The sequence below is a fragment of the Brevundimonas sp. genome (assembly GCF_027484365.1).
Classification (GTDB): Bacteria; Pseudomonadota; Alphaproteobacteria; order Caulobacterales; family Caulobacteraceae; genus Brevundimonas.
Window position 1 is genome coordinate 55,472 of the sequence record NZ_JAIXTC010000026.1, and the last position, 94,939, is coordinate 150,410.

Consider the following 94,939-nt stretch of genomic DNA (forward strand, 5'->3'; position numbering starts at 1 on the left):
CACAGGTCGCCGGCCATGGTGGCGAGCGCCGCAGCCAGTCCGAGAAGGGCGCTCCAGGCGATTGAGCGCACGCCGGCCTCCGGCAGGGCCGCCATGGCGGCGCCCGCCAGGGTTCCGGCCAGCAGCCCTCCGATAAATCCGGACCAGGTCTTGTTGGGCGAATAGCGGGGCCAGAGCTTCGGTCCGCCGACCGCGCTTCCCACCAGGAAGGCCACGATGTCCGAAGCCCAGGCGACGACGAAGGCCAGGGTCACCCAGTAGAATCCGACCGCCGTGTTCCCGTCCCGCAGCCAGATCAGCAACAGGGCCGGCCAGCCGAGATAGAGAACGCCATAGGCGGCATCGATGCCCGACTGTCCGCGGGCCCTTGCGAACAGGCCGGCCGCGGCCGCGCCGAAGACCAGAAGCACCAGGCTGAAGGACAGGGTCTGGCTCGGGTTGGACAGAAGCGTCGCGACAAGCGCCAGGGCCACAGCGGCGGCGACGGCCTTCCAGTCGCCCGGCGCACTCATCCGCGCCCATTCCATCGACAGGACCATACAGGCGATCAGCAGGACGCCGAGGATCCAGGGTCCGCCGAACCAGACGGCCAGCAAGGCGCCCGGCGCGAGGACGACGGCCGAGGCGGCGCGCAGCCCGATGTCGCGCACCTTGAACGCCATCAGCCGACCGCGAGCGCGGGCTCGACCGCGACAGCGCCGAAGCGCCGGTCCCGCTGCCGATACTGGCTCACCGCATCGCCGAGGGCTTCGGTTCCGTAGTCAGGCCACAGCACGTCCTGATAGACCAGTTCGGCATAGGCCGCCTCCCACAGGAGGAAGTTGGACAGTCTCTGCTCGCCGGAGGTCCGTACGATCAGGTCCACCGGAGGACCGCCCGCCGTCGACAGGCCAAGGCCCAGGGCCGCCTCGTCCAGCGGACCGGTCGCCTGGCCGGCCAGCAGTTGATCCACATAGGCCTGGGCCGCATCGACGATGTCCGCCCGGCCGCCGTAGTTGAACGCCACCTGCAGCAGAAAACGGCTGTTGTGCGCCGTCGAGCGCTCGGCCCGTTCCACGATCGCCGCGATGTCGGCCGGAAGTCCCGTGCGTCGGCCCAGGACCCGCACGCGCACGCCTTCACGTTCCAGCCGGGCCAGATCGCTCGCGACATAGGATCGGACCAGTCCCATCAGGTCCGAGACCTCCTCCACCGGGCGGCGCCAGTTCTCGGTCGAGAAGCCGAACACCGTCAGGCATTCGATGCCAAACTGCGGGGCGGCCTGAACGGTTCGCTTGAGCGCCTGGACACCCTCACGATGGCCCATGGCCCTGGGCAGACCGCGAGCCTGAGCCCAGCGACCGTTGCCGTCCATGATCAGTGCGACATGCCGGGGCCCCGCGTCAGGGGCCGGCGCGCCGCCGGTGGGGGCCGTCATCCGCTATCCGTTCTGTCGAGGTTCGAGGAAAAGCCTCAAACCTGCATGATCTCAACTTCCTTGGTCTTCAAGGTCTCGTCGATGCGCTTGATGGCCGCGTCCGTGTCCTTCTGGACCTCGGTTTCCATCTTCTTTTGCTCGTCCTGGCTGATGTCGCCCGCCTTCTCGGCCTTCTTGAGGTCCTCGTTGGCGTCGCGGCGCACATTGCGCACGGCGATCTTCTGCTGCTCGGCGTATTTGCCGGCGAGCTTGGCCAGTTCCTTGCGTCGCTCCTCGGTCAGGGGCGGCACCGGAATGCGCAGCGTCTGGCCGTCCACGATCGGGTTCAGTCCGAGGCCGGCGGCGCGGATGGCCTTTTCGACCGGCCCGACCATCGACTTGTCCCACACGCTGACCGAGATCATGCGCGGTTCGGGCACACTGATCGCCGCCACGGCGTTCAGGGGCGACGACGAGCCGTAAGCCTGCACCTGCACCGGATCCAGAAGGCCGGCGTTGGCCCGGCCCGTGCGCAGGCCCTGAAACTCCTCTTTCAGCGAGGTCACGGCCCTGTCCATGCGGTCGCGATAGGTTTTCAGTTCGGGCTTGGCCATCGGGGTCTCCTCATTCTCGGTCGTGTCTCAGGCGGCTTTGGACGGAACGTCACTGATCACCGTGAACGTTCCTTTGCCCTTCAGCACCTTTCGCAGCGAATCTTCCTCACGGATCGAAAACACCACGATCGGGATCCGGGACTCGCGCATCAGGGCGATCGCGGCGGCGTCCATGACCTTCAGGTTCTGGGACAGCACGTCCTGGTAGGACAGGTGATCGTAGCGGGTCGCGGTCTTGTCCTTCTTCGGATCAGCCGAATAGACGCCGTCGACGGAGGTTCCCTTCAGCAGGGCGTCGCACCCCATTTCGGCGGCGCGCAAGGCGGCGGCCGTGTCCGTCGTGAAATAGGGATTGCCGGTGCCGGCGGCGAAGATCACCACCCTGCCCTTCTCCATGTGGCGCACGGCGCGACGACGGATATAGGGCTCGGCGATGGCGGCCATCGGGATGGCGCTCTGCACCCGGGTATCAACTCCGATCTTCTCGAGCGCATTCTGCATGGCGAGCGCGTTCATGACGGTGGCCAGCATGCCCATGTAGTCGGCGCTCGCGCGTTCCATGTCCGCCGCCGCCGTCGACAGGCCGCGGAAGATGTTGCCGCCGCCGATGACGAGGCAGATCTGGGTCCCGCCCTTGGCGACGCGCGCGATGGCCGCCGCCACCGTGTCGACCGTGTGCATGTCGATGCCGTAGCCCTGATCCCCCATCAGGACCTCGCCCGACACCTTCAGCAGCACCTTCTTGTATCTGGGGGCGCTGTCGGAAGTCGGCATGGGGGTCTCGCTTCGTGGGGAATCGGCGGGCCCTTATAGACGAAGGGCGCGTCCGGCTTCAAAGCCGAACGCGCCCCGGGTGTCACGAAGTCTTTGCGCTTAAGCTTGCGGAGCCATCATCGAGGCGACTTCCGAAGCGAAGTCCGGACCCTCGACCTTCTCCACGCCCTCGCCCAGAGCCAGGCGGACGAAGCCGGCCAGGTGCAGGCCCGGAGCGCCCAGTTCCTTGCCCGTGTCGGCGACCAGCTGTTCGATGGTCACGTCCGGGTTCATGACGAACGGCTGCTTGGTCAGCACCACGTCCTTCTGGAACTTGTTGATCTGGCCTTCCACGATCTTGGCGATCATGTTTTCCGGCTTGCCTTCTTCCTTGGCCTTTTCGGTCAGGACCTGACGTTCCTTCTCGACCGCGGCCGGATCCAGATCGTCCGTGTTCAGCGACAGCGGAGCGGTCGCGGCCACGTGCATGGCGATCTTGCGGCCCAGTTCACGCAGGGCGACCTTGTCGCCACCGCCGTGCAGGGCGACCAGCACGCCGATGCGGCCCAGACCCGGCGCCACGGCATTGTGGACGTAGGAGGCGACGACGCCTTCATCGACCGACAGGCGGGCGGCGCGGCGCAGCTGCATGTTCTCGCCGATGGTCGCGATCATGTTGGTGACCTCGGCCTGGATGGTGTTGCCGTTTTCCAGCTCGGCGCCATGCAGGGCCTCGACGGTGTGGTGCTCCAGACCCTTCTGGGCGAAGGCCTTGGCGGCGTTCTGGAACAGCTCGTTGCGGGCGACGAAGTCGGTTTCCGAGTTGAACTCGATGGCGGCACCGATTTCGCCCTTGCCGTCTTCCTTGGACGCGACGGCCACAAGGCCCTCGGCGGCGACGCGGTCGGCCTTCTTGGCGGCCTTGGACAGGCCCTTGGCGCGCAGCCAGTCGATCGCGGCATTGATGTCGCCGTCGGTTTCCTGGAGCGCCTTCTTGCAATCCATCATGCCGACGCCGGATTTGGCGCGCAGTTCCATGACGAGGGCGGCGGTGATCTCGGCCATTTCTGGTCTCCTGAGGTCTTGAATGCGTGAGCGGCCGGGCTTGGATTAGCCCGGCCGCATGTCAGTTTTGCGGACGGTCCGGAACGCCGGACCGGTCCGATCAGGCGTTGGCTTGCTCTTCTTCGGCAGCCGGTTCCTCGACAGGCGACTCTTCGCCCGAAGCGGCCAGCATTTCCTCGGCGACTGCCTCGGCGCCCGCGGGGGCGGCGTCGGCTTCAACCGGGGCCGAGGCCTCGGCCAGCATAGGCTCGACGGGGTTTTCCGAAGCGCCCAGATCGACGCCCGAGTGGGCGGCGCCGGCGGCCAGACCGTCGAGGACGGCGTCGGCGATCAGATCGCAGTAGGTCTGGATGGCGCGCGCGGCGTCATCGTTGCCCGGGATCGGATAGGTGATGCCGTCGGGATCCGAGTTGGTGTCCAGGATCGCGATGATCGGAATGTTCAGCTTGCGGGCCTCGAGGATCGCGATCGCTTCCTTGTTGGTGTCGATCACGAACATGATGTCCGGAATGGAGCCCATGTCCTTGATGCCGCCCAGGGAAAGCTCCAGCTTTTCCTTCTCGCGCTCGAGAGTCAGCAGTTCCTTCTTGACCCGGCCTTCGCCGCCGCGCTCCAGCAGGCCTTCCAGCTCGCGCAGGCGGGCGATCGAGCCCGACACGGTGCGCCAGTTGGTCAGGGTGCCGCCGAGCCAGCGGTTGTTCATGTAGTACTGGGCGCAGCGCTTGGCGGCCTCGGCGACGGGCTCGGCGGCCTGGCGCTTGGTGCCGACGAACAGAACGCGACCGCCCTTGGCGGCGACTTCGCGCACGGCCACCAGAGCCTGGTGGAACAGCGGCATCGTCTGCGACAGGTCGATGATGTGGATGTTCGAGCGCGAGCCGAAGATGTAGCGCTCCATCTTCGGGTTCCAGCGGTGCGTCTGGTGGCCGAAGTGGGCGCCTGCTTCGAGCAGGGTGCGCATGGAGAAGTCTGGCAGAGCCATCTTTGGAAGTCCTTTTTCCGATTATTCCGCCGCAGACGGTGAAAGGATCAGAGGATCCCTCGGAACGGAGCGCTTCAGGATTTCTCCCCGAAACGCGCCACGCCTGCGTGTGAAGTGGGCGGGCATATAGTCGGGACGGGGCAGGAAGGCAAGCGAAACGCGCCCCGGAACGGATAACGTTCCAGCCGGATAACCCGCATGGCGTCCAGCCGCCCCCGGACCGAACCCGTCAGTTTCCCGCCGCCAGCGCCACGAGGGCGAGGTCCATCACCTCGGTCGCCGAGCCCGCCGTCGAGGGGCGATCGTTGGCGTAGATCGCGACCACGAGCGTCCGCCCGCTGGCCGCCGTCAGGAAGCCGGCAAGGGCGTTGACCCCGTTCAGCGTGCCCGTCTTGGCGAAAATCCGCCCCTCCAGCGGCGTGTCGACGAACCGCCGCGCCAGGGTGCCGTCCCGACCCCCGACCGGCAAGGTCGCCCGCCAGGCCTCGCCCCAGGGCTGGCGGCTCGTCCAGAGCAGGAAGGTCGCCGTGGCTCGGGGGCTGACCCGGTTATAGGCCGACAGCCCGGACCCGTCGTAAAGATCGAAGGCCGATGGCTGGATGCCCGCCGTCGCCAGCATCGCCCGGACCTGTGCCAGGCCATCGGCGCTCGACCCGGCGCCCTCGACGCGTCCAAGGCGGCGCAGCATCAGTTCGGCGTGCAGATTCTGACTGAATTTCGCGGTGCGGGTCAGGCTTCCCAGCAGAGGCGGACGGGCGAGGCGCGCGGCCTCGACACCCCCAGGTTCAACACCGGCCGGCGATGCCTCGCCCCTGGCGGGATCGTCGGACAGGTCCAGCGGGCGGTGGCGGGTCCGAACCGTGCCGTCCACCGTGACGCCGCGCGCCTCGAGCAGGGACCTGAACCGCATGGCCGCCATCCTAGCGGGATCGTCCAGCCCGACCCGTAGCGGGATGGCAGCGCCTCCCACCGGCATCCGGCCATACAGGCGAACGGCGTCCTCGCCCGGTCGCCGCTCCAGCCTCAGGGCGGCCTCGCCCTCTGCGACGGTCACCGCCGTGTTGACCAGCGGCAGCAGATCGTCCCCCGCACGCCACGCAGCCTGCACCGGCGCACCCGCTCTCACCCCGGGCGAGACCTGCAGAACCACGATGTTGTCGTTGACCGTCAGGGCCGAGACGGCCGTGCCGAACCCTTCCTGCATGTCCTCCCAGGCCCAGCCGGGGCCGCGACGCTCGTCGGGGTACAGGCGGTCGTCGCCGATGACGTCGCCGACGCGCAGCGTACGGGTCGCGACGGCATCGGCGAGTTGAGCGAGGCAGTTCGTCATGCAAGCGGGGCCGTCGCCCAGCGCAGGATCGCCTGCGCCGACAAGGACGACATCGACGGCCCCGCCGTCCCCCCGGTCCTCCAGTCTTATGGAGGTGCCGTCCGCAGGATCGGGGGCGTCCAGCCCCTGCAGCAGTGCGAACGCCGTGGCCGTGGCGAAGATCTTGGTATTGGACGCCGGGCTGAAGCGGTCGTCGGCGCGAATGTCCACCAGCACCTGGCCGTCCAGGGTCATGGCCATCATGCCCCATCGCGTCCCGGCCAGTCCGGGATCGTCGAGAATGACGGAAAGCCGCCCCTCAAGGTCCCCGGCCGGACCGGCAAGGGAGGGCGCACCCAGCGCGGCACATCCGCCCACCGACAGGGCGCCGATCAGGACCAGCGACGACAGGGCAGCCCGGACAGCGGCCCCGAGACGCATCATGCCTCTTCCAGCATGAGCACGCCGGGCGCCGACTTCAGCGCCCCGCGCAGCGCGCCGTCCAGCCGGTAGCGGCCCGGCAGTCGCACCTCGACCTCGCGGCGGCCGTCCAGCGAGGCGATCAGGGTGATTTCCCCGCCCTTGCCCTGGGCCAGAGCGCGCGCCAGCCGCGCCTGGATCGCCGCCGGGTCGGTCGATCTCGCCGAGACGTGGACCCGGAGCCCCACCGAGGCGTCGTCCACCAGCGCATCCAGTTTCGAACAGTCGTCGCCGAAGAACCGCACCTCGCCGTCCGACGACTTGGCCCGGACCCGCACCATCAGGGCGGCGCCGACCTCGAGCAGGTCGCGGCATTTCCGAAGCTGTTCCGGCGGGAACAGGCATTCGAACTCGCCGGTCGGGTCCGAAAAGGTGACGAAGGCGAACTTCTCGCCGGACTTGGCGCTGGCCCGTTCCTGACGACGACGCACGACGCCGGCCATCATGAAGGCGTCGTGGCCCTGTTCGGCACGCTGCACGGCCTCGGCGACGAAGGTCACCCGCTTGCGACGCAGCGCCCCCTCCATATCCTCCAGGGGGTGGCCCGACAGATAGAAACCGACGGCCGAGAGTTCCTGGTCCAGTCGTTCGGGCCCGACCCAGGGGTCCATGCTCTTGAGCCGGGGTCGCGACGCCCCGGCCTGATCCGCGCCGAACAGCGACACCTGCGATGAGTTCCGGTCCGCCGCCACGCTCTGGCAATAGGCCATCAGCACATCGGCCTGTTCGAACAGCTGGCGGCGGTTGGGATGGATGCTGTCGAAAGCTCCCGCCCTGGCCAGACCTTCCAGGGCCCGCTTGTTGACGGCGCGCGGATCGACGCGCTCGAGGAAGTCGAAGATGTCGGCGAACCGGCCGCCGGTCTCGCGCACCTCGACGACGTGCTTCATCGCCTCCAGCCCCACGTTGCGGATGGCGCCGAGCGCATAGAGGACAGCACCCTTGCCGTCGTCGTCCCAGGCCACGTCGAAGTCGGCTGAGGAGGCGTTCACGTCGGGCGCGCGCACGGGCACCTCGAACTTGCGGGCGTCCTGATAGAAGACCGCCAGCTTGTCGGTGTTGGACAGGTCCAGCGACATCGAGGCGGCGAAGAACTCGACCGGATGGTTCGCCTTCAGCCAGCCGGTCTGATACGAAATCAGCGCATAGGCGGCGGCGTGCGACTTGTTGAAGCCGTAGCCGGCGAACTTGGCCACAAGTTCGAAGATGCCGTCAGACTGCTGTTCCGGCACGGACTTTTCGGAGGCGCCCTTTATGAAGCGCGCCTTCTGGATGTCCATCTCCTCCTTCTTCTTCTTGCCCATGGCGCGTCGAAGAAGGTCGGCCTCGCCCAGCGAATAGCCGGCCAGGATCTGGGCGATCTTCATCACCTGTTCCTGGTAGATGATGACGCCGTAGGTCTCCGACAGGGTCTCCTGCAGGGACGGATGCAGGTAGTCGACCTCCTGTCGCCCGAACTTGCGGTCGATATAGGTGTCGATCATCTCCATCGGCCCGGGCCGGTAGAGGGAGATCAGGGCGGTGATCTCCTCGATGGAACCGCAGCGCATCTTGCGCAGGGTGTCGCGCATGCCCTGGGATTCCAGCTGGAACACCCCGACCGTCTGGCCCGAGGCCATCAGCTCATAGGTCGATGCATCGTCCAGCGGCAGCAGGTTGAAGTCGACCGCCGCGCCCCTGCGGCTCAGATAGCCGTGCGCCCGGTCCAGCACCGTCAGGGTCTTGAGGCCGAGGAAGTCGAACTTCACCAGGCCGGCCGGCTCGACCCATTTCATGTTGAACTGGGTGGCCGGGATGTCCGAGCGAGGATCCTGATAAAGGGGCGTCAGCTCGACCAGGGGTCGGTCGCCGATGACAATGCCGGCGGCGTGGGTCGAGGCGTTGCGATACAGCCCTTCCAGCTCCAGCGACGTCGCCAGCAGATTGGCCACGGCCGGCTCGGCGTCCCGCGCCTCTCTCAGACGCGACTCGATCTCGATGGCCTGGGCCAGGGTCGTGGGATTGGCCGGGTTGTTCGGCACCATCTTGCAGAGCCGGTCGACCTGACCGAGGGGCATCTGCAGCACCCGCCCCACGTCCCGCAGCACGGCCCGCGCCTGCAGGGTGCCGAAGGTGATGATCTGGGCGACCCGGTCCTTGCCGTAGCGCTCCTGGACGTAGGTGATCACCTCCTCCCGCCGCTCCTGGCAGAAGTCGATGTCGAAGTCGGGCATGGACACCCGTTCGGGGTTCAGGAAGCGCTCGAACAGCAGACCGAACCGCAACGGATCCAGATCCGTGATGGTCAGAGCCCAGGCGACCAGCGACCCTGCGCCCGATCCCCGGCCCGGACCCACGGGAATCCCGTGCGACTTGGCCCATTTGATGAAGTCCGCCACGATCAGGAAATAGCCGGGGAAGCCCATCTGGGTGATGATCCCCACCTCCCATTCCAGCCGGGCCCAGTAGTCGGCCTCGGGCGCAGACGGCGTCACCTGTTTCAGACGCGCCTTTAGACCCTCACGGGCCTGGTGCATCAGTTCGTCGGGCTCGGTCCGGCCGTCGCCGGTATCGAAGCGCGGCAGGATCGGCGGGTGGGTCTTGACCAGGAAGGCGCAACGGCGCGCGATCTCGATCGTGGTGTCGCAGGCCTCGGGCAGATCCACGAACAGGGTCCGCATCTCGGCGGCGGTCTTGAAGAAGTGCTGGTCAGTGATCCGGCGGCGATCCTCCTGACCGGTGAAGGCGCCGTCGGCGATGCACAGCAGGGCGTCGTGCGACCGCGCCTGGCTCTGCTTTGCGTAATGGACATCGTTGGTCGCCGTCAGCGGCGCGTCATTGGCATAGGCCCATTCGACCAGTCCACGCTCGGCAACAGCCTCATCAGGCCGGCCGTGACGCTGGAGCTCGACGTAGAAGCGATCGCCGAACACACCGGCCATGGTCGCCAGCGCATGGGCGGCCTCGCCCGGCTTGTTCTGTACGTACAGGGGATCGACAGGACCGTCCGGCCCACCGGACAGCAGGATCAGTCCCTCGGACAGTTCGGCGACCCGGCCCCACGCCACATTGGGCTCGTCGTCGCCGGCCAGAAGGTAAGCTTCCGACGACAGGGCGCAGAGGTTTCGCCACCCCTTTTCGCTCTGGCAGATCAGGACGACGGTCGGGGTCTTGGCCCAGCGCTCACCCCGCTTGCCGCCGATGCCGGTGACCGGCAGCGCACAGGCGATCAACGGTTGAACCCCCGCGCCCCTGGCGGCTTCGGAGAACTCCAGTGCCCCGAACAGATTGACCCGGTCCGCCACCGCCACCGCGGGCATGCCCGCATCGGCCGCCAGCCGCCCCACCTTGCCCGCCTTGATCGCGCCTTCCAGCAGCGAATAGGCCGAACGGACCCTCAGATGGACGAAACCGGTCTCTGCGGGCGTATCGGTGATGGCCTGAACCTCGAGCGCAGGCCGGAGGCGACTCATCTCGCCAACAGGGCGACCTGCCACACCATCCAGACAAAGCCGCCGCACGATGCAAGCGACAGCGCTTCCCGAACCACCCGTGTCATCGTCTTATCCCCAGATTGCGTGTTCCGGTATTGTTCTATGTTGGCAGTTTGTTCCAGTCAACAGCCTTGTGAAGCGCAGGCGACGTCAGCGGTGGAAAGGTCTAGGCTCGACGCAGACAGCGCCCGCCCTCCCGGTGGCGCGCGTCGGGAGTACCGGCCATGGCCAAGGGTCAAGTGAAGTCCAACAAGGAAATCCGCAAACCCAAGGCTGATAAGCCCAAGCCGGCGGTGTCGGTCGGGACCTCGCCCTTCACCCAGCCGCCCGGCAAGAAATAGCCGTCAGCCGCGCGACCGCTCCACAGTATCCACGCTTGGATTGGCCCTCAGGGCGGCGATGATGCTCGTCGCGTGTTTGGCGTCGGCGACCTCGACGTCGAGGTCCATGTCGAAGAAGTCCGACTGCCGGTGGGCCATCCTGAGGTTCAGGATATTGCCCCCGGCCTCGCCGATCACCGTGGCCACCTGACCCAGGACGCCCGGCGCGTTCTGGATCGTGGCCCGCAGCCGGGCGACCCCGACCACGCCCTGCTCGGCCTGCGGTGTCCACTGCAGATCCTGCCAGACGCTGTCGTCGTCGGCGAAATCGGCCAGCTTCTGGCAGTCGATGACGTGGACCGTCAGCCCCTTCTCGGGCTCCAGGATGCCGACGATCCGGTCGCCGGGCACGGGCGTGCAACAGGCGCCGAAATGGATGCTGACGCCGGGGGTCAGGCCGCCGCCGCGCACGAACAGCCGCGCCTGGGCGTCGCCGATCTTCTTGCGGTCCGCGCCCGCCGTCAGCGTGCCCTTCAGCGCCGGGAACAGGGTCTCGACGACCTTGTTGGCCGTCAGGCGTCCGCGTCCGACGGCGTCGAACAGTTCGTCCTGGGTCCCTGTCGCCAGGGTCTCGACCGCCGCCTTCAGCGACACCTCCGCCAGCGACTTGCCGGCCCGGGTCAAGGCCTGTTCCAGCGTCGTCTTGCCCAGTTTCTGGAACTCGTCCCGCTCCGATGAGCGAATATGGCGACGGATCGCCGAGCGCGCCCGGCCGGTGACGGTCAGACTGCGCCAGTCGGCCGGCGCCTCGCGCTTCTTGCCGCGGATGATCTCGACCACATCGCCGTTCTGGAGCGCCGTGCGCATCGGCTTCAGTTCACCATTGATCTTCACCCCCACCGCCGTGTCTCCGACCTCGGTGTGAACCGCATAGGCGAAGTCCAGCGCCATGCCGCCGCGCGGCAGGGTGATCAGGGCGCCCTTGGGCGTAAAGACGAAGACCTGGTCCAGGTACATCTCGAGCTTGGCGTGCTCGACCCAGTCCTCGCCCCCCTCCCCGTGCTCGATGACCTGCACGAGGTGGCGCAGGTTCTGCAGCGGGTCGCGCCCGCCGCCTTTTTCCATCGCCTCGGGGTCGAAGCCGTAGGAGTGGTTCTTGTAGGCCCAGTGCGCCGCCACCCCGTCCTCGGCGACCCGGTCCATCGCCTCGGTGCGGATCTGCATCTCGATACGCAGACCGCCCGGCCCGACCACCGTGGTGTGCAGGGAGCGATAGTTGTTCGACTTGGGCGTGGAGATGAAGTCCTTGAAACGCTCCGGCACCATCGGCCAGGCCCGATGGATGACGCCCAGCGCCCGGTAACAGTCGTCCTCGAACTCCACGAGCACGCGGAAGCCGTAGATGTCCGACAGGGACGAGAAGCCGACCGACTTGCGCTGCAGCTTTCTCCAGATCGAATAGGGCGTCTTCTGGCGGCCATAGACCCGGGCGGTTATCCCCGCCTCGCTCAACACCTGCTGGATCTCGGCGGCGACCCCTTCGGTCGCATGGCCGTGTTCAAGCTTCAGCGCCTCCAGCCGCCGCTCGATGGCGGTCCGGGCCGTGGGGTTCAGATGCTCGAACGCCAGCTCTTCCAGCTCGGAGGCGATCGAGTGGATGCCGATCGACCGGCCCAGGGGCGCATAGACTTCCAGCGTCTCCCTGGAGATCCGCTCGCGCTTCTCCGGCTTGACGTATTTCAGCGTCCGCATGTTGTGCAGACGGTCCGCCAGCTTGACCAGCAGGACCCGGACGTCACGGCTGATGGCCAGGATGAATTTGCGCAGGTTCTCGGCCTGGCGTGTGTGCTCGGCCTGCAGCTCCAGCCGGCTCAGCTTGGTCACCCCCTCGACCAGGACGGCCACCTCCTCGCCGAACATGGCGGCGATGTCGTCACGCGTCGCAGAGGTGTCCTCGACCACGTCGTGCAGAAGGGCGGTCACGATAGTGGCGGTGTCGAGCTTGTAGTCGGTCAGGATGCCCGCGACCTGGATCGGGTGGGCGAAATAGGGGTCGCCCGAGGCCCGCAGCTGCGAGCCGTGCATCTTCATCGCATAGACATAGGCCCGGTTCAGCAGGGCCTCGTCGGCGGTCGGGTCATAGGCCTTCACGGCCTCGATCAGCTCGAACTGGCGCAGGACCGGAATGCGTTTCGCCGCCGGCATCACGGCCGACGGCGAAACGATATCATTGGCAGTCGGGGTCGGCGGCGGGGTCGTACCGGACCGCGCCGGGAGAATGGTGATACCGTTGGCGGGTTCGGCCGTCAGTACCGCTCCTCCTGGCCGCCGTCCCGGTCGCTCTGCAGCGCGCGGATCAGTTCGGCCTCGGCCATGTTCATGTGCTGCGGCTCGGCCAGCAGACCGACGATTTCCGCCTCGTCCTCAGCTTCGGTGCGCTCGTCGACGCGCTGCAGGGCGACCACGACGGTCTCCAGCAGTTCGGCGGGAACGACGGTGTCTTCCGCGATCTCGCGCAGGGCGACGACCGGGTTCTTGTCGTTGTCGCGATCGAGCGTCAGGGCGGCGCCGTTGGCGATCGCGCGGGCGCGGTTACCGGCCAGCAGGACCAGGCCGAACCGGTTCGGCACCTTCTCGATGCAGTCTTCGACAGTGACGCGAGCCATGAGAATCCTTCGGGGTCGGCGGGAGAACCGCGCCAAATACAGGTATGGGCCGGTTTGTGCAACGCTACAGGGGCGGTTTTGGGGCGATCAGGTCACCGCCCGCGCGTCAATCCCCACTGTCGTCCGTCCAGCGAGCGCCGCGGAGGTCTCACCCAGCACGGGATGCCGCCACCCCGGCGCGATCTCCGCCAGCGGCCCCATGACGAACAGACGGTCGGCCGCGCGCGGATGCGGCAGGATCAGCCCCTCGCAATCCACCTGCTCCCGGCCATAGGCGATCAGGTCGAGGTCCAGCGTCCGCGGCGCGTTGACCGCGCCGCGCCGGCGTCCGAACGCCGCCTCGATCCGGCCCAGCGCCGCCATCAGGGCGTGTGGATCATGGGCGGTCCGCACGAGGACGACGCCGTTCAGGAAGGGCGGATCGTTCGGGTCGGGCCAGGCCTGCGACGCCCACCAGCTGGACCGCGCCACGACGTCGATGCCTTCGGACCGGAACCGGGCCAGGGCCGCCTCCAGCGCCTCCCGGCACGACGCCCACACCCCCTTGTCATTGCAGCCCAGGGCGACGATGACGGCCGTGTCCAGATCCAGGTCGTCGTCGATATTGACGCTGACCGCCTCAGGGGCTGGGACCATTTCCGGGGACGCGATTTCCATGAGACTCTATCCGACCGACCGCCTGGCGCTGTTTATCGACGGGGCCAATCTGTATTCGGCGACCAAGGCCCTGAACGCGGACATCGACTTCAGGAAGATGGTCGATGTGTTCCGGGAGAAAGCCGTCCTGGTTCGCGCGCATTATTACACGGCGGTGACCGAGGGCGAAGAGTTCTCTCCGATCCGCCCCCTGATCGACTGGCTGGGCTACAACGGCTTCGCGATGGTGACCAAGCCGGTGAAGCGGTTCACCGACGCCCAGGGCCACACCCGAACCAAGGGAAACATGGACATCGAGATCGCCGTGGACATGCTGGAGCTGGCCCCGCGTATCGACCACGCCATCCTCTTCTCCGGCGACGGCGACTTCCGCAGGCTGGTCCAGGCGGTGCAGGCGAAGGGCGTCCGCGTCACCGTCGTCTCGACCCTGAAAAGCCAGCCGCCGATGATCGCCGATGAACTGCGGCGCCAGGCCGACGACTTCGTCGATCTGGCCGACCTGCTGCAGGACTACGGCCGCCCACGCACGCCCGCGACCACGCCCTCGGTGCGCACCTTCGACCGGGACGACCGCGCATGACCCCCGAACCGTCCCGCGACTGCCCGCTCTGCCCCCGCCTGGTCGCCTACCGTCAGGAGAACCGGCATCAGAATCCGGACTGGTGGAACGGCCCCGCCCCGTCGTTCGGCGATCCCGACGCCCGCCTGCTGGTCGCCGGTCTCGCTCCCGGCCGGACCGGCGCGAACCGGACCGGCCGCCCTTTCACCGGCGATGGCGCGGGGGTGATCCTGTACGAGACCCTGCTCAGGACCGGCTTTGCCACCGGCACCTATGACGCCCGGCCGGACGACGGGCTTGAGCTCGTCGATTGCATGATCACCAACGCCGTCCGCTGCGCCCCGCCGCTGAACAAGCCCCTGCCCGTCGAGGAGAAGACCTGCCGCCCCTTCCTGATCGACCGTCTGGCCGCCCTGCCCCGGCTCAAGGTCATCGTCACCCTGGGCGATGTGTCGAGGAAGAGCGTGCTGAAGGCGCTCGGCGCGCCCGCCTCGGCCATGGCCGCAGGACACGGCGTTCAGGCCAGGGTCGGTCCCTACACCCTGATCAACAGCTACCACTGCTCCCGGCTCAACACGAACACGGGCCGCCTGACGCCGGAGATGTTCGAGGAGATTTTCCAGCGTGCGAAGACGCTAGTTGAGGAAAAACGGGCTGACGATGACTAACCCTCTGACGACAACCGACGAGATCGAGACGATGGGGTTTGCGAAAGTCGGCGACTGGAGCCTCTGTCAGTCGAGAAGCGACAAAGGGGGCGTAGACTGCAAGAGGCGGTCGCCAGCGGACCCTCAGCCTTGCGTCTACTTGGTCGTCAGCGAGACAGCGGGTGCCGCAGAGGTGCTGTATGTCGGTATGGGCAGCAATGGATGGTGGCGTCGTATTCGGATGCATCTCGGAAACTGGGACCGGCCATTCCACACCATCATTGCTGAAAGACTAGGGGCTGGCGCAAGGGTTTCGACCTACTGGAAGACCAGCGACTGGCTGACGATTCATGACAGGCGGACCAGCCTTTGTGGCGCAGAAGAAATGGCTCTTATCGCCCGGTTCCAGCCCCTGCTTAATGCTTCCAAGGACAAGAAGCGCACTGCGGAGTGGCAAAAGGCCTGATCTTAACCCTTGTCCCGCATGAGACGCGCCTTGTCCCGCGCCCAGTCGCGATCGGCCGAGGCCTCGCGCTTGTCGTGCAGCTTCTTGCCCTTGGCCAGGGCGATCTCGAGCTTCGCCTTGCCGTCGTCGTTCAGATAGAGCTTGAGCGGGATGATAGTCTGGCCGTCCTTCTGGACCGCCCCGATCAGCCGATCGATCTGCTTTCTGTGCAGCAGCAGTTTCCGCGGCCGACGCGGCTCGTGATTGAACCGGTTGGCCTGGGCATAGGGCGGGATGTCGGCGTTGATCAGCACGATCTCGCGCCCCTCCACCGCCGCATAGCTCTCGGCGATATTGGCCCGTCCCATGCGCAGGGCCTTGATCTCGGTCCCCAGCAGCATGATCCCGGCCTCGAGATTGTCCTCGAGGAAATAGTCGAACCGCGCGCGGCGGTTCTCGGCGATCAGCTTGGCCTTGGTGATCGGCGCCTTGGCGGTCGCCGCAGCCTTTTCCCGGGTCGTGGCCATCAGAGACCCGCCGCCGCCATCGCCGCATCGATGGCGGGCTTGACCGCATCGTTCGTCGGGACCAGCGGCAGCCGCATCTCCTCGCTGCAGAGCCCCAGCTTCGCCAGGGCGTATTTGGCGGGCGCGGGAGAGGCGTCCAGGAACAGGGCCTTGTGCAGGCCGATCAACCGGTCCTGCCACGAACGGGCCGTCGCGAAGTCGCCGGCGGCGACCGCGTTGTAGAGGGCCACCATCGCCTCCGGGGCCACATTGGCCGTCACAGAGATCAGGCCGACGCCGCCGTGCGCCATATAGCCGGGGAAGCTGTGGTCATCGCCGGAGATCAGATCGAACTGGGTGTCCGACGACACGAGATGGGCGTGCATCCAGCTGGCCCGGCCCAGGTCGCCTGTGGCGTCCTTGATGGCGACGATGTTCGGGTGTTTCGCCAGCCGGGCGACGCTCTCGTTCGACAGATCGACGCCGGTCCGGGCGGGAACGTTGTAGAGGATCAGCGGCAGTTGCACCGCCTCGGCCACAGCTTCGAAATGGGCGATCAGCCCCGCCTGGGACGGTCGGTTGTAATAGGGGGTGACGACCAGGGCGCCGTCGGCGCCGCAGGCCTTGCCGTGGGCGGCAAGATCGATCGACTCATAGGTCGCGGGCGAACCGGCCCCGGCGATGACCCTGGTCCGGCCGGCCGCGACGCGGACGCAAAGCGCGGTCACCCGCTTATGCTCTTCGATGGTGAGGCCGCCGCCTTCACCGGTCGTGCCCACGGCGACGATACCGTGGACGCCTGCGGCGATCTGGCGCTCGACCAGACGTTCGAGCGCGGCTTCGTCCACGTTTCCGTCACGAAGTGGTGTGATCAGGGCGGTGATCACACCCTTGAACAAGGGGGCGGTCATTGAAACAAGTCTACCTTGCGTGGGGATGGCGACGGGCGCCTGAAACGAGACGCAAGAGGGTAGGTTGCCGGGCTCAAACCCGCAACCGGGATGAATGGGGATCGGACACATCATGCTCGCGACCAGCCTCGCGGCCGTACTGGCCGTTCTCGCGCCGATTCCCCAGACCGCCGACCTGAACCGCCAGCCGACGCCCTATGTGGCGGGCCCGAGCGGCTATCAGGCCCGGATTCTCGGCGACGCCGACACTGCGGCCTTCCGTGAGGGTCTGGCCGCCGCCCGCGCCCGCGACATCGCTGGAACCCAGGCCGCAATGTCCCGCATCGGCGACCCGACGGCCCGGAAGCTGGTCGAATGGGCTCTGGTCGATACGGCCGCTTCCCAGCTGTCCTACACGGAACTGTCCAACGACGTTCAGTCGATGCGGGCCTGGCCCCGCGCCGAGTCTCGCATCGCCGCCGCAGAACAGGCTCTGGAGCGCGCCGGCATGGACGCCGATGCGACCCTGGCCTTCTTCGGCTCCTCCCGCCCGACCACGGTTCAGGGCGCGATGGCCCTCGCCGACGCCCTGGATCAACGCGGCCGATCCGGCGAGGCCCGCCTTCTGATCCAGGAGTGGTGGCAGACCCAGTCCTTCGACCAGGCGACCCAGAGCCGAATTCTGGCCCGTTGGGGCTCCGCCCTGACCCAAAGCGACCACGACGCCCGCATCAACATGCTGCTCAGCGGCCCGCACGGCCCGGCGACGCGCGCCATGCTCAATCTGGTCTCGCCGGAGCGCCGCGCCACCGCCCAGGCGGCCATGACCCTGCGCAGCGCATATTCCCCTGACAGCGTCGTCGCCAACCTGTCGCCGTCGCAGGCGATGGACCCGTCGGTGGTGCTGGAACGCGTCCGCATCCTGCGCGCCGCCAACCGCCAGTCCGAGGGCTTCGCCCTCCTCTCCGCCCTGCCTGCCGCGCCCCTGCACGCCGACGGCCAGACCGCCCTGTGGAACGAGCGCCGCAACTATTTCCTCGACGCCCTGGAGCGCCGCGAATGGCGCGCAGCCTATGACGCCATGGCCGGTCACGGCTTCCCGGCAGGCGAACGCAAGGTCGATGCCGAATTCTTCGCCGGCTGGGTCGCCCTGACCAAGCTCGGCGATCCCGCCCGCGCCGCCGGTCATTTCGAGACCCTGCGTCAGTCGTCCTCGACCCCGATCACCCAGGGACGCGCCCTCTACTGGCTGGGCCGCGCGGCCGAGGCCCAGGGGGACCAGGCCCGCGCTCAAGGTTTCTACCAGGGCGGCGCGCGTCACATCCAGACCTTCTACGGCCAGCTCGCGGCAGAGAAGGCCGGGATCACCACCCTGACCCTGCCCGGCGAGCCGGTCCCGACCCCGAACGACGTCAGCGCCTTCGAGGCCAACGAGGTCGTCCGCGCTGCGCGCATCCTCGGCGAGACCGGCGAGATGAGCCTGTATCGCGTCTTCGCCTACCACCTCGACGACACCCTGCCGGGCATCAACGATCTGGCGCTGCTGATGGACATGACGCGCGGCTATGGCGACGGCTTCGCAGCCATGATGGTCGGTCGCGCCGCCAGCCAGCGCGGTTTCCTTCTGCCCGAGCGCCAGTACCCGATCCGCATTCCGCCGGAAATCGCCGGCGCCGCCCCCCTGCCCTTCACCCTGGCAATCACGCGTCAGGAATCCAGCTTCGACCCCCGCGCCCGCTCCGGCGCCGATGCGCGCGGCATGATGCAGTTCCTGCCCTCCACGGCCTCGGGCGTCGCGCGTCGTCTGGGGATGAGCTACTCGGCCGAGCGGCTGTGGGATCCGGACTACAACATGACCCTGGGCAGCTATCATCTCGGCGAGTTGATGAGCCAGTTCCGCGGCTCCATGCTGCTGACCACCGTCGGCTACAACGCCGGCCCGGCGCGGGGTCCCCAGTGGGTGGCACGCTGCGGGGATCCGCGCGGCGGCGTCGCGGGCGGCGGCATCGATCCCGTCGACTTCATCGAGTGCGCGCCGTTCACGGAGACGCGCAACTATATGATGCGGGTGATGGAGAACATGGCGGTCTACAAGGCGCGCCTGAACGGCGGCTCGGCCCCGCTCACGACCTCGGCAGACATCGCGCTCGGCGCCGGAGGCCCCCAGCCCTATCAGCCCTGAGGGTCAGGGCTTGAACAGCCCCGCGAACAGGGCGTCGAGCATGGTTCGGGTCAGCAGGTTGCGATCGACCCAGTCGAAATAGGGTTTGGTGATCATCAGCGAGACGACGCCGTGCGCTCCGGCCCACAGCGCCTGGGCCGTGGCGCGGGCGTCACCTCGAAGATGGCCCGCCGCGCCCGCCTCCTCGACGAGGGCTTCGAACCCCCGGAACAGGTCGCCGCCCAGCATCTGGGCCGCGCTCTGCGCACCGTCCCGCGCCTCGATCGGGCGGGTCAGATAGGTCAGGCGATAGGCGTTGGGGTTCTCGAAGCCGAAATCGACATAGGCCTCCATCAATCTGCGCAGGATGACGTCCGGCGACCCGCCCTCGGCGGCGACCGCCACGTTCGCCGCCTGAAGCCGTGAGAAGGCCAGCCGGCAGATCTCGTGCAGGATCTCGCTCTTTTCGGAAAAATGCATGTAGAGCGCCGTCGATGACAGGCCGACCTCGTCCGCGATCCGGCGGATCGTCGCGCCCTCGTATCCGACCTCCACAAAGATGCGCTCTGCGGCGGCGAGAATCTCGGCACGGCGGGCGTAGCCCTCGCCCTTCGGCTTGCGGGTCGAGCGGGATCGAGCTGTTGAGGACATCACGGTTTCAGCCGACACGCTGATCTCCCTGAAGGAGGACCGACGCGCCAACGGGGCCCGCCTCGCCCCTGCATAGCCCCATTGCCGTGACGGCGCCAACGCCTTGCCCCAAGCACAACCTTGGGATAGTTCGTTAACCATGACGCGCATCGGAAGTGGCATACATGCTTCGACGAGCGGGTATCCCTATCATGCGGATATGCGGTCGTTAGGCCTTGGTCAGTGGATCGTTGTCGCGACGGTCGGCGGCGGTCTTGGATGGGGATTTGTCGCGAACGCCCCCGCCACCGGCATGGTTCTGATTCTGCTGGCGCAGATCACATTCCTCTCGGCAGCCGCCTGGCGTGTCCTGCTGATCCTCGTCAGCCTCCGCCTCGACCCCGACCCGGAACCGGCGCGCCGCCTCCCACGGTACACCATCCTCGCCGCGCTGCTCGACGAGGCCGAGATCCTGCCACAGCTCATCGATCGCCTTGACGCGATCGACTACCCCCGCAACCGGCTCGAAGGCTTCCTGCTTCTGGAGGCGCACGATCATCCCACCCTCGAGGCGGCCGCTGAATGCGCCATCCCCGCCTGGCTCAAGGTGCTCATCGTTCCGCCGGGCGGCCCGAGAACGAAACCGGCCGCCCTCAACGCAGGCCTCGCGGTCGCCTCCGGCGCCCTTCTCACCGTCTATGACGCCGAGGACGATCCCGACCCGCTCCAGTTGCGCGAGGCCGCCGCCCGGTTCGCCGCCGATCCCGCCGCGCGCCTCGCCACACTCCAGGCGCCGCTGCGGATACGCCCTCCGGCCGGCTCGGGCAGCGGCTTTCTCGATCGACAGTTCGCTGTTGAATACGCTGCCCTGTTCGAGGTCACCCTGCCCGCCATGGCGCGGCTCGGACTGCCGTTTCCGCTGGGCGGCACCAGCAATCATTTCCGCGTCGAGGCCCTGCGAGCGGTCGGCGGGTGGGATGCCCACAATGTCACGGAGGACGCGGACCTGGGCTTCCGCCTCTGGCGCAAGGGCTATCGTCTCGGCGCCCTGCGGTGCCCCACCTACGAAACGCCGCCCGGCCACATGATCGACTGGCTCCCCCAGCGGACGCGCTGGCTCAAGGGCTTCATGCAGACCTGGGGCGTCCACTCCCGCTCGCTGGCCGGGTTGGGGTGGCACGGCGTCCTTTCACTGACAATGACCCTGGGGATGTCGCTGCTGGCCGCCCTCGCCCACGCGCCCTCCCTGGCCTGGCTCATCGCCACCATCGCCATTGCAATAGTGGCAGGCCTGCCGCCGGAAGCGCCACGGTTCGCCTTGGCGGTTCTGGTCGTCGGTCTGGCGGCCGCCTGGCTCAACGGCAAGATCGGCGCGCGACGGGCGGGCGTGCCCTACACCGCCGCCGACATGATCGTCGCTCCGGCCTACTGGTCGCTGCTGACCCTCGCGTTCGGCCACGCCGTCTGGCGACTGGTCGCCGAACCGTTCGCCTGGGACAAGACGCGCCATCGGCGCGATCCAGCCGTCGAGATCGCGGCGATGGCGGAGGTCGACGCAGGACGCGAGGCCGCCTGACGGCCGGACCTTGATCAGCTCAGGAGGGATCGCGTCGCGAGTCCGCTGATGCCGTGAATCGGGATCCAGACTTACTCTGGAGCCTGATCCGACCCGAAAACCGCTTACACTTTTCCAGATCAGGCTCTAGAGGCCTTGCCGATGCCGCCCGTCCTGTCACCTGCGCCCGAAACCCTCGTCACCCGGGGCTGGTCAGACTACGCCCTGCTCGACAGCGGCGACGGCCGGAAACTGGAACGCTACGGCCGGCACACGGTCGTCCGCCCGGAACCCCAGTGTTTCTGGAAGCCCCGCGACCCCGCCGCCTTCGACCGCGCCAACGCGGTCTTCGACCCCCAGCAGGAGGAAGAGGACGCCGGCCGCTGGCGTTTCGACGCCCACGGCCCGATCGATGCTTTCCCGCTGAGCTGGCGCGACGTGCGTTTCACCGGTCGCTTCACGCCGTTCCGCCACCTCGCCTTCTTCCCGGAGCAGGCCGCCAACTGGGACTGGCTGGACGCCCGGATCCGCACCCTCCAGCGCCCGCGCATCCTCAACCTGTTCGGCTACACCGGCGTCGCCTCCCTCGCGGCGGCATCAGCAGGCGCCGAGGTCACCCATGTCGACGCCTCCAAGAAGTCCGTCGCCTGGGCCCGCGAGAACGCCGAACTCTCGGGCCTGTCCGACAGGCCCATCCGCTGGATCGTGGATGACGCCCGGAAATACGTCGCCCGCGAGGTCCGTCGCGGTGCGAAATATCACGGCATCATTCTCGATCCGCCAAAGTACGGACGCGGCCCGACCGGCGAGGTCTGGCGCCTGTTCGAGGACATGCCGGGCCTGCTCGCCGACTGCGCCGCCCTTCTGGCCGACGACGCCGACTTCCTGCTGCTGAACGCCTACGCCGCCCGCATCTCGGGCCTGTCGCTGGCGCACCAGATGAAAGAGGCCACAGGCGGGCGCGGCGGCCGGATCGACTGGGGCGAACTGGCCCTGTCCGAGGACGGTCCAGACCCCCGCGCCATCGGTCTCAGCTTCTTCGCCCGGTGGTCCGCATCATGAGCGAAGACCGCCTCATCACCTCCCTGACCAACGATACGGTCAAGGCCGTCCGCGCCCTGCACATGCGCAAGGAGCGCGAAGCCACCGGCCTGTTCCTGGCCGAGGGTCTGAAATTCATCGGCGAGGCCCTGGACCAGGGCCGCGCGCCGCAGACCCTGCTCGTCGGTATGGAGGCGCGTCCGCACCCTCTGCTGGATCGCGCCAGGGCCGAGACCCTCAGGGCCGGCGGCGAGATCGTCGTCGTCACCCACCCGATCCTTGAGAAGATCAGCCGTCGCGAGAACCCCCAGACCGTCCTGGGCGTCTTCGACCAGGCCTATACGCCCCTGACCGCCCTGAAGCCGGAGACCGCGCCCTGCTGGGTCGCCCTGGAACAGGTCCGCGATCCCGGCAATCTCGGCACCATCATCCGCACCGCGGACGCGGCCGGCTGCGGCGGCGTCATCCTGATCGGCGACTGTGTCGATCCCTTCTCGGTCGAGGCAGTCCGCGCCACCATGGGCTCGGTCTTCGCCGTCGCCATCACCCGGACGAGCCCGACCGACTTCCTGGCCTGGCGCGAGACCTGGCCCGGCAGTGTCGTCGGCACACGTCTGGACGCCACCGTCGACTATCGTTCGGCCGCCTACGCCAGGCCCAGTCTGATCCTCATGGGCAATGAGCAGGCCGGCCTGACCGATGCGCTGGCAGACGCCTGCGATGTCAACGTCAAGATCCCGATGCGCGGCCGGGCCGACAGCCTGAACCTCGCCATCGCCACCGGCGTGATGGTCTATGCATTGACGGACGACGTCTGACGGCCGTCAGTTCGCGCCCTCGCCTTCCTCGTTTTTCAGCCGGGTCATGGCCCACAGCGCCAGGGTCGTCAGCACCGCCGCCCCGGTCAGGTACAGGCCGACAGCGCCGAGCCCATAGGTCTTGCCCAGCCTGGTCGCCACATAGGGCGCCAAAGACGCGCCGAGGATGCCCGCCACGTTGAACGCCATCGACGCCCCCGTATAGCGCACCGCCGCCGGGAAGGGCCGCGCCATGGCCGCGCTCAATGGACCATAGGTGCAACCCATCAGGGCGAAGCCGAGCGCGAAATAGATCAGCAACCCGGTCAGGCCCGCGCCGAACAGCGGGCCGATCAGAAAGCCGAACAGACCGATGCCGATCGACGCCATCATCAGGATCCGTAGCTGTCCCCACTTGTCCGCCGCCAGGGCCGCGACCGGGATCATGGCCCCGAAGAACAGCACGCCCACGAGCTGGATCGGCAGGATGTCGGCCCGCGCCAGCCCCAGCTCCGTCGTCGCCCAGGACAGGCCCCAGACCGTCAGCAGATAGAAGATGACGAAGGTCGTCATCCCGCCGACGGCGCCCAGCAGAAGCGCACCCTTGTAACGGGCAAACAGGGTCACGACCGGCGCCCGAACCCGCTCGGCCCTGTCCACGACCTTCTGGAACTCCGGCGTCTCGTGGATCCTCAACCGCACCCACAGGCCGACGAACACCAGCACCGCGCTGGCCACGAAGGGAATCCGCCAGCCCCAGGCCAGGAAGTCCGCCTCGGCCATGAAGGTCGTCAGCAGGATGAAGGATCCGGTCGACAGGACGAAACCGATCGGAGCCCCCATTTGCGGGAACATGCCGAACCAGGCCTTGCGTCCCGGCGGCGCGTTCTCGGTCGCCAGAAGCACCGCCCCGCCCCATTCGCCGCCCAGTCCGAACCCCTGCCCGAAGCGGCACACAGCCAGCAGCAACGGCGCGATCACCCCGGCCTGGGCATGGGTCGGCAACAGGCCGATGGCGATGGTGGACAGCCCCATGGTCATCAGGGCCGCGACAAGGGTCGCCTTGCGTCCCACCCGGTCGCCGAAATGGCCGAACACGACCGCCCCGACCGGCCGCGCGAAGAAGGCGATGGCGAAGGTCACGAACGAACTCAACTGGGCCGCCGCCGGGTCCGTGCCCGGAAAGAACAGCGCCGGGAACACCAGCACAGCCGCTGTGGCGTAGATGTAGAAGTCAAAAAACTCGATCGTCGTGCCGATCAGGCTGGCGAACAGGACGCGGCGCGTCGAGGCCGGGCTGGGCGCGATCAGCAGTGCAGGTTCGGTCAACGGTATTCCCCCGGGTCGTTGACCATCGTTGCGTCGGACACCCTGCGCCGGTCAAGCGGTTCAGGTCCCTCTGGGCTTCACCCTGTTGGTCGGCGGCGCCTCCGCGGGGTTCTCGGGCCACGGATGCCTCGGATAGCGACCTCGCATATCCGAGCGCACATCCTTCCATGACCCGCGCCAGAACCCCGGCAGGTCCTTTGTCATCTGGATCGGCCGCCGCGCCGGCGACAGCAGGGCCAGGGTCAGCGGGACACGCCCGGCCCCCACTGCAGGATGGGTCGTCACCCCGAACAACTCCTGAACCCGGATATCCACGCGCGGCCCGCCCTCGGCGCCGTAGTCGATGCCCGACGACCCCAGCGGCGTCGTCAACCGGGCCGGCGCCAGCTCGTCCATCTGCCGCCGCCGGTCCCAGGGCACCAACGCTTCCAGCCCCTGGACCAGCGCCTCATCCCTGATCTGCGCCAGGTCCTCCACACCCTCCAGCAGGGGCCACAGCCAGTCTTGGCGTCGCGTCATCAGGGCCGCATCGGATACGTCCGGCCAGTCGGCATCCAGCCCATGGAGGAAGGCCAGCCGCGCCCGCAGGGCGCTCGACCGTTCGCCCCATCTCAAACTCGACAACCCATCCGCCTCGACCTCGACCCGGAGCGCCCCTGTGATCGCGGCCCGATCCGGCGTCCCGATGATCTTCTCGTCGAAGACGATGGCCCCGACACGCCGGATCCGCCGCATCACCCTCCGTCCTGACGGCTCGCGCACCAGCCGGTCCTCGCTCGTCAGCCGCGCCTCCAGCGACGACGGGTCCAGCGGCGCCGCCAGCCGGATGCGGTCCCTCACTTCCCCGCCCCCGAGATCGCCGACCGCCAGCCAGATCTCCCGGGCAAGACCGTCCGTCGCATCGAGAAACGCCCCGCGCCCGGACGCCAGCAAAACCTCGCCCGGCTTGCCCCGGGTCCTGGCCACCCGCTCGGGGAAGGCCTCGGCCAGCAGGTCGCCAGGCTCGATCTCGGCACCGCCGGTCCGCCCGCCTGCCGCCCTGGCCCAGCGCTCGACCAGCCGGCGCGCATCCTGCGCCCGCGCCGACCGGTCCCGATCGAATCCGCGCAGCCGGTCTCTCAGATCGACCTCGTTTCCGCCCAGACCCGGCTCGCTCAACACCGCCGCGATCCGCGCGCCCAGCGCCGCATCGCCCCGATCCGCCGCTACGGTGACCAGATGCGCCAGCCTCGGCGCCAGGGGCATTCGCGTCAGCCGCCGCCCGTGATCGGTGAGCGCGCCCGCCTCATCCAGCGCCCCCAACCGCGTCAGCACCGCCCGCGCCTCCGCCAGCGCCCCGGCCGGCGGCGCGTCGAGCAGAGCCAGTCCCTCCGTCGTCCGCGCGCCCCAGCGCGCCAGATCCAGCGCCAGTCCGGTCAGGTCGGCCTCGAGAATCTCCGGCCTCTGATGCGGAACCAGACCCCGCGTCGCCTCCTCGTCCCACAGCCGGTAGCAGACCCCCGGCTCGGTCCGCCCCGCCCGGCCGCGCCGCTGCTCCGCCGAAGAGCGGCTGACCCGCACCGTGGCCAGCCGCGTCAGCCCACTCGACGGTTCGAACCGGGGGACGCGCGACAGGCCGCAATCGACGACCACCCGGACGCCCTGGATGGTCAGGCTGGTCTCGGCCACAGAGGTCGCCAGCACGATCTTTCGTCGCCCGGGCGGAGACGGTTCGATGGCGCGGTCCTGGGTCTCCTTGTCGAGCGCGCCGTACAGGGCGACGACATCCACCGACGGATCGCGCAACCGCTCGCCGATCCTCTGCGACGTCCGATGGATCTCCCCCTGCCCGGGCAGAAAGGCGAGGATCGACCCCGTCTGGTCGCCCAGGGCCGTCAGACAGGCCCGCGCCGTGGCATCCTCGATCCGTTCCACCGGATTGCGGCCGAGGTAGAGCGTCTCCACCGGAAACGCCCGCCCCTGCGCCTCGATCACCGGCGCGCCCTCCAGAAGCTTCGATACGCCCGCGATATCGAGCGTCGCCGACATGACCACCAGCCTGAGGTCGTCCCTCAGCACCGACTGACTGTCCCGCGCCAGCGCCAGGCCCAGGTCGGAATCGAGGCTCCGCTCATGGAACTCGTCGAAAAGCACCGCCCCGACGCCCTCCAGACCCGGATCGTCCAGGATCATCCGCGTGAACACCCCCTCGGTGATCACCTCGATCCGGGTCTGCGGTCCGATCCGGCTCTGCAAACGGGTGCGATAGCCGACGGTGTCCCCGGCCTTCTCACCCAGGGTCTGCGCCATCCGCTCCGCCGCCGCCCGCGCCGCCAGCCGACGGGGCTCCAGCAACAGAATCTTCCGGCCGCCCAGCCAGTCCGCGTCCAGCAAGGCCAGCGGCACGACCGTGGTCTTGCCGGCGCCCGGAGGGGCGGCGAGGACGACCGCCGGATTCGCGGCGATGGCGACCTTCAGCTCTTCCAGTACGGCGTGAATGGGCAGGATCATCCCGGCTGCACTAGCGCGACGCTGCCCGGCGACCAAGGAATGTGCGTCCGGATCGCCACGTGCGGGGTCACGAAAACGTTGCAGCCCCTTCACTGATCGGAAACCGCGTTGCGCCTGCGATAATCCGTCGCTAGCGTCCCGCGCTGGAAGGCGACCCCGGGGAGGGTTCGCCGCGTTTTTGTATCGAGGGGGCGCGACGTATGTCCGCAGATGGCCTTAGGCCCAAGGGGAACCGCTTGTTCCTCAAGAAATCCGTAGCTCAGATCCAGAAGGAAGCGGCGAAGAGCGAGCTGAAACGCACGCTCGGTCCGTGGAATCTGATGAGCCTGGGCATCGGCGCCATCATCGGCGCGGGCATCTTCGTCCTGACCGGTCAGGTGGCTGCGGCCAACGCCGGTCCGGCGATCATGCTGTCCTTCGTGGTTGCGGGCATCGCCTGCGGCCTGGCCGGCCTGTGCTACGCCGAACTGGCCTCGACCATGCCGGTCTCCGGCTCGGCCTACACCTATGCCTACGGCACCCTGGGCGAGGTCTTCGCCTGGATCATGGGCTGGCTGCTGGTTCTGGAATACGGCGTCGCGGCCTCGACCGTGGCGGTCGGCTGGTCCGGCTACGTCGTCTCGATCCTCAAGGACTTCGGACTATCGGAAATGCTGTTCCCGATGATCCAGTATGCCGGGGGTGAAGGGCCTTCGTTCGCCACGCCGCTCGTCCAGGCCGTGGTCTCGGAAACCGGCAGCACCTTCCCGCTGACGGGCACGTTCAACCTGGTCGCCGCCATCGGCATCGCCGCCGTCTGTGGACTTCTGGTTCTGGGCGTTTCGGAGTCGGCCAAGATCAACAACATCATCGTGATGATCAAGATCGTCGTGCTGTTGACCTTCATCGCCGTCGGTATCGGCTATATCAACCCGGCCAACTGGGTGCCCTTCATCCCGGAGAACACCTCGGGCAACTTCGGCGAGTACGGCGCGAGCGGCATTCTTCGGGGTGCCTCGATCATCTTCTTCGCCTATGTCGGGTTCGAAGCCGTTTCGACGGCTGCGGCCGAGGCCAAGAACCCGTCCAAGGACGTGCCGGTCGGCATCCTGGGCGCCCTGTTCGTCTGCACCCTCATCTATATGGCCGTCGCGGCCGTCATGACCGGCGTGGTGCCCTACCTCGAGCTGGCCAGCCCGGCCCCCGTCGCTGTCGCCATCGATCGCATGGGTCTGGAATGGGCCAATGTGCCGCTGGCGTCCGCCGCAGGCGGGCAGCTGAACCTGATCAGCTTCCTGATCAAGATCGGCGCCATCACCGGCCTGACCTCGGTCATGCTGGTGCTGTGCTACGGCCAGACGCGGATCTTCTACACCATGGCGCGCGACGGCCTGCTGCCGAAGGTCTTCTCCGTCATCCATCCGAAGTTCCGCACCCCCTGGATCGGCACCATCCTGCTGGGCATCCTGATCGCGATTGCGGCGTCCTTCCTGCCCATCTCCATCCTGGGCGACCTGGTGTCGCTGGGCACGGCCGTGGCCTTCTCGATCGTCTGTCTGAGCGTGATCTTCCTGCGCATCAAACACCCCGATATGGAGCGTCCGTTCAAGGTTCCGGGCGGCGTCTGGACGGCGAGCGCCGGCATCCTCGCCTGTCTGTCGCTGGCCGCCTTCAACTTCTGGCCGATGATCGAACATGCGATGAACGGCAATACGCTGCCGCTCACCATCCTGGGGATCTACGCCGTAGTCGGCGCTGTCATCTATGCCATCTACGGCTTCTGGAACTCGAAGCTCGCCAAGGGCATCGACATCACCGAGGACAGCGGTCTCGAAACCGCCGCCGAGGCCATGGGCCGGGGCGTCGACAATACCAAGGACTGATCCCGCCTCATCGCGGAATCGAGAAAGGCCCGGGAGCGATCCCGGGCCTTTTGTCTTTGTGGACCGGCGCTCAGGCAGCGAGCCGCCGCGCGGCGAGCGATAGCGCCCTTAAAGATCCGCGCTCAAGCAGCGCGCGACCGGGTCGCGCGCGTTAGCGCCCTTTAAGACCCGCGCTCAAGCAGCGAGGCTCCGCGAGCCGAGCGATAGCGCTCTACAAGAATCTTGGTGCGGATGAGAGGACTCGAACCTCCACATCTCTCGATGCCAGAACCTAAATCTGGTGCGTCTACCAGTTTCGCCACATCCGCGTGGCGGCGGGTTTAGGACCTGACGGCGCCTGCGACAACCGTCATGTCAGTTCAGTCTGGGCTAACTGATCCGCCATCCCCTAGGACGGCCCCCGCCCGAACCGGCCGGGCACAGCGACTGTCCGGCGAGATCGATCATGACGCCCGGAGCCATCGCCGTCCTGTCTCTCAGCATGTCCACGGACGCCTTCGCCGCCGCCGTGGGACGCGGAGCCGCCCACCGTCCATCCTGGCGCTCGGCGGTCAGGGCCGGGGCCGTCTTCGGCGTGATCGAGGCCATAACCCCCCTGATCGGCTGGGGCCTGGGTCTGCTCGCTGCGGGCTTCGTTCAGGAGGTCGACCACTGGATCGCCTTCGTCCTTCTGGCCGTCGTCGGCGGCAAGATGATCTGGGAGGCGGCCAGGCCCGCCCACCCCGACGCCGCCCCGTCCCGCTCCGGCGCCTGGGCCCTGATCGCCACCGCCGTGGGAACCAGCATCGACGCGGCGGCCGTCGGGGTCGGGCTGGCCTTTCTGGGCGCCAACATCTGGATCATCGCCCTCAGCGTCGGCCTGACGACCTTCGCCCTGACCACGCTCGGCATGCTGATCGGTCGCGCGGTCGGGTCTCGGTTCGGCAAGATCGCGGAATTCGTCGGCGGCCTCGCCCTGATCGCCCTCGGCGCCACCATCCTGCTCGAACACCTCGGGTTTCTGGCTGTCTGAGCGCCGGCTGAAAGGTCGCATTAACCTCGATCGTCGAGGGTTGGACTCAGTTTTCGCAGCTCCCCCGGGTCGATGAACGCCGCCGAACGTCCGATCATCATCAAGAAGGTCAAGAAGGTGGTCGGCGGCGGCCACCATGGCGGCGCGTGGAAGGTGGCCTACGCCGACTTCGTGACCGCGATGATGGCCTTCTTCCTGCTGATGTGGCTGATCAACACGACCGATCCGGAGCAGAAGCGCGGCATCGCCGAATATTTCGCGCCCGCCAGCGTCAGCCAGACCACGTCCGGATCCGGCGGCATCCTCGGCGGCACCTCGCTCGGCGAGGACGGCTCCAAGAGTTCCGGCTCGATGTCGGTCCTGGAGCAGCAGGCCCCGGAGGCGCCGCTCGATGCGCCCGAGGAGGCCGGGACCAACTCAAACCTCGCCGCCGCATCCGAAGAGGAACTGCGCGAGGAGATCGCCGCCCGCGAGGCCGCAGAATTCCGGTCCGCCGCCGAATCCCTGCGCCAGGCCATGCAGCGCATGCCCGAACTGGCCGAGCTGTCGAAACAGCTGATCATCGACCAGACGCCCGAAGGTCTGCGCATCCAGCTGGTCGACCAGGAAGGTCGCTCGATGTTCGAACAGAACTCGGCCCGCCCCAACGCCCGCGCCCAGGTCCTGTTACGGGCCATCGCCGGGGTGGTGAACCAGCTGCCGAACCGCATCTCCATCTCCGGACACACCTCCGCGGTCGCAGGCTCGGGCCGGGCCTCGGTCGCCAGCGACTGGCCACTGTCGGCCGGCCGCGCCGACGCCTCGCGCGCCATCCTCCAGGCCGCTGGCGTCGACGCCGACCGCGTCTATTCGGTCGCGGGAAAGGCGGGCTCCGATCCTCTGTACCCGGACGATCCCTCTCTGGCCGGTAACCGCCGTATCGCCATCGTGCTGCTGCGCGAGGCGCCGGTCCTGCCCTCGGACACCAGCCTGTGAGACCCGCGCCGTTCGGTTACGGCGCGAACGGACTTGCGGCCCGGGCCGGATTGACGCCAGATCGTCCGATGGCAACGGCCCGGACATACCCCGGACGAAAATCGGATGCGGACGCACTGACGTGACGCAGCACGTACCGACACGCCAGCTTCGCTTCTTCATGACGGCAGTCGCGCCCTGCCCCTACCTGCCGGGCATGACCGAGCGGAAGGTGTTCGCCAACCTGCCCTTCTCCGACGGCGCCCACGTCAATGACGAACTGACCCACGCCGGATTCCGCCGCAGCCAGAACATCGCCTATCGCCCGGCCTGTGAAGGCTGCGACGCCTGCGTCTCGGTGCGCCTGCCGGCGCCGGAGTTCGTCTTCTCGCGCGGCCAGAGGAAGGTTCTGGCCCGCAACGACGACCTGTCGCGCGATCTGGTCGAGGCCGAGGCGACCCAGGAGCAGTTTGCCCTGCTCAAGCGCTACCTCGCCCACCGCCATCCCGGCGGCGGCATGACCGACATGACCTGGCCCGACTATATCGCCATGGTCGAGGACACGGCGGTCCGGACCCATCTGATCGAATACCGCCTTCCGACCACCGACGAGGGCCCCGGCGATCTGGTGGCGGTGACCCTGGCCGATCTGCTGAGCGACGGCCTGTCCATGGTCTACAGCTTCTACGACCCGGAGATGGTCAGGCGATCGCTCGGTGTCTTCGCCATCCTTGACCACGTCCGTCAGGCCCAGGCCGTGCGCCTGCCCTTCGTCTACCTCGGCTACTGGGTCGAGGGTTCGGCCAAAATGGACTACAAGTCCCGGTTCCGGCCGATGGAGGTCCTCAAACCCCTCGGCTGGACGCGCATCGACTGAGTTTCTCCCTCTCCCGGTGGGAGAGGGGTCAGGAAACCGGAACCGCCGTCCCCGCCGGAGCCTCGATCACGTCCCACGCCCCGGGATCGCGTCCGCCGCCGAATTTCACCAGGGCCGCGATCCGCTTGTCGATCGACGGATGGGTGGCGAACAGGGCGTCGGTGAAACCTTCCCGCTCATTGTCCAGAAACATGCCCTGGACATCGTCGGGCGCCTGCAACTTCGACCGCCCCGACACCTTCCGCAGGGCCGAGATCATCGAGTCCGGGTTCTTGGTCAGTTCGACCGCGCCTGCGTCCGCCACATACTCCCGCGTCCGCGACAGCATCAGCCGGATGACGACGGCGAACAGATAGCCGACCGCCGCGACCGCGAACCCGATCAGGATCAGCGGCCCGGCGTTCTTGTTGTCCTTGCCCCCGCGCATATACATCAGCCCCCGGAACACCAGCTGGCAGATGACGCTGATGATCCCCGCGAAGATCGAGGCAATCACCATGGTCCGCACGTCCTTGTTGATGACGTGGGTCAGTTCGTGGGCGAGCACCGCCTCCATCTCGTCGCGGGTCAGGGCGGCCATCAGCCCCCGGGTCACGGTCACGCTGTAGTGGCCCTCGCGAATGCCCGAGGCGAAGGCGTTCAGACTGTCCGACTCAATGATCCGCAGCGCCGGCGTCCGCAGGCCCCGCGAGATCGCCAGATTCTCCAGCAGATTATAGAGCTCGGGCTCGTCCGACCGCTCGACCTTCCGTGCACCGGTCATGACGTCGATCATCGCCTGGTTGCCGAACCAGGCGATGGCGAACCAGATCAAGGCGACCACGACCGCCAGCGGGATCGTTCCCGCCAGCATGCCCACGGCATAGTTTATGTCGTCGCCCAGCGCCCCGCCCGAATTGGGCAGGAAGCCGAACCCCATCAGCACCAGTTCCAGCCCGAACAGCACCACGACCAGCATGACGGGAAACCCGATCAGCAGCAGGGTCGACCGGGTGTTGTTCGCCCAGATGTGGGTCTGGAGACCGACAGCGGCCATGTGGACCTAGAACTTCACCGACGGAGGCGCAGCGGTCATCGCGGCGCGATCCGCGGCGTCCACCTGGAAGAAGGGCTTCTCGGTTCCGAACCCGAACATCCCGGCGAACAGGACGGTCGGGAACTGGGCCCGCACCGCATTGAACTCGGCCACGGCATTGTTGAAGAAGCGGCGAGCGGCGGCCAGCTTGTTCTCGATATCCGTCAGCTCGCGCTGCAGCTCGAGGAAGTTGGTGTTGGCCTTCAGGTCCGGATAGGCCTCGGCAACGGCGAACAGCTTGCCGAGGGCTCCGGTCAGCATGTTGTCGGCGGTCACCTTGTCGTCGACGGTCGTCGCCCCGGCGGCGGCGGCCCGCGCCCGGGTCACGGCGTCCAGCGTGCCCTGCTCGTGGGCGGCGTAACCCTTCACCGTCTCGACCAGGTTGGGGATCAGGTCGTTACGCTGCTTCAGCTGCACGTCGATGTCGGCGAACGACTGGTCCGCCTTCTGGTCCAGCGCGACCAGCCGGTTGTAGGCCCCCATGACCACGAAGATCAGGATGACGACGACGACGCCGATGACGATGAGTGTGATCATGACAGTTCCCCTGCGATGGCAGTGATTATCGCGCGAAGGGCGAGCCCCGGATAGTCAAATCGGCGACGGTCGGACGCTTAGGCTTCGCCGATCCGGGCATCTAGAAGCATTGCGATGACCTAGATTCTGCCATTAGGTCTCTCCATGGGGCGGATCATACTGACCATCTGCGGTGCTGCCTTGGCGTTGGGGCTTTTAGGAGCGTCGGCACCACAAGAAAAAGCTGCCGAACGGCCAGGGTCGCAGGCCGATCAGCCCAAAACAAACGCACAACCCGCCCTTCCAATGGACCCGCTCGCCGAACGCCTCGCCAAGGCATGCGAGCGAGGCCAAGACGACCGTTCCTCCGACTTGTGCGCGCAATGGAAGGCCGCTGATAGCGCTTACGAAGCGGCTGTCTGGACAAGACTGACTGCAATTCTCACAGCGATTGGGCTGATTGTGGGAGCTGTGACCATGATCGCAGCCATCTTTGCGGCGCTGTTCGCAAAAGACGCCGCAGGTCATACCAAACGAAGCGCCGACGCCGCTGAAAAGCAGTTGGCCTCCGCCGACCGACCGCATCTACTGCTGGATGAGGTAACATTTGGCCCACTCAGAGGCTTGGCGGACGGCCATTCCATCCCGTTGGCGCTCAAGTACACCAACCACGGGCGTGGGCCGGGCTGGATGCGGGAATGGGGGGTGAAGGTCGCTATGGGACCAAAAGACAAGGTCCCGGTCTTCTCGTTTGCCGAGGAGACTTTCAAGCCCTTCAAAGTCGCTTGGACGCTCAGCCCACAGGGCGGGTTTTGGACGCTTCACGCGTCACCAGATACGAATGTGCCGACCGACCCAGGCCAGATCGCTAAAGTCCGGGATGGCGAATGGGCAGCCTATGTCGGGCTCATGGTCCGCTACGCTGATGCCGAGCGCGTGGTCCACACCAATCTGACCGTGCTGGAATATGAACAGCGAAACGACAGATTGATACCGGTCGAGCATCCCTTCGCTCGCTACGATTGATCTGGCCACACCTACCGCGCTCGAAACACACCCAGATTCATGCGTTCGCGAGACGATGGACTGAGAGCTAATTGTTCTTGATTTGTTCTATTTCTCGCCATAGCCTCTCCTCATGTCTACCGCTCTCCAGCCGAAGAAGGGACGCGGCGCCCGCACCAACGCCACCGGCCGGTTCGAACCCGTCGTGCACGAGGATTTCGATGACGGCTGGACGGCGGAGGACGCGGTGCCGGCCCCGCTCCGGACCACCCTGACGCCCGAACACGCCCGCACGATCATCACCGCCAACACCAGTCCCGATGTCGGTTTCGACCGCTCGATCAACCCCTACAAAGGCTGCGAACATGGCTGCATCTACTGCTACGCCCGTCCATCCCATGCCTGGATGGGCCTATCCCCGGGCCTGGATTTCGAGAGCCGGCTCTTCTTCAAGCCCGAAGGACCGCGTCTCCTGGAACAGGAACTCGCGGCCCGGAAATATGTCTGCAAGCGCATCCACATAGGCGGCAACACCGACCCCTATCAGCCGGTCGAGCGCACGCAGAAGATCACGCGAGGCCTGCTGGAGGTCCTGCAACGGTTCAGTCAGCCCTTCTCCATCATCACCAAATCGAACCTGATCACCCGCGATGTGGACATTCTGGGCCCGATGGGCCGCGAGGGTCTGGCCAGCGCCTTCATCTCGATCACGACGCTGGACCGCGACCTCGCCCGCACCATGGAACCCCGCGCGGCGACGCCCGCCCGCCGCCTCGACGCGGTGAAGCGGCTGGCGGATGCCGGCGTTCCCGTCGGAGTCGGCTTCGCGCCGGTCATCCCCGGCCTCAACGACCACGAGCTCGAATCTGTGCTGGAGGCGGCGGCGAAGGCCGGGGCGACCTCGGCCATGTATGTGACGCTGCGGCTGCCGCTCGAGATCAAGACCCTCTTCGCCGAGTGGCTGGCCGACGCCCGCCCGGACCGCGCCGCCCGCGTCATGTCGCTCATCCGGCAGACTCGCGGCGGCAAGGATTACGACGCCGACTGGTCCCAGCGGATGAAGGGCACCGGCCCCGTCGCCGACCTGATCTCCGCCCGCTTCAAGGCGGCGGTGAAACGCTACGGCCTCGACGGGCCCAGACATGAGCTCGACGTGACGAAGTTCAGGGTGCCCGCCGACGCACGGGCGCAGCTGGAGCTGTTCGGTTAGGCTCCATTTTCGTCACCCTCCGGCAAGGCGGTCCCCGCTTCGCTACGCCGGAGGATGACGAAGAACGATCATACGCATCCGGCGAGTCCACACCTTGTTCGCAAGTGTAGTAAAGATTTAGCCACAAGATTCTGCAATAAAACAACTTCCTTGAATTGCACTCTCTGGACTCGGTCTTCCGGAGTGCAATCCACCGATGGACGCGACTCGCCCCCGTCGGCACCCTGACCCGATGTGCGATTCTCCCCACCCCGAGGCCTGAGCCCATGCCCGGCTTCTATGAGTTCTTCGCCGGAGGCGGCATGGTCCGGGCGGGCCTCGGCGCCGGCTGGGACTGCCTGTTCGCCAACGATTTCGACGCGCGCAAGGGCCTGACCTATCAGGCCAATTGGGGCACCGGCGGCGAACTGACCGTCGGCGACATCCGCGCCCTCGAAGCGGCCGCCCTCCCCGGCCGGCCCGACCTCGTCTGGGGAAGCTTCCCCTGTCAGGACCTGTCTCTCGCCGGGCATGGCGCGGGGCTCGCGGGTGAACGCTCGGGGACCTTCTACGCCTTCTGGGACCTCGTCCGCGGCCTGGCCGCAGACGGCCGCGCCCCCCGCCTCGTCGCCGTCGAAAACGTCTGCGGCGCCCTGACCTCGCGCAGCGGCGCCGATTTCGAGGCCATGGCCAGAACCTTCGTCGAGGCCGGCTACCGCTTCGGCGCCCTGGTCATCAACGCCGACCTGTTCGTGCCCCAGTCTCGCCCGCGCCTCTTCGTCATCGGAGTCCACGCCGGAGCGGCCATCGCCGCCGACCTGACCTCGCCCGGGCCCATAGCCCCCTTCCACACCCCGGCCGTCGTCCGCGCCGTCGACCGCCTGCCCGATGATTTGCGCACCTCCGCCCTCTGGTGGAACCTGCCCGCGCCGGAGCGCCGCATCTCGACCTTCGCCGACCTGATCGAGGACCGGCCCGACAGCGTCGCCTGGCATACCCCCGCCGAGACCGACCGCCTCCTGTCGCTGATGAGCCCGGTCAACCTCGCCAAGGTTCAGGCCGCCCGGCGGGCCGGGCGCCGCATGGTCGGGGGCGTCTACCGCCGCACGCGGGCCGACGCCGCAGGGGTCAAGACCCAGCGCGCCGAGGTCCGTTTCGACGATGTCGCCGGCTGTCTGCGCACCCCGTCCGGCGGCTCCAGCCGCCAGACCCTCCTCGTCGTCGACGGCCCCCGCACCCGCTCCCGCCTGATCTCGGCGCGCGAGACCGCCCGGCTCATGGGCCTGCCGGACAGCTACCTCCTGCCCCGCAGCTATACCGACGCCTATCACCTGACCGGCGACGGCGTCGTCGTCCCCGTCGCCCGCCATCTGGCCCGATACCTGTTCGAGCCGCTCGTCGGCGCGGCCAACGCCTCCGCCAAGGCAGCCTAGCGCCGGAACACGCCCACCAGTTCGACATGGGCCGACCACAGGAACTGGTCCACGGGCGTCACCGTCTCCAGCCGGAACCCCGCGTCGATCAGCACCCGCGCGTCCCGCGCGAATGTCTGCGGATTGCACGACACCCCGACCACGACCGAGGCCTTCGTGTCCTTGATCTGGGCCGTCTGATCGATGGCCCCGGCGCGCGGAGGGTCGAACACGATCGCCTCGCAGCCCTTGAGGTCGTAGGGGGACAGAGGCCGCCGGAACAGGTCGCGCGCCTCCGCCGTGATCTGTTTCATCCCCCTGGCCGAGCCGATCCCCTGTTTCAGCGCCGCGATCCCCGCCGCCGAGGCGTCCGCGGCCACCACGCTGGCCACGGTCGCCAGAGGGAAGGTGAAGGTCCCGGTCCCGCAGAACAGGTCCGCCACCTTCTTCGCCCCCTTCACCGCCGCCACCGCCCGCTGGACCATGGCCGCCTCGGCCTCCGGCACGGCCTGCAGGAAGCCCCCGGCCGGCAGGGGCACGGTCGCCGGGCCGAACTGGACCCGGGGCTGGCGCGCCATCATCAGGGTCTCGCCCGCCAGGCTGAGCCGGGCCACATCCGCCTCCCGCGCCGCCCGGATCGCCTGCATCTGCCGGTCCGCCGACAGGCCTCCGGACTTCCGCTCGACGCCCGTCACATCGACGTCCAGCCCGTCCAGCGTCCAGGTCACATGCAGGGTCGGGGCCGACTTCGGATGCTCCAGGAAGGCCGCCGCCACCTTGGCCAGAGCCGGGAAGGCCGCCACCAGCCGGGGATCCGCCACCGGACAGGTCGAGACCTCCACCAGCCTCCACGACTTGCGCGCCTTGAACCCCAGCACGACCCGTCCGTCTTCCAGCCTGCGCGCATGCAGGGCCAGCCGCCGCCTCGTGCCCGGCGGCACCGCCACGGTCGGCTCGACCTCGGTCTCGATCCGCTCGCGGGCCAGGGTCGACACCATGAGCTCCCGCTTCCAGTCCAGATAGGGTCCGTTCGCCCAGTGCTGCAGCGAACAGCCCCCGCAATCGCCATAGTGGGGCGACACCGGCGCAATCCGGTCGGGACTGGCCTCCAGGATCTCCGGCGCTTCCATCCGCCCGTCGATGACCTCGCCCCGCACGGTTTCGCCCGGCAGGGTCAGGGGCGCGAACACAGGTCCGGCGGGCGTGTGGGCCACGCCATCTCCCTGCCCGGCCACATGGGCGATCTTCAGCGTCATGGTCATCGGCGGCTTCTAGGGCCTGATCCGGAAAAGTGTGAGCGGTTTTCCGATCAGATCAGGCGCCGGCGAAAGAGGTCTGACGCCGATCCGAAACCTGAACGAAGATGAACGGCCCGCTCAAAACGCGTTCAGGTTGGCGGGCCCATAGATCAACCCAACAAGACGCCGGACCACCCCGGCGCCGAACAGGGGTTCTCTCTCATGACCGACTTCGTGAAATCCGCCGCTGTCGCCGCCGCCCTGGCCGCCGCCGCGACCCTCGTGCCCGCCGCCGCCTCGGCCCAGTCCTATGGCTATGGCAATGGCTACAATCAGGGCTACAGCCAGTCCTACGGCTCCAACAACCGCTATCAGGATCGCTGCCAGACCCTCGGTCAGGGCCGGACCGGAGCGGGCGCCCTGATCGGCTCAGGCGTCGGGGCCGTCGCCGGGTCGCAGATCGCCGCTCGCGGCAACCGCACCGAGGGCTCGATCATCGGCGGCCTGCTCGGCGCCATCGTCGGCTCCCAGGTCGGCCGTGCTTCGAACGACCAGTGCCGTTCGAACTCGACCTATTCGCAGGCCCCGACCTATTACAGCTCGAACGACCGCTACGACGACCGTGCCTACACCTCGAACCGGTACGACGACCGCGGCTATCGCGACGACTACCGCCGGGATGACCGCCGCGACGATCGGCGCGATGACCGTCGGAACGATCGCCGCTACGAGAACGGCTACGAGGTCAGCCCGGACGGCCACTACTATTTCGATCCGCGCCGCGGCTGGCTGCCGCGCTGATCGACCAGGTTCGCGACGTCGGTATTTTTCAGCCCCCCTGTCGATCGACGTCGTGACGGGCCGCCGGTGGAGCCATCCACCGGCGGCTTTTTCTTTGGCTGAAGGGTCGCTAACGCTCGCGACGCGGTCGCTCGCTGCTTGAGCGACGGGCTAGCGCCGCGCCCAGAGCAGGAACTCGATATTGCCGTCGCCCCCGGTGATGGGGCTTTCGGTCGTGGCCTGCACCTGCCAGCCGACGGTCGTCAGCCAGTCCGAGACCCGGCGGACCGCGTCCTGCTGAACCTCGGGATCCTTGACCACGCCCTTCTTGCCGACATCCTTCGGTCCATCGCCCTCGAACTGCGGTTTGACCAGGGCGATAAGGTCGGCGTCCTCCGCCGCAAGGTCCAGCGCGGCAGGCAAGACCTTGGCCAGACCGATGAAGCTGGCGTCGCAGACGACCAGACCCGGCGTTTCCGGGATCAACGCCCGGTCGAGCGTCCTCGCATCGGTCTTCTCGAGGTTCACGACGCGGGCATCGACCGAGACCTTCGGATGCAACTGCCCCTGGCCGACGTCGACCGCGAAGACCCTGGCCGCGCCACGCGCCAGACAGACCTCGGTGAAGCCGCCCGTCGAGGCGCCGATATCGAGCACGACGCGGCCCTGGACCGTCACAGGCCAGAGGGCCAGGGCGTGATCCAGCTTCAGCGCAGCGCGCCCGACGAAGCCATGAGCCTCCACCAGCGTCAGGACGGCATCCTCCGCCACATTTTGTGAGGCGGCGCGCGCCGGCCGCCCGTCGATCGTGACGCCCCCCGCCTCGATGGCCGCCCGTGCCCGGGCGCGGCTCTCGACCAGACCCCTGGCCACCAGAAGAACATCAAGACGCATCAGCGGTCATCCAGGGTCAGGCGCGGGGCCAGGTGGTCTAGAAACACCCGCGCCTTGCGGGGGAGTTCGCGATGGGTCCAGAGCGCCGTCAGATCCAGCGCCGGACCGGTCCAGCCGGGTGCAACCCGGACCAGCCGTCCGTTGACCACATCGGTCCGGACGGCGAATGACGGCATCATGGCGATCCCCGCCCCTGCCACAGCCAGCTCATGGACCACGGCGCCTGCAGCGGATGTCACGGGGCCGGACACCTCGAATGCGGTCACGCCTCCGGGCCCCGTCAGGGTCCAGCGCGACCCGGCCGTGGTTCCGGAGAAGACGATGGCCCGCCCCGCCAGCTGGTCCTCCAGGGACGCCTCGGGCCTGAGCGACGCCGCCACGCCCGGCGAGGCCACCAGCCACCGTTCATACGATCCCAGCCTTCGCCCCGTCATTCCGCTGTCGACCAGGGATCCGAGGCGCAGGATCAGATCCACGCCTTCGGCCACGGCGTCGATTCGCGCATCAGTCGCGGCCAGGTCCAGCCGGACCCGCGGCCAGGCTTCCAGAAACCCGGACACATGCGGGGCGACCTCCGCTGTGGCGAAGACGACCGAGGTCGAGACCCGCAACCGGCCCACGGGCTCCCGGTCGGCGCCGGCCGCCGCCTCCAGCAGGGCGACATCCTCGGCCAGCAGGCGCTGGGCCTGGTCATAGACTCGCTGGCCCGCCTCGGTGACCGAAAGCCGCCGTGTAGTCCGCAGCAGCAGCCGCGCGCCCAGATCGGTTTCCAGCGCGGCGATGGCCCGGCTGGTCGCGGGCTGGGACAGGCCGGCGTCGCGTCCGGCGCGCGAAAAGCTGCCGGTCTCGACCGCGCGGACGAACAGGCGAAGGGCGGACAGGCGATCCATCCCGCCTGTTTTCATGCGCTGGACGCATAAGTCAAAGACGATCTCCGCGGCTACTGGCAGGGACAGCGCCGGCGCATCTTTCTCTCCGACGACGCACCCCGCGTCTGCCAGATCAAGGAGACCGACCATGACCCAGTTCCCTGTCCACACCCTCGAATCCGCCCCCGAGGGCTCGCGCCCGTTCATCGCCGGCGCCAAGGCCGCCTTCGGCCTCGTGCCCAACCTCGTCGGCGAGTTCGCCGAGAGCCCGGCCGTGATCGAAGGCTATCTCGCCCTCGCCGGCGCCTATCAGAAGTCTGACCTGACGCCGCTGGAGCGCGAGGTCGTGCTGATCGCCGCCTCGGTCGAGAACGCCTGCCACTACTGCGTCGCCGCCCACACGACGGTCACCCAGGGCCAGCATCTGGACCAGACCGTGATCAACGCCGTCCGCAACGGCGGTCCGGTCGCCGATGCGAAGCTGGAAGCCCTGCGCGATTTCGCCACCCGCGTGGTGCGCGAGCGCGGCTGGGTCTCCGACGCTGACGTCAATCGCCTGATCGCGGCCGGTTACAGCGCCGGCAACGTCCTGGAAGTGGTGCTGGGCGTCGGCCTGAAGACCATCTCCAACTACGTCAACCACATCGCCGAAACGCCCGTGGACGCTGCCTTCCAGGCGAACGCCTTCGCCCCGAAGAAGGCCGCCTGACACCCGTCATCCCGCAATCCAGAGCCGGCGTCGGTCGAATTCCGACCGACGCCGCAGCCGGAGATCAAGCCATGCGCTTCCTGAACGCCGCCTTCGCCCTGACCCTCCTGGGCGCCCTCGTCCTGATCCTGCACGCCACCAGTCACGACACGCTGATCGCGGCCAGGTCGGTCAGCCCGAACATGCCGGCCATGATCGGCTAGAGGCTCTCCAGCCGGGCCAGGGCCACTTCCAGCCGCGCCTTGCCCGCCTCGGCCTCGGCCAGTTTGGCCCGCTGCTCGTCGATCACGGCCGGGGCCGCGCGCTCGACGAAGTTCGGGTTGCCCAGCTTCTTCATCACATGGCCGACGTCGCTCTCGAAGGCTGCGATCTCCTTCGTCAGGCGGACCCGTTCAGCCGCCAGGTCGATGATCCCGGCCAGCGACAGGGCCGCCGCCGATCCGCCGGACACGAAGGTCACGGCCCCGGCCGGCGCCGAATCCGCCGAGGCGACCTCGGACACCCGGGCGAGCGTCAGGATCAGGTCGCGGTGCCGCATCGCCCGGTCCGAGGTCGCCGCATCCGGTGCAACGAAGGTCAGAGGCGGCTTGGCGCCCGGCTGCACGTTCATCTCGGCGCGCAGACCGCGCACCTCTCCGACCAGATCGACCAACCAGCCGATCTCGGCCTCGGCCTCCGCGTCAATGAAGGCGTCCGGCAACACAGGCCAGGCGGCGCCGATCAGGGTCGGCTCGTTGCGCGGCGCGCCCTCCGTGCCGAGCTCGGCCCACAGCTCCTCGGTGATGAAGGGCATGACCGGATGCAGCAGCTTCAGGGTCTGGTCCAGCGTCCAGGCCGTCATGGCCCGCGTCTCGGCCTTGGCCGCCTCGTCCGAGCCCTGGAACACCGGCTTGGCCAGCTCCAGATACCAGTCGCAGAAGACGTTCCAGACGAACCTGTAGAGCGCCGACGCGGCGTCATCGAACCGCCCCCCCTCGATGGCCTCCGACACCGCGCGCTCGGTCTTGGTCAGCTCGCCGCGAACCCAGCGGTTGACGGTCTGTTCGACGGCGGCCGGATCGAAGCCCTCGACCCGCGCACATTCGTTCATCTGGCTGAACCGGGCCGCGTTCCACAGCTTGGTGCCGAAGTTGCGATAGCCCTCGATCCGCTGCTTCGACAGCTTGATGTCGCGCGTGCCCGACAGGATGGCCATGGTGAAGCGCAGGGGATCGGCCCCCAGCTCGTCGATGATCACCAGGGGGTCGATCACGTTCCCCTTGGACTTGCTCATCTTCTGGCCCTTCTCGTCGCGTACGAGGCCATTGATGATGACGCGTTTGAACGGGACCTCGTCCATGAAGTGCAGGCCCATCATCATCATCCGGGCGACCCAGAAGAAGATGATGTCCGCCGCCGTGACGAGGTCCGAGGTCGGATAGAACCGCTCCAGATCCTCCGTCTTCTCCGGCCAGCCCATGGTCGAGAAGGGCCACAAAGCCGAGGAGAACCAGGTGTCGAGAACATCCTCGTCCTGGGTCAGGGCCTTGCCGCCCGCCTGTTCGACGGCTTCCGCCTCGGTCTCGGCGACATAGATGTTTCCGTCGGCGTCATACCAGGCCGGGATGCGGTGACCCCACCAGAGCTGGCGGCTGATGCACCAGGGCTCGATGTTGCGCAGCCATTCGAAATAGATCTTCTCGTACGACTTCGGCTCGAACACCGTGTCGCCCTGCTCCACCGCCCTCAGGGCCGGCTGGGCCAGGGTGTGGGCGTCGACGTACCACTGGTCCGTCAGCCACGGTTCGATGACGACGCCGGAGCGGTCGCCGTGCGGCACGACATGCCGGGTCTTCTCGATCTCCTTCAGCCAGCCCTCGGCCTCGGCGCGGGCGACGATGGCCTTGCGTGCGGCGAAGCGGTCGAGTCCCTGAAGGTCCACAGGGATACTGTCCACGACCTCAAGAACATCAAGGTCTTCCAGCGAGTTGCCGTCAGCATCGACACCTTTGAAGGCCGCGCCGTGATCGAGGATGCGGCCGAACGCATCCATCACATTGATGGCGCGCAGGCCCGCCCGCTTCCCGACCTGGAAGTCGTTGAAGTCGTGCGCCGGGGTGATCTTCACCGCGCCGGAGCCCTTAGTCGGGTCGGCATAGTCGTCGGCGACGATGGGGATGCGGCGGCCGGTGATCGGCAAGATCACCGACTGGCCGACGATAGAGGCATACCGTTCGTCGCCCGGATGCACCGCCACCCCGGTATCGCCCAGCATGGTCTCCGGCCTTGTCGTCGCCACGACGATGAAGTCACGCGTCTCCCACTCCGTCGCCTTGCCGTCCTCATCGAAGGCGACGGGATGCTCGTAGGTGACGCCGTCCGCCAGCGGATAGGCGAAATGCCAGTAGGCACCCTCGACCTCGCGCTGCTCGACCTCCAGATCCGAGATGGCCGTCTGGAACTGCGGGTCCCAGTTCACCAGCCGCTTGTCGCGATAGATCAGCCCTTCCTGATGCAGCTTGACGAAGACCTTGCGGACGGCGGCGTTCAGTCCCTCGTCGAGGGTGAACCGCTCACGCGACCAGTCGCAGGAGGCGCCGAGGCGACGCAGCTGCTGGACAATGGTCCCGCCAGATTCTGCCTTCCACTCCCAGATCTTCTCGACGAAGGCCTCGCGGCCCATCTCGCGGCGTCCGACATTGCCCGCGGCCGCCAGCTGGCGCTCGACCACCATCTGCGTCGCGATCCCGGCGTGGTCCGTGCCCGGCAGCCACAGCACCGCCTTGCCCTGCATCCGGTGATAGCGGGCCAGGATGTCCTGCAGGGTGTTGTTTAGCGCATGGCCGATGTGCAGCGATCCCGTCACGTTCGGCGGCGGGATGACGATCGAATAGGCCTCGGCCGCGCCATCGGTCTTCGGCGCGAAGGCTCCCGAGGCCTCCCACTGGGCATAGAGGCGGGGTTCGGCGGCAGTGGGATCGAAGGTCTTGTCGAGCATTGGGAGGTCCGGAAATGCGAAGGGGCGGCCCGTGAGAGCCGCCCCTGCTGGTCATAGTCGCCGGTGGCGAGCGGGGCTAGCCCGCGCTGCGGGCGATGCGTTCGACTTCCTTGCGTACCGCCGCCTCGACGATGCCGGGCAGGTTGGCGTCGAGCCAGTCTTTCAGCATCGGGCGCAGCAGGCTGCGGGCGAGGTCGTCGATCGTCGGGCCGACGCCGCCGGTCGGAACCGGCTCAGGCTGACGGAAGGCGGCTGACAGGCCCGCGAAGGCCGAGGCGGACGCCGCCGCCGCGCTGTCGCCGACCAGCGAGTCATAGGGCTCGGCCGGGGTGCTGGGGGCTGGACGCTCCGGCTCCGTGAAAGAGGTCGGGAAGGGCTCGGGTTCCGGGTCGGCCGGGGCCGTCACGTCCAGGTCGCCGATGGTCTCTGCAGCCGGGGCCTCGTAACGATCGGTCAGGTCGAGGATCTCTTCCTCTTCTTCTTCCGGTTCCGGCTCAGGGACCGGGGGCGCCGCATCCATCACGACCGGCGCGGGTTCCGGCTCGGGCTCGGGCGCCGGCGTCGCTTCAGCCGCAGGGGCGTCGTCTTCAGAGATAATCCGGCGGATGGACGCCAGGATCTCTTCCATCGTCGGTTCTTGGGCGGTGGTGTCGGTCATATTCGGGCCTTCGAAGAACCTGCGCCGGCCGCCTTGGGCCCACGCGTGACGAACGAGTTATATCGGAGCCTGCGCTCAGCCCTGCCCCAAATCATTTCGTCGCACCAACGCCCTTTGGAATCAACGGGCGTTTTCGCCTGATTGGTTAATCCGCCGACGTCAGTTTGAGTTCGGCGCGGTCCGAACGATCTCACCGTCAAGCTGGGTGTCGATCGGCGCATTCTCCGTCTCGTTGGCCGGCGTGATCGCCGGCGCGGCGATGCGATCGAGCGTCTCGACCAGACCATCCCACGGCACGGCGCCGCGCAGCCGGACGCGTCCGGCGTTCACGGCCGGATCATAGATCTCGATCGCGGGATTCAGGTCCTCGCCGCTCAGCCGACCCATGGAAGTCAGCAGCGACGCCTGGGCGACGTAGAGATTGCGCTTGGCCACGGCCAGGTTGATCTCGGCGTTGCGCAGCTCCAGCTCGCCGTTCAGTACGTCGAGGGTGGTGCGCAGACCGACCTGCTGCTCCTGACGGACCCCCTCGGCAGCCACGCGTGCGGCGCTGACGCCCGCGACGCCCGCTTCCAGCTGCGAACGGTTCGAGACGACCTGGGCATAGGCGCTCGAGACGCCCTGCAGGACGGACCGCTTCTGGCGATCGATCTCGATCTTGGCGGCGTTGGCCTGTTCCAGGGCCTGGGCGACGCGGGAGCTGTTCAGACCGCCGGTGAAGAGCGGCACCGACAGGCTGACGCCGGCCTGGAAGGTGTTGGTCCGGTCCGACAGATCGAAGCCGTTGACGGGCGTCGAACCGCCATAGGAACTCGAAAGACCCACGGAAGGTAGATAGGCCGAACGGGCCTGGGCGTGACGGGCCTCGGCTTCCTGCAGCTGGTACTCGGCCGCCAGCAGGTTGGGGTTCTCGGCAAGCCCGATGTCGAGGGCGGCGTCGAAATCGGTCGGCACACCCGGCAGGGGCGGCGGCGCTTCCAGATTGGTCGGGGCCTGGCCGACGACCGCGGCATAGGAGGCGCGCGAAACGGACAGCTGGGCCTGGGCGCCGGCGAGGTCGGCTTCGGACTGGGCCAGACGGGCCTCCGACTGGGACACGTCGGTGCGGGTGATCTCCCCAACCTCGAAGCGCGCGTTCGATTCGTCGAGCTGGCGACGCAGAACGGCAAGGTTGGCTTCGCGGATGCGCAGGATTTCGACGTCGCGCTGCACGTCGACATAGGCCTGGATCACAGCGCCCAGGACCTGCTGCTCGATGCTGCGCAGGGATTCGCGGCCGCTCAGAACCGACGCCTCTGCGGCGTCGATGCCGCGCGCGATCCGACCACCCGAATAGAGGGTCTGGTCCACGCCGATGCTGGCGCCGATCGAATCGGTTTCGCTCGTGCTGCGCGAGGCGGGAATGTCGTCGACGCCGTCGCCATTGAGGTCGATCCCGGCGACAGGCTGGTCGCGGTGGGTATAGCTGGCCGAGCCGCTGACGGACAGCGTCGGGCGCAGGCCGGCGCGGGCCTGGGGCACCGCTTCGTCCAGAGCACGCTGCTGGGCGCGCTGACCCTGAAGGGTCGGATTGGTGCGGTAGGCCAGGGCAATGGCCTCCTGCAGGGTTTCGGCCCACGCAGGCGCGGCCAGACCCGCGGTAACGGCGATCAGGGCGACGGAGGCGAGTGCGCGCGAGCGTTTGAACATGACAGTATCCCGATGGGCGTCGTGGACGGCGCCGAAATCTCTTCGCAGGCCTAGTGCGTGACCGACTACAGCTACGCCAGTTAAGTTTTTTTCACGCGACCGCCAGCCGATTGCATCGAAACCGCGGCAATCAGAGGGCGAATGCGGGCGCCGGTGTCATTTCGGCCAGCACCGGCGGGGCCGCGTCGAAAAGTTCGCGGCGCGACACGCCCTCGCGACCCTTCACATAGAGGACCGCCCGCCCGTTCGGGCCAGGACGCTCGACCACCGCCAGACGGCCGCCAACACGCAGCGCCGCCAGCCACGCCGTCGGCCGAACGGCGACCGCGCCTTCGGAGACGATGATGTCCCAGTCCTGCCCGGCAGGTTGCGACAGGGGCGCGACGGCGGAGGCGACGCCGGCCTCGGCAAGAGCCGGTCCGACCACGTCGAGCACGGACGCCTCGGATTCCTGGGCCGTCACGGAGAGCTTCATCGCGGCCAGGACGGCGGCCGCATAGGGGCCGGCGATCGCCAGGGCGGTCTCGCCCTCACGGGCATCCAGCGCCTGAATCAGCTTTGAGACTTCGCGGGCCTGCATCAGCCGGCGACCCGCCGCGATCTCGACCTCGACCTCGCCATAGGCGGCGAAGGCCTGGTCCGGGGCGCAATAGCGTTCGCGCGGCACGGTCATCAGGGCGGCCTGGAGCGTGCGGTCGGTGACGTCATTCACCCGGACCTGGGAGTCCACCATGACTTTGCGAGCGGCGGCGTAATCCATGTGACGCGGAATCCCTGAATCGAAAGCGACCGGCCGGGCCGGAAATCTGCCGCGCTTATAGGTCCGTGCGTGTCCTGCGACAATCGCGTTGCAGCCACGGACCCGATCTGATAGCGAACGCCCCTCGCGATCTGGGGGCTTTTACAAACCCCTATGGCCTGATGGCGGAGTGGTGACGCAGAGGACTGCAAATCCTTGCACCCGGGTTCGATTCCCGGTCAGGCCTCCATCGCGATCTCATCGAGATCGATGATGAAAATCAGATCGGCGCGGTCATCCAGCCGATCGCGCCGGCGCCGCCGACAGCCGCCGCCACGACACCGATCGCGACCGCGATCCGCACATTGCGGCTCATGAACCCCAGAATAGCAGCCATGTCGTCCTCCCCGGACGTCCATAGCGACACGGAAAGCGACGTTCATCAAGGTGTATGAAGCGTTAACACGCTGAAATCACGCCGCTGTCAGCGAACCGTCACCGACGTGACCTGATAGAGGGCCAGGGCGCTGGTTACGGCGACGTTCAGGGAATCGAAGCCGCCCGCCATCGGGATGCCCACCGTCCTCACACGCGCCATAATCTCCGACGGCAGCCCCGGCCCTTCCGACCCGACCAGAATGGCCCTGCGCCCGCCCGCCGCCAGACCGGACAGTGGCTCCGTCGCGCCGGGCGACAAGGCGATCACCTGGAACCGGGCCGCCTGCAGGGCCACGATCAGATGGTCCAGCGAGGCGGCGCCGGCGCCCGGTGTCCTCAGAACGGCCCCGACCGACACCCGGATCGCCTTGCGATAGAAGGGATCGCAGCAGCGCTCGTCCCTCAGCACCGCCGCCGCACCGAAGGCCGCGGCGTTCCGGAAAAGCCCGCCCATATTGTCGTGATTGCCGATCCCGGCGCAGGCCAGGACGACACAGTCCTCCGGCAGGTCGGCGAGGACCGCCTCGACCGGTCGTTCGACCGGCTTCTCGCCGAGCGCCAGCAGACCGCGGTGCAGGGGAAAGCCGGCGATGGCGTCCATGACCGCCTGGGAGGCCGCATAGACGGGCGTCTCGGGGCCCGCCGCCGCGATCAGGTCCTTCTGGGCCTCAAGCCGATTCGCCGCGATGAGCAGCGACCGCGCCCGGCACAGGGACGCGGGCGACAGAAGGGTGCGGATCACCACCTCCCCCTCCGCCACGAACAGTCCTTCGCGTCCCGTCAGGTCGCGCTCGCGGATATCGCGATAGGCGGCCACGCGGGGATCCGAGGGGTCGTCGATGAACTGAACGCTGTTGGCTGACATTTCCCGTTGCACAATCAAGAAGGCCGCTGCTATAGGCCCGCCTCCCGAGCCCCTGTTCCGCGGTAGCTCAGTGGTAGAGCAGCCGACTGTTAATCGGCTGGTCGTAGGTTCGAATCCTACCCGCGGAGCCACTCGGCGCTTTAGCCCGATTTCGAGACGGCGCTACCGCCTTTCTGGCGGACACACAGGCAAGGCAGACCATCAGCGCCGTCCCGGCCGCAACCGAGGCTTGGCTCATGATTTCGCGCCCCGCGACGATCGGCATCGACTTCGGCACCACCAATACGGTCGTGGCTCTCTCTGGCGAAGACGGCGAGGCCATCGTGGTGCGGTTCGAGGCGCCGGGCGGTGAGGTCGCCACCTTCCGGTCGACATTGAGCTTCCAGCTACACCCCGGTCCGGGCGGCTCGACGCCCGAGCGTGTCGTCGAGGCCGGCCCCTGGGCCATCGAGGCCTATGTCGAGGATCCGCTCGACACCCGCTTCATCCAGTCGTTCAAGACATTCGCCGCCAGCGCCGCCTTCACCGAGACGGTCATCGACAACCGTCGCTACGGGTTCGAGGATCTGCTGGCGGCCTTTCTTCTGCGCCTCCGTCACCATGCAGGTGCCCCCATGGACGTCCTGCCGCCCCGCGTCATCGTCGGGCGGCCGGTGACCTTCGCCGGCGGATCGCCGGACGCGGATCTGGCCTTGCAGCGGTACCAGACCGCCTTCGCCCGGCTGGGCTTCACCGACATCCGCTATGCCTACGAACCCATCGGCGCAGCCTTCTTCTTCGCCCGCAATCTGACCGAACCGGCCACCGTTCTCGTCGCCGACTTCGGCGGCGGCACCAGTGACTTCTCCATCGTCCGCTTCGAGCCCTCGCCCGAGGGCCTTCGATCGACCCCGCTGGCGCGCTCTGGCGTGGGCGTGGCCGGCGACGCCTTCGACTACCGGATCATCGACCAGTTGGTCTCGCCGACCCTGGGCAAGGGCGGGTCCTACCGGACGTTCGGAAAGGTTCTGCCAATCCCGCAACGCTACTTCGCCGCTTTCGCCCGCTGGGACCAGCTGGCCCTGTTGCGCGCCTCGCGCGACATGAAGGACATCCGCGCCCTGGCCCGCACCGCCGTGGAGCCGGACAAGGTCTGCCGTCTGATCGAGGTGCTCGACGACAACCACGGCTATGCCCTCTACCAGGCGGTCTCGCTCCTCAAGACGGACCTGTCGGCCGAGGAGACCGCGACCTTCGTCTTCGAGGCCGGGTCGATCCGGCTTGAGGCGGCCGTCGCCCGGTCGGAGTTCGAAGCCTGGATCGCGCCGGAGCTGGCCGCCATCGAGGGCGCGGTCGACCAGGCCATCGATCAGGCCGGTCTGCGGCCGGACGAAATCAACCGGGTCTTCCTGACCGGCGGCACCTCCTTCGTTCCGGCGGTGCGGGACATCTTCCACCGCCGTTTCGACTCCACAAAGATCGAGACCGGCGGCGAGTTCGAATCGATCGCCTCGGGACTGGCCCTGATCGGGCGGGAAACGGACCTCGATCTCTGGACGGAGCGCCGCTGACGAGACTCCCCCGGGATCGCCCTTTAGGGTCGGGGCGGACATGACCGAACAGATCTCGCCCGCCCTCGCCCGACGCATGGCCCTGGCCGCCCAGGGTTTCGGCAGACCCCGCCCCCCGACGGCAGGCAGCCGCCAGTTCCGCGACACGGCCCGGCGGCTGGGTGTGATCCAGATCGACAGCGTCAACGTCGTCAGCCGCACCCACTATCTGCCGGCCTTCTCACGCCTCGGCGACTATCCGCGCGCGCTGCTGGAAGCCGAGGCCTGGGGCAAAAGGCCGTCGCTGTTCGAATACTGGGGTCACGAGGCCTCGCTGATGCCTCTGGAGATCCAGCCCCTGATGCGCTGGCGGATGGAGCGGGCGCGCGACGGCCACGGCATCTGGACCGGCCTCAACCGCTTCGGCCGCGAACGCCGCGACTATATCGACGGCGTCCTGACTGAAATCGAACGGCGCGGCCCCGTCACGGGCGCCGACTTCGCTGCCGGCCCGCGGGGCAAGCCCGGCTGGTGGGAGTGGTCGGACGGCAAGCGCGCCCTGGAATGGCTGTTCTGGGCCGGGCTGATCACGACCAGGACCCGGCGGGGCTTCGAGCGGGTCTATGACCTCACCGAGCGCGTCATCCCCTCCGCGATTCGGGACCTGCCGACCCCGACCGAGGCCGACGCCCAGCGGGCTCTGGTCCGGATCGCCGCCGCCGCCATGGGCGTCGCCACAACCGCCGACCTGCGCGACTATTTCCGCCTGCCGCTTCAGGACGCGCGAGACCGCGTCGCCGAACTGGTCGAGGAAGGCGATCTGGCCCCGGTCGTCGTGCCGGGCTGGAAAGGCGCCGCCTGGATCGCACCCGACGCCCGCAGGCCGCGCAGGATTCAGGGCGCCGCCCTCCTCTCCCCCTTCGACAACCTGATCTGGTTTCGCGACCGGTCCGAGCGGCTGTTCGACGTCCGCATCCGGCTGGAGATCTACACCCCGGCGCACAAGCGGGCGCACGGCTACTATGTCCTGCCCTTCCTCGAGGATGAGGCGGTCACGGCACGGGTCGATCTGAAGGCCGATCGTCAGGCCGGAGCCCTGCTGGTCCAGGCCGCCTGGCGCGAGCCGCTCGCGACACCCGAGACAGCCGCACGACTGGCTACGGAACTCGTCGGTATGGCGGGCTGGTTGGGTCTCGGCCGCGTCGCGGTCAAGCCGCGCGGTGACCTGGCGCCCGACCTGTCCGACGCCCTGCCGGGTTGATGCACAAGAAAAAGCCCGACGCGGACGCCGGGCTGAAGAAGTTCGGTGATGGTGGGTGTCCTCGAAGAGAACACACCAACGGTTGGCGTGAACCGGTTAACGAACCGTTGCCGGCTTGTCGGGGAACCAGGTTGACTGACGACCGCCGCCAGGACTCGACCAGGCGATGCTCCAGCCCGCTCCCGAGCGTCGCAATGTATCGGTCGTCGCGGCCCCGCCCGGAGCCGGCGCATAGGCGGTTCCGTCGACCGTGATCGGCGATGTGCCGTCCCCGGAGCCCGCAAGCCGCCAGCGCCCCTGGGCGTCCGCCCTCACCGTGCGCTGGACGTCCCCCGCGATGACGACCTCGGTCCCGCTCGGCGCCCGTCCGGAGACGAAAGCCGCCCGTCCGTCGGTGTCTACGGCGTCCAGACCTGACCCGGCGTCGAGCCGCTGCGTCGGTGCGCCAATGGCCAGGAGAGCGATTGGCGACGAGGGGTCCGCACCGATCAGCAGACGGTAGGGCGCGGGAAACCCGGCCTGACCGACGCGCGCCTCCACGAGGAAAAGCATGTCCTGCGCCGGTCGCGGCACCCGCAACTCGAACCGTCCCTCTGCATCCGCCCCCACGGCATAGGCCAGATCGCCCGCGCCGCTGACCACAACGCGGCCCAGCGGCGACGCCTGCCCTCGCACGATCAGTTCACTCCCGCTTGAGGCGACCCCGTCGATCTCGGGCGGCATGACCCAGCCCGACTCCTGCGTCGTCTCGGCAGCCGGCGCGGTCTGGTCGCTGCAGGCCGAACCGGCCAGGGCGGCAAGCACGGCCAATGTCGATGCGATCGGTCGTTTCATCCTGTCCGTCGGGTCTGTAGGACTGTTCGTCCAGATAGACCGGCGCGATCGGCCTGTCTCCAACCTTGCGCTTCGTCCCGAGGGTTCATGTCGGCGTCCATTCCCACCATCGCTCCGTTCGAAGGCCACTCGGTCTGCCTCTTCTGCGGCTCTTCCGACGCCGCCGATCCCGTCTACACCCGGGCCGCCGCCGAATTCGGCGCGGCGACGGCGCGCGAGGGCTGGAGGCTGGTCTACGGCGGCGGCGGCGTGGGCCTGATGGGCGCGTCGGCCCGCGCGGCGCACGAGGCCGGCGGCCGGGTTGTCGGCATCATGCCCGCCTTCCTGCGCAGCCGCGAACGTCTGTTCGACGAGGTCGAAACCATCGTCGTCACCTCGATGCACGAGCGCAAGCAGCTCATGTATGACCAGTCAGACGCTTTCGTGGTCGCACCCGGCGGTATCGGCACTCTGGAGGAGGTCGTGGAACTGCTGTCCTGGAAGCGACTGGACCTGCACGGCAAGCCGGTGATTTTCCTCAATATCGGCGGCTTCTGGGAGACGTTCTTCGCCCTCATGCGCCAGAGCGTGGAGACGGGCTTCACCCCGGCGTCCTTCCTTCAGGCCTGGACGGTCTGCGACACGGTCGAGGCGGCGATCCTGGCGATGCGACATGCTGACGCTTCGCCGGCCTTGAAACATGACCGACGATAAGTAATCATTGGTAAGTCAGCGCCTCAGTCCGTTCTTTTTGAAAACTGGATTGACAGTTTTTAAAAACAACTCACTATGCCGGTGCTGATGCTGGATCGCCTCGGTCCGCCCTTGCCCCGGAGTCTCCCCATGCGCGCCGTCCTCCCCCTGCTCGCCCTCTGCGCCGCCTTCGCCGGCGCACCCGCAATCGCCCAGTCGACCGCACCGACCCGCCTGGTCCTGGCTGACGCCTCGCGCGTTCCTGCCCGCGCCACCATCATCGACGGCGCCAGCTGGCGTTGCGAAGGCCAGACCTGCACCGCTTCGGGGGGCGCCGATCAACCTGCCCCACGCGCCTGCCGACGGGTCGCCGCCCGTCTTGGGCCGGTGACGGAATTCTCATGGAAGGGCACGGCCCTGTCGGCAGAACAACTGGCCGCCTGCAACGCCTAGAATGCAAAAGGGGCGGTCCACCGGACCGCCCCTTTTCATTTCCGCCCTAGGCGATTTCGCCCCTGAGCCGCTTCTCGATCCGTTCGCGTCCGATCAGCGGCACGATCGTCGCCATGTCCGGCCCGTGCGGCTGGCCCGTCAGGATATGACGGAGCGGCATGAACAGGGCCTTGCCCTTGGCCCCCGTGGTTTCCTTGACCGCATTGGTCCAGGCCGACCATGCGCCCGCGTCGATGACCTCGGGCAGCACGGCCAGCGCCGCCGCCGCGAAGGCCGGATCCTCGATCACCGGCGTGACCGGCCCCCGTACCATCCGAGCCAGATCGACGACGTCGGCGAACTTCGTCAGATTGGCCCGCACCCCGTCCCAGAAGGTTTCGCCGAGATCACAGTCCAGCGCCTCCAGCCGCGCCTTCGCCGTCGCATAGGGCATGGCGTGCAGGGCCTGGGCGTTGAGCCGGTCCAGATCCTCGGTGTCGTAGCGGGCCGGCGACCGGCCCATCTTGTCGAAGCTGAAGCCGAGGCCCAGGGCATGGATATCGGCGGCGACTTCCAGCGGATCCGACGTGCCGATCCGGCCCAGATGGCTGGTGATGGCGATCGGCTCATAGCCCTGGTCCCGCATCTCGGCGACCGACAGGGATCCGAGACGCTTCGACAGCGCAGCCCCGTCGGCCCCGACCAGCAGCGGCATGTGGGCGAAGTTCGGCACCGTCGTTCCGAGGCCCGCTGCGATCAGGGCTTCAAAAATCTCGATCTGGGCGCCGGTGTTGGTGGTATGATCCTCGCCCCGGATGACGTGGGTGATCCCCATGTCGATGTCGTCGACGACCGACGGCAGGGTGTAGAGGTAGAGCCCGTCCTCGCGGATCAGCACCGGGTCCGACATCGAGGCCGTGTCCACCTCGGCATGACCGCGCGACAGGTCCTCCCAGGCCACGCGGCGGCCGTCCAGCTTGAAACGCCAGTGCGGCTTCCGGCCCTCGGCCTCGAACGCGGCCTTCTCTTCGTCCGTCAGCGCGAGGGCGGCGCGGTCATAGATCGGCGGCAGTCCGCGCGACAGCTGCACCTTGCGACGGCGGTCCAGCTCTTCCGATGTATCGTAGGCAGGATACAGGCGCCCGGCCGCCTTCAACCGCTCGGCCGCGTCGTCATATCGGTCGAACCGCTTCGACTGGTTGTACCGCTCGTCCCACAGCAGGCCGAGCCAGGTCAGGTCGTCCTCGATCCCCTGCTCGAACTCCGGCGTCGAACGGGCCAGGTCGGTGTCGTCGATGCGCAGGACGAACGAGCCACCCTGGCCCTTGGCGAACATCCAGTTGACCAGGGCGGTGCGGACGTTGCCGACATGCAGCTTGCCGGTGGGCGACGGGGCGAAACGGACCTTGACGGACATGGGACAGCGAGACCTTGAAAGCGAGGCGCGTAGGTCGGTCACGCGTCGTCCCAAGTCAAGGACGGCGGCGGACGGGCCCTTCGGTCGCTTTTCGGCTTTTCCGGCAACGATCTTGCGGCATAAGGCGTCGATGACCGCTCCCGCCTCCCTGACCGTCGATCTGGACGCCCTTTCGCACAACTTCCATGCGCTGGAGGCCGTGACCGGCGTGCCCGTGCATCCGGTGGTGAAGGCCAATGCCTATGGCCTGGGCGCCGTTCTGGTGGCGAAACGGCTGCTGGCCGAGGGTGCGCGGACCTTCTTCGTCGCTCGCCTGAACGAAGGCGTCGCCCTGCGCGAGGCGCTCGGCCCCGAACCGACCCTCTATGTGCTGGACGGCTGCGTCGGCGATGCGGCAGGTGCGCTGAAGGCCGCCGATCTACGCCCGATCCTCAACCACAGCGATCAGATCGCGTCCTGGACGGCGGCCGGCGGCGGAGCCTGCGGGCTGCAGATCGACACCGGCATGAACCGGCTTGGCTTTCGCCCGGAGGACGCACCCGAACCCTTCCAGGGCCTCGAACTGGTCATGAGCCACCTCGCCTGCGCCGACGAACCGGGCGAACCGATGAACCGGCGCCAGCGCGACGCTTTCGCCGCCGCGTCGGCGCGTTATCCGGACGCCCTGAAGTCCTTCGCCAATTCCGGTGGGTGCTTCCTCGGCCCCGACTATGGTTTCGACGCCGTGCGCCCGGGCATCTGCCTCTACGGCGGTGGCCCCGAAGGACGGCCCGATCCCCGACTGAAGGCCGTCGCGACCCTGACCGCCGAAATCCTGCAGATCCGCGAGCTCCCGGCGGGCGAGAGCGTCGGCTATTCGCGCGGCTTCATCGCCGGCAGGACCCGGCGCATCGCCACCTGCGGCGCGGGCTACGCCGACGGCGTCTTCCGCAGCAACTGTCCTGACGGCCGGGTCTGGGCCGCCGGCGCCCTGCGCCCGGTCCTGGGTCGGGTGTCGATGGACGTTATCGCCGTGGACGTGACCGACGCCGACATCGGCCTCGGCGATCGCGTCGAACTGTTCGGGGCCAACCGCCCGATCGACGATGCCGCCTCGGCCGCGGGGACAATCAGCTATGAGCTGCTGACGTCCATCGGCAACCGCTGCGACCGCACCTGTCTTGGGGCACGCTAGCGGGCACGACAATATCGGTCGCACCCTCATCGACTCCCCCTGCCCGGCGCCGCGCGACTCCTGTAAGCCGTCCGTATGGCCAGAGACGGTGCGATCTATGTTTGTCAGTCCTGCGGGGCCGTCCACGGCAAGTGGTCGGGCCAGTGCGGCTCCTGCGGCCAGTGGAACACCATCGTCGAGGAAGGCCGTTCGGCCTCGCCCCCCGGCGCTCTGAAGCCCGCGTCCACCGCCAGGGCGCGGGGTCTGCAGTTCGAATCCCTGCTGTCCGAGACCCCTGAACCGCCCCGCATCGTCACCGGCGTGACCGAGTTCGACCGCGTCTGCGGCGGCGGCGTCGTGCCCGGCTCGGCCATCCTGCTCAGCGGCGATCCCGGGGTCGGCAAGTCGACCTTGCTGCTCGACGTCGCCGGCCGCGCCGCCCTGTCCGGCGCCCGCGTCGCCTATATCTCCGGCGAGGAGGCGATCGAGCAGATCCGCGCCCGCGCCAAACGGATGGGCCTGTCCGAGGCGCCAGTTCAGCTCGCCTCCGCCACGGCGCTCCGCGACATCCTCGCGACTCTGAAGCGGGACAGGTTCGACATCGTCATCGTCGATTCGATCCAGACCCTGTGGTCCGACGCCCACGAGGCCGGGCCCGGCTCCGTGACCCAGGTCCGCGCCTGCGCCGGCGAACTGGTCCGTCTGGCCAAGGCCGGCGGCCCCGCCGTCGTCCTCGTCGGCCACGTCACCAAGGACGGACAGGTCGCAGGCCCGCGCGTGGTCGAACACATGGTCGATGCGGTCCTCAGCTTCGAGGGCGAGCGAGGCTATCCCTTCCGGATTCTGCGCGCCGGCAAGAACCGCTTCGGCGCCACCGACGAGATCGGCGTGTTCGAGATGGGCGACGCGGGCCTGCGCGAAGTCTCCAATCCGTCGGCCCTGTTCCTCGGCGAGGGCAAGGATCGTGCGCCCGGCGCGGCCGTCTTCGCCGGGATCGAAGGCTCCCGCCCCGTTCTGGTCGAGATCCAGGCCCTGGTGTCCAAATCCGCCTATGGCACGCCGCGTCGCGCCGTCATCGGCTGGGAGACAGGCCGCCTCGCCATGATCCTGGCGGTGCTGGAGGCCCGCTGCGGTTTCGGCTTCGGCGACCAGGACGTCTATCTGAACGTCGCCGGCGGCCTGCGCATCAACGAGCCGGCCGCCGACCTCGCCGCCGCCGCGGCCCTGATTTCATCCGCCACGGGCATGCCCCTGCCCCAGGGCTGCATCGTCTTCGGCGAGATCAGCCTGTCCGGAGAGGTCCGCGCCGTCGGCCGGGCCGAGGCCCGCCTGCGCGAGGCGCAAAAGCTCGGCTTCGACCAGGCCCTCTCGCCCCCCCTGACGGTCAAGGGGGGCGGTGTTCTGGTCACAGGCGTCAGCCGATTGACCGAGGCGGTCGAACGAATCTCCCAGAACAGGTATTGATGTCGGTGGTCTGCACGGGAACCGAATGACCGGCTTTGACGCCTTCGCCATTATCGTGATCCTTGCCTCAGCGGCCGCCGGCTGGGTTCGCGGCGGCACGCGTGAGCTGATCACCCTGCTCAGCTTTGTGCTGGCGGCCTTCATCGCCTTGGTCGCCCTGCCCCTGACGGCCCCCATTGGGCGCGCCCTGGTCGACCCCGACTGGGCCGGATCCATCGCCGCCGCGATCGCCTCCTTCCTGCTGGTCTATTTCGGAATCCGCATCTTCGGCTCGATTCTGTCGAAACGCGCCCAGGCCCATCCGACACTGGGCGGAATCGACCGGTTCATCGGCATCCTTGTCGGCACCGGCCGGTCCCTGGTCCTACTGGGCGCCATTCATCTGGTCATTGTCGCCGCCATGCCCGGCGAAAAGACGCCGCGCTGGCTGTCCGAGGCGACCCTGCGTCCGGTCAGCGCCGGAGCCGCCCGCGCCATCCAGATCATCCTCCCCGGCATCGGCCGCGGCGCCGACGCCATCAGCCCGGTGGTCGATTCATCCGTCCGCAGAGGCTTTTCGAACGATCAAGCCTTGCCCTCGCCCCAAACCGGCCCTAACTCGCGCCCGTCCGCCGTCCAGTAAAATTTCGCCTGTCATCGGAGCCTCCACGATGCGCAGCTTGCCCCACGACATCCAGCCTCCGGTCGTTCACCGGGAGCACTATCGAGACGCGGATGACGACCATCCGCGCCTGGAATGCGGCGTCTGCGGCGTCTGGGGCGCCGACAAGGACGAGGCCTCGGGCATCGTCGCCCTCGGCCTCCACGCCCTGCAGCATCGCGGCCAGGAAGCCTGCGGTATCGCCTCGGTCAATGCCGAGCGCTTCCACACCGAACGCCACATGGGCCATGTCGGCGAGGCTTTCGGCGGCACCGACCTGGCCAAACGCATGCCGGGTTCGGCGGCCGTGGGCCACACCCGCTACTCCACCGCCGGCGGCAGCTTCCTGCGCAACATCCAGCCGATGTTCGCCGACCTGGACCAGGGCGGCATCGCCATCGCCCACAACGGCAACCTGACCAACTTCCACTATCTGCGGAACCAGCTGGTCGGCGAGGGTTCGATCTTCCAGTCCACCTCGGACTCCGAAGTCATTCTCCACCTGATCGCCCGCAGCCGTAAGGCCAAGATCGTCGACCGCTTCATCGACGCCCTGGCGCGGATCGAGGGCGGCTATGCCCTGGTCGCCCAGACCCGCACCAAGCTGATCGGAGCCCGCGATCCGCTGGGCATCCGGCCGCTGGTGCTGGGCAAGATCGGCGAGGCCTGGGTCATGGCGTCCGAGACCTGCGCCCTGGACACCATCGGCGCGACCTTCGTGCGCGACGTCGAGCATGGCGAGGTCATCGTCATCGACCACGAGGGCCTGCGCTCCATCAAACCCTTCCCGGCCCGCGCCGCCCGCCCCTGTCTGTTCGAATACGTCTACTTCTCGCGCCCCGACAGCGTCGTGAACGGCCGCTCGGTCTATGGCGTGCGCAAGCGCATGGGCGAGGGCCTCGCCCGCGAGTTCCCGATCGAGGCCGACGTCGTCGTGCCCGTGCCCGACTCCGGAGTGCCGGCCGCCCTCGGCTATGCCCAGGCCAGCGGCATCCCCTATGAAATGGGGATCATCCGCAGCCACTACCTCGGCCGCACCTTCATCCAGCCCAGCCAGGGCGCCCGTCAGAAGGGGGTGGCCATGAAGCACAGCCCCAACCGGGCGGTGATCGAGGGCAAGCGGGTCGTTCTGATCGACGATTCGATCGTGCGCGGCACCACCTCGGTGAAACTGGTCCGCGCAGTGCGTGACGCCGGCGCGACCGAGGTCCACCTCCGTTCCGCCAGCCCGCCGATCCTTTGGCCCGACTTCTACGGCATCGACATGCCGGAACGTGACCAGCTGATCGCCGCCAACAAGACCCTGGAAGAGATGCGCCAGATGCTGGAGGTCGATTCGCTCGGCTTCCTGTCGGTCGACGGTCTCTACAAGGCCATGGGCGAGACCGGCCGCAACGACGCCGAGCCCCAGTTCACCGACCACTATTTCACCGGCGACTATCCGACCCGTCTCGTGGACCGCGAGATCGAGGAAGGCGGCCGCGACGTCATCGGGCGGCAACTTTCACTGCTGGTCAGCGCTTAAAGGCCCACATCCAGAAACGCGGGCGGCGCTTCACGCATGCGGACGCGCCCGGTAAGGAAGCCATGACGAACCTCGGCTACTTCACGCTCGACACCCTCGATATCGACAAGGCCAGGGCCTTCTACGGTGCCCTGTTCGGCTGGACGTTCGACCCCGACGCCTCGAAGCCGACCTACGCCCACGTCGCCGACAGCAATCCGCCGTTCGGCTTCAGCAAGGTCGAGCGCGCTCGCGACTTCACCAACCTCTATTTCCGCGTGGATGACATCGCGGCCGTCTGCGCCAGGATCAGTGAACTCGGCGGCAAGGCGGCGATTCCTTCGGAAAGCCCCTCGGGCCTCGGCGCTGTCGTCTGCGACGACCAGGGCGTAAGCTTCAGCCTGTGGCAGCCGGCCCCCGGCTTCTGACGTCCACGCCGTGAACCGTCTTCCGCCGCCAGGGTCGCCGCGCTATCAGGCGCGATGACTTCCGACCTCCCCCTGAATGACCGTATCGCCCTCGTCGTCGGCGCCTCCCGCGGCATAGGCTACGAGGCCGCCCTCGCCCTCGCCGTGGCCGGCGCCCACGTCGTCGCCACCGCCCGGACGCAAGGCGCGCTGGAAGAGCTGGACGACGCCATCTATGCCGCCACTGGCCGCCACGCGACCCTGGTGCCTTTTGATCTGGTCGACGGGGGCGGTATCGACCGGCTGGGCGGGGCCATCTTCGGCCGCTTCGGCAAGCTCGACATCTGGGTCAACGCCGCCGCCACACTGGGCGCCCAGGGCCTGACCCCGGTCAGCCACATCGACCCGCGCGGCTTCGCCAAGATCGAGAAGACCAACTTCACCGCCACCTACCGGCTGATCCGTTCGCTGGAGCCCCTGTTGCGCGCCTCCGACGCCGGGCGCGTCATCCACCTGACCACCAGCCTCGCCCGCGAGCCCAAGGCCTTCTGGGGCCTCTATGCCGCGACCAAGGCCGGCGCCGAGGCCCTGATGCTGGCCTGGGGCGACGAGATCGAGAACACCAACGTCCGCATCAGCGTCCTCGACCCCGGCCGGATGCGGACTCAGATGCGCGCCCAGGCCTTCCCCGGCGAAGACCCCATGACCCTGCCGGCCCCGTCAGAGCTCGCCCACCTGATCGTCGAACTGGCGCGCCCCGACCTGACGCCGCCGACGAAGGTCTCGTTCAAGGCGTGGAAGGCGGACCTGCCCGCCGGCGCCCTCATTTAACTGCGGCTCGTCCCCGCCAGCCGTCGCTGGTCCCCGGACGCTCGGCCTGACGGGTCGAACCGGGCAGCAGGACGGTCATGACCGTCTTCACATCTCTCCTGTCCGTCCACATCGGCGTGGGCCTTTTCGCGGTCGCCGTCGGCCTCCTGCCCATTTTCACCCGCAAGGGATCCCGCCTGCATCGACTGTCGGGCCGGGTGTTCGCGGGCTCCATGATCGTTCTCCTGATCTGCGCCTGGGCCATGACGGCGCTTCAGCCCGATCCCTATTTCCTCGGACTGTCCGCGACGGCGTCCCTGACCCTGTTTTCCGGATTGCGTGTCCTTGGACGAAAGCGGCCGGACCTGAACCCGGGCGACCGCGCCCGACCGCTTGACTGGATCGTGACGCTTGCGGCGGCGGGCATCGGCCTGCTGACGACCTGGATGGCGATCAAGGGCTACGGCGACACCCCGCCCCAGATCCTGATCGCCCTGGCCTACGGGGCGCTGTCGATGAGCGGATGGGACCTGTGGCGGTTCAGCCGCCCGCTGGACTGGCCGTTCAGCCCTCGTCTGTGGACCTTCGAACACCTATGGAAGATGCTCGGCGCCTACGGTGCCGTGCTGTCGGCCTTCTCCGGCAACTTCCTCACCTTCCTGCCCCCGCCCTGGAGCGCCCTTTGGCCGACGGTCCTGTTCCAGTCGCTGAGCGTGATCTGGATCGCCGTCCTGCTCGTCCGGAGCCGGGCCCGCCCCGCGGCCGCCTGACCTTGCCGAGGCTTCCCTTCCCCGCGGTTCTCGGCGCCTTCGCCGTCTACAGCTACGGCGCGACGACCGTCTCCGCCTCCTGGTTCCTGCGGCGCGACTACGGCCTGGGGGTCATCGAGTCCATCGGGTGGGCGGGACTGATCTTCTCGCCGTGGATCGCGGTGGGCCTGGTCGTCTGGACCGTGCTGCGGCTCACAGAGGCTCGCGCCCGCGCCGTCGCCCTCCTCGCAGGCCTGACGCTCGCGATCGTTCCCCTGGCCGCGATCGCCACGACGGCGATCGACCGCGCCCTGCGCGGGGCGGGCTGGACCTTCGGCGAAGTCCTGCATCGTGCCATCGACCGCCTGCCCGTGGCCATCCTTCTGTATACGGCCGTCGTGGCCGCCGGACTGGCGGCGGCCTATTGGCTGCGAGCCGACCGCCACAGACGCGAGATGCAGGCCCTCTCAGACGCACTGGAGGTCTTGCGCGCGCCCCGGGCTGTTACACCGGAGCCTCCCGCGACCCTCATCGTCGCGGTCGGTCGCCGTCGCGTTCCCGTCAGCCCGCACGAGATCGAGTGGGTCTCCTCGGCCGGCAATTATGCCGTGGTCCACTGGCGCGATCAGGAGGGTCTTGTGCGCGAAACCCTGCAACAGCTCGAGGCGAGACTGGAAAGCGCCCGGTTCGCGCGCGGCCATCGCTCCAACCTGATCAACCTCGCCCGCGTCGCCGACCTTCGGCCGCTGTCCGACGGGGCCTGGCGGGCCACGATGGACAGCGGCGCTGAGCTGGTGATCAGCCGCACCTGTCGAGACGCCTTCCTGGCGCGGCTGGGGCGCCGAGGGTCGGCCTGACGGGCAAACCTGCTCCGCAGCCCGGCCTACTTCTTCGGCGCGTGCTTCTGTCCGGTCCGCACCCGGCCCGACCGTGACACCTGCCTCGCCCCGCCCCGCGCGCCCTTCTGGACCGCCACCGACGACCCGGCTTTCTTCGAGGCGCTGTTCTTCACCGCCCCGATGATGCGCGGCTTGGCGACGCGGGTCTTCTTCTGCTCCAGCGCCTTGCCGGGCAGATGCGATTCCTCTTCCGACTTCTTGCGCACCTTGCGCGGCGCGGTCTTGGCGTCGCCCTTGTAGCGTTCCGGGCCCGACTTGGCGCCGCCGGTCGCATAGGGGTTCTCCGACCCGCCCTTGACCGTCAGCCGGATCGGCACGCCGGGCAGGTCGAAGCTCTCGCGGATCGAGTTGGTCAGATAGCGGATATAGTGTTCGGGCAGGGCCCCGCCCCGGCTGGCGAACAGCACGAAGGTCGGCGGACGGGCCTTGGTCTGGGCCATGTATTTGGTCTTGATCCGCTTGCCGTCGACGGCGGGCGGCGGGTGCCTCTGGGTCGCCAGCGACAGCCAGTCGTTCAGGTCCTTGGTCTTGACCTTCACCGACCAGGTCTCGTGCGCCTTCAGCACTGCGGGCATCAGACGCTCCACGCCGCGCCCCGAGTGGGCCGACAGGGCAACGAAAGGCGAACCCTTGAGCTGCGGCAGCTTGTCTTCGGCCAGATGCTTGAGCTCGGCCATCTTGGCCTGGGGTTCCTCTTCGAGGTCCCATTTCGCGGCCACATAGACCAGGGCCCGGCCCTCGCGCTCGACCAGGTCGGCCAGCTGCAGGTCCTGGACGTCGAAGGCGTTGTCCTTGTCCATGACCAGGACGACGACCTCGGCGAAGGTGATGGCCCGGATGGTGTCGGCGACCGACAGCTTCTCCAGCTTCTCCTGCACCCGCGCCTTGCGACGCATCCCGGCCGTATCGACCAGGCGGATGTTGTGGCCCTCGTACTCCCAGTCGACGGAGATGGAGTCGCGCGTGATGCCGGCCTCCGGTCCGGTCAGAAGGCGGTCCTCGCCGATCAGACGGTTGATCAGGGTCGACTTGCCGGCGTTCGGACGGCCGATGATGGCGATGCGGATCGGCTTGTCGGGCTCGTCAATCTCTTCGATGAAGATGTCGGCCGAGGCGTCGCGGATGGCGGCGTAAAGATCGGCCATCCCCTCGCCGTGCTCGGCCGAGATGGCGACCGGCTCGCCGAAGCCCAGCGAATAGGCCTCGCCCACCCCGCCGCCGCTCTCGCGGCTCTCGGACTTGTTGGCCAGCAGGATGACCGGCTTGTGCTGTTTGCGCAGACGCTCGGCGAAAATCTCGTCCAGCGAGGTCACGCCCTCGCGGGCGTCCATCATGAACAGGATGACGTCGCCGTCTTCCAGCGCCAGCTCGGTCTGCTCGCGCATACGGCTTTCCAGACTGTCGTCGGTAACGTCCTCGTAGCCCGCCGTGTCGATCAGCGTCAGGTCCATGTCGCCGATATGGCCGTCGGCATAGCGACGGTCGCGGGTTACGCCCGGGCGATCGTCGACGAGCGCGAGGCGCTTGCCGACCAGTCTGTTGAACAGTGTCGACTTGCCCACATTGGGGCGGCCGACGATGGCGAGCTTCAGTGGCATTTAAATTCCGCTCATCCCGGCGAAAGCCGGGACCCAGTTCTTTGGGCGATGATAGTCGACATTGCGCGCCGACCGAAATCCGGAGCTCCGTGCCTCACCTGAGCACCGGATCCCGGCTTTCGCCGGGATGAGCGGAGACCTTCTGAAGGTCAGCGAATGCTGACCAGTTCGCCGTTGTTGGTCAGGACGTAGAGCGCGCCGTTGTAGGCGGCCGGAGCGATATAGGCCGGCGCGCCGAGGTTCAGCGTGGCCGTCAGGGCGCCGGTCTTCGGGTCGAAGGCCACGGCCTCGCCGTCCGAATTGACCAGCACCAGCCGGTTCGAGGCCAGGATCGGCCCCGACCATTCCGGCCGCACGGTCCGGTCGAAGAATCCCAGGAACCCTCCCTCCTGACGCACGCGGCCCTCGTTCAGGTCGCGGGTCCAGTAGACGGCGCCCGAGTCGCGGTTGATCAGGGTCAGTTCCCCCGACTTGGACACGACATAGATGACGTCGCCGGCCGGCAGTGGCGCGTTGACGCCCGCGACCGGCAGGGTCCATTTCGGCTGACCGGTGCGGATGTCCATGGCCTGCAGCACGCCGGAGTGGCTCACGGCATAGACGAAGCCGCGCGAGATCACCGGACGGCCGGCGATGTCGCGGATTTCCGACAGGGCGCTGGTGCGGCTGGTGCGCGACAGGACCTGGTTCCAGACCGGCTGGCCGTTCGTGGCGCGGAGGGCGATCACCTCACCCGACGAGAAGGGGGCGATAACCGTATCGCCGCTGACCGACGGGCTGGACGCGCGCATGACGCGGGCCGGCTCGACGATGCCGCGATAGGACCAGTCCTGCAGGCCGGTCGTGGTGTTGAAGGCGATGATCTGGTTGTCGACATCGACGACGTAGACGCGGCTGCCGGCGACCGTCGGCGCGCCATGGATCGGCACATCGACAGGCTGGGTCCAGACGACGGCCCCCGTCGCGGCGTCCAGCGCGGTCATGGTGCGATAGCCCGATGCGACGAAGACCTTGCCCCCGCCGACGGCCACGCCGCCGCCGAAGCCGCCGCTCAGCGCGCCGCCGCCCTGGGTGACGAAGGGGATCGGCAGGCCGAAGGCCGAGACGCCGCCGGCCGCTTCACGACCGTCCGGCTTGACGTCGACCTTCCACACCACCTCGCCGGTCGCAGCGTCGACGGCCGTGACCGTCGATTCGCCGTCCATGACGAAGACCTTGCCGGCGTCCGCCACGACGGGCGCCATCACCTGACGCGTACGGGCGGAGCCTTCGCCGATGCGGCGGCGCCAGCCGATGGTGAACTGCGGTGCGGCGATCACATGCTCGATCGAGGCCTCGGCGTTTCCGCCGGGCATCGGCCAGGAAGTCGCGGCCACAGGACCCGGAATGAAGAAATCGCGTCCGGCCAGACCGGCCGAGGGGGCCAGCTGCTGCTCGAAGGACAGGATCGAGATTCGTTGTCCTTCGCTCGCCGTGGCCTGGGGTTCGTTATCTTCGCCGAGGCCGAACGGCAGGATGCGCCGGGCCGAGGCGCAGGACGCCAGGGAGGCGGCCAGCCCAAGGACGATGGCGGTCTTCAGTACGCGCGTCACGGTCGTCATCCGAACTCCGGTCGTCATCAGGCGGGACTTCACTGTTGGGCTGCCTGGGCGGCCTGGGCGAGCTGTTCGGGCGTGGGGGCAGGCGCGGCCGGCGGGGTCACCGACTGGGCCGTGACGATGGCCGGCAGACCTGCGGCGACGCCGGTGTCGATCATGCCGATCGCGGCCTGGGCGCGCTGACGCACCGAATCAGGCACGTCCTGGCCGAGCGTCAGCAGCACGAACACCTCGCGCGCCTCGGCGGGCTTGTTGAACTGCAGGCGCGCCATGCCGAGCGCCTCCTGGGCGAAGGGCAGCATCGGCCGGCCCTCCTTGGTCAGGGGCTCCAGCCGGGCCTCGAGTTCTTCCAGCGTAGCGCCGTTGTCCATCATCAGCAGGACCGACTTGTAGACGGCCGTGTCGTGCAGGATCGGATCGCCCGAGGCCTTGGCGGCCTCGTCGAACAGCTTGATGGCGTCCGGGATGCGGTTGGCGGCGACGGCCAGGCCGGCGCGCTGCTGCAGGGCCAGGGCCTTGTAGGCGCCGTTGCCGTCTTTCTCGGCCTCGGCGAAGGCGGTCTCGGCCCCGGCCGAGTTGCCGGTCTGCAGGGCCTCGAGGCCGCGCTGATAGGCGATGGAGCCCGCATGCGCGCGGCTCGTCTGGAAGCTCTGCCAGCCCCACCAGGCCAGGGCGGCGACCAGGGCCACCAGAAGAATCCCGCCCACGATGGGCAGCCAATTGCGCGCCAGGCGCTTGAGGCGTTCGGAGCGGATATCCTCCTCGACCTCTTCGAAGACATCAGTCACTAGCGGAGCCGCCCCAAAAAAACGCTGAAAAGCCAATCGGCGCGGACCCTAGAGGGTCGCCCTCGCCCTCGCAACGCCTCTTGGAAGACAAGACGGGGACTACGGCAGAGCCGGCTTTCTGGAGAAGTAGGTCTCGACTTCGGCAGGAAAACGGCGGGCCTTCACATCGGCCGCATAGGTTTCGACCGCCCGGCCGATCTCGCCGCGCAGATCGGCGTATTTGCGCACGAATTTCGGCGTCCAGTCGAACAGCCCCAGCATGTCGGGCGTGACCAGAACCTGTCCGTCGCAGGCGGCCGAGGCCCCGATGCCGATCGTGGGCTTGGTGATCGCCGCGGTGATCTCGCGAGCCAGCGGCTCGGCCACCCCCTCGATGACCACCGCAAAGGCGCCGGCGTCGGCCGTGTCATGGGCGGACTGCAGGATGCGGGCATGCTCCGAAGCCTCGCGGCCCTTGGCCCTGAACGACCCGTCGATATTGATCGACTGGGGCAGCAGGCCGACGTGCCCCATCACCGGCACGCCGCGCCGGACCAGATATGCGATCGTGGCCGGCGCCTCAGGCCCGCTCTCGACCTTCACCGCCTGGGCGCCGGTCTCCTTCAGGATACGGACGGCGTTGGCATAGGCCTGCTCGACCCCCGCCTCATAGCTGCCGAACGGCATGTCGATGACCACCAGGGTCCGCCTGGAGCCCCGCATCACCGCCTGGCCGTGCAGGATCATCATCTCCAGCGTAACCCCGACGGTCGAGGTCATGCCATGGACCGCCATGCCGACGCTGTCGCCGACCAGCAGGACATCGCAGTGCGGATCCAGGATCTCGGCAGTGGGCGCGTCATAGGCCGTCAGGACCACGATCGGCTCGCCACCCTTGCGGGCGATGATGTCCGGGACCGTGATCCGCTTCACGACTTCCTGTTTCTGGCTCGACATGGGTGCTCCGCGTATGGCGGCGGAGAGATAGGCGTCCGGATCGATCCCGTCGACCCGGACGCCCTCAAGTCATACGTCCTGCGACAGCCTCACCACCCCCGCGGCGGCCACGGCGATCAGGGCTCCGGCGGCGATCCAGAACATCTGCATCGCCCCCATCGACCCGACGGTCATGTTCGCCAGACCCAGTTGCGACAGGCCGGAGCCCACCGCGTCCTGGACGTTCAGGCTGGCTGCCTGAATCCCCTGGCCGATGACGCGCCCGGCGACGGGCGCCCGATCGTCGGACAGATGCAGGTTCAGGTTCATCGATTCCTTGACCGCGATGACTCCGCCGATCAGGCCGGCGACCGTCAGCGCCAGGGTACGGACGCGGCTGGAGGAATGCAGTCTGGTCTCGACCTCGGCGGCGAACAGGCTCGCGTCGGGCATCTGGGGCGAGCGGGCGAACAGCCGCTCGATCATCGGATCGAATTCATCAGCCGACATGGGTCGACCTCCCCGACTGTCCGAGATCCGGCGAAAGCCGGGCACGGAGTTTATCCAGACCACGTTTGACATGAGACTTCACCGTTCCAAGCGGCAGATTCATGGCGGCGGCGATCTCGGGATGAGACAGCCCCGCGCCATGGCACAGGGACACGCAGAGACGTTCCGTTTCGCTGAGTGATTTCAGCGCCTCGTCCAGGTCCACCAGCCCGGCCTGATCGGGCGCGGGTGCGATGTCGTCCTCACCCGGTTCGATCTCCGCGACGTAGCGGGCGTCCCTGGCCTTGCGCTTCAGATAGAGGCGCGCGGCGATACGCTTGACCCAGGCGGCGAAGGTGCCCTCGCCCCGGAACTCGGCGCATTTCTCGAACGCCTGCAGGAAGGCGTCCTGCGCGACGTCGTCGGCCTCGGCGCCCTGCGCTCCCATGCGTCGCAGCAGGGATCGCACGGCCGAGCCGTGGCGGCGGACCAGTTCGCCGAACTCACGCCGTCCACCCGCCGCCGCAAGGGCGGCGAGTTCGACGTCATGATGGTCCATCAGGGCCTTGGCCATGATCAGGTTCCCCCTGTCAGAGCCCGGCTCAGTCCTTGTTCTTGTTGAAGAAGCTCAGGACGATATAGGCCAGACCGATGGTGACCGGGATGGCCGCGATCCCCAGCAGGCCGCTGTCGAAGTTCGGGCCGTCGCTCCAGTCGTCGCCGACGCCGCGGAGCTCGTTGATCAGGCTGAAGGCGGCGATGCCGATGCCGGTGGCCAGCCAGATGATGCCCCGACGAATGTCGCGGGTCCGCGAAGGAATATTCTTGGTGGCCTCCTTGCCCAAGGCCTCGATGACCTCGGGCGGCAGGGGCTGGCCCTTGTCGATGGCGGCACGGACGGTCGCCTGCATCTCCTGACGTTCCCTGGACTTGAAATAGGTCGGGCCGACAATGATGGCCGTGATGGAGCCGAAGACGGCGAAGATCGCGAAGATCGGAATGAAGTCTTCCATGGGATGTCCCCTTTTTCGATGATGGGCCGAGCCTGATGCCCGGGCCTTCTGATCACAAGAGGCGCCGGGAACAGCCAACGGATGCGATCCGCGACGTGAAATCTTCGTAAGGTCGGCGGCTGACGTGAGCTGACGGCCTTTCGCGGAACGCTGGCGTCGTCCCCGTGTCTCCCCTAGCGTCGCGCCTCGGGCTTTGCGCCCCTGGAGACGTCCATGTTGATCCGCCTTCTGCCGCTCGTCCTGGGCGCCGTCCTCGCCGCCGGCTGCTCGCAGGCCGAACCCGCCGCGGAGGCTGAAAACACGGCGGCCTCGGAGCCGCAGGCCCTGACCGCCGCCCATGTCGCCGACCTGATCGCCGCCGACGGCGCCGCTCACACTGTCGCCGTGCTGACGGGTCCTGCCGACCCGACAGGCATCCAGAAGGTGTTCGACGGCATGGCGACAGGCGATGCCGGGTGGCTCGCGCTCGTTCCCGCAATCGCTCCCGAGACCGACGGCGAATATGCGGAGGGCCTCAACTCCGCGCTCAGCCAGGCCCTGGTTCACAACCCTGCGGGCGTGCTCGCCCTGATCCCCGAGCATGGCAGCTACTATTTCATCTGCGCCGACGCCGACCACGAGACGGCGCGCCCGCTGGTCGCCGCCGTGACCGACCGGACTCTGCGCGCGTCTCGCGACCGCTGCCTCCAGTATATGGACGCCGACGAGCAGGAGCTGGAGGCGCTCGAAGCCGCCTAGAGTGCTCTTAACCGACGCGCGCCCGCCATCAGTCCGACCACGCCCAGCCCCGTCAGCCCCAGGATGGCGGCGGCGGGCGCCAGGGTCCGGCCTAGCCCCTCGACCACCGGCGCCATCATCGGCCCGAGCACCCAGCACAGGACGATGGCGGCGATGGTCCACGGGATAAGGGCGGCGACCGTGGCGAACGCGCGTCGACGAGCGACCCGTTCGGCCACCCGGGCCTGGAAGGCCAGATCGCGCACGGGCGGCCTGGCCTCGGCGAAGAATGCGTTCAACCGTTCCTCAGGAGTCATCGGACCCTCCCGTCAGCACGGCGAGCAATCGCGCCCTGCCCCGGGTGACATGGGACTTCACTGTCCCGAGCGGTAGCCCCAAAGCCTCGGCCGCTTCCGAATGCGACCAGCCGTCGGCCAGACACAGGGCGACACAGGCCCTCTGATCGGCCGGCAGCCCGGCCATCGCATCGGCCAGGGCAAGCCGGTCCTCCTGCGTTATCCCGCCCGACGGCGCCGTCTCGTCCAGCCAGGACCGGTCGCGCGCCTGCGACCTCAGTCCCGACCGCATCCGGTCCTGGCCCTTGCGCCAGGCGATGCCGAACAGCCACGACCGCAGACCGGCCGGATCCTTCAACCGCCCAAGCGATCCCCAGGCCGTGACGAACACCTCCTGAGCCAGATCGTCGGCCTCGTCCCAGTTGCGTCCCAGCAGCCGCCTCAGAAAGGCCCGCACCGGGGCCTGATGCCGCTCCACCAGCCGCGCGAACGCGGCGTCCGAGCCGGCGCGCGCGGCCGCGACCAGCGCCGCGTCCGCGGACCCGTCGTCCATCATCCTGTCCCCCACGGACCGGCATCAGTCCTGGCGCGACCGGCCGAACAGCAGCGAGACCAGGGTCGCGGCCGCCAGCGCGCCCATGACGAAGGCCACGATCAGGAAGGCGTCGCCGGCGCCGTAGATGTCCGCATAGCTGGCATAGCCGAACCCGGCCCCCAGCATGGTGAACAGCACCAGCGAGAAGACCGGCCCGTTCCGGCCGTGCGAGCCATAGTCATAGGCGCGGCTCTCGTTCTCCGCGTCGATCGGACGATCCAGCACCTTCATCAGGGCCTCGGGCGGCTGTTCACCCCGTTCGGCGTAGGTCCGGATCAGCTGCAGCGCATCCTTCTGCTTGCGATAGTTCAGCAGACTGGAAAAGCCGATCGAGACAAACCAGCCCAGCGGGAACAGCAGCCACCAATAGGAACGGAACAGGTCTTCCATCGTCGTTCACCCCAAACGCGCCGACCCATCGCCCGCGCTTTGAACCTTAGTCGGCGCCGACCGCGTGAATGGATGCACGGCGGCGAAGAAAATGCCATCAAGCGCATTCGCCAGCGAAGTGGATGCCGGTTCGCGGCAAAGAATGCGCTAGGCGAAAAGTCCCAAGTCAAACGGAGATCCGCCATGAGCCACGTCACCTACCGCATCGTCGAACATGACGGGGGCTGGGCCTACAAGGTCGGCGACACCTTCTCCGAGACCTTCCCCGCCCACGACGACGCCAAGGCCGCCGCCGTCCGCGCCAGCCGCGAACAGCGGGTCGCCGACCAGACCGCCATGATCGAATACGCCGACTCGACCGGCGCCTGGGTCACCGAACGCGCCGACGGACACGACCGCCCGGAGACCGACGTCGAGGGGTAACGCCCCCTCCGAGGGGATGAGCGGGATTCCAGAGGTGGTGCGGATTTATTTCCTATCCAGGCCTTGCACCCGCGCAGAAGGCCCACCATCTCCGCGGGACGGTCTTTGACAGGTTCAGCACCTCATCCGCTCACCGGACGAACCCGATCGGGTCGATCCGCAAGCCGCCTCTGATTTTCCAGACGAATTCTCCCGATTTCGTCCGTTTCGTCCGTTTCGTCAGGATGTTTTTCGTCCGGACCAATCGGACACGGCTCAGGCCGCGAACGCGGCCTCGTAGATCTCGGGCTTGAACCCGACGATGGTCCGGTCGCCCAGGTCCAGCACCGGCCGCTTGATCATCGAGGGCTGGGACAGCATCAGGGTGATGGCCCTTTCGGCGTCCAGCCCGTCCTTGTCCGCCGCGTCCAGCGCCCGGAACGTCGTCCCGGCCCGGTTCAGCACGACCTCCCAGCCATGCTCGGCGACCCAGCCCTCCAGCGAGACCCGGTCGATCCCGGCCTTCTTGTAGTCATGAAAGACGAAGGCCCGGCCGTGCTGATCCAGCCAGACCCGCGCCTTCTTCACCGTGTCGCAGTTCGGGATGCCGTAGAGGGTCGGGATCATCGGAACTTCCTAAGGCCGCGCGGTCCCATGCGACCGGCCCCGGCGCGCTTGCCGAGCCAGTCCTTCCAGTCGGGCCAGTTGCGGCGACGCCCGCCGCCGTCGACCCACTCCGGCCCGGCCTCGCCGATAAAGACGGCGATATCCGTGAGACCACCCTGTTTGAATGACTGCAGCTTGACCCCCTTGCCGCGCCCCATCTCGGGCAGTTCCTCGGCCCGGAAGATCAGGGTCTTCAGGTTCTCGCCGATGGTGACGATGTGGTCCCCCGTGACCCGCAGCACAGCCAGCAGGTCGCCGTTCAGCACCTGTTTCCCGCCGCGCTTCTGGGCCAGCAGTTCGTCTTCCGGCGCGATGAAGCCGTAACCGGCCTTCGACGCCATCAACAGTTTCGACCCCGGCTGGTGGGCGAGGACCGCGATGATCCCGGCGCTCTCCTCCAGGTCGATCATCAGTCGCAGCGGCTCGCCATGCCCGCGCCCGGACGCCAGCTTGTCGGCGCCGACCGTGAACACCCGCCCGTCCGACGCGGCCACCAGCAGTTTGTCGGTCGTGAAGGCGGGCACGAGGAAGCCGAGCGTATCGCCCTCCTTGAACTTCAGCTCCGAAGGATCCTCAACCTTGCCCTTCACGGCCCGGATCCAGCCCCGCTCGGACAGGATCACCGTAATGGCCTCTCTCGGAATGAAGGCCTCGGCGGGAACGAAGGCCGAGGCGTCCACGGCCTCGGCGATCGTCGTCCGTCGCGGCGAGACCAGGGCCTTTCGCGTCGCCGCCAGTTCCTGGCCGATCTTCTTCCACTGTTTGGCGGGCGAGGACGACAGCGCCTTCAGGTTCGCAAGTTCTTCGGCCAGGGCCTTGTATTCGTTCTCGATCGCCATCTCCTCGATCCGCGCCAGCTGACGCAGACGGGTGTCGAGGATGTAGTCGGCCTGAGTCTCAGACAGGCCGAACCGGGCGATCAGGACCGCCTTCGGCTGCTCTTCCTCGCGGACGATCCGGATGACCTCGTCGAGGTTGAGGAAGACGATCCGCAGGCCTTCCAGCAGATGCAGCCGCTTCTCGACCCGCTCGATCCGCCATTGCGATCTGCGGTTCAGCACCTCCCGGCGGTGATCGAGGAAGGCCTGCAGACAGGCCTTCAGCCCCATGACCCGAGGCGTGCCGGTCGCATCCAGCACGTTCATGTTGACCGGGAAGCGGATCTCCAGGTCCGACAGCCGGAACAGGCTCTCCATCAGACTGTCCGCGTCGATATTGCGGCTCTTGGGCTCGATGACGACGCGGATGTCCTCGGCCGACTCGTCGCGCACATCGCCCAGCAGCGGCGCCTTCTTCTGTTCGATCAGCTCGGCCAGGGCCTCGATCAGCTTGCCCTTCTGGACCTGGTAGGGGACCTCGGTGATGACGATCTGATAGCCGCCCCGCTCCAGCGGCTCCCTCTCCCAGCGCGCCCGCAGACGAACCCCGCCCCGGCCCGTTTCATAGGCCTCCAGGATCGAGGCATGGCCCTCGACCGCCACGCCGCCCGTCGGGAAATCCGGCCCCGGCACGATCTCGGCCAGTTCGGCCGTGGTCGCCTCGGGCCGGTCCAGCAGCAACAGGCACGCATCGATCAGTTCGCCGACGTTGTGCGGCGGGATGGAGGTCGCCATGCCCACGGCGATGCCCGACGAGCCGTTGGCCAGCAGGTTCGGGAACCCGGCCGGCAGAACCACCGGTTCCTCGTCCTGGTCATCGTAGGTGGGGCGGAAGTCGACGGAATCCTGATCGATCCCGTCCATCAGCAGCACGGCCGCCGCCGTCAGCTTGCACTCGGTGTAGCGCATGGCCGCAGCGTTATCGCCGTCGATATTGCCGAAGTTGCCCTGCCCGTCGACCAGCGGATAGCGCTGGGCGAAGTCCTGGGCCAGGCGGACCAGGGCGTCGTAGATCGAGGCGTCGCCGTGCGGGTGATAGGTGCCCATCACCTCGCCGACGACCTTGGCGCATTTCCGCGCCGCCGCCTGTGGGTTCAGCCGCATCTGGTGCATGGCGTACATGATCCGCCTGTGCACCGGCTTGAACCCGTCGCGCACGTCCGGCAGGGCCCGGTTGGTGATCGTGGACAGGGCGTAGGCCAGATAGCGCCGCGACAGGGCGTCGCCCATCGGCTCGTCGACGATGCGGCCGCCTTCGGGCGGGGGGGTGTGGATGGTCATGTCGTTGCGAATCACTCAGGCGAAGGCGGAAGTCTAATCACTTCCGGCCCGGGGGGCTCAGGCCAGGGCGCGGAACCACCGGTCGATCAGCACGGCCTCGGCGCGGCGGGCGGCCGTCCGTTCCCCGGCCTCGGCGTCGACGCCCCACTGACGTTCCTGGAAGGCTTCGTCGAGCCGGCTCAGTTCGAAAGCCGCCTCCCCGTCCAGCGAACCGCGCTGGACCGCAAGGCCCAGGATGGCGCTGCCCAGCAAGGGCACGCCCATGGCCAGGGCCGTCAGCCGGAAGTCGTCCAGTTCCAGCGCCAGTTCCCGCACCCGGGCGATGCTCTCCGGTGGCTGCGGGCGATGGATGATGCCTGCCGTCGGCTGGACGACGATGCCCAGCTCCCGCTCGGCCCACTCCCGCCACGGCGTCCAGGCGCGGACCTGTTCCTCGACCAGCGGCGTCGGATGTTCGGCGATGTAGCAGAGCAGGTCGGACCCGACATAGGCCGCGATTTCCTCGGCCACCGGCTCGCGCGTGACCGCCACCCTGTCGATCGCGGTGGCCGCGATCCGCGTCGCCGGCATGGTTCCGGGATCGAGGAACTCGCCCTGCGCCGCCCATTCGTCCGCGACCATCCGGGCGGCCGCCTCCGTCGGCAGCAGAAAGCGGTTGTGCGCCGGCGTCTTGGGCGCACGTCCGTCGAGCAGCACAGTCCACCCCCCGGCGTCCCCGGCCTCGATGGAAGCGTCCTTCCAGAAGCGCTTCAGCCGTTCCTCGGATTCGCGGAAGCCCTTCCGGGCGGCGACCATGGGGTCCAGCGGCGGAATATGGCTCATGCGAACGCTCTTGCGGCAAAACGATGGAGGGAGGCTTCCAGGTCGGCGAAGTCCGTTGCGACATGCGCAGCCCCGGCATCGAGCTGTTCCTCAGGCGTATGGAAGCCCCAGGCCACGCCCTGAGGCAGGACCCGTGCGGCCAGGGCCATCGAGATGTCGTGCGCCGTGTCCCCGATCATGACGGTCGAGGCGGCGTCCGCCCCGCAGGCCGTCATCGCGGCATGGAGCATCGCCGGATCCGGCTTGCCCGGCCCGTCCTCGGCGCAGTGGGAAGACACGAACAGCTCGGCCCAACCCGCCCGGGCGAGGTTGCGCGCCACACCCCTGCGGTTCTGGCCCGTCGCCAAAGACAGCCGCCAGCCGTCGCGACGCAACCGCCGTAGCGTCTCTATCGCGCCGGGATACAGCGGTTCCTCATGGCCCGACGCATACAGCCTGTTGAAACTGGCGCGGAACCCCTCGGTGAACCGCTCAAGCTCTTCGGGGCCCAGCCCGGGCTCCAGCACCGCCAGGGCATGCGGCAGGCTGAGCCCCACAATCTGGCGCACCCGGTCGTATTCGGGATCGGGTAGGCCCAGTTCCCGCGCCGCATCCGTCGCGGCCTGCAGGATTGAGGCGCGGCTATCGACCAGGGTGCCGTCGATATCGAAGACTGCGAGCGGACGGGTCATCGCTGACGCTTCACGCCCTCGAAAGGATCGTGATCGGACTCGCCCTCGTCGAAACCGAAATGCTGGAAGCCCGCCCGCATCTCTGGGCTGATCGGCGCCTCAACGATCAGTTTTCCGCCGGAGGGGTGATCCAGCTCGATCCGGCGCGCATGCAGCTGCAGCTTCAGCGGACCGCTGAGTTCAGTCGACTTCTCGTCGCCGTATTTCGGATCGCCCAGAATCGGATGGCCGATCGCCTTCATGTGCGCTCGAAGTTGGTGGGTCCGCCCGGTGAACGGTCGCAGCGCCATCCAGGAAGCGCGCTGGCCTGCGTGACTGATCAGGGCGAAGGCGGTCTCCGCCGGTTCGGCGCCGTTCTCCTTGGGATCGGCCGGGCGCATGATCTCGTAGTCATTGATGCCCGACTTCTTCAGATGCAGGTCGATCTGACCCGCATTCGGCTTGGGCAGACCCATGACGATGGCCCAGTAGGTCTTTTTCGCCTGGCGGCGCGCGAAGGCGCCGGCCAGTCGTTTGGCCGCCTCCGGCCCCTTGCCGAGCAGCAGAACGCCCGAGGTGTCGCGGTCGAGCCGGTGCACCAGCCGTGGGCGGTCCATCCCCTCGCCCCAGGCCGACAGGAGGCGGTCCACGTGGCGTGTGGTCTTGGTGCCGCCCTGCACTGCAAGACCCCAGGGCTTGTTCAGGGCGATGACGAGGTCGTCCTCGTAGATCACCATTGATTTGGCGAAGGCGATGTCGGCAGGCGTCAGGGCCATGTGCTCGCCGGGGGCGCGGATGATCGGCTCAGGAATGGGCGGCACGCGGACGGCCGCGCCGGCGGTCAGGCGGCCTTCGGGCTTGATCCGGGCGCCGTCGACGCGGATCTGGCCGCCGCGCGCCATCTTCTGCACCTGGATATTCGACAGGTGGGGCCAACGGCGGCGGAACCAGCGATCCAGCCGGATTCCGTCCTCGGCCTCGGCGACATAGAGGATCTGGGCTTCGCGGGCGCCGACCGGACCTTTGGGCGCCGGGGCTTCGACGGCGTCTTCCTTGGGATCGTAGCTCACAGGGCGTCTCCGAAAGCGCGGCGCGCCAGCATCAGTCCGGCTATCAGGGCCGCGACGGCCAGCACAACCGAAAGCAGGACATAGGCGCCCGCCAGACCGTACTCACGCCGCTCGATCATCAGCGCAGTCTCCAGCGAGAAGGCCGAGAAGGTGGTGAAGCCGCCGAGCACGCCGACGGCGGCGAACAGGCGGATGTTTTCGCCGCCCTGCCCCCGCTGGCTGAGCCAGCCCGCGACCAGCCCCATCAGGAGCCCGCCGAGCACATTCACGGCGCAGGTGCCCCACGGCCAGGTGGCACCGGGCACCAGCCTCTGCGCCAGCATTCCCGCGCCATAGCGGGCCATGGAGCCCAGGGCTCCTCCGAAACCGACGATCAGAAGACGTGTCATGAACGGCGGCTTATACTCCGCAATGCGGCAAAGCGAAGGGAGGCGGGCATGTCCGGCGTAGAACTCGATACGGGCCTGGCGATAGCGCATCACATCCTGGTCTTCGGGTTGGCGATCATGTTGGCCATGGAGTTGGCCTATCTTCGCGGCGACAGCCCGCCGTTGGTGCGTCTGGCGGGGCTGGATGCGGGCTACGGCATGACCTCGCTCCTGATCATCGCTATCGGCGTCTGCCGGGTCCTCTGGGGCGCCAAGGGCTGGACCGCCTATGAGGCCAACCCTTTTTTCTGGGCCAAGGTCGGGACCTTCGCGGTGATGGGCCTCAGCTCCATCGCGCCAACGCTCGCCTTCCTGAACTGGAGGAAGGCGTCCCGGGCGGATCCAGCCTTCACGCCACAGAGCGCCGAGGTCGCGCGGGTCGCCCGCTGGGTGCGGATCGAACTGTTCCTGCTCTTCCCGTTGGTCGGATTCGCCGCAGCGATGGCACGCCACTGAGCCGCAGACGAGTCCTGACCGAAACTTCACTTGCCGCGTTACACGGTTAACGGCGATATCAAGCTTCGCCTTGAAAGCGAACCCCGTCGGACCGGCGACGGGTTCTGTCATACTGCCGGATCGTTTTGTCCAAGGGCTCGACCGACCGCCATGTCGCATGACGACCAGACGCCGCCTCCGGCCCGCCCGCTCGACATCCCGATGTCGCCGCCTGCCCCACCCCCAGGCGCGGCCGATCTTCCCGATCGACCCGTCCCGGCCGCGACCCCGCCGGATCAGCCGGAACCGACGACATCGGATGACGGTATCCTGAGACCCATTCAGGAGAGCGATTATTTCACCATGGACCCGGAGGCTATCCGGATCATCTCGGCCAATATCGATCAGTATTTCAACCAGCCGCTGGATATCTTCCCGTTCTGGGAGACCGAGAACAAGCCCGACCGGTTCCACGTCCTGTTCAATCGCCAGATCGAGGAACGCTTCCCCGCCGACGCCGATATTCGCGGCCGGATCTACGGATATGGACGTCGCGTTTTCAATGCCTTGCGCGTGCATGTCATCACAAAACGCCTGACCCAGGGATTGGCCCTGATCGCCTTCGCCGCGATGGCGATCCTCGGCCCCGGCCTGTTCGCCGAGTGGACCGGCGGGCAGCCGCAGGGACTGGGGCTGGCGGTCCTTGGCATGCTGATCACCGTCGGGATCTTCTTCGGCGTCTCCTCGATCCTGTTCGTCCAGTACCGGTTCCGGCTGGAGAACGATTCCTACGAACTGTCTCGCGAGGTCGTCCAGCGGACCCGGGAGCTGCAGAACCTGTTCACCAACGCCCGCGCCCTCTCCGACCAGGCAGAGACGACGTTCCAGATGGACGGCAAGGGCTGGGGCATTCGCGCCCTGTTCCTCACACGGCTTGTGCTGTGGATCGGCGCACGCATGGAATACCTTGAGAAATTCGCCCAGATGACCCTGTGGCGCACCCGTCGCGAGCGCTACTGGATGCGCTGGGTCGGGCGGATCACGACCCCGTTCGTCCTGCTTGTCTGGCTGGCTGTCTTCGCCTTCTGGCCCGCCCCGGCCGCCAATGAGATCGGCTTCCGGGTGTTGCAACTGGTCGCCCTGGGCCTCGGGGTCCTGGTGTCCTGGCTGTCCTACTACCGCTGGCAAACGCCGACAGCCGCGGTGAAGGACAAGCTGGGCGTAGACGGCTGGGTCCGTTATGCGTCTCTGGACGTCGACAACACGATCGGCGACCAGGTGCGGCGCGACAAGGAACGGCTGGTCGAGTACCGCGCCCTCACTCGCGGCCGCTGAGACTGTAGCGCACCTCCCGCGCCTCATAGGCCTCGCCCCGGTCGGGGCGGGCGCCGCGGCCGAGGCGGATTTCCAGAATAGTCGAGGTGGGCGACGGCCCCTCGAAATTCAGACCCACGCCGACGCCTACACCGGATGAGGAATAGCGGACGCCGCCGTAGCGGCCCGAGCCGCCGCCGTAGCCGACCGAGACGCTGGGCCGGAAGCCGCCGGCGCTGTCGGGACGGCCGTCGACATCGCGCTGGGTCACCTCGAACCAGTCGTAGCCCTGTTCAAGGGTCAGGTCGGCCGCACGCAGCAGGGCCATGTCGGCCACCGGTCCCGGCACACCGACGCCCTGATAGCTGACGCGGTAACGATCGCTCTCGATCCGCTGTTCGGAATAGCCCTGCCCGTTCGGACCTTGCCGGGGGCCGTAGGGGGCGAGGCTGGCGCAGGCCGCCAGCGACAGGGCGGCAGTCGCGATGACGAGGGTGCGGATCATGGGCGTCGTCCTTTCGTCCCGTTAAGCGCGGCGGGCGGGTTTGGCGTTCCCGATGAACAAGACTCCGGAAATTGGAGTCCAGATAGTCCACTGAGTCCAACTGGCCCGATCGCGAAACGGCCGTCCGAAGCGTCCGATGCGTCCGAAGCGTTCGCCCATGATGATCCTCTCTGACTGGAACGAGCCAGTATGGGGGCGTTTCAGGGCGTGATACATAAAAGGCCTCTCGTCAGGGCCGAGCCTTGATTTAATTGAGCAAATCGACGCGTCCGTTGATGGGTATCGCCTGACTTCCTTCTCCCCTTGCGGGAGAAGGTGGCAGCCGAAGGCTGACGGATGAGGGGTTGCACCGGCGGCTGGGGTGAGTGGATCGAGCGCCGACCTTCGATGTCGGTGTAACCCCTCATCCGACGTCGCTTCGCTCGGCCACCTTCTCCCGCAAGGGGAGAAGGGTTTAGATCTTCAGCCCCATCGCCTCGACCAGGGTCCGGAAATCCTCGGGCGGTTCGGCGGTCACGGTCCGCTCTCCGCCGTCCGGGTGCGGGAATTTCAGCGACGCCGCATGCAGCATCAGCCGGGGCGCGCCCCTCCCCGCCGCGGTCAGGGCGCCGCCATAGCGAACATCGCCAACCAGGGGCCGGCCGATATGGGCCATGTGGACGCGGAGCTGGTGCATGCGGCCGGTGAAGGGCTGGAGCTCGACCAGGGCGCCGTCCTCGCTGGCCGACAGGGTGCGGTATTTGCTGCGTGACCCTTGCGCGCCCTTCGCATCGAAGGCGGCGACCCGCATATAGCTCTCGCGGCCGATCTCCTGGCGGACCAGGGGGACATTGATGTCTCCGCTCGACGGCTCCGGCGCGGCGGACACCAGGGCCAGATAGGTCTTGGTCAGCCTGTGGGCCTGGATCGCCTTGCCCAGGAAACCGGCGGCCGGTTTGGTCTTCGCGGCCAGAATGACGCCGGACGTGTCGCGGTCGAGCCTGTGGACCAGGTCCGGCCGCTTGCCGTTCGACCGGGCGAAGGCCCACAGAAGATCGTCCAGGGTGTGCGCCTGGATGCGGCCACCCTGGCTGGACAGGCCGGCGGGCTTGGCGAAGGCGATGGTCGAGGCGTCCTCGTGGATGACCCACGAACGGACGGCCTCGATCTCTTCAGGCGAAAGGGAAACGGGGACGCGATCTGACACCCCCGCCGGTTAGCGGAGAACGCCCCGCTTCGCCATGACAGATGCGTAGGCCGCGAAGCCCGCGAAAACCAGACAGAGGATGATCGGCATCACCATCCCCTGAGCCCGCCAGACGGCGGCGTCGGGGTGCAGCAGATAGACATAGGCCTGATCAAGCAGGATGGCCGCAGTCGCGATCGACAGGAGCCATGCGGCCCAGACCCGACCCAGAAAAAGACTGACGGCTCCGAAGAGAAGGCCCCAGATCGCCACGGCCCAGGCGATGCTGACCCAGAGGGGCTGACCAAACACCAACGCCTGCCAATCCGCCGGAACCGTCGCCAGATAACCAGGGTCGCGTCGGGTCATCATCAGCCAGTCATAGGCCCCCTGCGTCCAGACCAGGAGCGCGAGACCGCCGACCAGCCAGAGATGCCAGACCCGTCGCTTCGGGCTCAACGCAGAACGCCCCGCTTCGCCATCGTCCAGGCGTATCCGGTGAAGAAGGCGCAGCCGACGGCGATCATGACGTTCATGATCACGATCATCGACGAGGCCACCTTGACCCCGTCCTGCATCATGAAGCCCATCACCTTGCCGCCGTCGCTGAGGCCATAGGTGTAGAGCAGGCTGAAAAGGAAGGCCCCGAAGGAGACGGCGAAGACCGGAAAGGCCAGTTTTCTGCGTAGCAGCAGCAGAAGCGAACCCAGCACCCCGCCCCAGACTCCGATGGCCCAGATCGCGGTCATCCAGACCGGCATGGCCTCATAGTAGGCGATCTGGTCGGGCGTCATACCTGCGGTGGCCATGTAGGCGGCCCCCTGGGTCATGCTCATGATGTAGTCGTAGCCGCCGTAGGCATTCCACAGAACGGCGACAGCCCCCACCGCCCACAGGTGCCAGGGCGTTTTCACAGTCGTATCGGTCATGGTCCCCTCCCAAGGTTGATCGATGGGCGGAGGCTAGACCCAAAAACGCCGTTACGGCAACGTCAGCCCGCCGGGACCCGCCACGGTGGGTTCACGCGGTTCTCGCCGGCGAAAAACAGACATAGGCGATGGCCGTCCGGATCGCGCAGGCGGGCCTCGCGCCAGAGCCAGCTCTGGTCGACCGGACCACTGTCGAAATCGACGCCGGCGGCCTTGAGGGCGGCGACCCGGTCGTCGAGGTCGGTGCATTCGAAATAGACCATGGTCCCGCCGGGTGCCGGGGCCTCAGCGAGGTGGATCGAGAAGGTCGCGCCGCCCGGGCAGAGGAAGCGGGCGTAGTGGTCGCTGGACACGATCAGCTCCAGCCCGAGCCGCTGGTAAAAGGCGCGGGCGCGGGGGATGTCGGAGACCTCGACGGTGACCTGGTTGAGGTTCATGCCTCGCCCTGCCTCGCAGCCCGCATCGCAGCCCAGCGCTCCAGCCGCGCCTTGACCTTGGCCTCATGCCCCTCGCCCTTGGGTGCGTAGAAGGTGCGGCGCTCCATCCCGTCAGGGAAGAAATTGGCGCCGGAGAAGCCCTCTTCGGTGTCGGGGTCGTACTGGTAGCCCTTGCCGTAGCCGAGCGACTTCATGAGCTTTGTCGGGGCGTTGCGGATATGGGCCGGGGGCATGAGGGAGCCGGTCTCGGCAGCTGCGCGCTTCGCCGCCTTGAAGGCTTCATAGACGCCGACCGACTTGGGCGCGGTCGCGAGGTGGACCACGGCCTGGGCCAGGGCCAGTTCGCCTTCGGGAGAGCCCAGGAAGTCGTAAGTGTCCTTGGCGGCATTGGCGACGAGGATGGACAGGGGGTCCGCCTCGCCGATGTCCTCGACCGCCATCCGCACGATCCGCCGCGCCAGATACAGGGGGTCCTCGCCCCCGTTGAGCATCCGCGCCAGCCAGTAGAGGGCCGCGTCCGGGTCGGAACCGCGAACCGATTTATGCAGGGCGGAGATGAGGTTGTAGTGTTCTTCTCTCGACTTGTCGTAGGCGGGCGCGCGGCGCTGCAGGGTGCCGGCGAGAGCCTGGACGTCCAGCAGGGGCTCGGGCGGCAGGGCGAACAGGGTCTCGGCCATGGTCAGAAGATAGCGGCCGTCGCCGTCGGCCAGGGCCGTCAGGGCCTGGCGCGCCTCGGACGTCAGAGGCAGGGGCTTGTCTTCGTGGGCCTCGGCCCGGGTCAGCAACTGATCGAGGGCGGCGTCGTCCAGTCGCTTGAGCACAAAGACCTGGCTACGGGACAGCAGGGCGCCGTTCAGCTCGAACGACGGGTTCTCGGTCGTGGCGCCGACGAGGGTGACGATCCCCTCTTCCACGAAGGGCAGGAAGCCGTCCTGCTGGGCGCGGTTGAAGCGGTGGATCTCGTCGACGAACAGAAGCGTCGACTGGCCGGCGGCGCGGCGCATGCGCGCCTGTTCGAAGGCCTTCTTCAGGTCGGCGACGCCGGAGAAGACGGCCGAGATCTGCTGGTACTGGTAGCCGGCGGCCTTCGCCAGCAGCCGGGCGATGGTGGTCTTGCCCGTACCGGGTGGTCCCCACAGAATCATGGACCCCAGTCGTCCGGCCTCGATCATGCGCCGGATCGGCCCGCCGTCGCCGAGCAGGTGATCCTGGCCGACCACTTCGTCGAGGGTGGCCGGGCGAAGGCGATCCGCCAGCGGCGCGTCGGGGGCATGGATGCCGGAGGCTTCGAACAGATCGGTCATGAACGGTCAGATGTAGGCGTTCGCAACCGTGATTTCACGCGTTAGAGTGGCCGGGCAGCAAAGGAGATCCCATGGAACGCGACGAAGCACCCCGGCCGCTGACCGGCGTTTCTCCCTATCTGAGCATCGCCTCGCGCGGCGGTCAGGCGGCGGTCGAGTTCTACGCCCGCGCCTTCGGGGCGGTGGAGGTGCGGCGCATGCTGGCCGAGGACGGCGAGCGGCTGATCCACTCCCACCTGCACATCAACGGCGGCAGCGTGATGTTGTCGGACGAATTTCCGGAAATGGGCGGCGAGGTCGATGTCGTGCCCAAATCGGTGACGCTGCACCTCTATGTCGACGACGCCGACGAATGGTGGAACCGCGCCATCGTGGCCGGCGCCGTACCGGTCTATCCCCTGGCCGACCAGTTCTGGGGCGACCGCTATGGGGTCCTCAAGGACCCCTTCGGCCATAGTTGGTCGGTCGGATCGCCGATCAAGGCGGGCTGAGATGGCGCAGGCCTACGTCCCGCCTGATCCGCCGATCGTGCCCTATCTGATGGTCCACGACGGGCCGGCGGCGCTGGACTGGTACTGCGACGCCCTGGGGGCCGAGGTCATCGCCCGGTACGATCAGGACGACGGTCGACTGGGCCACGCCAGCCTGTCGGTCAACGGCGGCGTCATCTACCTCGCCGACGAGTTCCCCGAGGTGCAGGACCGCATCGGCGCGAAGGCGCCGCGGAGTCTGGGAAGCACGACCGTCTCCATCGCTCTCGCCGTCGACGACGTGGACGCCTGGATGGCGCGGGCCGCGGCCCGGGGCGCGGTCACCATTCGTCCGGCCGAGGACGACTTCTATGGCCGCCACGGCAAGATGACCGACCCCTATGGCCACGTCTGGTCGTTCCTGGGACCGAAGGCCGGCGCCTAGCCGGCGTAACCCACACGACCGGTCATGACCCGGCCCTGACGCTGGATGGTCACTTCCGAACCGCGTGCGCCCCGGCGGACGGCGGCGAGATCCCGCACAGGGCGGCCATCGATCTGGGTCACCACGTCGCCGGGCTGGAAGCCGTTGGCGCGGGCCGCAGTGCGGCCTCCGACATTGGTGACGATGGCTCCGCTGGCGAAGGGATCGCCGCCCAGCCGGTCGGCCAGCGCCGGGTTCAGCACCGCGATCTCGGCGCCGGCGAACGGCCCCTGCTGGATGACCTCGCCATCGCCCTTGGCGTCGCCGGGAAGGGGCTGGACGCGGGCATTGAGGGTCTGGCTGCGGCCGTCGCGCAGGACCGTGACAGCGACCGACTCGTTCGGGTTCCTGGTGCCGACGCGGAAGTTCAGACCGGCCTGGTCGTGGACCTCGGCGCCGTCGAGGGCCGTAATCACGTCGCCTTCGCGCAGGCCCGCGCGCGCGCCCGGTCCTCCCGACCAGACGTCGGTGACGATCAGGCCCTGGGGCCGGGCCATGCCGAGGGAGCGGGCGATCTCGGACGAGACCGTGTCGCCCTTCACGCCGAGCCAGGGCCGGACGACCGCCGTCTCGCCGCCGAGCGCGGAATCGACCACGCGCCGCACCATCGAGGCCGGCACGGCGAATCCGACGCCCGCCGACGAGCCCGAGCGGGAGAAGATGGCCGTGTTGATGCCGATGACATCGCCGTCCATGTCGACCAGGGGCCCGCCGGAGTTGCCCGGATTGATGGCCGCATCGGTTTGGATGAAGGAGCCCGAGTCAGAGATGCCGGTCTCGGTGCGGTTCAGAGCCGAGATGATGCCGTTGGTCACGGTCTGGCCGACCCCGAAGGGGTTGCCGATGGCCAGGACCAGGTCGCCGACCTCCTGTTCCTCGCGGTCGTCGATGGCGAGGACGGGAAGCTGTTCGGTCACGCCCTGAAGCTGGAGCACCGCGATGTCGGAGCGTTCGTCGGCGAGGATGACCTCGGCCGGATATTCGCGGCGGTCGTTCAGGACCACCCGGATCTGCTGGGCGCCCTCGATGACGTGGTTGTTGGTCACCACGATGCCGTCGGAGCGGATGATGACGCCGGACCCTGCGGATTCCGCCACCCGCTGCTGGGGCATGCCGCCGCCGAAGAACTGGAAGAAGGGGTCGGCCTGGACCCGCTGGATCGATCGGGCGGAGATGTTGACCACGGCCGGGGCCGCCTCGCGCACCACGGGGGCGAAGCTCTGCTTCATGGTGGAGGCGTCGGTCGGGGTCTGGCGCTCGGTCGGTTCGGCGAAGACGCCGTCCTGGGCCTTTGTGGAGTTGGCGTTGCCGCAGGCGGCCAGCGTCAGGCAGGCCATGAGGGCGATCGTCGAGGTCTTCATCGCAGTCCGGAAGTGAGCCATGTCAGGCTCCTATATCTGTCCCGCTTTCGGGCCGGATCAAGGCGTGTCAGTGGCCGCACCGGTACCTTCCGCCTTCTCACCGGGGAGCCGGCCCCTGGCGGAGCCGCGCAGGGATGTCCTGGGTGAGCCCGTCATCTCGGGTTCGCATGTCCGTGGTTAGAACGAACACCCGCCGAGGAGTGACCGATGACGATCAACCGCCGCAGCCTTCTCCTCGCCGCCGGCGCCTCGGCCTTCACGCCGGTCCTCGCCCGGGCCCTGAGCATTCCCGCCGACGTGCGGACGGGGACCGTCGCCGATGTCGGACACGTCGTCATCCTCATGCAGGAGAACCGGTCGTTCGATCACTATTTCGGGGCGATGAAGGGCGTGCGGGGCTTCGGCGACCGCTTCCCGATCCCGGTCGCCGATGCGCCGGGACGCGTCGGCGGGACCTGCTGGGTCCAGGCCAATCCGAAGGGGCCGGACCGGCCGTCGCTGATCGCGCCCTTTGCGCTGAATACGGTCGAGGATTTCCGGCTGATGCGGGTCGAGGGCACGCCGCACAGCTGGCCTGACTGTCAGGCCGCCTGGGACGAGGGGCGGATGAGCGCCTGGCCGGCGACCAAGACCGAGCATTCGATGGGCTATTTCCGGCCGGACGACATTCCGTTCCAGTACGCCCTCGCCGAGGCCTTCACCGTCTGCGATGCCTATCACTGCTCGATCCAGACGGGAACGAACTCCAATCGGCTGTTCCTGTGGACCGGGACCAACGATCCAGAGGGAACCAGGGGCGGGCCGTCGATCTCCAACTCCCATGACGCCCTGGTCAGCGAGGGCGGGCATCCGGACGGCTATCGCTGGACCACCTATCCGGAGCGGCTGCTGGAGGCGGGCGTGAGCTGGCGCATCTACCAGGACATGGCCGACAACTTCACCGACAACCCTGTCGCCGGCTTCCAGACCTTCCGCGACAGCCACGCGGGCGTACCGGGCAGCGACCCGCGCCTGGCGGAACTGGGCCTGTCGACGCGCAGGCTCGACGGACTGCGGGACGACGTGCTGGCGGGCGCCCTGCCCCAGGTGTCCTGGATCGTGGCCCCGGCGGCGGCGTCCGAGCACCCCGGCCCTTCCAGCCCGGCCCAGGGCGCAGACTATACGGCCCGGGTGATCGAGGCCCTGACGGCCGATCCGGCGGTGTGGGCGCGCACCGTCCTGTTCATCATGTTCGACGAGAACGACGGCTTCTTCGACCACATGCCGCCTCCTGCGCCGCCCTCGCGCGAATCAGGCGGATCCACCGTCGACACCGCCGGCGAATACCATCTGCAGACCACAGCCAGCGAGGCGGCGACCGAGCGGCCGGAGTTCATGGGAAGACCCTATGGCCTGGGGCCGCGCGTGCCGATGTATGTCGTTTCGCCGTGGAGCCGGGGCGGCTGGGTCAGCTCGGAGGTGTTCGACCACACCTCGGTGATCCGCTTCCTGGAAACCCGGTTTGGAGTGATGGAGCCGAACATTTCGACCTGGCGGCGGGCGGTGTGCGGCGACTTGACCGGCGCCTTCGATTTCCGGACGCCGAATGCGCCCTTCCCGCCCCTGCCGGAGACCGGCGCGCTGGCGGCGCGGGCCGCCGCCTTGCCCGGCCGGACCGCCCCGACGACGCCCGCAACGATGGAGCCGCCGGTTCAGGCGACCGGGGTGCGGCGGTCCCGGCAACTGCCCTACGATCTGGCCGCCGATGAAGGTCGGGACGGCGAGGCGATCCGCCTGACCTTCCGCAACGCCGGTCGGGCAGCGGCGGTTCTGCACGTCTATGATCGGTTGAGGCTGGAGCGGGCGCCGCGGCGCTACACGGTCGGCCCCGGCGGGAGCCTGGACGGCGTCTGGGACGCGGGCCCCTACGATCTGTGGATCCTCGGTCCGAACGGCTTCCACCGCCATTTCGCAGGCAATGCGGAGCGGGACGAGCCGTCCCTGTCCGTCGCCGCGCCTGCAGCGACCCACGGCGACTGGGTCCTGAACTTCGCCAACGCCGGAGACGACCGGACCATCACCGGAACAGCCGACCCCTATCAGCCCGTCGCCGCTCCATGGCGGGCGGTGCTCCCGACGGGGGAGACGACGGTGCGGCGCACGGGTCCGATCGGACAGGGATGGTATGACATCGCGATGAGCGACGGCGAAGGCTGGGTCCGGCGGATGGCCGGCAGGCTGGAACGGGGCACGGACTCGATCAGCGACCCCGCGATGGGCGGCGCCGCCCGGATGGACCGGACCTAGGCGTCCGGTCCGCGGGGGTTGTTCAGGACAGCCGGTCGCGGAAGTCCGGGTAGTCGAACTGGCGGACCAGTCGCAGCGCGTCCGTCTCCGAATTCCACAGGGCGATGGCCGGCAGGGGAACGCCGTTGAAGGTCGTGGTCTTGACCATCGAATAGTGGGCCTGATCGAGGAAGGCGATGCGCGTTCCCGGCGTCGGCGGCGTGGCGAAGCGGTAGTCGCCGATGATGTCCCCGGCCAGGCAGGATGGCCCGCCGAGACGGAAGGCGACGCCCCCCTCCGTCTCGCCCAGCATCGCCGGACGATAGGGGGCCTCGATGACGTCGGGCATGTGGCAGGTGGCCGAGATGTCGGTGATCGCGACCGGCAGGCTGTTGTCGAAGGTGTCGAGCACCTCGCCCACGAGGATGCCCGCGTCGAGGGCGATGGCCTCGCCGGGTTCGATATAGACCTCGATGCCGTGGCGCTCGCCGATGGTCCTGAGGAACGCCCCCAGGCCGTCGCGGTCATAGTCGGCGCGGGTGATGTGGTGACCGCCGCCGAGGTTCAACCATTTCAAAGAGGCCAGCGCATCCGCGATCCTGGGCTCCAGCGAAGCCCAGATGCGCTGGAGCGGCTCGAATCCCTGTTCGCACAGGGCGTGGAGATGCAGGCCGTCGACGCCCTCAAGATGTTCGGGCTTCAGCTGCGACACAGGGAAGCCCAGCCGCGAGCCGAACTGGCAGGGATCGTATTTGGCGACCTCGGCCTCGGAATGTTCGGGGTTGAGCCGAAGACCGATGTCGAAGGTCTCGCCGGCCGCACGGGCTTCGGCGATCAGGTCAGCGAAGCGTGCGATCTGGGCCGGGGTGTTGAAGATCACCGAGTCCGACAGGCGCAGGATTTCCGGCAGATCCCCGGGCTTGTAGGCGGGGGAGTAGGTGGTCAGGTGTCCCTTGTAGAACTCCCGGGCCAGCCGCGCCTCCCACAGGCCCGAGGCGCAGACCCCGTCCAGATACTCCTCGACGAGGTCGGCCAGCGACCACATCGAAAAGGCTTTCAGCGCCAGCAGGACCCGTGCGCCACCGGCCGCCCCGACGCCCTTCAGGATCGACAGGTTGCGACGCACCGCCGCCTCGTCGACGACGAAACAGGGCGACGGCACGCGGCAGAGATCGAAGCGGGCGAAGGCGCCGGGACCGCCCGCCTTCGTTTCCATGGCGCCGGAGGGCGTGTGCATCAGACTGTCCCCGTCAGAACGCGAGAGGCGCGTCCAGCTCCTGCACCTTCCAGGGCAGGCCGTGCTGGTTCAGCATGTCCATGAAGGGGTCGGGATCCAGCTGTTCCATGTTGAACACGCCCGCGCCCTTCCAGGCGCCCGTCAGGATCATGGCGGCGCCGATCATGGCGGGGACGCCGGTGGTGTAGCTGACCGCCTGGTTGCCGGTCTCGGCATAGGCTTCTTCATGGTCGCAGACATTGTTGACGTAGACCGTCTTCTGCACGCCGTCCTTCAGGCCGGTCGCGATCGTGCCGATATTGGTCTTGCCCCTGGTCAGCGGACCCAGGGACGACGGCTCGGGCAGCAGGGCCTTGAGGAACTCGATCGGGATGATCTCGCGGCCCTGGAACATCATCGGCTCGATCGAGGTCATGCCGATGTTCTCGAGCACCTCGAGGTGTTTGAGGTAGGAGTCGCCGAAGGTCATCCAGAAGCGGATGCGGCTGATCTCGGGATAGAATTTCGCCAGCGATTCCAGCTCCTCATGGTACATGAGGTACATATTCTTCTCGCCGACCTGGTCGAAGTCGAACACCTGTTTGTGGGTCAGGGCCGGGCCCTCGACCCACTGGCCGTTTTCCCAGTGACGCGACGGAGCGGTCACTTCGCGCAGGTTGATCTCCGGATTGAAATTGGTCGCGAACGGCAGGCCGGTGTCGCCGCCGTTGCAGTCCAGGATGTCGAGCGTCTCGATCGAATCCAGCAGATGCTTCTTCGTCCAGGTCGTGAACACCGAGGTCACGCCGGGATCGAATCCCGACCCCAGCAGGGCCATCAGGCCGGCCTCCCTGAAGCGGTCCTGATAGGCCCACTGCCACTTGTATTCGAACTTCGCTTCCTCGCGCGGCTCGTAGTTGGCGGTGTCCATATAGTGGACCCCCGCCGCGAGGCAGGCGTCCATGATGTTCAGGTCCTGGTACGGCAGGGCCAGATTGACCACGAGCGCGGGGTTCACGGCCTTGATCAGGGCCGTGGTCGCGGCGACGTCGTCCGCGTCAATGGCCGCCGTGTCGATGCTGACGCCGGTGCGGTCCTTCACCGAGGCGGCGATGGCGTCGCATTTGGACTTGGTCCGCGAGGCCAGTGTGATGTGCGAAAAGATGTCGGCGTTCATCGCCATCTTGTGGACGGCGACGGAGCCAACGCCCCCCGCCCCGATTACGAGAACCCTGCTCATCTCATGCACTCCTGAAGTCTGCACCACCTGAAACCCGTCACATCGACGCGTTGGGAGGGGGTCCTATACGAGGATGGCGTTTCTCGTAACCGTCTGCGGTTCTGTTTTGCGTCCTTTGCGGCCCAGAACGTTCAATCAGCCCTGCCGGCCCGCATCGCCGGCAGTGTATCCTCGGGTCGACCGTCGCCTGCCGGGACAGTGAGTCCGAGCAAGCGCGCCAGCAGCGGATGGACATCGACGCTGTCCATCGCGGGCAGGACGACGCCCGACGCGATGCGGGGGCCCGTCGCGATGAACAGGGCGCGCATCTCCGACGCCTGGTTGTCGTAGCCGTGGGCCCCGCCCGGACGGGTCACCGTCCGCGCACGGGTTCCGAACAGCCAGCCGGTGTCAGCCAGACAGACGATCGACGACACGCGAGGGTTCGAGCCCAGCACGAAGCGGTCGGGAATATCGGCGCGCGGCCAGCATTCGCCGTGAGGGTGACGCTTGATCAGCGCCGCCTCGACCTCGGCCTCATGGCCCGAGGCCGGGTCCAGATAGACAACGGGACCGGCGTAGACGATCTGGATCGCCGCCGGATCGATCAGGTCGTCCAGATAGGTCACGCGATCCGGCGAGGTCGCCGCCATGCCGTGATCGGCCACGATGACGAAGGTGGTCTGGTCGTAAAGGCCCCGGTCCTTCAGCCCTTGAACCAGACCGGCCAGGTCGTGGTCGACCGAGGCGACGGCAGCAGTGGTTTCGGCCGCGTCCGGGCCGTTGCGGTGGCCGGCCGTGTCCACGACGTCGAAATACAGGGTGACGAAGTCCGGCCGCAGGTTGCCCGTGCCGTCAAGCCAGGTCAGGACCTGCCACACGCGGTCCGCGCCCGTGACCGTCTGGTCGAAGGGGCGCCAGTAGGTCGGTCGAACGTTGTCGATCGCCGTCTCCGACCCCGGCCAGAACATGGTCGCGGTCAGCAGGCCCCCCTTCTCGGCCGTGACCCAGATGGGTTCGGCCTGGTTCCACCAGCCGGCCTCTTTCGACTGCATGGTAAAGCGGCCCATTCCGGGGTCGTTGAAACTGTTGCCAACGATACCGTGGTGGTCGGGATGCAGGCCGGTCACCAGCGTATAGTGGTTGGGGAAGGTCACACTGGGGAAGGACGGCTGCATCGCCGCCGTCGTTCCTTCCGCCGCCAGGGCAGACAGGGTCGGGGTCACACCACGGTCCATATAGTCCGGCCGGAAGCCGTCGATGGAGATGAGGATCGTCAACGGCCTCTTCGGGTCGGCCGGGTTCCGGGCATGCGCCGTCGTCGAAAGGCCGGTCAACAGGGCGATGCAGGCGAACAGGACGCGAAACATGCAGGGCTCCGGAATATCCAGCGTTGCATAAAGTTAATCCGCAACAGCCTCGCGACGGCTTGTCGACCGCTCGCCACAGGGCCAAGCTTGCCCCATGAACGCTGTCATCGAGACCCGGAACCTGACCAAGACCTATGGGACGGTTCGCGCCCTGGATGGGCTGAGCCTGACCATTCCGCGTGGCGGGGTCTATGGCGTGCTCGGCCCCAACGGGGCCGGCAAGTCGACCCTGTTCCGAATCCTGCTGGGCCTGATCCGGCCGACCGATGGCGAGGCTACGGTCATGGGCGGACGGATCGGCGACGTCGCGGCATCCCGCCGCATGGGTTCGATGATCGAGACGCCACGCTTCCCGCCCTTCATGACGGCGCGTCAGGTGCTGGTCTGGCTGTCCGCAGCGCACGGCCTGAAACCCGATGCCGCCCGCGTCTCCGGATGGCTGGAACGCGTGGGCCTGACCGAGGCCGCCGATCGCAAGGTGCGGGGCTTTTCCGTCGGCATGCTGCAGCGGCTCGGCGTCGCCGCCGCCCTTATCACCGAGCCGGAGCTCGTCATCCTCGATGAACCGACCAGCGGCATGGATCCGCCCGGCATCCAGGAAATGCGCGCCCTGATCCGCTCCCTGTCCGAGAAGGACGGCATCACCGTGGTCCTCGCCAGCCACCAGTTGCTGGAGGTCCAGCGCGTCTGCGACCGCGTCGCAATCATGAACCGCGGCAAGCTGGTGCGCGAAGGCCTGGTCTCGGAACTGACTGCATCGGGCGAGCGGCTGCGTCTGTCGGTGACCCCGATCTCGAAGACGCTGGAGATCGTGTCCGGCCTGCCCGGCGCCTCGGCCCTGCTGGAAGGCGACGCCGTCATGGCCACCCTGCCCCGCACCGACGTGCCCGGTCTGATGCGCGCCCTGGTCCAGGGCGGCGTCGATATCGACGAGGCCCGCTGGATCGGCGCCGATCTGGAGAGCGTCTTCATGAGCGAGACCGGCTCCGTGCAACACCCGGAGACGATCCATGCTGGCTGATTCCGTCCTCTCCGAATTCTACCGCCTGATGCGGAACCGCATGGCGGTGTTCTGGTCCGTGCTGTTTGTGCCGCTGCTGTTCGTGGCGGGCGGCATCATCTTCCACCTCGCGACCAAGTCGCGCATGGAAGAGATGACGGGGGACCTGTCGGCCACCGGCATCGCGGCGACGGCCCAGGCCAAGTCCGTCGAGGACCTGGGGCAGGACCTCCTGAAGATCGCCGGCATCGTCGCGAACGGGGCGATCCTGGTCTTCATGCTGATCGGAGCCTCGACCCTCTATGCCGGGGACTACCGCTGGGAGACCTGGCGGCTGACGAGCGCCCGCAACAGCCGGATCAATCTGATCCTCGGCAAGGTCGGCGTCTTCAAGATCCTGACCCTGATTGCGATCGCGATCTTCATCGTCGCAGGCCTGATCTTCTCGATCTCGGGTGCCGTGATCAACGGCTCGAGCCTGGCCTTCACCTTCGACGGCAGCGACGCGGGCTCGTTCATTCTCACCCTGCTGCTCGGCTACGTCCGGATCATTCAGTATGCGATGATCGCCCTGTTGGCGGCGGTCATGACGCGATCCCTGCTGGCCGCCCTGTTCGTGCCGGTGGTTCTGGGCTTCGCCCAGACCCTGCTGGGCGGACCGGGTCTGGCCCTGCTCGGCTGGGAGCCGACGGGCTGGCCTGCGCAGCTGCTTCTGCCGGGCCTGGCCTTCGACACCCTGAAGGCCGTCGTCGGTCCGGACGGAGCCCCTGCAGGCATGCCCGACGGCCTGGCGATCAAGGCCCTGATCAGCCTCACCCTGTGGACACTGGCCCCGCTCGCGGGCGCCGTCGCCTGGTTCAACCGGCAGGACCTGTCGAAGGAATAGGCGTCAGTCCTCGTCGGGCGCGCCGAGGGGGAAATAGTCGCGGTACGGCCGCGCCTCGTCGAGCGCCCGGGCATAGCTGGGCCGGGCCAGCAGTCGGCGGCGATAGGCCCACAGGTGGACGTGGTCCTTCGGGATCGCATGGGTCCAGTGGGCGTAGAGCAGGCCCGGCGCCGCGCCGCAGTCGGCCAGGGTGAAGACCTCGCCTGCCGCCCAGGTCCGCTCGGCCATGAGGGCGTCGAGCCAGGCGTAGGCCGTCTCCAGCTTCTTGCGCGCATCGGCGTCGGCCAGGGGATCGCGGTCCGCCTCCGGCCGCAGGGCGTTGTAGATGAGCCTCTGCTGATGGGTCTGGACGTGGTTGTCGAACACCCGGTCCATGAACCGCGTCTCCAGCGCCAGATCGGGATCGGTGGGGATCATCGGCGTGGCCGGAGAGATCTGGTCCAGCCGCTCGATGATGATGGACGTCTCGGCGAAATGACGCGCGCCGTCCTTCAGCACCGGGAACTGGCCGAACGGCCAAGCGGCCTTCAGCTCGGCCATCGCTCCCTCGTCCTCCAGCAGCCGCTGGCTGAACGGCAGGTCCTTCTCGTAGAAGGCGACGATGGCCTTCTGGCAGTAGGAGGAGAAGGGGTGGCTGTAGAGGATCAGGTCGGTCACAGGCGCTTCTCCATCCAGACATTGCAGCGGGCATAGGGCGTCGGCTGCGGCGGCAGGTCGACGAAGCCGAACCGGTCGTCCGTGGCCAGACGGTTCCTGGCTTCCTGGGCATAGCCCCCGCCGAGGATCCGGAACGCATTGAGGCCGATGCAGGCGGCCGCGTGGTCGGGTTGGTATGGGGCGATCTCAATGCTCATCAGCGTCACCGTGCACCGGCGACCCGAAAAGCAAAAGGGCGCCCCGATCGCCCGGGTCGCCCTTCAAGAACTCAACCGTGGCGTCGAAGCTTACGCTTCGTCGTCGCCCTCGATCGCGTAGACCGGACCGGAGTCCTGGCCCTTGGCGTCGACGTCGCGGTCGACGAACTCGATCACGGCCATCGGGGCGTTGTCGCCGTGGCGATAGCCGGCCTTCATGATGCGGATATAGCCCCCGTTGCGTTCGGCGTAGCGCGGGCCGATCGTTTCGAACAGCTTGCCGACCTGGGTCACGTCACGGACGTGGCTGATGGCCTGACGACGGGCGTGCAGGTCGCCCTTCTTGCCGAGGGTGACCAGCTTTTCGACGAAGGGGCGAAGCTCCTTGGCCTTGGGCAGGGTGGTCGTGATCTGCTCGTGCTTGATCAGCGACGCAGCCATGTTGGCGAACATGGCGGTCCGGTGGCTGGCCGTGCGGCCGAGCTTGCGATAGGCGGCGCCGTGGCGCATCGGGGTCTCTCCTACTCCGGCCCGGGTTTCCCTCTTCAGGGACCTTGGACCGCATTTATTCTAACCGCTCCGATGACCAACAATCGGTCCGGGCGGAGGGTTGAAACTAGATCTGGTCGTCGAACTTCTTGGCCAGGTCTTCGATGTTCTCCGGGGGCCAGTTCGGCACATCCATGCCGAGCGACAGACCCATGGAGGTCAGCACTTCCTTGATCTCGTTCAGCGACTTGCGGCCGAAGTTCGGGGTGCGAAGCATCTCGCCCTCGGTCTTCTGGATCAGGTCGCCGATGTAGACGATGTTGTCGTTCTTCAGGCAGTTGGCCGA

General features: G+C 67.7%; 98 protein-coding genes and 3 tRNA genes (1 of these 101 only partly in view). 41 read left to right on the top strand and 60 right to left on the bottom strand.

Annotation, left to right across the window (positions count from 1 at the left end):
* From Q0044_RS14230 to Q0044_RS17015, 9 genes are all read right to left on the bottom strand, one after another.
* On the bottom strand, positions 1 to 650 hold the 5' portion of the coding sequence (locus tag Q0044_RS14230) for a phosphatidate cytidylyltransferase (RefSeq protein WP_366941129.1). 157 nt of this gene lie to the left of the window's left edge; only the first 650 of its 807 coding nucleotides appear in the window; its start codon is at positions 648 to 650; its stop codon lies off the left edge, out of view.
* 11 nt (positions 651 to 661) lie between these two features.
* Positions 662 to 1,417, bottom strand: coding sequence for a polyprenyl diphosphate synthase (uppS, locus tag Q0044_RS14235; RefSeq protein ID WP_298163119.1), 756 nt, complete (start codon positions 1,415 to 1,417; stop codon positions 662 to 664).
* 35 nt (positions 1,418 to 1,452) lie between these two features.
* Positions 1,453 to 2,010 carry a ribosome recycling factor gene (frr, locus tag Q0044_RS14240; RefSeq protein ID WP_298163120.1) on the bottom strand — a complete coding sequence of 186 codons (558 nt, stop codon included), beginning with the start codon at positions 2,008 to 2,010 and terminating at the stop codon, positions 1,453 to 1,455.
* A gap of 27 nt (positions 2,011 to 2,037) precedes the next feature.
* Entirely contained in the window at positions 2,038 to 2,784 is a 747-nt protein-coding gene (pyrH, locus tag Q0044_RS14245) for a UMP kinase (RefSeq protein WP_298163121.1), read from the bottom strand.
* 99 nt (positions 2,785 to 2,883) lie between these two features.
* Entirely contained in the window at positions 2,884 to 3,828 is a 945-nt protein-coding gene (gene tsf / locus Q0044_RS14250; protein WP_298163122.1) for a translation elongation factor Ts, read from the bottom strand.
* 100 nt (positions 3,829 to 3,928) lie between these two features.
* Complete coding sequence (gene rpsB, locus Q0044_RS14255; protein WP_298163123.1) at positions 3,929 to 4,810, bottom strand: 30S ribosomal protein S2; 882 nt, start codon at positions 4,808 to 4,810, stop codon at positions 3,929 to 3,931.
* A gap of 229 nt (positions 4,811 to 5,039) precedes the next feature.
* Positions 5,040 to 6,560 (bottom strand): D-alanyl-D-alanine carboxypeptidase/D-alanyl-D-alanine endopeptidase, encoded by a 1,521-nt coding sequence (gene dacB, locus Q0044_RS14260; protein WP_298163124.1) that lies wholly within the window; start codon positions 6,558 to 6,560, stop codon positions 5,040 to 5,042.
* Positions 6,560 to 10,051: a DNA polymerase III subunit alpha gene (gene dnaE, locus Q0044_RS14265; RefSeq protein WP_524536184.1), complete on the bottom strand. Its 3,492-nt coding sequence runs from the start codon at positions 10,049 to 10,051 to the stop codon at positions 6,560 to 6,562. The genes dacB and dnaE overlap by 1 nt, the downstream gene beginning before the upstream one ends.
* Complete coding sequence (locus tag Q0044_RS17015; protein WP_492024195.1) at positions 10,048 to 10,137, bottom strand: hypothetical protein; 90 nt, start codon at positions 10,135 to 10,137, stop codon at positions 10,048 to 10,050. The genes dnaE and Q0044_RS17015 overlap by 4 nt, the downstream gene beginning before the upstream one ends.
* A 159-nt stretch (positions 10,138 to 10,296) precedes the next feature.
* Between Q0044_RS17015 and Q0044_RS14270 the strand changes: the two genes are divergently transcribed.
* On the top strand, positions 10,297 to 10,413 hold the full coding sequence (locus Q0044_RS14270) for a hypothetical protein (RefSeq protein ID WP_298163125.1): 117 nt from the start codon (positions 10,297 to 10,299) through the stop codon (positions 10,411 to 10,413).
* 3 nt (positions 10,414 to 10,416) lie between these two features.
* Here Q0044_RS14270 and Q0044_RS14275 read toward each other — a convergent pair whose 3' ends face one another.
* The 3 genes from Q0044_RS14275 to folK form a co-directional block, all read right to left on the bottom strand.
* Complete coding sequence (locus tag Q0044_RS14275) at positions 10,417 to 12,597, bottom strand: RelA/SpoT family protein (protein WP_298163126.1); 2,181 nt, start codon at positions 12,595 to 12,597, stop codon at positions 10,417 to 10,419.
* Positions 12,598 to 12,698: 101 nt separating this feature from the next.
* A complete protein-coding gene (gene rpoZ / locus Q0044_RS14280) occupies positions 12,699 to 13,058 on the bottom strand; it encodes a DNA-directed RNA polymerase subunit omega (protein WP_298163127.1) in 360 nt (119 codons plus the stop codon).
* 87 nt (positions 13,059 to 13,145) lie between these two features.
* Positions 13,146 to 13,715: a 2-amino-4-hydroxy-6-hydroxymethyldihydropteridine diphosphokinase gene (gene folK, locus Q0044_RS14285; protein ID WP_524536185.1), complete on the bottom strand. Its 570-nt coding sequence runs from the start codon at positions 13,713 to 13,715 to the stop codon at positions 13,146 to 13,148.
* Between folK and Q0044_RS14290 the strand changes: the two genes are divergently transcribed.
* From Q0044_RS14290 to Q0044_RS14300, 3 genes are read left to right on the top strand one after another with little or no spacing between them, the layout of a single operon-like run.
* Positions 13,714 to 14,295 carry a LabA-like NYN domain-containing protein gene (locus Q0044_RS14290; RefSeq protein WP_298163128.1) on the top strand — a complete coding sequence of 194 codons (582 nt, stop codon included), beginning with the start codon at positions 13,714 to 13,716 and terminating at the stop codon, positions 14,293 to 14,295. The genes folK and Q0044_RS14290 overlap by 2 nt on opposite strands.
* A complete protein-coding gene (locus tag Q0044_RS14295; protein WP_298163129.1) occupies positions 14,292 to 14,942 on the top strand; it encodes a uracil-DNA glycosylase in 651 nt (216 codons plus the stop codon). The genes Q0044_RS14290 and Q0044_RS14295 overlap by 4 nt, the downstream gene beginning before the upstream one ends.
* Positions 14,935 to 15,387, top strand: a complete 453-nt coding sequence (locus tag Q0044_RS14300; RefSeq protein ID WP_298163130.1) for a hypothetical protein — start codon at positions 14,935 to 14,937, stop codon at positions 15,385 to 15,387. Before Q0044_RS14295 ends, Q0044_RS14300 begins: the two co-directional genes overlap by 8 nt.
* Before the next feature lie 2 nt (positions 15,388 to 15,389).
* On the opposite strand, the gene smpB is transcribed toward Q0044_RS14300, so the two are convergent.
* Together smpB and dapA are read right to left on the bottom strand one after the other, a co-directional pair.
* Complete coding sequence (smpB, locus tag Q0044_RS14305) at positions 15,390 to 15,893, bottom strand: SsrA-binding protein SmpB (RefSeq protein WP_298163131.1); 504 nt, start codon at positions 15,891 to 15,893, stop codon at positions 15,390 to 15,392.
* Entirely contained in the window at positions 15,893 to 16,783 is an 891-nt protein-coding gene (dapA, locus tag Q0044_RS14310) for a 4-hydroxy-tetrahydrodipicolinate synthase (RefSeq protein ID WP_298163132.1), read from the bottom strand. The genes smpB and dapA overlap by 1 nt, the downstream gene beginning before the upstream one ends.
* 112 nt (positions 16,784 to 16,895) lie before the next feature.
* On the opposite strand from dapA, the gene Q0044_RS14315 reads away from it, so the two are divergent.
* Positions 16,896 to 18,944 (top strand): lytic transglycosylase domain-containing protein, encoded by a 2,049-nt coding sequence (locus Q0044_RS14315; protein WP_298163133.1) that lies wholly within the window; start codon positions 16,896 to 16,898, stop codon positions 18,942 to 18,944.
* A gap of 3 nt (positions 18,945 to 18,947) precedes the next feature.
* Here Q0044_RS14315 and Q0044_RS14320 read toward each other — a convergent pair whose 3' ends face one another.
* Positions 18,948 to 19,592, bottom strand: coding sequence for a TetR/AcrR family transcriptional regulator (locus tag Q0044_RS14320; RefSeq protein WP_298163134.1), 645 nt, complete (start codon positions 19,590 to 19,592; stop codon positions 18,948 to 18,950).
* Between the two features lie 274 nt (positions 19,593 to 19,866).
* Between Q0044_RS14320 and Q0044_RS14325 the strand changes: the two genes are divergently transcribed.
* The 3 genes from Q0044_RS14325 to Q0044_RS14335 all read left to right on the top strand — a co-directional run bounded on the left by Q0044_RS14325 (position 19,867) and on the right by Q0044_RS14335 (position 22,967).
* Positions 19,867 to 21,129, top strand: coding sequence for a glycosyltransferase family 2 protein (locus Q0044_RS14325; protein ID WP_298163135.1), 1,263 nt, complete (start codon positions 19,867 to 19,869; stop codon positions 21,127 to 21,129).
* Between the two features lie 141 nt (positions 21,130 to 21,270).
* Positions 21,271 to 22,170 carry an RsmD family RNA methyltransferase gene (locus tag Q0044_RS14330; RefSeq protein WP_298163136.1) on the top strand — a complete coding sequence of 300 codons (900 nt, stop codon included), beginning with the start codon at positions 21,271 to 21,273 and terminating at the stop codon, positions 22,168 to 22,170.
* The gene (locus tag Q0044_RS14335) at positions 22,167 to 22,967 is read left to right on the top strand and encodes a TrmH family RNA methyltransferase (RefSeq protein WP_298163137.1); all 801 of its coding nucleotides are present in this window, start codon (positions 22,167 to 22,169) and stop codon (positions 22,965 to 22,967) included. The genes Q0044_RS14330 and Q0044_RS14335 overlap by 4 nt, the downstream gene beginning before the upstream one ends.
* 6 nt (positions 22,968 to 22,973) lie before the next feature.
* On the opposite strand, the gene Q0044_RS14340 is transcribed toward Q0044_RS14335, so the two are convergent.
* Entirely contained in the window at positions 22,974 to 24,275 is a 1,302-nt protein-coding gene (locus Q0044_RS14340) for an MFS transporter (protein ID WP_298163138.1), read from the bottom strand.
* 60 nt (positions 24,276 to 24,335) lie between these two features.
* On the bottom strand, positions 24,336 to 26,765 hold the full coding sequence (gene hrpB / locus Q0044_RS14345) for an ATP-dependent helicase HrpB (protein WP_298163139.1): 2,430 nt from the start codon (positions 26,763 to 26,765) through the stop codon (positions 24,336 to 24,338).
* Between the two features lie 200 nt (positions 26,766 to 26,965).
* Here hrpB and Q0044_RS14350 point away from each other — a divergent pair, with 200 nt between their 5' ends.
* Positions 26,966 to 28,627, top strand: coding sequence for an amino acid permease (locus tag Q0044_RS14350; RefSeq protein WP_298163140.1), 1,662 nt, complete (start codon positions 26,966 to 26,968; stop codon positions 28,625 to 28,627).
* A gap of 223 nt (positions 28,628 to 28,850) precedes the next feature.
* On the opposite strand, the gene Q0044_RS14355 is transcribed toward Q0044_RS14350, so the two are convergent.
* A tRNA-Leu gene (locus Q0044_RS14355) sits at positions 28,851 to 28,935 on the bottom strand.
* Positions 28,936 to 29,072: 137 nt separating this feature from the next.
* Between Q0044_RS14355 and Q0044_RS14360 the strand changes: the two genes are divergently transcribed.
* The 3 genes from Q0044_RS14360 (at position 29,073) to Q0044_RS14370 (ending at position 31,470) form a co-directional block, all read left to right on the top strand.
* Positions 29,073 to 29,639, top strand: a complete 567-nt coding sequence (locus Q0044_RS14360; RefSeq protein ID WP_298163141.1) for a manganese efflux pump MntP — start codon at positions 29,073 to 29,075, stop codon at positions 29,637 to 29,639.
* A 72-nt stretch (positions 29,640 to 29,711) separates the two neighbouring features.
* Entirely contained in the window at positions 29,712 to 30,614 is a 903-nt protein-coding gene (locus Q0044_RS14365; RefSeq protein WP_298163142.1) for a flagellar motor protein MotB, read from the top strand.
* A 121-nt stretch (positions 30,615 to 30,735) separates the two neighbouring features.
* Positions 30,736 to 31,470 (top strand): arginyltransferase, encoded by a 735-nt coding sequence (locus tag Q0044_RS14370; RefSeq protein ID WP_298163143.1) that lies wholly within the window; start codon positions 30,736 to 30,738, stop codon positions 31,468 to 31,470.
* Positions 31,471 to 31,498: 28 nt separating this feature from the next.
* On the opposite strand, the gene Q0044_RS14375 is transcribed toward Q0044_RS14370, so the two are convergent.
* Together Q0044_RS14375 and Q0044_RS14380 are read right to left on the bottom strand one after the other, a co-directional pair.
* A complete protein-coding gene (locus Q0044_RS14375; RefSeq protein ID WP_298163144.1) occupies positions 31,499 to 32,506 on the bottom strand; it encodes a M48 family metallopeptidase in 1,008 nt (335 codons plus the stop codon).
* A gap of 6 nt (positions 32,507 to 32,512) precedes the next feature.
* Entirely contained in the window at positions 32,513 to 33,082 is a 570-nt protein-coding gene (locus Q0044_RS14380) for a LemA family protein (protein WP_298163145.1), read from the bottom strand.
* Positions 33,083 to 33,538: 456 nt separating this feature from the next.
* Here Q0044_RS14380 and Q0044_RS14385 point away from each other — a divergent pair, with 456 nt between their 5' ends.
* From Q0044_RS14385 to dcm, 3 genes are all read left to right on the top strand, one after another.
* Positions 33,539 to 34,087, top strand: a complete 549-nt coding sequence (locus Q0044_RS14385; RefSeq protein WP_298163146.1) for a hypothetical protein — start codon at positions 33,539 to 33,541, stop codon at positions 34,085 to 34,087.
* Between the two features lie 112 nt (positions 34,088 to 34,199).
* Complete coding sequence (locus Q0044_RS14390; protein WP_298163147.1) at positions 34,200 to 35,276, top strand: PA0069 family radical SAM protein; 1,077 nt, start codon at positions 34,200 to 34,202, stop codon at positions 35,274 to 35,276.
* Positions 35,277 to 35,542: 266 nt separating this feature from the next.
* On the top strand, positions 35,543 to 36,688 hold the full coding sequence (dcm, locus tag Q0044_RS14395) for a DNA cytosine methyltransferase (RefSeq protein WP_298163148.1): 1,146 nt from the start codon (positions 35,543 to 35,545) through the stop codon (positions 36,686 to 36,688).
* On the opposite strand, the gene Q0044_RS14400 is transcribed toward dcm, so the two are convergent.
* Positions 36,685 to 37,923: a class I SAM-dependent RNA methyltransferase gene (locus Q0044_RS14400; protein ID WP_298163217.1), complete on the bottom strand. Its 1,239-nt coding sequence runs from the start codon at positions 37,921 to 37,923 to the stop codon at positions 36,685 to 36,687. The two genes, dcm and Q0044_RS14400, sit on opposite strands and share 4 nt — an antisense overlap.
* 204 nt (positions 37,924 to 38,127) lie before the next feature.
* Here Q0044_RS14400 and Q0044_RS14405 point away from each other — a divergent pair, with 204 nt between their 5' ends.
* Positions 38,128 to 38,706: a glycine zipper 2TM domain-containing protein gene (locus Q0044_RS14405; RefSeq protein ID WP_298163149.1), complete on the top strand. Its 579-nt coding sequence runs from the start codon at positions 38,128 to 38,130 to the stop codon at positions 38,704 to 38,706.
* A gap of 150 nt (positions 38,707 to 38,856) precedes the next feature.
* Here the strand turns inward: Q0044_RS14405 and Q0044_RS14410 are convergent, their stop codons facing one another.
* Together Q0044_RS14410 and Q0044_RS14415 are read right to left on the bottom strand one after the other, a co-directional pair.
* Positions 38,857 to 39,579 (bottom strand): TlyA family RNA methyltransferase, encoded by a 723-nt coding sequence (locus Q0044_RS14410; protein ID WP_298163150.1) that lies wholly within the window; start codon positions 39,577 to 39,579, stop codon positions 38,857 to 38,859.
* The gene (locus tag Q0044_RS14415; RefSeq protein ID WP_298163151.1) at positions 39,579 to 40,469 is read right to left on the bottom strand and encodes a LysR family transcriptional regulator; all 891 of its coding nucleotides are present in this window, start codon (positions 40,467 to 40,469) and stop codon (positions 39,579 to 39,581) included. Before Q0044_RS14415 ends, Q0044_RS14410 begins: the two co-directional genes overlap by 1 nt.
* 127 nt (positions 40,470 to 40,596) lie before the next feature.
* Between Q0044_RS14415 and Q0044_RS14420 the strand changes: the two genes are divergently transcribed.
* Both Q0044_RS14420 and Q0044_RS14425 read left to right on the top strand, forming a co-directional pair.
* Positions 40,597 to 41,157, top strand: coding sequence for a carboxymuconolactone decarboxylase family protein (locus tag Q0044_RS14420; RefSeq protein WP_298163152.1), 561 nt, complete (start codon positions 40,597 to 40,599; stop codon positions 41,155 to 41,157).
* A 71-nt stretch (positions 41,158 to 41,228) separates the two neighbouring features.
* Positions 41,229 to 41,360, top strand: coding sequence for a hypothetical protein (locus Q0044_RS14425; protein ID WP_298163153.1), 132 nt, complete (start codon positions 41,229 to 41,231; stop codon positions 41,358 to 41,360).
* On the opposite strand, the gene Q0044_RS14430 is transcribed toward Q0044_RS14425, so the two are convergent.
* The 4 genes from Q0044_RS14430 to Q0044_RS14445 form a co-directional block, all read right to left on the bottom strand.
* Entirely contained in the window at positions 41,357 to 44,134 is a 2,778-nt protein-coding gene (locus Q0044_RS14430; RefSeq protein ID WP_298163154.1) for a valine--tRNA ligase, read from the bottom strand. The two genes, Q0044_RS14425 and Q0044_RS14430, sit on opposite strands and share 4 nt — an antisense overlap.
* A gap of 76 nt (positions 44,135 to 44,210) precedes the next feature.
* Positions 44,211 to 44,792, bottom strand: coding sequence for a DUF2497 domain-containing protein (locus Q0044_RS14435; RefSeq protein ID WP_298163155.1), 582 nt, complete (start codon positions 44,790 to 44,792; stop codon positions 44,211 to 44,213).
* Between the two features lie 159 nt (positions 44,793 to 44,951).
* The gene (locus Q0044_RS14440) at positions 44,952 to 46,481 is read right to left on the bottom strand and encodes a TolC family outer membrane protein (RefSeq protein WP_298163156.1); all 1,530 of its coding nucleotides are present in this window, start codon (positions 46,479 to 46,481) and stop codon (positions 44,952 to 44,954) included.
* A 130-nt stretch (positions 46,482 to 46,611) separates the two neighbouring features.
* Entirely contained in the window at positions 46,612 to 47,241 is a 630-nt protein-coding gene (locus tag Q0044_RS14445) for a protein-L-isoaspartate O-methyltransferase family protein (RefSeq protein ID WP_298163157.1), read from the bottom strand.
* A 155-nt stretch (positions 47,242 to 47,396) separates the two neighbouring features.
* Here Q0044_RS14445 and Q0044_RS14450 point away from each other — a divergent pair.
* Positions 47,397 to 47,470: transfer RNA gene (locus Q0044_RS14450), tRNA-Cys, on the top strand.
* 234 nt (positions 47,471 to 47,704) lie between these two features.
* On the opposite strand, the gene Q0044_RS14455 is transcribed toward Q0044_RS14450, so the two are convergent.
* Positions 47,705 to 48,523, bottom strand: a complete 819-nt coding sequence (locus Q0044_RS14455; RefSeq protein ID WP_298163158.1) for a TrmH family RNA methyltransferase — start codon at positions 48,521 to 48,523, stop codon at positions 47,705 to 47,707.
* A gap of 56 nt (positions 48,524 to 48,579) precedes the next feature.
* Here Q0044_RS14455 and Q0044_RS14460 point away from each other — a divergent pair.
* The 3 genes from Q0044_RS14460 to Q0044_RS14470 all read left to right on the top strand — a co-directional run bounded on the left by Q0044_RS14460 (position 48,580) and on the right by Q0044_RS14470 (position 51,313).
* A tRNA-Asn gene (locus tag Q0044_RS14460) sits at positions 48,580 to 48,654 on the top strand.
* Between the two features lie 105 nt (positions 48,655 to 48,759).
* Positions 48,760 to 50,073 (top strand): Hsp70 family protein, encoded by a 1,314-nt coding sequence (locus Q0044_RS14465; protein ID WP_298163159.1) that lies wholly within the window; start codon positions 48,760 to 48,762, stop codon positions 50,071 to 50,073.
* Between the two features lie 40 nt (positions 50,074 to 50,113).
* A complete protein-coding gene (locus Q0044_RS14470) occupies positions 50,114 to 51,313 on the top strand; it encodes a winged helix-turn-helix domain-containing protein (protein ID WP_298163160.1) in 1,200 nt (399 codons plus the stop codon).
* Positions 51,314 to 51,409: 96 nt separating this feature from the next.
* On the opposite strand, the gene Q0044_RS14475 is transcribed toward Q0044_RS14470, so the two are convergent.
* Positions 51,410 to 52,147 (bottom strand): hypothetical protein, encoded by a 738-nt coding sequence (locus Q0044_RS14475; protein ID WP_298163161.1) that lies wholly within the window; start codon positions 52,145 to 52,147, stop codon positions 51,410 to 51,412.
* An 87-nt stretch (positions 52,148 to 52,234) separates the two neighbouring features.
* Here Q0044_RS14475 and Q0044_RS14480 point away from each other — a divergent pair, with 87 nt between their 5' ends.
* Positions 52,235 to 52,840 (top strand): LOG family protein, encoded by a 606-nt coding sequence (locus tag Q0044_RS14480; RefSeq protein ID WP_298163162.1) that lies wholly within the window; start codon positions 52,235 to 52,237, stop codon positions 52,838 to 52,840.
* A 129-nt stretch (positions 52,841 to 52,969) separates the two neighbouring features.
* Positions 52,970 to 53,272, top strand: a complete 303-nt coding sequence (locus Q0044_RS14485) for a DUF8200 family protein (protein WP_298163163.1) — start codon at positions 52,970 to 52,972, stop codon at positions 53,270 to 53,272.
* Between the two features lie 46 nt (positions 53,273 to 53,318).
* Here Q0044_RS14485 and gltX read toward each other — a convergent pair whose 3' ends face one another.
* On the bottom strand, positions 53,319 to 54,668 hold the full coding sequence (gene gltX, locus Q0044_RS14490) for a glutamate--tRNA ligase (protein WP_298163164.1): 1,350 nt from the start codon (positions 54,666 to 54,668) through the stop codon (positions 53,319 to 53,321).
* A gap of 130 nt (positions 54,669 to 54,798) precedes the next feature.
* Between gltX and alr the strand changes: the two genes are divergently transcribed.
* The 8 genes from alr (at position 54,799) to Q0044_RS14530 (ending at position 62,252) form a co-directional block, all read left to right on the top strand.
* Positions 54,799 to 55,842: an alanine racemase gene (gene alr / locus Q0044_RS14495; RefSeq protein ID WP_298163165.1), complete on the top strand. Its 1,044-nt coding sequence runs from the start codon at positions 54,799 to 54,801 to the stop codon at positions 55,840 to 55,842.
* A 75-nt stretch (positions 55,843 to 55,917) separates the two neighbouring features.
* Positions 55,918 to 57,285 (top strand): DNA repair protein RadA, encoded by a 1,368-nt coding sequence (gene radA, locus Q0044_RS14500; protein WP_298163166.1) that lies wholly within the window; start codon positions 55,918 to 55,920, stop codon positions 57,283 to 57,285.
* Between the two features lie 25 nt (positions 57,286 to 57,310).
* A complete protein-coding gene (locus tag Q0044_RS14505) occupies positions 57,311 to 57,907 on the top strand; it encodes a CvpA family protein (RefSeq protein WP_298163167.1) in 597 nt (198 codons plus the stop codon).
* Positions 57,908 to 57,935: 28 nt separating this feature from the next.
* Positions 57,936 to 59,450, top strand: coding sequence for an amidophosphoribosyltransferase (gene purF, locus Q0044_RS14510; protein WP_298163168.1), 1,515 nt, complete (start codon positions 57,936 to 57,938; stop codon positions 59,448 to 59,450).
* 62 nt (positions 59,451 to 59,512) lie between these two features.
* Positions 59,513 to 59,857: a VOC family protein gene (locus tag Q0044_RS14515; protein WP_298163169.1), complete on the top strand. Its 345-nt coding sequence runs from the start codon at positions 59,513 to 59,515 to the stop codon at positions 59,855 to 59,857.
* 54 nt (positions 59,858 to 59,911) lie between these two features.
* On the top strand, positions 59,912 to 60,667 hold the full coding sequence (locus Q0044_RS14520; RefSeq protein WP_298163170.1) for an SDR family NAD(P)-dependent oxidoreductase: 756 nt from the start codon (positions 59,912 to 59,914) through the stop codon (positions 60,665 to 60,667).
* Between the two features lie 77 nt (positions 60,668 to 60,744).
* Positions 60,745 to 61,416 (top strand): DUF2306 domain-containing protein, encoded by a 672-nt coding sequence (locus tag Q0044_RS14525; RefSeq protein WP_298163171.1) that lies wholly within the window; start codon positions 60,745 to 60,747, stop codon positions 61,414 to 61,416.
* Between the two features lie 2 nt (positions 61,417 to 61,418).
* A complete protein-coding gene (locus Q0044_RS14530; RefSeq protein WP_298163172.1) occupies positions 61,419 to 62,252 on the top strand; it encodes a LytR/AlgR family response regulator transcription factor in 834 nt (277 codons plus the stop codon).
* A gap of 26 nt (positions 62,253 to 62,278) precedes the next feature.
* On the opposite strand, the gene der is transcribed toward Q0044_RS14530, so the two are convergent.
* From der to Q0044_RS14565, 7 genes are all read right to left on the bottom strand, one after another.
* Entirely contained in the window at positions 62,279 to 63,892 is a 1,614-nt protein-coding gene (der, locus tag Q0044_RS14535; RefSeq protein ID WP_298163173.1) for a ribosome biogenesis GTPase Der, read from the bottom strand.
* 149 nt (positions 63,893 to 64,041) lie between these two features.
* On the bottom strand, positions 64,042 to 65,493 hold the full coding sequence (locus Q0044_RS14540; RefSeq protein ID WP_298163174.1) for a PQQ-binding-like beta-propeller repeat protein: 1,452 nt from the start codon (positions 65,491 to 65,493) through the stop codon (positions 64,042 to 64,044).
* A 29-nt stretch (positions 65,494 to 65,522) separates the two neighbouring features.
* On the bottom strand, positions 65,523 to 66,278 hold the full coding sequence (locus tag Q0044_RS14545; RefSeq protein WP_298163175.1) for a tetratricopeptide repeat protein: 756 nt from the start codon (positions 66,276 to 66,278) through the stop codon (positions 65,523 to 65,525).
* A 99-nt stretch (positions 66,279 to 66,377) separates the two neighbouring features.
* Positions 66,378 to 67,214, bottom strand: a complete 837-nt coding sequence (panB, locus tag Q0044_RS14550) for a 3-methyl-2-oxobutanoate hydroxymethyltransferase (protein WP_298163176.1) — start codon at positions 67,212 to 67,214, stop codon at positions 66,378 to 66,380.
* A gap of 69 nt (positions 67,215 to 67,283) precedes the next feature.
* Positions 67,284 to 67,703 carry a hypothetical protein gene (locus Q0044_RS14555; protein ID WP_298163177.1) on the bottom strand — a complete coding sequence of 140 codons (420 nt, stop codon included), beginning with the start codon at positions 67,701 to 67,703 and terminating at the stop codon, positions 67,284 to 67,286.
* The gene (locus tag Q0044_RS14560) at positions 67,693 to 68,256 is read right to left on the bottom strand and encodes an RNA polymerase sigma factor (RefSeq protein ID WP_298163178.1); all 564 of its coding nucleotides are present in this window, start codon (positions 68,254 to 68,256) and stop codon (positions 67,693 to 67,695) included. The genes Q0044_RS14555 and Q0044_RS14560 overlap by 11 nt, the downstream gene beginning before the upstream one ends.
* A gap of 28 nt (positions 68,257 to 68,284) precedes the next feature.
* A complete protein-coding gene (locus tag Q0044_RS14565; RefSeq protein WP_298163179.1) occupies positions 68,285 to 68,695 on the bottom strand; it encodes a DUF6249 domain-containing protein in 411 nt (136 codons plus the stop codon).
* Positions 68,696 to 68,908: 213 nt separating this feature from the next.
* Here Q0044_RS14565 and Q0044_RS14570 point away from each other — a divergent pair, with 213 nt between their 5' ends.
* On the top strand, positions 68,909 to 69,433 hold the full coding sequence (locus tag Q0044_RS14570; RefSeq protein WP_298163180.1) for a hypothetical protein: 525 nt from the start codon (positions 68,909 to 68,911) through the stop codon (positions 69,431 to 69,433).
* Here Q0044_RS14570 and Q0044_RS14575 read toward each other — a convergent pair.
* From Q0044_RS14575 to Q0044_RS14585, 3 genes are read right to left on the bottom strand one after another with little or no spacing between them, the layout of a single operon-like run.
* Positions 69,430 to 69,729, bottom strand: coding sequence for a hypothetical protein (locus Q0044_RS14575; RefSeq protein ID WP_298163181.1), 300 nt, complete (start codon positions 69,727 to 69,729; stop codon positions 69,430 to 69,432). The genes Q0044_RS14570 and Q0044_RS14575 overlap by 4 nt on opposite strands.
* On the bottom strand, positions 69,719 to 70,261 hold the full coding sequence (locus tag Q0044_RS14580; RefSeq protein ID WP_298163182.1) for an RNA polymerase sigma factor: 543 nt from the start codon (positions 70,259 to 70,261) through the stop codon (positions 69,719 to 69,721). Before Q0044_RS14580 ends, Q0044_RS14575 begins: the two co-directional genes overlap by 11 nt.
* 24 nt (positions 70,262 to 70,285) lie before the next feature.
* Positions 70,286 to 70,693, bottom strand: a complete 408-nt coding sequence (locus Q0044_RS14585; protein WP_298163183.1) for a hypothetical protein — start codon at positions 70,691 to 70,693, stop codon at positions 70,286 to 70,288.
* Positions 70,694 to 70,876: 183 nt separating this feature from the next.
* Here Q0044_RS14585 and Q0044_RS14590 point away from each other — a divergent pair, with 183 nt between their 5' ends.
* Entirely contained in the window at positions 70,877 to 71,116 is a 240-nt protein-coding gene (locus tag Q0044_RS14590) for a hypothetical protein (protein WP_298163184.1), read from the top strand.
* 255 nt (positions 71,117 to 71,371) lie between these two features.
* Here the strand turns inward: Q0044_RS14590 and Q0044_RS14595 are convergent, their stop codons facing one another.
* Genes Q0044_RS14595 through crcB form a run of 6 tightly spaced genes read right to left on the bottom strand, consistent with a single transcriptional unit; the run spans position 71,372 to position 76,851 of the window.
* Positions 71,372 to 71,722, bottom strand: coding sequence for an arsenate reductase (locus Q0044_RS14595; RefSeq protein WP_298163185.1), 351 nt, complete (start codon positions 71,720 to 71,722; stop codon positions 71,372 to 71,374).
* Positions 71,719 to 73,920, bottom strand: coding sequence for a DNA topoisomerase IV subunit A (parC, locus tag Q0044_RS14600; RefSeq protein WP_298163186.1), 2,202 nt, complete (start codon positions 73,918 to 73,920; stop codon positions 71,719 to 71,721). Before parC ends, Q0044_RS14595 begins: the two co-directional genes overlap by 4 nt.
* Positions 73,921 to 73,977: 57 nt before the next feature.
* Positions 73,978 to 74,742 carry an ATP12 family chaperone protein gene (locus Q0044_RS14605; RefSeq protein WP_298163187.1) on the bottom strand — a complete coding sequence of 255 codons (765 nt, stop codon included), beginning with the start codon at positions 74,740 to 74,742 and terminating at the stop codon, positions 73,978 to 73,980.
* On the bottom strand, positions 74,739 to 75,413 hold the full coding sequence (locus tag Q0044_RS14610; RefSeq protein WP_298163188.1) for an HAD-IA family hydrolase: 675 nt from the start codon (positions 75,411 to 75,413) through the stop codon (positions 74,739 to 74,741). Before Q0044_RS14610 ends, Q0044_RS14605 begins: the two co-directional genes overlap by 4 nt.
* Positions 75,410 to 76,462, bottom strand: coding sequence for an RluA family pseudouridine synthase (locus Q0044_RS14615; protein WP_298163189.1), 1,053 nt, complete (start codon positions 76,460 to 76,462; stop codon positions 75,410 to 75,412). Before Q0044_RS14615 ends, Q0044_RS14610 begins: the two co-directional genes overlap by 4 nt.
* Entirely contained in the window at positions 76,459 to 76,851 is a 393-nt protein-coding gene (crcB, locus tag Q0044_RS14620; RefSeq protein ID WP_298163190.1) for a fluoride efflux transporter CrcB, read from the bottom strand. The genes Q0044_RS14615 and crcB overlap by 4 nt, the downstream gene beginning before the upstream one ends.
* A 48-nt stretch (positions 76,852 to 76,899) precedes the next feature.
* Between crcB and Q0044_RS14625 the strand changes: the two genes are divergently transcribed.
* Both Q0044_RS14625 and Q0044_RS14630 read left to right on the top strand, forming a co-directional pair.
* Positions 76,900 to 77,346: a DUF2214 family protein gene (locus tag Q0044_RS14625; RefSeq protein WP_298163191.1), complete on the top strand. Its 447-nt coding sequence runs from the start codon at positions 76,900 to 76,902 to the stop codon at positions 77,344 to 77,346.
* A gap of 150 nt (positions 77,347 to 77,496) precedes the next feature.
* The gene (locus Q0044_RS14630) at positions 77,497 to 78,660 is read left to right on the top strand and encodes a hypothetical protein (RefSeq protein ID WP_298163192.1); all 1,164 of its coding nucleotides are present in this window, start codon (positions 77,497 to 77,499) and stop codon (positions 78,658 to 78,660) included.
* Here Q0044_RS14630 and Q0044_RS14635 read toward each other — a convergent pair.
* The 6 genes from Q0044_RS14635 to Q0044_RS14660 form a co-directional block, all read right to left on the bottom strand.
* Positions 78,644 to 79,144, bottom strand: a complete 501-nt coding sequence (locus Q0044_RS14635; protein ID WP_298163193.1) for a CC0125/CC1285 family lipoprotein — start codon at positions 79,142 to 79,144, stop codon at positions 78,644 to 78,646. The genes Q0044_RS14630 and Q0044_RS14635 overlap by 17 nt on opposite strands.
* A 454-nt stretch (positions 79,145 to 79,598) precedes the next feature.
* Complete coding sequence (locus Q0044_RS14640; protein ID WP_298163194.1) at positions 79,599 to 80,330, bottom strand: RluA family pseudouridine synthase; 732 nt, start codon at positions 80,328 to 80,330, stop codon at positions 79,599 to 79,601.
* 9 nt (positions 80,331 to 80,339) lie between these two features.
* The gene (locus tag Q0044_RS14645) at positions 80,340 to 80,768 is read right to left on the bottom strand and encodes a hypothetical protein (protein ID WP_298163195.1); all 429 of its coding nucleotides are present in this window, start codon (positions 80,766 to 80,768) and stop codon (positions 80,340 to 80,342) included.
* Entirely contained in the window at positions 80,765 to 81,238 is a 474-nt protein-coding gene (locus Q0044_RS14650) for a hypothetical protein (RefSeq protein WP_298163196.1), read from the bottom strand. Before Q0044_RS14650 ends, Q0044_RS14645 begins: the two co-directional genes overlap by 4 nt.
* 62 nt (positions 81,239 to 81,300) lie before the next feature.
* A complete protein-coding gene (locus tag Q0044_RS14655) occupies positions 81,301 to 81,675 on the bottom strand; it encodes a VOC family protein (RefSeq protein WP_298163197.1) in 375 nt (124 codons plus the stop codon).
* Positions 81,672 to 82,979 carry a replication-associated recombination protein A gene (locus Q0044_RS14660; RefSeq protein WP_298163198.1) on the bottom strand — a complete coding sequence of 436 codons (1,308 nt, stop codon included), beginning with the start codon at positions 82,977 to 82,979 and terminating at the stop codon, positions 81,672 to 81,674. Before Q0044_RS14660 ends, Q0044_RS14655 begins: the two co-directional genes overlap by 4 nt.
* A gap of 71 nt (positions 82,980 to 83,050) precedes the next feature.
* On the opposite strand from Q0044_RS14660, the gene Q0044_RS14665 reads away from it, so the two are divergent.
* Together Q0044_RS14665 and Q0044_RS14670 are read left to right on the top strand one after the other, a co-directional pair.
* Entirely contained in the window at positions 83,051 to 83,470 is a 420-nt protein-coding gene (locus Q0044_RS14665) for a VOC family protein (protein ID WP_298163199.1), read from the top strand.
* 1 nt (position 83,471) lies between these two features.
* A complete protein-coding gene (locus Q0044_RS14670; protein WP_298163200.1) occupies positions 83,472 to 83,894 on the top strand; it encodes a VOC family protein in 423 nt (140 codons plus the stop codon).
* On the opposite strand, the gene Q0044_RS14675 is transcribed toward Q0044_RS14670, so the two are convergent.
* Entirely contained in the window at positions 83,891 to 85,294 is a 1,404-nt protein-coding gene (locus tag Q0044_RS14675) for a Do family serine endopeptidase (RefSeq protein WP_524536186.1), read from the bottom strand. The genes Q0044_RS14670 and Q0044_RS14675 overlap by 4 nt on opposite strands.
* A gap of 207 nt (positions 85,295 to 85,501) precedes the next feature.
* On the opposite strand from Q0044_RS14675, the gene Q0044_RS14680 reads away from it, so the two are divergent.
* The gene (locus Q0044_RS14680; RefSeq protein WP_298163202.1) at positions 85,502 to 87,580 is read left to right on the top strand and encodes a phosphocholine-specific phospholipase C; all 2,079 of its coding nucleotides are present in this window, start codon (positions 85,502 to 85,504) and stop codon (positions 87,578 to 87,580) included.
* 22 nt (positions 87,581 to 87,602) lie between these two features.
* Here the strand turns inward: Q0044_RS14680 and Q0044_RS14685 are convergent, their stop codons facing one another.
* The 3 genes from Q0044_RS14685 to Q0044_RS14695 form a co-directional block, all read right to left on the bottom strand.
* Positions 87,603 to 88,796: a carboxynorspermidine decarboxylase gene (locus Q0044_RS14685; protein WP_298163203.1), complete on the bottom strand. Its 1,194-nt coding sequence runs from the start codon at positions 88,794 to 88,796 to the stop codon at positions 87,603 to 87,605.
* A gap of 13 nt (positions 88,797 to 88,809) precedes the next feature.
* Complete coding sequence (locus tag Q0044_RS14690; RefSeq protein WP_298163204.1) at positions 88,810 to 90,015, bottom strand: saccharopine dehydrogenase family protein; 1,206 nt, start codon at positions 90,013 to 90,015, stop codon at positions 88,810 to 88,812.
* A 131-nt stretch (positions 90,016 to 90,146) separates the two neighbouring features.
* A complete protein-coding gene (locus tag Q0044_RS14695; RefSeq protein ID WP_298163205.1) occupies positions 90,147 to 91,364 on the bottom strand; it encodes an alkaline phosphatase family protein in 1,218 nt (405 codons plus the stop codon).
* Positions 91,365 to 91,458: 94 nt separating this feature from the next.
* Here Q0044_RS14695 and Q0044_RS14700 point away from each other — a divergent pair, with 94 nt between their 5' ends.
* Positions 91,459 to 92,385, top strand: a complete 927-nt coding sequence (locus Q0044_RS14700) for an ABC transporter ATP-binding protein (protein ID WP_298163206.1) — start codon at positions 91,459 to 91,461, stop codon at positions 92,383 to 92,385.
* Complete coding sequence (locus Q0044_RS14705; protein WP_298163207.1) at positions 92,375 to 93,250, top strand: hypothetical protein; 876 nt, start codon at positions 92,375 to 92,377, stop codon at positions 93,248 to 93,250. The genes Q0044_RS14700 and Q0044_RS14705 overlap by 11 nt, the downstream gene beginning before the upstream one ends.
* 3 nt (positions 93,251 to 93,253) lie before the next feature.
* Here the strand turns inward: Q0044_RS14705 and Q0044_RS14710 are convergent, their stop codons facing one another.
* The 4 genes from Q0044_RS14710 to Q0044_RS14725 all read right to left on the bottom strand — a co-directional run.
* Positions 93,254 to 93,907: a glutathione S-transferase family protein gene (locus Q0044_RS14710; protein WP_298163208.1), complete on the bottom strand. Its 654-nt coding sequence runs from the start codon at positions 93,905 to 93,907 to the stop codon at positions 93,254 to 93,256.
* On the bottom strand, positions 93,904 to 94,104 hold the full coding sequence (locus Q0044_RS14715) for a hypothetical protein (RefSeq protein WP_298163209.1): 201 nt from the start codon (positions 94,102 to 94,104) through the stop codon (positions 93,904 to 93,906). Before Q0044_RS14715 ends, Q0044_RS14710 begins: the two co-directional genes overlap by 4 nt.
* A 90-nt stretch (positions 94,105 to 94,194) precedes the next feature.
* Positions 94,195 to 94,614, bottom strand: coding sequence for a 50S ribosomal protein L17 (rplQ, locus tag Q0044_RS14720; RefSeq protein ID WP_298163210.1), 420 nt, complete (start codon positions 94,612 to 94,614; stop codon positions 94,195 to 94,197).
* A 106-nt stretch (positions 94,615 to 94,720) separates the two neighbouring features.
* A partial coding sequence (locus Q0044_RS14725) for a DNA-directed RNA polymerase subunit alpha C-terminal domain-containing protein (protein WP_298163211.1) occupies positions 94,721 to 94,939 on the bottom strand: 219 nt, incomplete at its 5' end.

Coding starts and splice junctions, on each gene's coding strand:
- uppS (WP_298163119.1), bottom strand. CDS start 1,417: ATGACGGCCCCCACCGGCGGCGCGCCGGCCCCTGACGCGGGGCCCCGG.
- frr (WP_298163120.1), bottom strand. CDS start 2,010: ATGGCCAAGCCCGAACTGAAAACCTATCGCGACCGCATGGACAGGGCC.
- pyrH (WP_298163121.1), bottom strand. CDS start 2,784: ATGCCGACTTCCGACAGCGCCCCCAGATACAAGAAGGTGCTGCTGAAG.
- tsf (WP_298163122.1), bottom strand. CDS start 3,828: ATGGCCGAGATCACCGCCGCCCTCGTCATGGAACTGCGCGCCAAATCC.
- rpsB (WP_298163123.1), bottom strand. CDS start 4,810: ATGGCTCTGCCAGACTTCTCCATGCGCACCCTGCTCGAAGCAGGCGCC.
- dacB (WP_298163124.1), bottom strand. CDS start 6,560: ATGCGTCTCGGGGCCGCTGTCCGGGCTGCCCTGTCGTCGCTGGTCCTG.
- dnaE (WP_524536184.1), bottom strand. CDS start 10,051: ATGAGTCGCCTCCGGCCTGCGCTCGAGGTTCAGGCCATCACCGATACG.
- Q0044_RS17015 (WP_492024195.1), bottom strand. CDS start 10,137: ATGACACGGGTGGTTCGGGAAGCGCTGTCGCTTGCATCGTGCGGCGGC.
- Q0044_RS14270 (WP_298163125.1), top strand. CDS start 10,297: ATGGCCAAGGGTCAAGTGAAGTCCAACAAGGAAATCCGCAAACCCAAG.
- Q0044_RS14275 (WP_298163126.1), bottom strand. CDS start 12,597: ATGCCGGCGGCGAAACGCATTCCGGTCCTGCGCCAGTTCGAGCTGATC.
- rpoZ (WP_298163127.1), bottom strand. CDS start 13,058: ATGGCTCGCGTCACTGTCGAAGACTGCATCGAGAAGGTGCCGAACCGG.
- Q0044_RS14290 (WP_298163128.1), top strand. CDS start 13,714: ATGAGACTCTATCCGACCGACCGCCTGGCGCTGTTTATCGACGGGGCC.
- folK (WP_524536185.1), bottom strand. CDS start 13,715: ATGGAAATCGCGTCCCCGGAAATGGTCCCAGCCCCTGAGGCGGTCAGC.
- Q0044_RS14295 (WP_298163129.1), top strand. CDS start 14,292: ATGACCCCCGAACCGTCCCGCGACTGCCCGCTCTGCCCCCGCCTGGTC.
- Q0044_RS14300 (WP_298163130.1), top strand. CDS start 14,935: ATGACTAACCCTCTGACGACAACCGACGAGATCGAGACGATGGGGTTT.
- smpB (WP_298163131.1), bottom strand. CDS start 15,893: ATGGCCACGACCCGGGAAAAGGCTGCGGCGACCGCCAAGGCGCCGATC.
- dapA (WP_298163132.1), bottom strand. CDS start 16,783: ATGACCGCCCCCTTGTTCAAGGGTGTGATCACCGCCCTGATCACACCA.
- Q0044_RS14315 (WP_298163133.1), top strand. CDS start 16,896: ATGCTCGCGACCAGCCTCGCGGCCGTACTGGCCGTTCTCGCGCCGATT.
- Q0044_RS14325 (WP_298163135.1), top strand. CDS start 19,867: ATGGTTCTGATTCTGCTGGCGCAGATCACATTCCTCTCGGCAGCCGCC.
- Q0044_RS14330 (WP_298163136.1), top strand. CDS start 21,271: ATGCCGCCCGTCCTGTCACCTGCGCCCGAAACCCTCGTCACCCGGGGC.
- Q0044_RS14335 (WP_298163137.1), top strand. CDS start 22,167: ATGAGCGAAGACCGCCTCATCACCTCCCTGACCAACGATACGGTCAAG.
- hrpB (WP_298163139.1), bottom strand. CDS start 26,765: ATGATCCTGCCCATTCACGCCGTACTGGAAGAGCTGAAGGTCGCCATC.
- Q0044_RS14350 (WP_298163140.1), top strand. CDS start 26,966: ATGTCCGCAGATGGCCTTAGGCCCAAGGGGAACCGCTTGTTCCTCAAG.
- Q0044_RS14360 (WP_298163141.1), top strand. CDS start 29,073: ATGACGCCCGGAGCCATCGCCGTCCTGTCTCTCAGCATGTCCACGGAC.
- Q0044_RS14365 (WP_298163142.1), top strand. CDS start 29,712: ATGAACGCCGCCGAACGTCCGATCATCATCAAGAAGGTCAAGAAGGTG.
- Q0044_RS14375 (WP_298163144.1), bottom strand. CDS start 32,506: ATGGCCGCTGTCGGTCTCCAGACCCACATCTGGGCGAACAACACCCGG.
- Q0044_RS14380 (WP_298163145.1), bottom strand. CDS start 33,082: ATGATCACACTCATCGTCATCGGCGTCGTCGTCGTCATCCTGATCTTC.
- Q0044_RS14385 (WP_298163146.1), top strand. CDS start 33,539: ATGATCGCAGCCATCTTTGCGGCGCTGTTCGCAAAAGACGCCGCAGGT.
- Q0044_RS14390 (WP_298163147.1), top strand. CDS start 34,200: ATGTCTACCGCTCTCCAGCCGAAGAAGGGACGCGGCGCCCGCACCAAC.
- dcm (WP_298163148.1), top strand. CDS start 35,543: ATGCCCGGCTTCTATGAGTTCTTCGCCGGAGGCGGCATGGTCCGGGCG.
- Q0044_RS14400 (WP_298163217.1), bottom strand. CDS start 37,923: ATGACGCTGAAGATCGCCCATGTGGCCGGGCAGGGAGATGGCGTGGCC.
- Q0044_RS14405 (WP_298163149.1), top strand. CDS start 38,128: ATGACCGACTTCGTGAAATCCGCCGCTGTCGCCGCCGCCCTGGCCGCC.
- Q0044_RS14410 (WP_298163150.1), bottom strand. CDS start 39,579: ATGCGTCTTGATGTTCTTCTGGTGGCCAGGGGTCTGGTCGAGAGCCGC.
- Q0044_RS14415 (WP_298163151.1), bottom strand. CDS start 40,469: ATGGATCGCCTGTCCGCCCTTCGCCTGTTCGTCCGCGCGGTCGAGACC.
- Q0044_RS14420 (WP_298163152.1), top strand. CDS start 40,597: ATGACCCAGTTCCCTGTCCACACCCTCGAATCCGCCCCCGAGGGCTCG.
- Q0044_RS14425 (WP_298163153.1), top strand. CDS start 41,229: ATGCGCTTCCTGAACGCCGCCTTCGCCCTGACCCTCCTGGGCGCCCTC.
- Q0044_RS14430 (WP_298163154.1), bottom strand. CDS start 44,134: ATGCTCGACAAGACCTTCGATCCCACTGCCGCCGAACCCCGCCTCTAT.
- Q0044_RS14435 (WP_298163155.1), bottom strand. CDS start 44,792: ATGACCGACACCACCGCCCAAGAACCGACGATGGAAGAGATCCTGGCG.
- Q0044_RS14440 (WP_298163156.1), bottom strand. CDS start 46,481: ATGTTCAAACGCTCGCGCGCACTCGCCTCCGTCGCCCTGATCGCCGTT.
- Q0044_RS14445 (WP_298163157.1), bottom strand. CDS start 47,241: ATGGATTACGCCGCCGCTCGCAAAGTCATGGTGGACTCCCAGGTCCGG.
- Q0044_RS14455 (WP_298163158.1), bottom strand. CDS start 48,523: ATGTCAGCCAACAGCGTTCAGTTCATCGACGACCCCTCGGATCCCCGC.
- Q0044_RS14465 (WP_298163159.1), top strand. CDS start 48,760: ATGATTTCGCGCCCCGCGACGATCGGCATCGACTTCGGCACCACCAAT.
- Q0044_RS14470 (WP_298163160.1), top strand. CDS start 50,114: ATGACCGAACAGATCTCGCCCGCCCTCGCCCGACGCATGGCCCTGGCC.
- Q0044_RS14475 (WP_298163161.1), bottom strand. CDS start 52,147: ATGAAACGACCGATCGCATCGACATTGGCCGTGCTTGCCGCCCTGGCC.
- Q0044_RS14480 (WP_298163162.1), top strand. CDS start 52,235: ATGTCGGCGTCCATTCCCACCATCGCTCCGTTCGAAGGCCACTCGGTC.
- Q0044_RS14485 (WP_298163163.1), top strand. CDS start 52,970: ATGCGCGCCGTCCTCCCCCTGCTCGCCCTCTGCGCCGCCTTCGCCGGC.
- gltX (WP_298163164.1), bottom strand. CDS start 54,668: ATGTCCGTCAAGGTCCGTTTCGCCCCGTCGCCCACCGGCAAGCTGCAT.
- alr (WP_298163165.1), top strand. CDS start 54,799: ATGACCGCTCCCGCCTCCCTGACCGTCGATCTGGACGCCCTTTCGCAC.
- radA (WP_298163166.1), top strand. CDS start 55,918: ATGGCCAGAGACGGTGCGATCTATGTTTGTCAGTCCTGCGGGGCCGTC.
- Q0044_RS14505 (WP_298163167.1), top strand. CDS start 57,311: ATGACCGGCTTTGACGCCTTCGCCATTATCGTGATCCTTGCCTCAGCG.
- purF (WP_298163168.1), top strand. CDS start 57,936: ATGCGCAGCTTGCCCCACGACATCCAGCCTCCGGTCGTTCACCGGGAG.
- Q0044_RS14515 (WP_298163169.1), top strand. CDS start 59,513: ATGACGAACCTCGGCTACTTCACGCTCGACACCCTCGATATCGACAAG.
- Q0044_RS14520 (WP_298163170.1), top strand. CDS start 59,912: ATGACTTCCGACCTCCCCCTGAATGACCGTATCGCCCTCGTCGTCGGC.
- Q0044_RS14525 (WP_298163171.1), top strand. CDS start 60,745: ATGACCGTCTTCACATCTCTCCTGTCCGTCCACATCGGCGTGGGCCTT.
- der (WP_298163173.1), bottom strand. CDS start 63,892: ATGCCACTGAAGCTCGCCATCGTCGGCCGCCCCAATGTGGGCAAGTCG.
- Q0044_RS14540 (WP_298163174.1), bottom strand. CDS start 65,493: ATGACGACCGTGACGCGCGTACTGAAGACCGCCATCGTCCTTGGGCTG.
- panB (WP_298163176.1), bottom strand. CDS start 67,214: ATGTCGAGCCAGAAACAGGAAGTCGTGAAGCGGATCACGGTCCCGGAC.
- Q0044_RS14555 (WP_298163177.1), bottom strand. CDS start 67,703: ATGTCGGCTGATGAATTCGATCCGATGATCGAGCGGCTGTTCGCCCGC.
- Q0044_RS14560 (WP_298163178.1), bottom strand. CDS start 68,256: ATGGCCAAGGCCCTGATGGACCATCATGACGTCGAACTCGCCGCCCTT.
- Q0044_RS14565 (WP_298163179.1), bottom strand. CDS start 68,695: ATGGAAGACTTCATTCCGATCTTCGCGATCTTCGCCGTCTTCGGCTCC.
- Q0044_RS14570 (WP_298163180.1), top strand. CDS start 68,909: ATGTTGATCCGCCTTCTGCCGCTCGTCCTGGGCGCCGTCCTCGCCGCC.
- Q0044_RS14575 (WP_298163181.1), bottom strand. CDS start 69,729: ATGACTCCTGAGGAACGGTTGAACGCATTCTTCGCCGAGGCCAGGCCG.
- Q0044_RS14580 (WP_298163182.1), bottom strand. CDS start 70,261: ATGGACGACGGGTCCGCGGACGCGGCGCTGGTCGCGGCCGCGCGCGCC.
- Q0044_RS14585 (WP_298163183.1), bottom strand. CDS start 70,693: ATGGAAGACCTGTTCCGTTCCTATTGGTGGCTGCTGTTCCCGCTGGGC.
- Q0044_RS14590 (WP_298163184.1), top strand. CDS start 70,877: ATGAGCCACGTCACCTACCGCATCGTCGAACATGACGGGGGCTGGGCC.
- Q0044_RS14595 (WP_298163185.1), bottom strand. CDS start 71,722: ATGATCCCGACCCTCTACGGCATCCCGAACTGCGACACGGTGAAGAAG.
- parC (WP_298163186.1), bottom strand. CDS start 73,920: ATGACCATCCACACCCCCCCGCCCGAAGGCGGCCGCATCGTCGACGAG.
- Q0044_RS14605 (WP_298163187.1), bottom strand. CDS start 74,742: ATGAGCCATATTCCGCCGCTGGACCCCATGGTCGCCGCCCGGAAGGGC.
- Q0044_RS14610 (WP_298163188.1), bottom strand. CDS start 75,413: ATGACCCGTCCGCTCGCAGTCTTCGATATCGACGGCACCCTGGTCGAT.
- crcB (WP_298163190.1), bottom strand. CDS start 76,851: ATGACACGTCTTCTGATCGTCGGTTTCGGAGGAGCCCTGGGCTCCATG.
- Q0044_RS14625 (WP_298163191.1), top strand. CDS start 76,900: ATGTCCGGCGTAGAACTCGATACGGGCCTGGCGATAGCGCATCACATC.
- Q0044_RS14630 (WP_298163192.1), top strand. CDS start 77,497: ATGTCGCATGACGACCAGACGCCGCCTCCGGCCCGCCCGCTCGACATC.
- Q0044_RS14635 (WP_298163193.1), bottom strand. CDS start 79,144: ATGATCCGCACCCTCGTCATCGCGACTGCCGCCCTGTCGCTGGCGGCC.
- Q0044_RS14650 (WP_298163196.1), bottom strand. CDS start 81,238: ATGACCGATACGACTGTGAAAACGCCCTGGCACCTGTGGGCGGTGGGG.
- Q0044_RS14655 (WP_298163197.1), bottom strand. CDS start 81,675: ATGAACCTCAACCAGGTCACCGTCGAGGTCTCCGACATCCCCCGCGCC.
- Q0044_RS14660 (WP_298163198.1), bottom strand. CDS start 82,979: ATGACCGATCTGTTCGAAGCCTCCGGCATCCATGCCCCCGACGCGCCG.
- Q0044_RS14665 (WP_298163199.1), top strand. CDS start 83,051: ATGGAACGCGACGAAGCACCCCGGCCGCTGACCGGCGTTTCTCCCTAT.
- Q0044_RS14670 (WP_298163200.1), top strand. CDS start 83,472: ATGGCGCAGGCCTACGTCCCGCCTGATCCGCCGATCGTGCCCTATCTG.
- Q0044_RS14675 (WP_524536186.1), bottom strand. CDS start 85,294: ATGAAGACCTCGACGATCGCCCTCATGGCCTGCCTGACGCTGGCCGCC.
- Q0044_RS14680 (WP_298163202.1), top strand. CDS start 85,502: ATGACGATCAACCGCCGCAGCCTTCTCCTCGCCGCCGGCGCCTCGGCC.
- Q0044_RS14685 (WP_298163203.1), bottom strand. CDS start 88,796: ATGCACACGCCCTCCGGCGCCATGGAAACGAAGGCGGGCGGTCCCGGC.
- Q0044_RS14690 (WP_298163204.1), bottom strand. CDS start 90,015: ATGAGCAGGGTTCTCGTAATCGGGGCGGGGGGCGTTGGCTCCGTCGCC.
- Q0044_RS14695 (WP_298163205.1), bottom strand. CDS start 91,364: ATGTTTCGCGTCCTGTTCGCCTGCATCGCCCTGTTGACCGGCCTTTCG.
- Q0044_RS14700 (WP_298163206.1), top strand. CDS start 91,459: ATGAACGCTGTCATCGAGACCCGGAACCTGACCAAGACCTATGGGACG.
- Q0044_RS14705 (WP_298163207.1), top strand. CDS start 92,375: ATGCTGGCTGATTCCGTCCTCTCCGAATTCTACCGCCTGATGCGGAAC.
- Q0044_RS14715 (WP_298163209.1), bottom strand. CDS start 94,104: ATGAGCATTGAGATCGCCCCATACCAACCCGACCACGCGGCCGCCTGC.
- rplQ (WP_298163210.1), bottom strand. CDS start 94,614: ATGCGCCACGGCGCCGCCTATCGCAAGCTCGGCCGCACGGCCAGCCAC.